This window comes from Proteiniphilum sp., assembly GCF_040307845.1.
Classification (GTDB): domain Bacteria; phylum Bacteroidota; class Bacteroidia; order Bacteroidales; family Dysgonomonadaceae; genus Proteiniphilum.
The window spans coordinates 1-115343 of record NZ_JAWRIS010000058.1 but is presented as its reverse complement, the minus strand read 5'-3'; the positions used below and the strand labels follow the sequence as shown (position 1 = coordinate 115343).

The window sequence follows — 115343 nt, the reverse complement described above, 5'->3', positions numbered from 1 at the left end:
AAATCAAGTATCGGGTCTCCTTTTGAGTCTACCCCTTTAAAGTACCTCCATCCTGCTACATCCATCACACGGGCGATACGTGGTTTCATGTAGTCGAGACGTTTGTATACCATTTCCAGCTTTTCGTCGGTCATAAGATAACCCCATTCGGCATCCGGGGAATCACCGTGTGGATAGGCCGACCACTCAACACCATGACCAATAAAATTCTCTGACACGGGTTGAGTGTCTATTATAATAGTTTCAGAGGGAGTACATCCCACAGTTATTAATACCAGACTGACGGTCAGCATTAAAATATTATTTTTCATATCTTCAGGGACTTATAATTTGTAAAATTTTCTCATTTCATACTTTGATATACCGATATATGAAATGCTTCGTGCATACTGACATTGTCATTGTATGTCTGGTTTATATTGGTATAGAACAACAGTATCATATTGTTTTTTCTGTCAATGATATAGTCTGTGCCAAAGGCTCCTCCCCATTTCAAAGAATTGGGAGGTACCATACATTTGTTATACCTGTACTTGTTGGTTAGTTCAAAAGCCATACTGAAATCATGATAGGTTTCTACTCCTTCCATCTGACTGCTCGTCATCAGTTCGACAGTTTGCCTACCTAAAACTCTTTGGTTATTGAATTCTCCCCCGTTCAGTATCATCTGGCAGAACCTGGCATAGTCTTCTATTGTGCCCGAAAGCCCGGCTCCACCGCAAAGCGCTGTTTTGTAGGTGATTTTCGGGGCATCCTGAGCAAATTGATCATCCGTAAGTTGATAGCTATTGGTTCCGGCGTCTTGTGTATATAATTTCACCAATCTATCATAATTCCTTTGAGGCTGTACAAAGTATGTATCCTTCATACCCAAAGGGTCAAGTATCCGTTCCCTCATCAGTACATCCAATGTTTTTCCACCGATTGCCTCTGCCAGATAACCGGCAATATCGGTGCTGAATCCATACGTAAATTTCTCGCCCGGATCATGTTGTAAAGGTATTTTGGCCATTCTTTCCAAAACTTCCTGTGATGTAATCGGATATCTGTAGAAAAAACCTTCCACTTCCTGGCCATAAGGATTGTAATCATATCCCGCGGTATGGGTAAGTAAATGACGGATCGTGATACTTCTCTTTGCGGGTCTTGTTTTCAGAGTTCCCTCCTTTGCATCTCCCGATTCATAAACCTGCGGATTAGCAAACATAGGAAGGTATTTTTCTATGGGATCATCCAGTTTGAACTTACCTTCTTCGAATAAAGAAAGTAAAACGGCTGAAGTGATTGCTTTGGTCTGTGACGCATTCCTGAAAATATCATCTGACTTTACAATTATCTTATTTTCCACATCTTTGTATCCATAAGCCCCGCTATAAACTATCTGGCCGTCTTTGATCACCAGGGCTATTGCATTAGGTAGTTTTTTATCTTTTACATATTGTGATAGTAGAGAATCAATTCTGTTTATACGATTACCAGCGAATCCAATATTTTCTACATTCTCACAGTGAGTAAAGTTTTGAACCGTTTGCCCAAAGCTATACCCTATGAAAAATAAATAACCTATCAGTGTAATTAATTTTCTCATATGCATATTGGTTTTTCTCTATTCGGTATTATTGTGTCTGAGCATGAAAGAGTTTATTTATTATTATTCTTTATAAAATCTACCAATTCCTGTACGGGGCATGTTGCAAGGCATACATATTTGTCCGCAGCTCCATAATACACATATAGCGTTTCATCTACTATGATATTTCCCGTGGGGAATACACAGCCATTATAATATCCCTTGGTCTCCCAGTCAGTCTCAGGCTCCAGAATAAAATCTCTTGTACGTCCTATAATTTTCAGGGGATCTTCAAGGTCCAGCAGGAGTGCTCCTACACGATAATAGCCGCTTCCACCCTTATCAACCCCATGATACAATGTCAGCCAACCCTCTTTGGTCCTTAGCGGAGGAGTGGCTCCTCCGATTTTCTCTTCCCAGGTTCCGTCGATTCCTGTGATCAGCAGGTGACTCTCTTTGCCTTGCCAATCAAGCAGATCATCCGAAAATTTTAGCCAGATGGAGGGATGTTTCACGCCATAATTTTCACCCACATATTGTTTGGGCCGGTGCATAAGCACATATTTTCCATTTATTTTTTCAGGGAAAAGTATCACATCTCTATCGTCGAGGTACGAATCGGTAATCCGTCCTAAACGCTCAAATGTACGAAAATCTTTTGTACGCATCAACCCCGAATTCCCCATATTTTCTTTCATAAAGATAGGAGCATGTGCTCCCTGAGAGGGTCGGTTCACTACATCATGTGCAAAATTCCAGTATTGTCCCGGAGGAAATGGTCGAAAAGCATACGTGATATAAAAATCATCATCAAATTTTACGATGCGGGGGTCTTCCACGCAACCTCCGTCGGGATATCCCGGCACAGGTGAAAATACGGGTTCGGAGGAGACTCTCTCAAAGTTCACCCCATCGTCACTAATTGCCAGTCCCAATCTGATAACGTGTTCTGTATCTGCTCCGGCAGCTCTGTAAAGCATGTGGAATTTTCCATCTTCGTACCACACTCCCGGGTTGCACGTTACCAGGCTTTCCCATTCGTTTTTCGGGTTAGGGGAGAGTATTGGGTTTGCACTATGTCTTGTAAGCTTCATAATCTGATTTTATTATCTTCTGCTATTTGTCTACCTGATGAACTCCTATGGAAGGGGCTCCATATACAGGAAGTTTGTTACCCCAGAAATCCTTTCCTCCATTATGGTCTATAAGGGTACCTGCTTTACGCGCTGGAGATTTTTTATGAAGTTTGTACCCTTCAAGTGATTCAAGTCCCTTCTTTCCTGTCCCCGGAGCCATCAACATCGGATCTCTTGTTATTTTATTTATCTCATCAGGTTCGGTTGGGTGATGATTCCCCCAATAGAGGTTGTTGAGAAATATACCGCCTGTACCCGGAATAGAATACCCACCTGTACCATGATTTATTATAATGTTATTTTTAAATATCCATGGAGCGTTTACATCACCCCCTTCGTCCCACAAGTGGTCTATTATTTTGGTGTCTAACCCTTCGCCAATATAGAACACATTGTTGTAAATCTGAGTGTGGGGAGTCACTCCTCCTGCAATCATTATTACACGTTCCTTGTCATTTTGCGATATATTATATCTCACGATATTATTGGTGGAGTTTGACGCATCTATGATCAACACAAACCCACCTTCGTTATCGTGACTGTAGTTATATTGAATCACACAATCATAACAGTCCAGATCGTGATCAAATCCCATTCCATCGGCATTTCCTTCAAGCTTATAGGTATGGCATGCCTCATTGTACTGAATAATGCAGTTACGCCCACGGGTAGCCCATATGGCTGCCGCCCCGTTGAAGCCATCATCCTCCCGGTAGGCACCACAACCCTCGGCATAATTGTATTCTATGAGTGCTCCGTCACATCCAAAGGTTAAAATGCCATCCGAATCTATTTCACGCACTGTATTTCCCCGGATTACAACCCCTGTTGTAGATTGATTAGGTTCAGCCCAGGTATAGTCCCAGACAACAATACCTGTACGTCCTGAATATTCAACAGTATTGCCTTCAATCAAAACATCCCGGTATTTGTCCGTCCCTTTTGATGTATGACTCACGCTAACCGAGATACCTCCATATTGATGTGGATCCACACCATTTAAATAACGAAATGAACATGTTACATGATGTACATGATTATCCCGGATAACAATGCCGTACAATTCGCCTGCACCGTCGTTTTCGAAAAGTATGCCATTGCGGTATGTATTGCCCCTCTCGGCGGCTGTGTTAGTGATTTCCAGGCCCTGGACAATCCAGTATGAAGCATTCCGGATATATATTGTGGCATTTACCTGGCCATTACCATTGATTCTTGGACGCCCACCTTCGCCCCAGACTCCTATTGTGATGGGGTTTTCTTTTATTCCGGAGCCTTTGGGTGCTAATGAGCCTTCCCATACCCCATTTTTTCGTAATAATATTTTATCTCCCGGATTAAATAATTTATCATTGACATTGACAAATGTTTTCCATGCTGCACTTTCCGATGTTCCGGCATTGTTATCATTCCCATTTTGGGAGTCGATGTAATAGTCTGTTGCATTTGCGATAATGTAAAAACAAATAAAGAGAGTTGTTAAAAGATGTCGTTTCATTTTTGATTGTTGTTGTGTAAACATTGCCCATACAATACAGATTATCGTACAGGCAATGTCTGATTCACTGAGATTATTATTCAAATTCTATTTTTACGCTTCCAAGTTGTACTAACCAGCCATTTCCTTCGGGAACGTCAAGCTTTTTCAGCCTGATGGCAAAGTACCTATAGCCCGGAGCCAATGGATTTGCTGGAATGTATCTGTAACCCAACCATTCTGTTCCTCCCATATCCTGCCGTGTGAATGGGATTGAGGTCATTTGTGCAGGATCACCGGTTGTTCCGCAGAGAATCTCTACGTACTCGTCTACCGGAGCCCACATGCTTACAAATGAGGTAACTGCAAAGCCGGTAATATCTTCCGGGAGGTTATATACAACATATCCTTCGGCAATATTCGTCCTTGTGGCGCGGGTAGCATCTCCATTGAATGCATCAGCAGGAGATTCATAGATAATTGTCATATTGGAAGAGGCACCTGCAATTTTCGATCCATCTTCAAAATCATCGAACAGGAATTTGTTCACCGGAGCAATTATTGGCTCTTCATTGTCAATTTCTACTGATCCTATCTGAAGTCCCCATATGTCATCTCCTTTTTCCTTTACTTCTATTTTCAGGTATTTAGCTTGGGTAGATACCACTGAATTGATTTTAGCTTCATAGGTTTGCCAGCCATCTACTTCTTTGCCAACTTTCGAATATTGAACCGATATGGGACTCCATGGGCCTTCTGCTGATTCAGCTTCGAATAGTTGCAAATCGCTCACGTCGGTTATACCGAGCGAAGTATATTTACCTATTGAGAATATTACTGTTGCAGACTTAAATCCTTCATATTTATATACTACATTGGCATCATTGTTTGCTGATCTGACTATACGGGAGTCATCGCCATTGAAATATTGAGGGTTGGATGAATCGAATCCGAAATGAGAAGAATGCGAATCTGCAATACTCCAGTCTTCAAGCGGATCAAACAGCACAGTGTCGGGATCGTCATTTCCGTTTGGTTCGTGGGCACCTATGGTTAATGCACCTTTGCTTGATACAGGATTGCCCCAAAAGTCTTTACGCCCGTTTTTACGAACTTCCACGCCATTGTTTATTGCAGGAGAGTCTTCCTGTAGTTTATATCCGTCAAGGCTTGCAATTCCTAATGCCCCGTTGCCGGGAGATACGAATCTGGGATCATATGTCCGTTTGTTTTCTTCTTCGGGTTCGCTTGCCGGATGGTTGCCATAGTAAATGTTGCCGGCAAAACTTCCTCCTGTGCCGGGGATATTGTATCCGCCACTTCCATAATTGACAATTATATTGTTTTGAAAACTCCATTTAGCATTTATGTTTCCACCCGTATCCCAGCTATAGTCAAAAATTTTTGTGCTCAATCCTTCGCTGAGATAGATTGTATTGCCATAGATTTGAGTGGAAGCAGAGACTCCTCCTCCAAACAAAAAAATCCGTTCTTTATCGTTTTGGGAGATATTATAGCGAACGATATTATTTTTCGAACCTTCACCTCCTACGTCTTTATGTCCATCCACAAATAACATAAACCCTCCATCGTTGTCATGGCTGTAATTGTACTGCACTATACAATCGTATGAGTCGATATCTATATCGAAACCTGTGCCATCTGTATTGCCTTCCAGGGCACGGGTGTTGAATGCTTCGTTGTGTTGAATGATACAACCGTACCCGCGGGTACACCATATACCGGCCGACCCATTGAACTGGTTATCTTCCCTGTATGAGCCTGCCGCCTCACAGACATTGTACTCTATCAGTGCTCCATTACAGCCATAGGTAAGGATGCCATCCGAGTCACTCTGTTTTACCGAGTTTTGGCGAATGACGACATTCGTAGACGATTCAGCATTACTACCCCATATGTAATCCCATACAACAATGCCGCTTCGACCCACTTTTTCCACTTCGTTGTTTTCGATCAATACTTTATCGAATTTATCGGTAGCAGCTGTGCTATAAGTTGCTACGGCAATGCCTCCGAATGAATGAGGATGATAAATACCGGCATAACCAAATGAGCCGACAACATCATGAATTTTGTTATTTTTGATTGTAATATTGCTGACCACTCCTCCGTTTTCGTTAAGGACAAGAATTCCACTGCGGTAAGCATCGCGTTGTGCAGCCGTGTTGGTAATTTCCAGTCCATCGACTACCCAATTGGATTGGTTGACGAGTTTTACTCCCGCTTCAGCTCCGTTGGCATTGATGATTGGTTTTGCTCCTTCTCCATATGAAGTGATGATGATAGGCTTTGAAGCCGTTCCCGATCCACCGGGAGTTAACATGCCTTCAAAACTGCTTCCGGCTTTAAGGGCAATTGTATTACCCTCTACAAAAGTCTGTTGATTGATTTTTTCAAGAGTTTTCCAGGGGGCTCCGGGGGAGGTTCCCTTATTTGTGTCGTCCCCCGATTCTGAGTCAATGTAATAGGTGGCATCACTCTCAGCTAAGGTTGGATAATTCTTAAGCAGATCTTGCACATCACTACATGAAAAAATGATACAGCATATGGATGCGATAGTTGCTAAATGTACTATTTTTTTTATCATGATAATATGGTTTTATTGTTTCTTACTGTATTTGATAATCCACTCAAACATGGCGGTATTGAGGCGATGATAAAACTCCTGTGAGGCACCTTCACCCCCATGTCCGCCTCCGGGAATAATAATCAGCGTGTCGGCAATATTCTCTTCTTTGAGTTTTTGTCGCATCACTAATGATTGTTCTAGCGGTACGATGTCATCCGCTTCTCCATGGATCAACATGGTAGGTTTGTAAGTTGGACTATAATACGGACTTGCTTCCTTGTATTCTCTGGCAAGTTTTGTTGAGTCGTAACTCCAGGGCTTACCTGTGATCAAGGGTAATAGTCCTTCTACGTCCTGGGGTTTTGCTCCTTCCATCGAAAAGAATGTATCTAATACGGTAGGTGCGCCAAGGGTAATAACAGATGAAATAATATCTTGCTTGTCATATCTGTAAGCATAGAGCAGCGCTAAATGTGCGCCGGCACTACCTCCCCAAAAGATGAACTGAGAGTCTCTGATATTCCATCTTTTTGCGTTGGCTATCACAAAGCTTAATGCCTCATCAATATCTGCCATCATCTCTTTATAATGAATGCTATTCCCGGGGGAAGCTAACCTATAATTGATATTGATTACGTTAATACCTGCCGCCAGCAAACCGTCACGCATAAAATAGGCGTCTTTTTTATCGCCTGCCATCCATCCTCCTCCATGAATAAGTATCACAACAGGGGTTTCTGGTGTTCTGCTGGCAATAAGATCCACATCCATTTTGTGGAGAGAATCTTTCCCATAGGTAATATCATGCAACTTCAATTCCTTCGTTCTTGAATCTGCAAAACAGCCTGTTGTCCCTGATAACAGGAACAGACCTATGGCTATAAATTCAAATCTTATACGTTTCATCGTTAATAACCTTCATTGTTTGGCCCCAATTTGGGATTCTTTGCCAGTTCGTTAAAATTTATAGGCATCAGATAATGTTTGGGAAGAAATACCTGTACAGGAGAGGTTGTAATCTCAAAAACCTCATAGTTTTTCACATTATCATTCTCTGTAATTTTTATTCCATGAAAACGTTTCCCGTGTAAAAGTTCTTCGGCAATACGCCAACGACGTATATCCCAGAAACGATGTCCTTCAAATGCGAGCTCTACTTTGCGTTCGTGGCGTATTCTTTCACGCATTCCTGCCTGGTCAAGTCCTGCAGGTAATGTGTCCCCCAATCCGGCACGGCGACGAACAACTTCCATAGCGCTGTAAACCGATTGGTCTGCTCCTACTGCTTCATTTTGGGCCTCAGCATAGTTAAGCAACACTTCGGCATAGCGGATTTCCTTCCAGCTTGTGGAGCTTCCTAAATAGTTGATAGCCAGTTTTTCGAAGGGTATTGTCTCATCCAGAAACTTACGCAGGATATAGCCTGTATTTGTTCCTTCATTCATTCCCAATCCATCGGATGTAGTTCTGTATGCAGTGCGGATAACTGTATTTTTAAATACCGAGCCATCCACAATAATACTCCACTGTAATCTCTTATCCCTGTTCTCATACGGGTTGGCTGCATGCTGTGGATTACTCCAGTCGAAAGGAGTGCCGTCCAGCATCTCGTAAGAATCGACCAGTTCCTGTGTCGGGCAGGTTTGGTTTCCCCAACCATTGTCGAGGCTGAAAGGCATAAATAAAAAATCAGCCGAATGTCCCTTATTCACACCATCGTAGAGGACTTCAAACAAAACCTCGCTTGTCTCCCCTCCTTTAGATTGAAATAAGGCATTGTAATTATCGACAAGAGAGAAAATTCCTCTATCAATGACCTGTTTTGAGAACCATGCCGATTTTTCGTAACGTTCTGCATATAACATTGCACGTCCGCCAAGAGCCAATGCTGCTTCCCTTGTAACGCGGCCCAGTTGTGACGGGGGTAGGTTTTCTGCCGAAGGCAAGCCTCCATCCTCTGCACCTATGGCTTCCAATTCCGTTTCAATAAAGTCATATATATCAGATACCGGATCACGGGGAACCTGCATCTCTTCCAGATTGTTGACATCCTGTAATTCCACGATCAGCGGTACGTCTCCATAACGTCGAACCAGGTCTGAATACATATAGGCTCTCAGGAATCGGACTTCAGCCGCAACCCTGTTTTTAAAATCGTCGGTAAAACCGGATGTCGCCAGATTGACCAGCATATGGTTGCATTTGCGAATGGCAGCATAGCGTTGTCCCCATACGTCGTGCGGATTCCACTGGGCAGACATTCCTCCGGGTATTATCACACTGTTGCTCTCATTCCAGCCGGCCCTGGATCGAAGCAGATCGGTACTCCCATCGAGCAGGTCTGTAATACCCATTCCTGTGTTTATTGCACTGAGGGGAGCCGTTCCTACGGCCATGGCCCCATAACCACATGGCATGGAAGAATAGATATGATAAAGATATTGAAGCACTAATTCCTGGTCCTGGAATATGGCTGAACTTACAATTCTGTCCTTCGGTGCCTCATCCAGATCAACGCAACTAAATGTCAGCAGGGCAAGAAATGCTGCATAAATATATATTGTGAATGATTTCATTGTCTTTAAATTTTTAGAATTGAATATTTACCCCAAAATTGTATGTCCTCATTTGAGGATAGAAATAGCTTCTGTGCCCTGGTTCGATCTGTGGTGATTCAGGGTCAAAATCTTTCATCGCAGAGAAGGTCAGGAGGTTGTTCCCCGAAACAAAAAGGCGCAACCCGTTTATATTTGCCCTTTTCAGCCATTCCTGACTGCAATCGAATGAATATGCCAATTCAAGATTACGAAGGCGTACATAGGTTCCATCATATAGCCAGAGTGAAGAATTTACACGATTGTTAGGTCTCATACCGGCATATAGCTTTGGATATTTCGCATCCGGATTGTCTGTGCTCCATGAATCCATGAAGATAGCCAATGCATTTGCATCCAGGTTAAAGGGATCCCAGCGCAACATTTGGTCAAACATGGCTGCACCCTGCCAGTTAGTAGTAAGGCTGAAACGCTTGTAACTAAGGTTTAAATTCAAACCATACACAAGCTCAGGTACCTGGCTTCGTCCAATGGCTGTAATGTCGTTGCCGTCAATTACATTCTTACCATCACGATCATCAATGTTTGCATATTTAATATCACCGACTCCATAAGCTCCGAACCCTGATTGATCGGCCCATGCATCAACCTCTTCCTGAGTTTTAAAGATGCCGACAGCCTTATAACCAAAGAACTGGTCGAATGGACGTCCCGTGCGGCGTTGGAGATCATTTATACCGTCAGCTTCGCCGATATAAACGATTTTGCTGCGCGCAAAAGTGGTATTAGCCTCAACAGTTACTCCAAAGTCTCCCCACTTGTCGGTATAGCGCAGCAGTGCTTCAAAACCATAATTATCTACTTCGCCATGATTTTCCTGTGGCAACAAACCTGAAACTCCGGCCGATTCAGGAACAACAGCATCACGAACCATAAGTATATCCCGTGTATTTTTCCTGAAGTAAGTGAATTCTCCTGATAATTTGCCTTTCAGGATTCCCCAGTCAAGGCCTATATCTGTATTGCGTGCGGTTTCCCAGGTCACATTCGGATTCGGCAGCACGCTCTCCTGGAGTCCTGGTATGTATGAGTCTCCTATAACAGAACTTGGCCCCACGACGAATGCTGATAGATATTGGAATTGACCTATGCGATCGTTCCCAAACTCTCCGTATGAAACACGGAATTTAAGATTGTCGAATATATTGAGGTCTTTGATAAAATTTTCTTCACTGGCTCTCCAACCTGCAGATACGGCAGGAAAGAAGCCCCAGCGATTATCCGGGTGAAAGTTGTATGAGCCATCGACACGGAAATTGGCCTGGAGTAGATATTTACCCATGTAGCCATAGTTTACGCGCCCTGCATAACCTCTGCGGGCATTGTTCCATCTATATCCACCCATTTTCTGATCTTTTTCGGGACCGGCAAATATTTCGGGAATAGAAGAGGAATAGTAGCTATAGCGGCTTGCCGATAGGTTCGTTCCTGTGTATGCCGATTCTTCATAGACAAGTACGGCAGATATGTTGTGTTTTTCTGCTAAGGCAGTCTGGTAATTTAAGGAAGCCTGTAATGTTGTGCGGGTTTCATCCCCGGCTATTTCATATAGATTTTTACCTCCTCCTGATGTTTTTTTGTCATAGGTGTCTGTCAGGCGGTCGTGGATATAATAATCGTACACATCTGTAAATGTCTTGTTCCTGGCATAAGCCCGGTCATAAGAATAGGAAAAATTTGCTTCCAATCCGTCAATCCAGGGAACATCGTACGTTGCCTTAAAATTGCTGTTGAAGGATGAAATTTTACGTTCAGCATATCCGGAGTGGTCGGCAACACCTATGGGTGAAACATTTTGTCCGTTTGCCTGTAAACCTCTCTCGGCAATATGATTCGGAACATAAGGCGCTTCAGTAGGGGCAGAGTTGAGTACAGTACTGAAAACGCCATCACCTGAAGCTGCATCGCTGATATCTTCTAACCGGCCTGACAAATCAAACCCTAAGGTGAAGTAATTGCCAATCTTTGTATCAATATTAGAGCGGACATTATAACGTTGGAATGAGGCTAAATCATATAAACCCTTCTGATCAAGAAATCCTCCGGAAATGAAGTATTTGGTCTTGTCAACACCTCCATCTATCGTGACACTATGTTGATGCATCGGAGCATATTTGTGCAATGAGGCATCCCACCAGTCTGTATCCGGCAATGTGCCATTTTGGTATCCGTCTATTTGATCCTGGGTAAACAATAACTGGCTACCAATATTGTATCTGGCAAGATTCAGATACTTGGCATATTGATAGGAATTCATCATTTTCGGAATGATTGTCGGAGTCTGTACTCCGAACGACCCCGAATAATTTAGGCGGGTTTCTTTTCCCGTCCCCCGTTTTGTTGTAATCAGAATTACGCCATTGGCGGCACGTGCTCCATAAATTGCCGCGGATGCCGCATCTTTCAATATGCTTATACTTTCAATGTCATTCGGGTCGACCTGATTTATAGGTCGTTCAACCCCGTCAACAATGGTTAGTGTAGCATTATCTCCCCAAGTGCTTTTCCCCCGGATATAGAACAGAGGAGCGTCATCTCCCGGCTTTCCCGACTGTTGAGAGGTGATAACTCCGGTCATTTTACCTGTAAGCGTATTCGTGAGATTGGGTGATGGAGCAGTTAGCAAGGCATCCCCACTAAGTGAAGATACCGAACCTGTCATGTCAATTTTACGTTGAGTTCCATAACCAACAACAACTATCTCTTCCGTTAAAACATAATCCTCTTCGAGAACTATCTCCATAAAAGACAAACCCGCCTGGCGTTCAATTGTTTTAAAACCCAGAAATGAGAATAGAATAATGTCGTTTCGGGACGCGTTAAGCGAGAAATTCCCCTCTATATCTGTGACGGTTCCCACGTTTCCACCTTTGATCAAGACGGTTGTACCAGCCAGTGGCATACCATCAGAAGAGGTGACCCGCCCTTTGACTTCTATTTCCTGAGCGACCAGAATCGCAGGAAGGACGAGTAAAATTAGAATTAAAAGTTTTTTTAAATTCATGACATATCAAATAATTCAACTTTCGCAAGCTCCATCAGCCTGCTTGCGATAGGCTTTCAAAATGTAAGTATTGCAGATCAGTGTCGTCAATAATCAAATGTTCAATTTCATTAGGCTATTTGAGTCGCCTGTGCTCCTCGATTTTCAATTCTACGCTTAACAGAGGCAAAATTTGTTTTGCCTCTGTATTCCTTAACGAAATAGTCGGTTTAGATACATTAAATGTCTTATACCAGAAAAACGAAAATACGTTAATAGATTCGTTGTTTTCAGGTTGCAAACTTAAGACAGGATTTATACTAATTGTAATACAATATCACTAATATATGATATTATTTTGAATACTAGGAAGTACAAAACATATATATGTCTTATTATCAGGGTCATGTGTCTATGTATTATTTTCATGGATTATTGTATTTTTTTGAATGTTTTGTGTATGTTTGCGAGACAATTATGCATTTCGGTGAGAGAATCATGAAAATAAATAGATAAAATTTCATCCTCTATCAACAATATTTGTAGAAATCATGGAGTATATACAAAGAGAAATCACCCCGATAAATAATGAAGATCTGTTTATCGTGCTGGATCATCCTCAGGCACGATTCGATTATGCCGCACATTTCCATTCCGATTACGAAATAAACCTCGTTATAAACAGCAAAGGGACGCGCATTGTAGGCGATTGTGTGGATGGATATAATGACCTTGACCTGGTTATGATAGGCCCCAATATAGCCCATCGTTGGATATCCGACAACGATAACGGCGATGCCCATGTCGTGACCATACAATTCCATAAAGAGGCACTTGAATATCCTATTTTCAACAAGAAAATCTTCCATCCCATCCGGGAACTTTTCAAAAATTCGGCCTATGGGATCGATTTCTCAACGGAGACGAAGATGAATATGAAAGATCTGTTGCTCAATCTTTCCCATAAACAGGGCGTGGAATCGGCACTTGAGTTTTTCAGGATACTCTACCTTCTCTCGATTTCACCCGGTCAGAGGTTTCTGCTGGATAGCAATAACAGGCTGGATTCCGCCATCAGAGAGTCAAAAAGCAGAAGGATAAATAAAGTAATAACCTATATACAGGAGCACTTTCAGGAAAATATCACATTATCCTCTGTCTCCGAAAGCGTGGGTATGTCCGAATCGGCATTCAGCCATTTTTTTAAGAAAAGAACCAACAGGAATTTCATAGACTATCTGAATGACATACGCATAGGATATGCAGCCAAACTCCTTTATGAGACGTCGCATACGATTGCCGAAGTCTGCTTCGCCTCGGGTTTCAATAATATTTCCAATTTTAACCGGCTGTTTAAAAAGAAAAAAGGACAAACACCCTCAGAGTATAGAATAAATATTCAAAAAATAATGACAAAATTTTAATCTCTTTTCTATCAGTGGGAGCGGCACTTTCCGTTTCCGGTATCCTATTCCCCCATTACTCGGGGTAGAGGAGATAGGGTTTCCGTTGCCGTTTAAAAGTTTCCACATCACACGCCCATTTTTTCCTGATCTCTTCCGCAGGTTTTCCTGCGGTAATATCTTTGCGGATATACTCCACGCCGACCAGTTTTTCGAAGAAAGAGGTAAAGAATTTCTCTCCCATATTCAGGTTATTATAAGCATCAATCACATAGGAGAGATCGAATTTGTTTTTCCAGATCAATTCATTGGGAACTTCCCGCAAGTCTGTACCATAGCATTTTTTATTGAGCAACGGTGGGTTTTTGGCGCCTGTCACACTTCGTGGGGTGAATGAGAAACCGGAGCCTTTGTATTGGGGATGTCCATATACCTCAAAAGGGAATGAGGTGCCTCGCCCCAGGCTCATCACCGTTCCTTCAAAGAGGCAGGTGGAAGGATAGAGATAGATAGAGTGGATATTGGGTAAATTGGGGGATGGTGCAATGGGTAATTCATAACGGGTTTGGTGAGTGTAATTATCACAGGGAACCACTGTCACGTCACATATCCGGCCGCCCGGGAGCCATTTTTCGCCGTTGATCATTAGCGCCAGTTCCCCCAATGTCATGCCATGTACTACCGGAATAGGCAACCATCCTACGCCCGATTTGTGTTTCATGTCGAGGATCGGGCCGTCCACATAAAAGCCGTTGGGGTTGGGGCGGTCCAGCACGATCATCTTTTTTCCATGTTCCGCACAGGCATCCATCAGACGAGCCATGCTGGCATAGTAGGTATAGAAGCGGAGACCCACATCCTGCAGGTCGAACAGCAGCACATCGAATTGTTTCATCTTTTCCGGAGATGGTTTACCGCTTCCACTTCCGTAAAGCGACCAAATAGGAATACTTGTTTTTTCGTCAGTTGAACTGGCTACATGTTCACCCGCGTCGGCCGTGCCACGAAAGCCATGTTCGGGAGAAAAGATTCCCACGACATTGAACCGGTGTCTTACCAGCATATCCACCAGATGTTCATTTCCGGCTATTCCCGTCTGGTTGGTCATTACTGCAACCCGCTTGTCGGTCAACAGGGGAAAATAAAGATCGGTTCGCTCTGCCCCCACTTTTAGAGGTATTTCATTTTGAGCGAAAGCAGAAGCAGAAAACAGTAAAATCAGTAGGAATGTATATTTTCTCATATTATTGTAAATTAAAATCACCTAATCACTTAACCACTTAGGCACATAAATCATTATTCCGTTTTTGTTTTAGAGTATTTCTGTTGTTCGTGGAGCTGGTCGAATTCCATCTCCAGAGATAGCAGTTCTTTTTTGATTTCTGTAAGCCTGGAAAGAACTTCCACCCGTTTTTCCTCCTCATCTTTTTTAGATTTCAGTGTCTGCCGGGCTCCTTCCAGCGTCAATCCTTTCTCTTTTACCAGGTGATACACAATTTCCACCTGTTGTATATCTTCCCGGGTGTACTGGCGGGTACCTCCGGCCGTTTTTTTTGGATTGATGTTTTCGAATTCTTTTTCCCAGAAACGTAAAAGTGACACGTTGACTGCAAAATGATCAGCCACTTCCTGAATGGAATAGAAGAGACGCTTGTCGGCAAATTGGATTGGTTTCTTTCTTTTTCCCATGATAATCTCTTTGTAAACGGGTTCGGCATAATTGGCCGGATAAATGTTATCCGTTTCAAAAATAATATTTTCCGTCAGTAAGAACAAGTTTTTTCGCTATCATTCGTCTGTTTCCAGCTTATCTTCCGTTTTTTTCGCGATATAAATGATAGAACTCGATTGCTCAATGTTGCTGAGTGAGCGTAAAAAACCTATTGTACCGTTTAGGAACGCCCTGGCGTATCGTGTGAGCAGGTTACTTTTCTTGTACTTTTCACTCAGCAGGGAGATATAAAAAGCATCCAACGGCATTCGTGTTTTCTGTATGACTTTCAGGCCATGCTTGCCGAGCAACTTTTCAAGGGATTCGGGCGAGAAATGCCAGAGATGCCGCGGGATATCATAAGCCGCCCACCATCCTTTGTAAAATCCTGCATCGTAGGAACGGCAGTTAGGGAGTGCGAGGACCACAATTCCTTCCGGAGTGATGATCTCCTTTATCTTGTGGATAGTTTCATTCAGTTTTTCCAGATGTTCCAATACATGCCAAAGTGTTACCACGTCGAATGATGAGTTTTCTGTTTCCCAGAATCCATTTTCATCTTTTACCTCCAGTTCCGAACGGAGGGTTGCGCTCTCCCGGGCTTTATCATCTTTCTCAATACCCGAAACAATCCATCCCTGCTCCTTTGCTGCCTGTAGGAAGTAACCCGTTCCACAGCCGATATCCAGTAACCTCACAGGGCTATCCTTTGCGGGAGTATAATCCGCAACTAATTCGATTTTCTTTCTTAGCATTCGTTTTCGGAAGAGATGGTACAGGCGGTTGACTAATCCTTCGTTGGAATCGGAGTGAGAGATATAGTCGGGTGAGTCGTAATATCTGCCAATGGTGTCTTCCGAGGGAAAATGATTGGTGAATCGGAATCCGCAGTGAGCACAATCATAAACAGGAAAGACCTCCCCGCTTGAAAAATGATCAACGGCATCAAAAACTTTTTTCAGATTGTCGCTGCCGCAAACCGGACAGTTGGTAATGGTGATAATTGGCATATATCGGGATTAAATCACCCCAAAAATACGACTATTCACGGGGAAAGGCAAATTTTTTTATAGTATGGTAAACGAATCGCAGTTATTGTTTCAAACAGTGTGTATAGAAGTAGGAGTGACGCCTTCACCAAATTCTTTGCTGACACATCCCAGAATAAGATGGATTTGGAGGATATTTTTCTTTGGAATTTTTACCGGCTCGTGTACGAGCCGTCCGTCCGGATAGGTTTTCAGATTAGAACTGTAACCGATGATGTAATTTTTTCCTCCGTCCTGCAATCTCTTTGTGACCGCGATCTCTTTTGTTTCCACGTAATAATTCCGTCCCCATATAATAAGTTCAGGGTTAATAATTCGTTTGAGTATCAGTATGGCACCGGAAGGGTATTCCTCCATGCTGTCGCCATAATGGCGGATTGCCGACGTGGCTTTCGGGAATAATTCGCCGGTATCAATCCATTCATTTTCCATGCTACCCGCATTCGGGTTATTATCCTGTAACGGTATTCTTCTTTGAGAAGATATTTTGGTGGATGGTTCGTTTATCTCGGGTATTCCTGTGGTTTGCTTTTCATAGTTACGAATACTTTCCAATAAATCATTATAGTTTATATTGAATGTTTTGCAAAGTTTCATCGTCAGATTTTCCGACGCACCTCTTTCTGTATTTTTTATCAAGTTTAGATATTGAGGTTTAATACCCATAGAGGCAGCAATTTCGGTATAGGGAATACCCTTTCTCTTCAAGATTTCCAACTGTTCTATGAACCACTCCTTTCGTATGTTTGCAATATTTAACATAATAATGAATCAAAAAGATATGTTTTTCTTGTTTAATATATCGAAATGATATATCTTTGTAGCTTTCGATTTAGAAAGCGACCCTAAAGATACGAAAATTCTAAGAAAAACTATATGGGAGAGATACTAATGAAACACGGAGAGCGGAGAGAGATTGCTAAGATGCTAAATGTTAGTGATGTAACTGTTCGTAATGCTTTGAAAGGCCGTACACAAAGTGAATTGTCGGAGCGAATAAGAAGGCTTGCCGTCCAGAGAGGAGGAATTGAGGTGGATGGAATAAAATTTAAATAGAAGTAAAAATAAATACCCATGAATAAAGGGATATCGAAAGAGGTTTATGACCGAGGCTACCTGATTTGAGATGTTACTTGGAAATAATGAGGTTTTTAAATCCGGTATAATTACCGTACCCCAAATAATAACAAAGAAAAGGAGAGTTTTACTGCTTAGAGAAAACAATATGAAAAAGAATAAAATGGGGATATGGGCTACATGTTTTTCCTGTAAAAGAAGACAATGAGTTTCAGTGATCTTGTAATGTACGTCGATAATGCCGGAAAAATAATTAATCAATCTAAAACAAATGCGAGAATGGAAAAGAAACAAAAAAGAATGTTTGTGAAAGGAGTTATGTTCACTCTGATGTGGATATTTTCCCTATGTATGTTTGCACAGACCGTTGCAGTAAGAGGCACGGTTGCCGATGCAAAAGGAGACGCTCTGATCGGTGTATCTGTACGGGTACAGGGTACAGCAATAGGTACAATTACCGACCTGGAGGGTAATTTTGTTTTATCTAATGTTCCTTCAGGTGCCATACTGGAAGTATCATATGTTGGGATGCATACTCAAACGATTGCTCTCGATGGTAGAACAATCGTAGACATAGTGTTGCAAGAGGATGCTGAATTATTGGAGGAGGTCGTGGTAATAGGATATGGTACGCTGAAACGTAGAGAAGTGACCTCTGCTGTAGAAACTATTCGTGCTGACCGGTTTAATCCGGGGGGATCCCGTAATGCTCTTGATCTGATTCAGGGAAAAGTAGCCGGATTGAATATGACCCGTACGCAAGGAAGCAATCCTAATGCCAGTATGGATATACAATTACGGGGAATTACCTCGCTCACGGGAACAAGAACTCCTTTAGTTGTAATTGACGGAATTCCCGGAGGGAATTTAGACTTGCTTCAACAAGATGATATCGAATCTTTCAACGTGCTAAAAGATGGTTCTGCCGCGGCTATTTACGGAACCCGGGGTAATGCCGGGGTAATTTTGATAACGACAAAAAAAGGAAAAGCCGGGGCACCAGAATTTAATTATTCTACTTACTTGCAGCACGAAAGAGTTAGTAATAAACCGGATATTTTAAATGCATCGCAATTCAGACAACTTATTAGCGAGGGTGTTATTAATCAAGATCAGGATTTTGGTGCATCTACCGATTTATTCGATGAATTGATCAATAAGGATAACCTGAGTCATTACCATAATTTTTCGGCGTCGGGCGGTTCTGCTAACGCAAACTACCGGGCTTCTGTATTTTATAGTGACTTGCAGGGAATCGCGAAAGAGAACTCACGGGAACAATTCGGAGGGCGTATAAATATTAACCAAAGAGGTCTACAAGACCGTTTGGCCATGTCGTTAAATCTCGCAACTAATATGAATAAAGCCAATTTATTAGGAGGTGGTACCGGAGACTTCGAGCAAGCAATTCAGCGAAATCCGACGGCGCCTCTATATAATGAAGATGGTACATTTTACGAAACGTTGGCTTATAACAATTATAATCCGCTCTCCCGATTGGCTAATCGTATTTCCAAGAGAAACCAGCAAACAACATCTGCCGATCTCCGCTTGCAATTGCAGATCATTGAAAATTGGTCAGTTTCAGCTTTCGGATCATATCTGCGAAATTCATACAATGACCGTTACTATCGTTCGTCAAAAGATTGGGATAATCGGGTTGGTACAGAATATCAAGGGATGGGATATGCTTCTAAATCCAACCGCTTGGAATGGACAAAAACATTTGAAGCGACGACCGATTACCGTAAAACATTGAATAGTGTACATACTATAACTGCGTTAGCCGGATACAGTTATCAGTATCATACGTTTGAGACTTTCAATGTAAACAACAGTGGTTTTACTACAGATGCTTTTTTGGATTGGAATTTAGGTGCGGGGAGTGCTATTAACAATACCACATTGCCTCGTCCGGGAATGGGAAGTGAAAAACAGGATAATACGCTGGTAGCTTTCTTTGGAAGAGTCAATTATTCTTATGCCGACAAATACCACCTTCAAGGAATCCTGCGCCGCGAGGGTTCTTCCCGTTTCGGAGATAATCATAAATGGGGGAATTTTCCCGCTATATCTGCCGGTTGGAGCATTAGCGAGGAAGAATTCATGAGTCAGGTTTCGGTAGTGAATGATTTAAAAGTACGTGTAGGTTACGGAGTTACCGGTAACCAGGGGATTGATAATTACCAGTCGTTGGTAACACTGGGAACCGGAGGTGTTTATCCGCAAGACGGAGTGTATTATCAAACGTATGGCGCAGCCAGAAATCCGAATCCGAATCTTAAATGGGAACAGAAATCTGAATTGAATTTCGGAGTGGATTTTTCAGTTCTCGGAAGAAGGCTTAGCGGATCAATTGATGTGTATAATAGGAATACCAAAGATCTGTTGTATCGATATAATGCACAACAGCCGCCATATGTACGTGATCAGATTTACACAAATGTAGGAACATTGAAAAATTCCGGGATCGAGTTTCAGATTTCGGCAATCGCTATCCAAAAGCAGGATTTCAAGTGGAATATTGATTTTACAGCGAATACCCAAAGCAATAAATTAAAAAAACTATCCAGTGATGTATTCAAAGCGAACTGGCTGTCATTCTACGGACTTCCTTCCCCTGGAAATCTGGGAAATGCTTTCAGGCTGGAAGAAGGCGGGTCGGTAGGTAATTTCTATGGTAAACGCTTTGCCGGTTTCACCGATGAAGGAAAATGGTTGTTCTATAAAAAAGACGGATCAACAGGTTCGGCCACTGAATTGAGCGACGATGATCTTACTATTATCGGTAATGGTGTGCCTAAATTTCAGGCATCGTTTACGAATAGTTTTGTGTACAAGAATTTCGACTTGACATTTATGTTCCGGGGAAAATTCGGTTTTGATATTCTCAACCTGAAAGAATTATATTTCGGGAATAAGAAATGGTTGCCTAATAATTTGTTTGAAAGTGCTGTTACCAAGCATAACCAATTAAATGATGACCCTCAGTATTCCGACTATTATCTTGAGAAAGGTGATTTTGTAAAACTTGACAACCTGACATTGGGTTATAATTTTAAATTAAATACACCTTATGTTCGTAATTTAAGAATTTATCTTACAGGAAGGAATCTGTTTACAATTACAGGGTATGACGGAACGGATCCGGAAGTACAGGATACCGGATTTGAAGCGGGGGTTGATAAAAGAGATTATTATCCTCGTACACGATCCTGGTCAATTGGTTTGAATGTAGGATTTTAAATAGAAAGAAGATATGAAACAAAGAATATATAAAGCCTTCGCTTTTATCCTTATAATGGCGGTTATCATAGCAGGAAATGGATGTACCGATCTCAGTGAGAGTGTTTACAGCGAATTGAATAAATCGAATTTTTATAACAATAAGACAGAAGTCTTACAGGCAGCTTTGAGACCTTTCACTCACATGCAGGCGTGGATGGCTCCGACAGGACAGAACGGATATTTCTATCATGCAGAATTATCCGCTGATCAGTTGGCATGGCCTCAAAAGGGAAAACATGGTTATGACAGCGGCGACCATTTTCGCCAGCATTATCATACTTGGACCGCTAATGAAGGACGTATGCGTACCGCATGGACGTTGATATGGACAGGATTAGGATATGTAAACGCAGCAATTATGGATTTGCAAGGTGTTAATAATGAGTCGCTCGGTATTTCTGATTCGGAAATGGCTGCTATTTTAGGTGAACTGTATGTATTAAGAGCTTTTCATTATATGAAAATAATGGAATTATGGGGAAATGCTCCGATTATTACAACAGTGGGAGAACCCTTAAATCCTCCCACTCAATCAAAAGCCGAAATTTTTGATTTTGTAAAGACGGAGCTGGAAGCATATGTTCCTAAATTACTATCCTATTCAAGAGAATTGGTAGGACGTGTTTCGCAAACAGCCGGTTATGCGATGCTTTCAGAATTATATCTCAACGCAGAGTATTTTATTGGAGAACCGATGTATGATGAATGTATTGCGGCATGTGATAAAATTATCAGTGGACAAGCGGGAGGTATCGGAGGAAATCCGGAATTAGCTCCGGATTTATTGCAAACATTCTCCAATGCCAATAAAGATGCGAAAGAAGCATTGTTCCAGTTTGCATTTAGTCGCTTGGGCGGATTTACATTTGGCTGGGGTGGTTTCTTTATGGGATATTCTAATGTTAGTAAAGCGCTGGATGTCAGTTATTCCGGTTGGAATGCTTTTGTAGTAATACCAACTGCCTTTGATGCTTATGCTGAAAATGATCTACGTAAGAAGGAATGGTTTTTATTTGGCCCCCAATATGAATACGGTACAACTAACCCGATTTTAGGAACGGAAGAATACAATGGAAAACCTTTAGTCTTTGTGAATTCTATTCGTCGTGAAAGTGAAGGGGACTTCACAAGTGAAGGAGCTATGGATAAAGGAGAGGAAAATAGTGGCGCCCGTTTTCATAAGTATAAGAGTGGTCGGACAAGTGATCCTAATTATCAGGAAAATCACTATATGCTTTATCGACTGACAGAGATTTACTTTAATAAAGCGGAAGCTATTATGCGAAAGAATGGGGGTGTGGCCACCCAGGAAGCCGTTGATTTAATCAATGCTTCCAGAAAACGTGCTTTTACGACCGAAGATTGGGAAGATGCGAAATATACCATTAGTTCTTTAACAATGGATGAATTGTTGGCTGAACGGGGACGGGAATTTATTTTCGAAGGTAAACGACGTGCAGATCTAATTCGTTTCGGTAAATTCACAACAGCCCGGTGGTGGGATCATGAACCAACTAACAATAAGAATCTTGAAATTTACCCGATTCCACATACCCAGTTGGCGGCCAATCCGAACTTGGTTCAAAATCCAGGATATGGCGATGTAGAATAAAAGGATTACTTCTTTTTCTTATTTATGTGGTTAATTAATAAGGACAAATAGGGGTTATATAAAATATTATGTAACCCCTATTTGCCTTGTTCCAAAGAGTTAATAATATTTTGAATTTGTGTTTTAAGAACAGGAATGTCATTTATAACTATATTCCATACAATATCTGCTTCGATTCCAAAATAGTGATGGACTATAATATTTCTAAAGCCTTTCATTTCGTACCAGTCAACATCCCGATAATGGCATCCTGTTCTATCCATTGCTTTTCGAAATTATCACAGTTGTGGAGTATAGCTGCAATATATTCAACTTTGGTGATGCTCTCAAGAATATGTCCCAATCGGAATAAATCTTTATTTTTCATCGCAGTAGATTATTTTTAAGTCCTTCATAATGTATGGCTTTAACTTCGGATGGGCATATTTTTCCGAAACTAGGTCTACTTCTTTGCCCAACTTTTGTTCTAATTCGTCTTTCAACCGTATCAGTTTGAATAATCCGATAGTGTCTTTCAGTTGATATAAAATATCCACGTCGCTGTTTTCCGAATCTTCACCCCGGGCAACAGAACCGAAGATACCTATCCGTACGGGGTTGTACGGTAGCATCGCATTGATGATTATATCTATCTGGCTTTGCGTTAACATTTTGCTTGTTTATGATACAAATATAGCGAAAAGTTTTATAGCCGGAAATTCAAATCCAAACTAAATGATTCGGGTGGTTTTCACTCACCTGCTTGGGGATACGGAGTTTTTCATGTAATTTTGTACCTTGTTCAGGCCAAAGGGAAAGGTGACGGTATAGAAAGTTGACAATGCTGCTTCCTCTTAACGCCGTACAACGAATGCATAACAGAAAATTTATATGATCACTTCCAGAGAGATTAGACAATCGTTTAAAGATTTTTTCCAGTCGAAGGAGCACCGGATCGTACCTTCTGCTCCGATGGTGATAAAGGATGATCCTACGCTGATGTTTACTAATGCGGGTATGAACCAGTTTAAGGATATCATCCTGGGAAATGTGCCGGTGAAATATCCCCGCGTGGCTGATTCTCAGAAATGTCTGCGTGTGAGTGGTAAACATAACGATTTGGAGGAGGTGGGGCATGATACCTACCACCATACCATGTTCGAAATGTTAGGGAACTGGTCGTTTGGTGATTATTTCAAGAAAGAGGCCATAGCATGGGCGTGGGAATATCTGACGGGAGTGCTTCAATTGGATAAAGAACGGTTGTACGTCACCGTATTTGAAGGGGCTGCTGAGGAAAACCTCGAACGGGACCATGAAGCGGCCACTTACTGGGAGGAATACCTGCCCAAGGAACGGATCATCAATGGCAATAAACATGATAATTTCTGGGAGATGGGTGATACGGGACCTTGTGGGCCTTGTTCCGAAATTCATATTGATATACGCCCTGAAGAAGAACGGGAAAAGATAGACGGATTGTCGCTGGTGAACCAGGGTCACCCCCAGGTGATTGAAATATGGAACCTGGTTTTTATGCAGTATAACCGTAAAGCAGACGGCTCGCTGGAGCCACTTCCTGCAAAAGTAATCGATACCGGGATGGGGTTTGAGCGGCTCTGTATGGCCGTACAAGGTAAATTATCGAACTATGATACCGACCTTTTTCAGCCGATAATCCGTAAAATAGGGGAGATCTGTAATGCATTATACGGCGAAGATCCGGCCAAAGATGTGGCGATGCGTGTCGTTGCCGACCATCTGCGCACCATCGCTTTCTCTATTACCGATGGTCAGCTTCCGTCGAATGCCAAAGCGGGTTATGTGATCCGTCGTATTCTGCGTCGTGCAGTACGGTATGGATACACTTTCCTGGGGATGCATGAATCATTTATGTACAGGCTGATCCCTACGCTTATCGAGGTGATGGGTGATGCTTATCCTGAGTTGATCTCACAGCAAGGGCTGATTGAGAAAGTACTGAAGGAAGAAGAGGAGTCATTCCTGCGAACGCTCGAGACCGGTATCCGGCTCCTGGAGAAAAATCTTTCCGAACAGGAGGGTGGGGTGTTGAGTGGTGAAGTAGCTTTCCAGTTGTATGATACTTTCGGTTTTCCGCTGGATTTGACGGAACTGATCCTGCGCGAACATGGCATGACGGTGGATGTGGCCGGTTTTAATACCGAGATGGAGAAGCAGAAACAGCGCGCCCGGAATGCCGCTGCGGTGGAGACTGGCGACTGGACGAAAGTACGTGATGGCGAGCCGGAGTTTACAGGATATGACGAAACGGAAACCGAGACCCGGATTCTCCGTTATCGTGCGGTAAAACAAAAGAACAGGGAATTCTATCAGATTGTGCTTTCTCGTTCTCCTTTTTACGCCGAAATGGGAGGCCAGATAGGGGATACCGGCTGGCTGATTCCCGAAGAAGGGGAGAAGGTCGATATTTTTGATACCAAGCGGGAGAATAATCTTGCAGTCCATTTTACGCACAAACTGCCGGCGGATATGGAAGGTTCCTTTACTGCCCGGATCAATACGGAAAAGAGAACTGCTACGGAGTGTAATCATACCGCCACCCACCTGATGCATGAAGCGCTACGCGAGGTGTTGGGAACACATGTGGAACAAAAGGGATCGTATGTGTCGCCCGAGTTGTTGCGGTTCGACTTCTCCCACTTTGCCAAGATGACACCGGAAGAAATCCGTGAAGTGGAGCAACGGGTAACGGCTAAGATCCGTGGCAATTTTCCTATTGAAGAACATCGTCATGTGCCCATCGAAGAAGCGAAAGCCCAGGGAGCGATGGCGTTGTTTGGTGAGAAGTATGGTGACGATGTGCGTACCGTCCGTTTCGGATCTTCTATCGAACTGTGTGGAGGAACCCATATCTCTTCTACCGGAAGGATCGGCACCTTCCGTATTATCACCGAGAGTGCTATTTCTGCGGGTGTACGCCGTATAGAGGCGGTAACGGCTAAGGTGTGTGAAGAATATCTTTACGCGAAAGAGGATGCGATAGTTGAGATAAAAAATCTGTTGCATAACGTGCCTGATGTGATGCAAGGGGTTCGCCGGTTACTTGCGGAAAATGAGGAGAAGGAAAGAGAGTTAAGGGAATATGTGAAAGAGAAGACAGAACAGTTGAAACAGCGGATTATCGACAAGAAACAGGATATCCATGGTATAACCCTCTTTAAGGTGATTATGCCGATGGGATCGGTGGATGTGGTGAAAGATATCGCTTATCAACTGAAGGGTCAGTTCCCGGAGAAGATGATGTTTGTAGCCGGAATTGCCGCAGAAGGGAAACCCAGCCTGACGGTGATGCTGACTGATGATCTGGTAGCCGGAGGATTACATGCAAGCAATATGATACGTGAAGCTGCCAAACTAATACAAGGCGGGGGGGGCGGACAGCCTCATTTCGCTACCGCGGGAGGTAAGAACCCTGATGGAGTAATTGCGGCGGTAGAACTGATTGTACAAAAGTTGGATGAATATTAGCACTTCAATAGTTATTCGCACTTCGTGCGTTATTCGATAGTTATTCATGCTTCGCATGTTATTTCCCGCTTTACGGGATAACTCAATTGCAATAGAATAACAACTGAATAACAACTGAATAACAACTGAATAACAATCGAATCCCAATCGAGTCACAGCCGAGTGAGTCTCAGTACCCTTTTCCACGTATCAGGGTGTTGTTTTTTAAACCTGCGTACTTTGCTGTCCCTCCGGGCTGTTTTGAGCCATTTGCGCCAGTAGAGGGCAAAATAGAAGGTGAGCGGCATCAGTATAAAGTAGCCGAGCGCCATAAGCCAGTCTTTTGTAACAGCCCCAACGAGAAGTGACTGGATCAGATCGAATATAGGAATAAAAAGGAGTCCCGACGCGTATCTTGCCGATGGGATAAACTGTTTGTCCTTGAAAAGGCCTGTCAGCTTCTTATTGAGCAGGATGGGAAATATGCCGTTCAGGAAACCGAAAAACGCTACGGGGGCGGAAAGGATAAGTGCCCCATAACGGGCAAAAAGGTGGCGTACAGAGGATATTTTTCCTATCCGGTCTTTTGAATTGAGCCCGTTTTCTTTCAGCAGAGCATAGGCCTGGCGGAAACCGGCTGTCTTTTGATCGAATTCGCCCCGGTCATTTTCATACAGCTCATCCAATTTCCTGACGATATAAAGTGCTGCCTGGAGAAAACCGTCTTTTCTCTCAGGGAATTTTTCCCGTGCTATCCGGTCGCCATTCCAGTCAATGGCGTGGCAATACTCGTCATAAAAATCATCATTCCATATATTTACGACCATCGACTTGAGCCGGTTTTCCAGTTCTTGTCTCAATTGGTTGATCGCTAAAACGGGATTCTCATTATAGATATCCTTGTAGTCGGCGACTTCGATAGGAGTACCGAAAGTGACATAAGCATCCGACAAGAAAGCAAACATATCCCTGTAGTAAATGGATACGGGAATGATCTGGCTCCGGAGTTGAAAGTCGGCCGAAGCCTCGGTGGGTAATATAATGCGGGGGACCGCTTTTTGTATAGGAAGCAATGACTGTTTCGGATTATGTCTCGCTTCGGGAAAGAGCGCGATAGGATTATTCTTGCGCAGGATGCGGGCAGCATTGTCGAAGATCTCACTGTTCTTATCGAGGTTATCCTTGCCGTCACGAATCCGGAAGACCGGCATGATGCGCATTCCTTTCAGCAACCATGCCACAAACTTCTTTTTGAAGATATCGGCACGGGCCAGAAAAACGATCTGTTTACGGTAATGGCTGGAGAATACCACCATTAATGCATCTATCAGTGCGTTACGGTGGTTGGGTGCATAGATAATGGGTCTGTCCTTCGATACATTTTCCTTTTTTCCGGTGAACACCATCTTTCTGAAATTCAGTCTCAGGGGGATGCTCACCGTTATCTGGGCCAACGTATATCGAAAATCGTAACGGTAAATCATATATTGGAAGTTTTAAACAATATTCTCAGGAAATGAATTGGTTTAATACACATTTTCGTCGGGCAAATTTATTACATTATTTCAGGGGTGACCGCGCGTCTTCTCCAGTAAAACGCCAGTATGAGACCGGCCACGATATGCCATATACCCCACCAGGCAGCAATAAAAGCCATCCCTCCCAGATTTAGTTCAGGTGGAAATATCCTTGGGTTGAAGATCAGCGCAAGCCCTAATCCGGAGTTCTGGATACCGGTCTCGATGGAAATGGTCCTGCAATTGATCTCGTTTACCCCCAGCGATTTTGGCAAAAAATATCCGCTTAAAAATGCCAGTCCGTTATGAATAAGCACCAGAAAGAATATCAGATGGATATACCGGAGGAACAGGTTGAAATTTCCTGCCAGCGCCGCCACGATGAAACCGGCGAAAAAGATGACAGAAGCGGCTTGGACCGATTTGTCGACCTTTCTGGTAAATTTCGGGAATTTCATCCCTACAAACATGCCCAAGATTACGGGGATACCCAGGATCAGGAAGACGGTGCGGAACATCTCCACAGGATCAATCGAAATAGGGACCAATAAAGGGGAGTGTTTGGCATAGAGCCCGCCCCAGAATGCAAAATTGAATGGAGTCATGAAGAGGCTCATGACGGTGGTGATAGCGGTAAGGCTCACCGACAGGGTGACATTCGATTTCGATATGGAGGAAATCAGATTCGAGACGTTGCCACCGGGACAGGCTGCCACCAGGATCATTCCCATGGCAACGGCCGTACTGGGACGCAGGACGATCACCAACACAAAAGTGAGCGCCGGCAGCAATATATATTGTGTGATAACCCCCAATAATACCGGCTTGGGGTTGAAAAACAATGTCTTAAAGTGTTGAGGCTTGATGTTTAACGCCACACCGAACATAATAAAGGCAATGGCGATATTCATCAGGTTGATACTCTCCTGGTTAAAATGCAACCGGATAGTGTCGAGCTGTTCCAGATTCCCGAAAAGGGAAAGTAACGGAGTGAATTGCATTGGACGACTGAATGATTTTAGCTGCAAAGTTAGCATTTCCTGTAAGAAATACTAACTTTGTAAAACATCTAAACAAAACTCCTATGGGTACACCTCTTGCCGAACGGCTCCGGCCGCAACACCTTGATGAACTGATCGGACAATCGCACCTGATCGGTAAGGGAGCTGTGCTACGCCGGATGATCGACTCGGGAAGGATACCTTCCATCATCCTCTGGGGCCCTCCCGGCGTGGGCAAGACCACGCTTGCCAATATCATTGCCAATACCTTGAATGCCCCTTTTTACAAGCTGAGCGCTATCAATTCGGGGGTAAAGGACGTGCGCGAAGTGATTGACAAAGCAAAGAATAACCGTTTTTTTGAATCTGCCGCTCCTATTCTTTTTATCGATGAAATCCACCGTTTCAGCAAATCCCAGCAAGATTCCCTGTTGAATGCCGTGGAGACCGGTATTGTTACATTAATCGGTGCTACCACCGAAAATCCTTCGTTTGAGGTAATCCGTCCATTGCTATCCCGTTGCCAGGTATATGTGTTGAAACCGTTAGAGAAGAAAGAACTGGAACAGTTATTGAATCGTGCACTTACCGAGGATATTATTCTAAAAGAGAGGAAAATAGAAATTAAAGAAACGGATGCGTTGTTCCGTTTCTCAGGTGGAGATGCCCGGAAACTGCTCAATATCCTGGATCTCACCATCTCTTCCGACAGTGTTGGTGATGAAGCAATCGTGATCACCGATAAGATGGTGACCGAGCGGTTGCAGGAGAATCCGGCGGCTTATGACAAGGGAGGTGAGATGCACTATGACATTATCTCCGCTTTTATCAAGTCGATAAGGGGAAGTGATCCCGACGCGGCGGTTTACTGGTTGGCCCGGATGGTAGCGGGTGGGGAAGACCCCAAATTTATCGCACGCAGACTGGTTATTTCAGCTGCCGAGGATATCGGTCTGGCAAATCCCAATGCGTTGTTGTTGGCCAACGCCTGTTTCGATACATTACAGAAGATCGGTTGGCCGGAAGGGCGTATCGTATTGGCAGAGACCACTATTTACCTGGCCGCATCCCCTAAAAGTAATTCCTCTTATATGGCGATTGAAAACGCTATGGCGAAAGTGGAGCAGACGGGTAACCTGCCCGTACCGTTACATCTGCGCAACGCCCCCACCTCTTTGATGAAAGAACTCAACTACGGCAAGGAATACAAGTATGCACACGATTATGAAAATAATTTCATCAAGCAGGAATATCTTCCCAAAGGATTGAAAAACAGTCGTTTTTGGGAACCTCAGTCCAATCCTGCCGAATCAAAGATGAACGATCTTATGCGAAAACTCTGGGGAAACAAAAAATAATCAACCAACCTTCCCACTTTTCACCTAACCACTCAATCACCTAATCACTTAGGCACTTAACCTAGTACCAAGTTACTCCCCTGTCATACGGAGAACTGCGTTCGTCCCATTTCAAATCCTGCAATAGCGAGGCGTTGGCCCGGATAGTGAAATTATAAGATTTATAAGGCCCTATGGGGATAAAGCTGGCCGACATACTCCAGCAGTGCAGGTTACGGGTGAGTGTACAGTTGATGCTGGTGAATTTTTTCAGTTCGAAATTGTAATCGGTATTGAATGTGAAATTCCAGTTCTTGGTAGGCTGGATGGAGCCACTCAGCCCGAAATTATGGGTGAGTTTCCCGTTATACTCCATACGCTCTTTGTTGAAAGTCCCATATCCATACCGCATACTATAATTAAATGAAAGATTCCAATTCACCGAATTCTTCAGATAACCGTCACTGTCGAATTCCCCCATCGAGTTGTCGGATTGGTCGAAAGCGCTCCTTTGCGGGGCTTCTTCATAAGGGTTTGCCCCCATTGTGCCGTCGTCCGGCAAATTTGGATCCGGCTCATTTTCATCCTTGCCGGCACCTTCATCTCCCCGTCCGAACCATTTTTTAAAAGTATCCTGGTTGAGTGAATAAGAGAAAGAGGTTCCCGTATTCATCAGTTTTCCGAATCCTTTGCCGTTGAGAATCCTTAATTTGTCTACCGCCCGGGGGTTACCGTTTTGATCCAGTTCATAGAGATAGGGATCCCATGTGGCATTAAGGCTGAGGGTGTATGATTTCGATAGTTTCAAACGGAGATTGGAATTGATCATGCTCCATTTCATAGAATCGGCCATCATATTATAGCTGAAATTGATTCCCAGATCATCGATCAGGCTGATCTTTTTTATCCCCGTGGAATCTTTGTCGCTTCGCACTTTCATCTCAAGGTTGTTCTTGAAATCGAAACCGATGCTTCCGCTTTCACCTCGGGGAGCGGTACCGAATATCATGGCGGAGTAAGGCGAATAGGTGTATTCCACATCTTCGCCATACTCGTTCCTGTAGGTATAGGTTTCGTAGAAGTTATATTTCGGGTCACCGAAATCAGGTGTATAACTCACGCTGATGCTGGGCGTGAAGACGTGGCGTATAGCTTGTACTTTATCGCCGAACATTTTCCAGGGGGTATACATACCGTAGAACTTTGTCTGGGCACTGATGGAGGTGCTATAATTATAGACACGCTTAAACCCCTGGATGGTGTCTACGGGGACATGCCTCTTGGCAACGGGGTCCCAGGCTTGCTTTTGTGCGCCGGTGTACCAACGTTCGGTATAATTGAATGAAGGTGATATCTGGATAAAGTCGAAAAGGGTAAAGGTGGCACTTACAGGAATATTATGTTTCATCCCGTTTGTCCAGTCGCGTACCAGACTCGATTTTAAGAACAGGTCTTCCCTGGTGGTAATGGAATTACGGAATTCACCGGAATAACTCATCGATATTTTTTCGTACCATCGTTCATCGCCCACCGCATTCTTTCGCTTAAAGGGGTATATACGGCTCATATTCATGGAGAGGTTGGGTAATGTGGCGGCGATGGTGGAATCACGTGACACCTGGTTGACGCTCATGGTAGCCGAGAGGCTCCAGGGAGAGTCGGGGAAACGCTGGGTGATATTCACACTGGAACTCTTGGTATTGTTGGAGGCTTCCCGTGAATAGAGACGGCTGAGGTCCCTGTGGTTATTCCTGCTGGTGGAAAAGTTTACGCTGGCAGAGAGCGTGCGATACATATTGGCCTTCGGATCCTGCGAATGAGTCCAGTTGATACGGAGGTCTTTTGCTACGGAATAGGCTTCGGGTACTACATCCTTGAGTTCTTTCTCACCGGTGACCGTAGTGAGGGAGTACACATTGAAGTTGCCGGAATATTTATACCGCTTGCGGTAATTGGAACGTGCTCCGATCCCCCATGAACCCTTTGTGTACCACTCTCCCGTCACGGCGAGATCTATATAATCACTTAACGCAAAATAATAACCACCGTTTTGGAGGTAAAAGCCGCGGGTCATCTCATCTCCATAGCTCGGCATGATAATCCCCGACGAATAGGTTTTTGTAAAAGGGAAGAAGGCGAAAGGCAGCACAATGGGAAATAGCGGCACATCGGCAACTACCAGCCATGCGGGGCCGGTAACCACATCCTTATCCGGGCGCACTTTTGCTTTAGAGAGGTTCAGGTAGAAGTGCGGATGGTCATGCTGGTCGCAGGTGGTATATTTCGCATTCCGCATATAGAAAGAGTTGTCGGGATTCATTTTCGCCTCATTGGCTACGATATGCCCTTCTCCCTGCTGGGTAATCACATTGTTGATAAAGGCTTTGCGGGTATCGAAGTTATAGCGAACATTCTTCATTTCATACTCCATTCCTCCTTCTGAGAAGACGGGATATCCGAATTCTTTTCCTGCCGAATCAAGGCCGAAAGTGGACGAAACAATATTGCTGTCCAGGTCCATAGTAATGAATTCTCCTTTAATGGCCAGATCTCCGTATTTCACATCGGATTCCCCGTAAAGATAACCCATGTTATTGCCGGTAAAAACCATAGAATCCTGGGCTGTATAAAATACGGGAGCCTCCAGCACCTCTTTAGTGGATATTGAGTCGGGGCTCGCAGGCACTGAGTCGGGTTTTATCAATATAGAGTCGGGACCCGGAGAGAGGGAGTCAGGGGGAGGGGTGAAAGAGTCTGGGGGTATTGAAAGAGAGTCAGGAGGTCCCGAAAGAGAATCTGGAATTGCGACGATTCGATATGCAGTACCTGTTGCTGCAGCTGTTTTGCGAACAAAGAAGCCTTGCAAAAAGATGACCAGCAAAAAGTATAAAAGTATATATCGTAATAGTTGCCTCATGCGGAATCAGCAGTTAGCGTATGGTTTTGAACGCAAAACTACACATTAATGGATTAATTCGCAGCAAAAATAATAAAAAGAAACTTAAGACTGGCCGATTAGCTTTTTTTTAAGCAAGCCGAAGTCATTGGGTAAAGTGATCGATTGCTTTTTGTGTTGCATAAAAGCAGCCAGGGCACTGGGTATCTGTATCGGAATGCCGGTGCATGCCTCGACCGTTTCTTTGAATTTAGCCGGATGTGCGGTAGCCAGGAAAATACCCGTTTCGTCTGGTTTTTTCCCCTCTTTCAATGCCAGGTAAGCACATGCGCCATGAGGGTCGAGCAGGTAGCCTGATCCCTGATAAACATTCTTGATGGCCTTACTGATCTCCGTATCGTTATATCGGTAGGATGAGATGTCGTTAGTGATTGCTTTGTGCGAATGGCTGTAAAGGTCGAGAATACGGTCGAAATTGCTGGGAGCACCTACATCCATGGCGTTGGCAATGGTCTGTACCGATGCCCTCGGATTATATCGTCCAGTCTGGAGGTATTCCCGGAAAACATCATTTCGATTGTTGGCGGCAATAAACCTATCCACGGGTAGCCCCGTTCGTTTGGCGAAAAGTCCCGCGGTAAGATTCCCCAGGTTCCCGCTTGGCACTGAGAATACCGTCTTTAAGAATTGTGTTTGCTGTATTAATTGGGCATAGGCCCAAAAGTAGTAGAATGATTGGGGAAGGAACCTGGCCACGTTGATTGAATTGGCGGAGGTGAGTTTTAGCCGGGTATTCAGCCCCTCATCCATAAATGCTGATTTCACCAGGGCCTGGCAATCGTCGAACGTGCCGTCTACTTCCAGGGCTGTTATATTTTGCCCCAGGGTGGTGAACTGGGCTTCCTGCATGTCGCTCACCTTTCCGGAAGGATACAGTACGAATACCTTGATCCCTTCCACGCCCAGAAATCCATTGGCTACCGCACTGCCCGTATCGCCCGATGTAGCTACCAGTACATTTATCTCCTGCTGCTCCTCTTTTACAAAGTAGGAGAGCATTCGCGCCATAAAACGGGCACCTACATCTTTAAAGGCGAAAGTAGGGCCATGAAACAATTCCAGCGCATAAATTCCGTCTTCCACATTCTTGAGTGGTATCTCAAAATTCAATGTGTCATCGACAATGGCATCCAGCTCTTCTTTCGGGATATCCTCTCCGAAAAAGGCCTCTGCAATAGTTTTGGAGATATCCTGCAATCCGGAATTCTCTATTTCATCAAAAAAGTTTTTAGGAAGACGCGCAATCCTTTCAGGCATATAAAGTCCTCTGTCCGGAGCCAGCCCTTTTACCACTGCTTCCTGCAGGGAAACGACGAATGCTTCTTTATTTGTACTGTAATATTTCATTGTAATTCAGTTGTTGTTCGATTGTTATTCGGTTGTTATTCAGTTGTTATTCGATTGTAATTCGGTTGTAATTCGGTTGTTATTCAGTTGTAATTCGATTGTAATTTGAAATTACGTGCGAAGCACGAATAACAGCGAAGCGAATAACGGCGAAGCCGAATAACAATAGAATTGAATAACTATCGAATAAACGCCTTCATAAACTGGTCGGCGTAGAGCAACCCGTAACTTCCCTCTTTTGCGGCAAACTCATCATATACCTGCACGCTGTCGGGTTCAATATCCCGGTGATAGATCAGAAACGGAATAGGCTCGCGGGTATGCGTCCGTATGGCGCAGGGAGTAGGATGGTCGGGCAGGATGGCGATAGTAACCGGTTCGTCCCATTGTAAAGTCTCCTCATAGATGGTTTTTACAATACGGGTATCCAAGTATTCAATGGTTTTCATTTTCAACGGTGCATCCCCTTCATGCCCCGCTTCATCACTGGCTTCGATATGGAGATATACGAAATCTTTTTCTTTCAGTGCTTTAAGGGCAGCTTGAGCTTTACCTTCATAATTCGTGTCGTAAAGGCCTGTGGCCCCTTCCACCATAATCACTTCCAATCCTGCATACACACCAATTCCCCTGATCAAATCCACAGCAGAGATCACAGCTCCGCTTCTGATCGGGAACATTTCGCTGAGCGGCCTCATTTTAGGACGGAATCCGGGCGACCAGGGCCAGATGCTGTTGGCCGGAGCTTTTCCTTCTTCTACTCTTTTTTTGTTAATAGGATGATCAGCCAGTATTTCCTGAGAGGCAAAGATCAATTTGTTCAAAGCCTCGGCAGTCGGCCTTGCTTCTTCGTTGTCGGGTTGGATCAGATGCGGTCGGAACGGTTGTTCCGGAATATCGTGAGGAGGGGTGCAGCGGAGTCGTTTGTCACCACCTTTCATTTTCAGCAGGTGACGATAGGAAACCCCGGGGTAGAAACTAAATATGTCGTTCCCCAATTTGCTGTTAAGGAATTGGATCAATTCTGCGGCTTCGGTGGTAGAGATATGTCCCGCCGAATGATTTTTCAACAGTTCGCCGTCGAGACAGACCAGGTTGCAGCGCATTCCCATCTCTCCCGGCAGGATATCTACTCCCATGCTGGCCGCTTCCAACACACCGCGTCCCTCATATACGGTGGGGACATCATATCCCATGACTGAGAGGTTGGCGATTTCACTCCCCGGGGCAAACCCTTCGGGAACAGTATGTAACAATCCGTTCCTGCCTTTTTGTGCCAATAGATCCATATAGGGTGTGGCAGCCGCCTGTATCGTTGTCTTGTTTCCCAATGAGGCAATGGGTTCATCTGCCATCCCGTCGCCAAGGATTATTATATATTTCATAATTGTTCGATTGTTATTCGAATGTAATTCAGTTGTTATTCAATTGTAATTCGGTTGTTATTCGATTGTAATTCGGTAGGTATTCTATTGCACTTGAGTTATCCCGTAAGGCGGGAAATAACAGCAAAGCGAATAACGGCGAAGCCGAATAACAATAGAATTGAATAACTATCGAATATTCGCAATTGAGATGATATCTGAAAATACGCCCGCGGCGGTCACCCCCGCGCCGGCTCCATACCCTTTGATCACCATAGGATATTCGTTATACCGCTCGGTGGTGATCATAATGATGTTATTGCTACCCTCCAGATCGTAGAAAGGGTGTCCCTGTTCCACTTCACGCAGTCCCACTTCACAGTTGCCATCGTTGTACGAAGCCACAAATCTCAATCGTTTTCCCTCTTTCGCCAGCTCTTGTCGTCGGGCCTCGAACAGTGCATCCATCTCAGGGATGGTTTGCCAGAATGCTGAGAGTGAGCCGTCAAAATATTTCTGGGGAATAAAGAGGTTTTTCTTTACGTCCGACTGGTTTACGTGGGCACCTGCTTCGCGGGAGAGTATCACTAGCTTCCGTGTCACATCTAATCCACTCAGGTCAATGCGGGGATCGGGTTCGGCAAACTGTGCGTCGACCGCCATCCGAACGGCCTTGCTGAATGGGATATCTTCACTCAGTGTATTAAAGATGAAGTTTAAGGTGCCCGAGAGTACTGCTTCCAATTTCACTATCTTGTCGCCTGAGTTGGTCAGGGAGTTCATCGTGTTGATAATGGGAAGCCCTGCTCCTACATTGGTCTCGAACAGAAATTTCACGCCTGTCTTGCGGGCTGTTTCTTTCAGGGAGTGGTAGCTCTCATAGTCGGATGAGGCGGCAATCTTGTTGGCGGTGACCACCGAAATATTTTTCGCCATCAGTTCACCGTATAGTTTCGCAATTTCGGGACTTGCCGTACAATCGACAAATACGGAGTTAAAGATATTCATTTTAATGATTTCATCACGGATGCGTCCCGGAGAACTCTGCATACCGTTTGTCATCAGCATGTCGAAGTATCCGTCCAGGGAAATCCCCTCTCGGGTGAATAACGCTTTGCGTCCGTTGGCAATGCCTACTATATTGATTCTTAGTTTATTTTGTTCCTTGAGCGTGTTTTGCTGTTGCTTGATCTGCTCCAACAGGTTGCCACCCACCGTGCCGGTACCGACAACAAAGAGATTCAACTCCTGATAAGGTGAGAGGAAGAAAGAGTCGTGGATCACGTTAAGCGACTTCTTCAGGTCGGATTTGGCGATCACGCAGGAGATGTTGGTTTCCCCTCCCCCTTGCGCCAAAGCCACAATACTGATGCCATTCCGTCCCAAAGCACCGAAAAATTTCCCGGCAATACCGGGTACATGCTTCATATTCTGTCCGACAATAGCAATCGTCGCCAGGTCATATTCCACTATGATATCATTGATACTTCCCATCCCTATTTCATGCGCAAACTCTTTTCTGAGCACTTGTTGTGAAAGGACTGCATCCTGTGATCTCACACCAATGGAGGAACTGTTTTCCGATGATGCCTGTGAAACGATAAATACGCTGATGCCATTGTCTGCCAGCGCAGAGAAGATACGTTTGTTTACACCGATGACACCTACCATCCCTAATCCCTGGATAGTAATCAAGGCAGTATCGTTGATCGATGAGATACCTTTTATGATCTTTCCATTCCGTGTGGGTTGAATATTCCGGATTAACGTACCTTCCGCCTCAGGATGAAACGTGTTTTTGACCCGGATGGGGATATTCTTATGATAAACAGGGAAGATGGTGGGAGGATAGATCACCTTTGCCCCGAAATTGGATAGCTCGATCGCTTCGGTAAACGAAAGCTCGTCGATGACATAGGCTGAGTTGATAATTCTGGGATCGGCTGTCATAAACCCGTCTACATCGGTCCATATTTCCAACACGGAAGCATCCATTGCCGCTGCGATGATGGCGGCCGTATAATCCGACCCTCCCCGTCCCAGGTTGGTGATATCATTATTGTCGTTACTTGATGAGATAAAACCCGGTACCAACGCTACATGAGGAGGGGGCATCTCTGAGAATGTTTTACGGATCAACTCATTTGATCGTGTCAGGTCGGGAATATGGTTGCGGAATTGTTTGTCTGTCTTGATGAACTTCGTGGCATCGTATAGTTGCGCCATATGGATCACTTTGCTGATGATCAGCGAAGACAGGCGTTCACCGTAACTGACGATCTTGTCGGAAGTCTTTTGTGAGAGGTCGCCAATAAGGAATACCCCTTGTAAAATGTTGCGTAACTCTTCGAACAACTGGCCTGTCTTTTTTCTTAATGCTGACTTGTCTTCCGGAGAGGAGATCATCTTTTCGATCAAATCTTCATGACGCAGGATTATTTCGTCGATCAGCGGTTTGTAGCCAGCATTGCCGTTCAATGCAAAATCGGCAGCCAGTAACAGGCGGTCTGTTACACCACCCAGCGCCGAAACTATCACAATGACGGGCTCCCTCTCTCTTTCTATGATTTTCTTGACTCGTTGTAAACTATCGGGATCACCTACGGATGTTCCCCCGAATTTCATCACCTTCATAACGACTATATTTTTTTATCTAACGTGATTGAACCAATTTATGGATTGTATGATTTGACGACCCTCGATTTTCGGGAAATATTGATGATTATTTGACTCCCATTCGGTCAAATAAAATAATTTGACTCCCATTCGATCAAATAAAATAATTTGACTCTCATTCGATCAAATAAAATAATTTGACTCTCATTCGGTCGTCGAACGTTGTTTCTCGTCAATAACAGACGAGTCGGGCTGTGAAAATTTACATAACCCCCTAAGGGGTCATGGTCATAGTAGGGGTAGTATGGAGGTATGTTGAATACAATCTCTGCATTGAGAACATATAAATTTGTTGCAAAGATAGCGGAATAATTGATAAAATGCAATAAAAAGCCAAAAGGGAGATGTTTTTTGTCTTTCATTTTTTACTACAGAAATAATGCTTATTTTTGTCTACTGTAATTTATACCCATCTTGTTCAAGCTACCGGCAAAAAAATCGTCATAATGAAAAAGTATAACATATTTATTATCTATTTCTATGAACATTTTATCAACTATTTTGCGATTAACCGTATGCATGCTGATAGGTTTGCAGGTTTTGACCCTTGTCTCCTGCGAAAGCAAGCGGCCAAAAAAAGAGTGTCCCACTTTTGAAGAGATGCAGGATCCTACAAACGATACGTTATCCGACTGGTCGAATGTACCTGCAGGATTACAGGCCTCGTTTATTTCGATTGACGACAAGTTGCCTAAATCGGTGGCACCGGAGGTATCCATCAATAGGAGTGTATCGGTCTCCGGTTGGAAAGGCGAGAAGGTGTCAGCCCAACTACTGTTATGGTCGGCTGAAGATATCGATCAGGTAGAATTGGAATTTGCCGATTTTGATTCGGAGGGAAGCAAGCTGCCGGCTTCTGTCGCACAGGCAAGGTTTGTCCGTTATGTGATGACCGATGAATTCGGCCCTGGTTGCGGTTACCGTAAACCGGAAGATTTCCCGGCATCGCTGGCTGCCGATATGCTGGATAACCTGGCATGTTTCAATATGGAAGCAAAAAGTGTAAGGCCGGTCTGGCTGACTATCCATATCCCTTCCGATGCTGTTGCGGGAGATTATAAAGGCAAACTGAAGCTGTATGCTGCGGGAAGTGCCGTAGGGGACTTTGAAATAGCACTGAATGTGGTGGACCAGGTACTGCCTGAACCGTCGGAATGGCTCTATCACCTCGATTTGTGGCAACATCCTTCGGCTGTGGCACGGGTACATAATCTGGAGGTGTGGAGTGATGCCCATTTTGAAAAAATGAAACCGTTGATGCAAATGCTGGCTGATGCGGGACAAAAAGTGATTACCACTACCCTGAACAAAGACCCCTGGAATAATCAATGTTACGATGCGTATGCCGATATGATCATATGGACGAAAAACAAAGACCAGAATTGGACTTTCGACTATACCATCTTCGACAAGTGGGTGCAGTTCATGATGGATCTGGGTATCGACAAGATGATCAACTGCTATTCGTTGCTTACCTGGAACAACCAACTACATTATAACGATATGGAGAAAGGTGAACTGGTTACCGTGGAACTGAAAGCCCAATCGAAAGAATATACGGAACTATGGAGTGTATTCCTGAAAGATTTCACGCAACACCTTACAAACAAAGGATGGCTGGAGATTACCAATATCGCCATGGATGAGCGTGCTCCTGCCGATATGCAGGCCGCATTGAAGGTGCTGCAGAGTGCTGCCCCCGAACTGGGTGTCTCCCTGGCGGACAACCATAAAAGCTATCAGGATTATCCATGGATAAAGGATATTTGTGTGGGAGCCGGTAATCCGGTAGCCCGGGAAGATATCGCTGCCCGCAGGGAAAAAGGGCTTACCACTACTTATTACGTCTGCTGTTCCGATAAATTTCCCAATATGTTTACCTTCTCCGCTCCGGCAGAGTCGGTGTATGCGGCATGGTATGCCGTGGCTGCCGACCTCGACGGATTCCTGCGTTGGGCTTACAACTCGTGGGTTGAAAACCCGCTGACCGACTCGCGTTTCAGGACATGGCCCGCCGGGGATACTTACATGGTCTATCCCGACGCCCGCAGTTCCATCCGCTTTGAACGCCTGGTAGAGGGAATCCAGGATGTGGAAAAGATCCGCATGTTACGCAAAAAATACAGCGAAGAGAATACACCGGAGTCGTTGGCAAAACTGAATCAACTGGAAGAAGCAATCGGGTATTTCAATACGCGGGAACCTTCTTCCGACTGGCAGGACAAATTGAATGAGGCCAAGAAATTACTGAACTAAAAACCAGCCATGTAATTATTCCGATTGAGGGATTGGTTCTCACCAAATAATATTCCCCGGAGAATTGCTTATCGTTTTGAGCAAATCCCCGGGGAAATTTCTTTACAAAGGAACAAACCTGATTACTTCAAATCTCCTGCTTCCCAAACTCTGTATTGTACGGAGAAATTGTCTTTTTCAGGAATGAATACTACTACCGGCAGGCGGCTGTTGTAATCCATCAGGTGGGTAGCTCCGGTAACTAATTCGGTACGACGGGTATTATCGGGACAAGCCATCATGGTGGAGCGGACTCCTCCGTCCGATTCGAAGACCAGGTAGCTATATCCCCATCCTTCGATATTTTTTTCAACAAAAGTTCCGAGCAATCCATGTATGTTGCAGTCGACCTCTGTTGTTACGCCGGGAATAATTTCCACTTTGCGCTCTTTCACCGAATTTTTTATTTCGGGCAGGAACAATACATAGCGATCGTATCCTTCCAATGATTCGGGATAAGCTTCCAGCGCTTTGGTGGCTTCCGTTTCGATGGTGTGGTTGACCTCCTTTTCAATTGGATAAGGCTTTGAGGAACTCCAATTCCGTTGTTTTATCTCTATTCCTTCCGACGCAAATACCACAGGTGGAACGGCACTATTGTTGTCAATAAAGATACTCTGTCCACGTACGAATTCCTTGCGTCTGGTATTATCCGGGCAAGCCATCAATGTGGATATTGCCTGTCCGTTTGATTCAAAGACATAATACTGATTGCCATCGCTCAATACTTTTTCTGCGAATTCACCCATCAAAGAGTGATGATTACAATCTACTTCCATGATTTTTCCGGGAACGATCTCGATTTTTACCGGACTGTCGGATCCCTGTTTGAGGGCGGTAACCGACAAAGCGTGGGCTTGATATCCGTCTAATGTCTGTGCCGGTGCTACATTGCTCATAGATCCTGTTTTTTGGCTCCCACATGCCATGGAAAAGAGGATAATGAATAATAAAACAGGTAACTGTTTTGTTACAAAATTAATCTTCATAATTATAATTTGGTTTATCGCTTTTATTTGCCATTAGAACAAACAAAAGCATAAAAGGTTTAAAAGATTTTAAAAAAAATGGGGTGTGAAATTATATTCACACCCCCGGATTATTCAGTGTTTGAATAATATATAAAGATATTATTTAGAGCGGGTTGGCTGCAACTCCTTCGAAGGTCATCTCTATCGGTTTGATATATCCGTTTTCATCAAACTCCATCCGGTCGATGCAGGTCACCCGGTGGTCGCGATGAATATTAGGCTCTGGTCGGCGGTGATACACGATATACCAGTCGTCACTTCTCTGGTTATGGATTATGGAGTGATGCCCTGCACCTGTAGCTATCTCAGGATCCTGCTCCAGGATGGTGCCGATCCGTTCAAAGGGTCCTAACGGATGATCGGCAATGGCATAGGCCACTTTGTAATCGGGACCGCCCCAACCACCTTCGGACCACATGAAGTAATATTTTCCATCTTTCTTGAACATAAAGGGCCCTTCTACATAATCCTCGGGAGTGACCTCTTGGTAAAGCTCCCCGTCAGGGAACGGCCTGATTCCGGTGAAATCGTTGTTCAGCAGGACCACATTGCAATGCCTCCAACCGCCGTAAAACATATAGTAGGTACTGTCGTTCTCTTTAAAAACGAACTGGTCGATCGGTTGCGCACCATGTACGATCTCGTTGATGAGCGGCTTACCAAGCAAGTCCTTATAAGGGCCTTCCGGCCTGTCGCTTACCGCTACGCCAATCCCTCCTATTTCACCTTCATGGACATCATTGGCCGCGAAGAAGAAATAATATTTTCCCTCTTTCTCGATCACTCCCGGTGCCCACATGGCTCTCTTGGCCCATTTTACCTCTGTTGTGTCGAGGATACTCTCATGTTTCGTCCAGTTCACCAGATCGGGTGAGGAGAAGCAATCGAAAAATACCTGATTCTCATACAGGTCGGAATAAGTAGGGAATATCCAGTACTGACCGTCATATATGATTGCTTCCGGATCGGCATACCATCCCTCGAAAATCGGATTTCCGGAATATTGTATCGTGTCATTCTTCTCCTTGTGATTGACACACGCTGATAATAACATGGCTGCCGCCATCATAAAAAAGTATCTCTTCATCTTCATTTTGAATTATTTATAGTGCTCTTTCTAATAACTTATTGCCTGCCGCATTGATCACTTCGAGGGTAAGTTTGTCTCCTTTCTTCTCAAGTACCATCACCGTGCCGTCGGGTTCACTATTCCCTCCACCGATAATGACGGGAAAATTATTTCCTGTTTCACCCTTTTCTATTACCCGGTAACGGTGTGTGTGGCCGTTAAGGGAGATGTCGAAAGGCACATTCTCCAATACCGGTATCCAGAGGTCGGAACAAGGAGAGAAGCTGCCGGGTCTGACTCCAAAAATAGGGATATGGTGGATCAGGATCCGTCTATTCGCCTCCTTAAATGCCGCTGAGTGTACTTCTTCTTTCAGGAATGCAGCCTGGTCGATCCTGTGTTGCGTATAGTCGTTCATGTCATAATAGACCCAGTGGTCGTCCGGCTTGTCTTCCCCGCAGTCGAGCAGTACAAAACGTGTGTCGCCCAATGAAAAGGCGCTGTAGGAGCGTCCGCCCATTCTACCCAGGTAATTCCACAGATGGAGAGAATATTCTCCCCGCGTTTCGTGGTTTCCCCTGATAAAGATAGAGGGTATCTCGTCGCTTTTGATGCGGGGGGTGTAGGTGATCAACCTGTCTACAATATCACTTTCAACCTCCACATCATCAAAACAGTCGCCGTTAAAGATAACCAGGTCATAAGGCTTATCCTCTACCAGAGAATGCAGTTTGTTGAACATCTCCATATTGCTGTGGATATCGTTATACACGATCACACGGAAATCTTTCATGTCATCGCTCCAGGTAGTGAATGACTTGATATCGGACCTGACGGTGTCTCCAAACTCCTTATAATAGCTGGAGTATCGGGTAATCTCCTGTGATACGACCCGGTAATAATATTTTGTGCCCGGCTGTAGGCCGGTAAGACGTACCTGATTGATTTTGTTGTTCGCCACCATCACTCCTTCGAGGAATGTCCGCACCCGTTTCAGGTTGTCGGGGTCGGTGCCGTATTCCACCCAACTGCGTGCCGGCACATTGGTCAGCCACATCACGGTCATCTCATCTGTTCCGGGGCTTTGCAGGTAAGGTATGGTGCGCATCACCTCCGAAGTGGGCGTTTTCAGGCGGATATCCACAAACAGGGGCCTGTGATCTGAAGCCACCTGTTCATCAATTACCTGAGCCCTGTATTTTGCATAGGGTTGCCTTTTGCCCGTGTATCCGAATATATAATCGATTGTTCCTGTCGGTTTTTCTGAGGGAAAAGTGAACTGTTTGGGATTGGAAAGTATATCCCACTTATCCAGCAGGAATGTAATAGGATCGGAATCAGGGGGAGCATTAAGGTCACCCATCAGGAATATCGGTTTGTCATATACCTTTATTGCGTCGGTAATGATTTTGACCGACTCGAGCCGTTCTTCGTTGGTAAGCGACAGGTGTGTATTGACAATTACAAATTTCTCAAATTCTACTATAAGTGCAGTACGTGCTTCCCTGGCTCCGGGGAGGGCGATCTTCCTTACCGCGACTGGCTTTTCCCGTGTCAGGATACCATTACCGTACTTCCCTCCATCGTGCAGGATAGAATAACCGAAGGTCGCGTGCATACCGGTCTGCGCCGAAAGCATTTGCATGATATCGATATTGCCGCTTCTGGCCACTATACTGTCCACCTCCTGTAATCCCACTACTTCGGGATTGATGTCAATAATCAGTTTGCCAATCCTTTCAATATCTATTTTTCCATCCATTCCTTCGCCGTGATGGATATTATAACTCATCAGGCGGTGGGTATTTTCCCGCTGCGGATAAGTTTGTGCCTCGGTGTTGAATAGCGCAAGGCAGAAGATCGTTAATAAGATTGTTTTCTTCATTATATATTATTCAAACTAAAAACTAAAAACTAAAAGTGAAAATTCTTAACTTCAGATTTTTCAGTTCTAAGTTCTCAGTTTCAAATTCTAAATCATCAAATCAATTCTGGCTTTTGAGATATTCCTTCAGGAATTTTTCGTTGAGTTCATCACTATCCCCATAGTACACCCGTAATTCCTCCAATCTCTTATGGAGCATACCACGTACTTCGGCATAATCAGGATCGTCGTAGATATTCCTCATCTCCATGGGGTCTGTTTCCAGGTCATACATTTCCCATTCGTCGATATCATAATAAAAATGCATCAGCTTATAGCGGTCGGTGGCAACACCATAATGCCGTTTTACCATGTGAACTGAAGGGAATTCGTAATAAGTATAATAAACAGCATCTCGCCATTCATCGGTTTTACCGGCTACCAGTTGGCGGAACGATTCACCCTGCATCTCTTTTGGTATTTCAATACCTGCATAATCGAGGAAAGTAGGCGCAAAATCGAGATTCTGCACTAATGCGTCTATAACAGTGCCGGGTTTGATCTCTTTGGGATAACGCATTAACAAGGGAGTTCTGAATGATTCCTCATACATGAACCGCTTGTCGAACCACCCATGTTCACCAAGGTAGAAACCCTGGTCGGAAGTATAAATCACGATGGTATTTTCTGCCAGGCCTGCTTCCTCGAGATAGTCAAGGAGTTCTCCCACGCCATCGTCGACCGACTTGATGGTTCTCAGGTAGTCCTTTATATAGCTATTGTATTTCCATAATGCGATCTCTTTGTCTGTGAGGTCGTTGTATTTGGCTTTGAATTCTTCAATTTTGGGTGTATAGGCGGCCAGCCAATCTTCGCGCTGTTTGTCATTGAAACGTTTGAGTTCATTGTGAAACCCGGTGCTGTCGCCATAAGGGTCTACAATCATTTTAAAATCGTGTCCCCACTGGGCATGACCATGAATTCGCATCTCCTGTTCCTTGGCCGCTCTTCCACGGCCTTCATAATTGTCGAAGTAATTGGCTGGTGGGTCAAAGGTGATGTCGTCATAGAGGGTGAGGTATTTCGGAGCCGGTTGCCAGTTGCGGTGGGGTGCTTTCTGGTGATAGAGCACGCAGAACGGTTTGTCGGGATCGCGTTTGTTCTTCAACCAGTCGAGTGTGGTTTCTGTAATAATCTCAGTGCAATATCCTTCTTTGCGCACTTTCTCTCCATTGATAAGAAAATCGGGGTTGTAGTAATGTCCCTGGTCAGGAAGTACCATCGAAAAATCGAATCCCTGAGGGATGCCGTCAAGGTGTATTTTTCCGATCATGGCGGTCTGGTAGCCATTCGCCTGCATCAGTTTCGGGAAGTTGGGCTGATTCCAGTCGAAAGGATGATAGTTATCCACCTTCCCATTCACGAAACTATGCTTTCCGGTGAGCAGTACTGCGCGGCTGGGGGCACTGATGGAGTTGGTCACTGTCGACCGTGAAAATAGGGCCCCTTCCTCGGCCAGCCTGTCAATATTGAATGTTTCGTTCAGCCCGTGACCATAAGCGCTGATAGCCTGGAAGGCATGGTCGTCACTCATGATGAAAATGATATTCGGTCGCTGAGGCTCTTTTCCCTGGTTCTGGCAAGCGCCCAGTAATGCCAGGGAACTGATACCTGCCCATTTAGCCGGAATAACCAGATTATATCGTTTCATTTCAAAAGATTCTTGAGTAACCAGTTATTTTTAAGCTCTTGCTGTTCGGGGAAAGTCCAGTGCTGGGTTTCCTGGAAAATATGTAATTCTTTAGGTGCAGTAATCACATTATAGGCCGAATACATGGATGTGGGCGGACAAACATTGTCGTTGTACCCCCAACTATACCATCCGGGAACCTTGATAAAACGGGCGAAATTCGCCACGTCGTAATATTTTGAGGTTTCTGTTTTCTCGGGTTTGTTGGTGAAATTGTCTTTGAACATATGGGGCCACCCTCCGGCGCGGTCGTGTAAGTAACCGGTCAAGTCTGAGAGGGCAGGATAGAAGGCCGCCAGGTAATCGATACGGTTGTCCAGTGCAGCCGTGATAATGGAGAGTGCCCCACCCTGGCTTCCGCCTGTGACCGCGATGTCACTGCCGTTAAAACATTCGAGTGACTCGATAAAGTCCACAGCCCTTACGCAACCGAGATAAACACGTTTATAGTAATAATTATCCCTGTCGTCCAGATTGGCAGTTTGATAACCGTTGAGAGCGCCGGCACGCAAATCATCGTATACGCTTTGGTCGAGATTCACCGGAATACCATGAATGCCGATCTGGAAGGTGATGATTCCGTTTTCAGCACTCCATACATCGCCATAATAGGGACGGACCCCTGCTCCGGGAACGTGCAGTATGGCCGGATATTTCCCTTCGGCTTTGGGTTTACATAAGATGCCGTAAATTTTGCCTTTGATGTTGTCGATGCTTACATGATATACATCTACTTTTTCGGTGCATCGTTCAGGTATTAGTGTCAATACAGGCTTCACGGGTATTTTGGCCAATTCTGCTTTAGCTCCGTCCCAGAATTGTTCGAAGTCGGATGGCAATGTAGTGGTCGGCTTAATCTGTTCCGGGGAGAATCCGGCAGTAGCGTAGGAAGAATATGTTTTTCCGTCTACCTCTACTGATGCGTGGCAACGCAAAAAACCGGGTTCATTAAACTTCCTGGCTTTTACAGTGGCTACACCTTTTTTGAGTGTGACGGTTTTTTCTTCCCACGCGTTCATCAATTCGGGACCGATACTGTATTTCACATCAATGCTTTCCAGCGGAACATTGTTTTTCAGCACCATGATCTGAAATTGGGCTTGTTCACCCTTTTCATAGGTCCAATCGGATTTATCGGGTGTCACGACCACCTGCACCAATTGTCTGGCGGGTTGAGAAAATGCCTGTAGACAAGTAGATAAAATAAAGAAACAGAGTAACAACAGACGATTTTTCATTGTAGATAATTGTTTTAATTATTGTTATTTCCCTGCAAGGTAAGCAAAAAAGCTCACTATATCAATATCTGGCGGCAGAATTCTTTACATGTCTTTACTTCTTTTACCGACGTTGACCATTGAGCCACTGGATATTCAAGTTCAATATCACAGTAGATGGGTAGTTTCTGGTCCCTTATAAGGTGAAGGACTTCAGCGATGGGTGTTTCCCCCTGCCCCCATACCTGATTGGTATTCTTTTGTGTGGCGTTGTCAGGCCGGGTTTTGTCTTTGAGATGGATACTCGAAATGCGGTCATGATATTTGCGGATGAAATCAACCGGGTTCAAACCGGTAGAACCGAAATAATGACCCGCATCGAAGTTCAATCTGTTCGCGGAGGAATAGGAGAGCAGTTTGTCCACATCAAACCCCGGTTCTGCATATTGATAATGATTATGAAGTATGGCCACCATCCCGTTATTTTTTGCTGCCGGACCTAATATGCGGGCGTTTTTTTCGTTCAGTTCAGCGGTTATACCAATAGCTCCGAGTGCCTTGGCCACCTTGAATGAATAGTCGAGTTCCTCTTCGGTCTCACCTGCCGTCCATTTATATATGTGGATATTTACACCGGCATCGTTGAATTTTTTTCGAAGCTGGGTATAAGCGCCAATGGTTCCATTTGTTTTTCTCCATTCTTTCAATTCATTGTTGTATTGAGAAATGGCCCGATTTTCTTCATCGGTAAACGGGTTGTCCGGGGTGGGGCGACGTTGTACCGGATTTTTCGGTGCGCCGAGATAATCTTCTACTCCGGTGCCCATTAGTTCTACGGAACTTAATCCGGCTTCGATACATGCATTAAGGGTTGCTTCCAATCCTCCTTTCAGATCCCGGAAGCTATAAGTGATCGCGCCGATCTGTACTCCGGCAAACTTTGAGTTTGGAATTGGGTTTGATAAATTGGTCATTCCATTTAACGATTTGGAGTTACCCCCGTAAGAGAAAACGGAAGGGACCAGTGCTCCCGTGGCAGCTATGGCTGCGGTTCCAAGAAATTTCCTTCTGGATAATTGACTGGATGAGTTTTTTTTGTCTTGCATATTCTTGTAAATTATAAATTTTTGGCCTTTCTCATTTAATTTATTTTGATTTCTTCTGATAGATCAAAAATAGGGTGAGCGTCAGAATAACAAAAAATAATCCTATACCGTAAGAGATGGGCTTGGGTAATGAAAATCCCTCAGGAGCCAGCATGATGTAGGTCGTCACTACCGCCGTCATAAACAGGGCAGGAATCAATGTGATCAGATAATATTTCTTTTTCTTGCTTTGCCACAAATATACGGTGATGGTCCATAAGACTACCGCTGCCAGTGTCTGGTTTGCCCATGCAAAGTAGCGCCATATCACATCGAAATTGATTCTGGTCAACAAGAACCCGATAGCAAAAAGGGGAATAACAATGATCAAACGATTTTTGATAGGCTTTTGGGAGGTTTTAAGGAGGTCGGCGATAGTTAACCGTGCACTTCTAAAAGCTGTATCCCCAGATGTGATCGGTGCGGCCACAACACCTAAGATGGCCAATACCGCGCCAAAAGTTCCCAGTAACGAATAGGAAACTTCATTCACCACCCATGCTGCATTACCGTTTTGTGCTATCATCACATCGTTGAGCCCTTTCAATCCATTGAAAAAACTCATGCTGATGGCAGCCCATACTAATGCGACCACACCTTCGGTTACCATGGCGCCGTAAAAGACCTTCCGCCCCTCTTTCTCATTTTTCAGGCAACGCGCCATCAGGGGAGATTGGGTGGCATGGAAGCCTGATATCGCCCCACAGGCGATGGTGATGAACATCATGGGGAAGATCGGGAGGTTTTCCTTATTGTAATGGAAATTTTTGAAATTGTCCGCGCTCAGCTCAGGGATATGATATCCTTTTACGATTAGCGCGGTGATCAAACTGATCGCCATGAAAAGCAATGCAAAGCCGAAGACGGGATATATTTTCCCGATAATCTTATCAATGGGCAGGAGGGTGGCCAATATATAGTAGATAAATATCACCCACACCCAAAAAGTAAAATCGAGTGATGTCGGGGTGAGCCCGGCCAGCAATCCGGCCGGCCCTGAAATAAAGACAACACCCACCAGTATCAACAGTACAATGGCGAAAACCCGCATGACCTGTTTAGCCTGTTTTCCCAAATAAATCCCTATTATCTCAGTGATGCTCTTGCCATCGTGCCTGACCGAAAGCATCCCGGAGAAATAGTCATGTACTCCTCCGGCAAAAATAGTCCCCAACACAATCCAAAGGAATGCGACCGGTCCCCACATTGCCCCTGCAATGGCGCCAAAAATGGGACCCAGTCCTGCAATATTCAGGAATTGGATCAGGAATACACGCCACCAGGGCATGGGCACGTAATCTATACCATCGTTCATGGTGGTGGCAGGTGTAACCCGCCCGGGATCGGCATTCATTACCCTTTCCAGGTATTTAGAGTAGAAGGCATACCCGGCTACGAGGGCTATTATCGAAATAATAAAGGTGATCATTCAGCGATTAATTATTTAAAATCTGGTTTTTAGAAAGCAATACCTGTTCCAGTTGCCCATAGGGGACATCCTGCACATTGATTTTATTGTCAATAGCTATTACCGCTGCCGCGGCTGCCGATTGTCCAAGGATCATAAAGACCGGTTCCATCCGGATGGAGCCAAAGGCGATATGGCTGGATGAAAGACAAACCGGCACAAGGAGGTTCTCACATTCACCTTTTTGAGGTACGATCGAGCCATAGGCTATTTGATAAGGTTTTTTAGGATGCACTCCCACGTCTCCTTCATTCTGTACGTCTCCTTCTGCGGTCACATAACGCTGTATGTTGTGGGAGTCCATGGTGTAGGATCCCATTCCGATGGGATTGGGCACATCCACCTTGCCGAGTACTTCGTTTTCAGTGGTAACATAGGCCCCGACCATCCTGCGTGCTTCACGGATATAAAGTTGATGCGGCCAGTTGCCATTATCGGTAAACTCATCCTTGGCCAGTCCCCAGTTCTGCATCCTGTCCCTCACCTCCCGGGGTACACGTTCATCGGTCGACACAAAATAGAGAAGCCCCTTTTGATAATTGGTATGGTCTTGAATAATTTCTTTACGACGCTCGTAGGATGCTTCGGGATAATCGTAGTTCATCCCTATATGGTCGGAACTGAAAGGGCCGTGGTTGTTGGTATCGGTCTTCCTGTTGGGGATGATGTCATACTTTGCAAACCATTCGTTCCAGCCCGATTCAAAAATCCTGGCAAGGAGTTCATAATCGGCAGGATCATACCCTTCAGGTTCTTCAAAAGGTACCCTGTTTTCAGGATGGTTGCTCATGCATAACCTGAAACAATAGGCCTGAATTTTATCGTCGCCTGTACAATTGGGTTGTACCGGCCCGTCGGAGATATAGGGTAATAAACCGCTGGAAGGATCCCCGGGGATTACATACGGATCGATAGGGGTCTTGAAATAGTGACCATGATGATATACCCCGGCCTGTACTCCGTTCCACTCCTCATTATATTGAGAGCAGGGCTCCCTTCCCACCGTATAGGACACACCGGCTGCGGCCATCAGGTCTCCCTCGTAGGTCGCGTCGATAAACATTTTACCTTTGAATTTTTTACCTGAGAGCGTGGTCAGGGAGACAATCCGGTTTTTGACGACTTCTACGCCTGTTTCCCTGTCGAGCCACTCATCCCTGTAAACCGGGATATTATTTTCACCGATAAGGTCTTCGAATATTTTTTCGGCCACGTGGGGTTCAAATATCCACATGGTCCTGCTTTCCCCGTCCATTGCCACGGTGCCTTGTCCTTTATTACCGTATTCGGAGTGCTTTTGCCATTTCCACGCTGCCGAATCGTTGTAATGAAGCCACACCCGGTGGTAAAACTCACGGGACAATCCTCCGATGGAGTTGGTGTTACCCGAATCAGTAAATCCCAACCCGCCGGAAGTTAATCCACCCAGATGCTTATCGGGGCAGACAATAATTACGCTTTTCCCTGACTGTATGGTCTCAACCGCTGATATTATGGCAGCTGAAGTGCCACCGTAGATGATCACATCCGCGCTCAATGGATCCTTGTTACAGGACAAAAATGAGAAAGAAACAGCGAATAAGAGTATAAATAATTCAGTTAACCGTTTCATAAGATTTTATTTTTCATTTCGGCATATAGCCTATTTATTGATTTGAATTTCCAGGATTTGTTTGTCTTTTAATAAAGTGTTTTGCAAAGCCGGATAATGGATGTCTTGCACTGCCATGCCCTCCTCAAGAGCCTGACATGCGGCTGTGGCTGCGGATTGTCCTAACACCATAAATACCGGCTCCATACGGATGGACCCGAATGCAATATGGGTGGCACTTACGCACACGGGAACCAGCAGGTTGTTGCATTCTTCTTTTTTAGGAACGATAGCACGGTAGCTAATGGAATAAGGAGAAAAACCGTGTGCTTCCACATTCCCTTCATTCTGCACGAATCCATTCACATCTACATATCTCTGTATATGATGCGAATCCATTCCGTAAGCTCCCATCCCGACCGGGTCTTCTACCCTGTCTATCCCTTCGCAGTTTTTCTGGGTCATCACATAATCGCTCAGCATGCGTCTTGCTTCCCTGATATAAAGCTGTTGTTGCCATCCGTCGCTTCCTTCCTCGTACTCATCCCTGCATGTTCCCCATTTTGATACGGTATTTCTCACTTTTTCAGGAATTCTGGGATGATAGGCCAGCGTCCACATCAACCCCTGTTGGTACTCCCTGTGGGCCTGTACAATCTTTTCACGTTCTTCATAGGATGCTTCCGGATAATCATAATTTTGTCCGATAAAATCGGTGGAGAATCCTCTCCTGTTATTGGTATCAGTTTTCCTGTTTGGCATCGGCGAATTGATCCAGGGCATCCGATCCACCTCCGACCCGTTGTCAGCCTCATAGTTTCTGAAAAGCAGTTCATAATTCAACTCGTCATAGTTTTCAGGTTTTTTGAAAGGAATGCGGTTGTCGGGATGATCGGTCAGTGTCATCCGGAAACAGTAGGCCTGTATTTTATCGTCGCCTTCGCCATCCACCCCCGGAGGGCCTTCGGTAATGTAGGGCAGGAGGCCACTTGTGGGGTCACCTTTGACGATATAGGGATCGACCCTATCGATGAAATTATGGTTATATGCGTTTCGGGAAAGTGTCCACTTCAGGGTTGCGCTGATCTTATTGGCCTGTACCCCGTTCAATGTTTCCCCGTACTCGCGGTTGGACTCCCTCCCTACCCGGTAACTGATTCCCGCTGCGGCCATCAGGTCTCCTTCGTAGGTAGCGTCTATAAACATTTTCCCGGTATATTTTGAGCCGTTTTCCATTTCGATCGATTCAATCCTGTTATCTTTTTTAATAACACCGTTCTCCCTGTTCAATCTTTCGCCATATACTATGTCAATCTTTTCCCCGGAAAGCATCTGATGATATACTTTCAAGGCGGCAGAAGGTTCAAATGTCCACATGGCATCTTCTCCTTTTGCTGTCCTTGTTTGTCCGTCATCCATATAGGTGCTTCTATCCTGCCACTTCCAGTTCTTTGGATCATCGTAATGTTTCCGGATGTTTTGATAGAATTCACGGGATATTCCCCCTATTACGTGTTTATTCCCTATGTCTGTTTGGCCTAATCCACCGGTTGTCAACCCTCCCAGGCGATGGGTCGGCTCGATGATCACGACTGATTTTCCCATTCTCGCTGTCTGGATGGCCGATGCAATTCCGGCAGAGGTGCCGCCGTAAATCACCACATCGTATTTTTTGTTTTGTGCGAATATTCCTGAATGGTTTATCATCAAAAAGATAAGACTCAGACTTAGGATTTGAATAATTTTTTTTGGAACCATAATCTTCTTTCTTTAATGTGGAAAAAGTAATTTCAGAAAGATATCCCTGATCGGTATTAAATGAATTGTTTTCACTGTTGTTATTTTTATTTCATGTTGAACCGTAAAAATAGGAATATCTTTTTAATTAATAGTTGTAAATTTGTTTTTAGTTGCTTTTTTTTAATGTTTCTTTTGCATAACGTGCGTAATGGCCTTGTAACCCCAGTTGTAATCTGAAAATCCTTCGGATAAACAGATTCTACAACTGGGGTAAGTATCAGAAAATATTAATAACCTTCATTCTGCGTTAAATTGCTATTGACCAAAATATCGTTGGCTGGGATGGGCCATAGATAGTTTTTCTTTGCATCGAACGACATTTTATAGAACGTGGTGATATATCCGGCTGTTTCCATCGGGGAAAGGTCAGGCAGGCCGTTTTCGTCGATTGCCGGTACGCCACCGATGGGGTAGTTACCTTCGTCCCAGTTCTTCAGTAAGGCCATGAAATCCTGAGATAGTTCAATGTTTGACTCACTGCCGGTCAAACCATTCCAGTTGGCGGAATTGGACCAGGCACGTGGCAGGTAGTACATTGATTTGTTATGCGATTTTTCAGCGATACGCCAACGCAACAGGTCCCGATAGCGCACCCCTTCGAATGCAAATTCCGAACGGCGGTCCATGCGGATGATCTTGCGTAAAGCAGCCTGCGAAGCTACTTCTACACGTGGGTAAGCGATATCGATCCCCCGGTAAGCACGTTCACGCAGCAGGTTGATGGTTTTGTCCAGATCTTCTTGTGTACATTGTCCCATCTCATTCTTTGCTTCGATATAGGTCATCAGGACTTCAGCATAACGCAAGTAAGGATAGCAGTTGTCTGCCACTAAACCGTGATTATTGAAATCTATCCATTCATCTTTCACGAATTTACGAATGATTAATCCGTTGTACGCCGAGTGTTGGTTCGAAGCTTTTGAATCAGTATTAACCACCATGTTGCCGGTAGCCACTTCATATACTTTATTGGCATAAGGACTGGGGTTGAATTCATAACCCAGCGTGATGTAGTCCGGATATTTTTCAGGGAACGTACCATCTTTTTTAGATGCTTCATACGCTGCGTAATCAGAAGAGTACTTCGTCTTGAACGGCTGGATTGTCATCGCTAAACGCGGGTCGCGGTTGGCAAACGGATCTTTCGGATTGTAGAGTGGTGATTGATCGATAGGCAAACCATCCGTACAGGTGTAAGAGCAAAGCAACTCCAACGACGGACTTTGGTTACAGTGGCCACCTATTTGACGGATGACAAAATCCCGGACATTCGACATGAAACCATATCCTTTCTTTAGCGTCAAATCACCTTTGAAATAGAACATGAATTCGGGAGAACTGTTTGCTTTGAACATTTCGCGATAGTTGTCGTGTAATTTGTAAACATCCAACTTCATACACTTATCCGCGGCATCCGCTGCCGTTTGCCAATCTCCGTGGAAGAGCGCGAAACGGGCTTTAAAACCAAGGGCAGCCCCTTTGGTCGGCCGTTGTTGGGCTTTGTAGGAGTCTGGCAAATATTCGGCTGCCTTATCCAAACACTCATAGGCATAGGCCAACACTTCACTTTTGGGTGAACGGGTTGCCACATAGGCTTCTTCCAGGGTCATACCTTTATTTAATACACAATCTCCATAATAGGCCGTCAACTCGCAATAAGCGAATCCTAACATGAAATAGGCTTCACCCTTGTATTGATTAATTTTACTTTCGCTTATTCCTTCTGCTACCCCATTATCCAACGCATCGATAACTTTTGTTGCACGGGCGATGGATTTATATAATGAGGTCCAATTGGTTGAAGCAGTTCCCCATTGAGAGGTTACCGTTCCTAATGTGATTTCGTTAGAACCATTACGGTTTAATAAATCGTCATCCCAGAAGATTGCATCAATTGGGAAAAAATCCGGTCTCCACAAATCGTTGAGAGACATCTCTATTTCGGTTTCATCATGATACCAATTCTCACTCGATCCTTCCGATAACGGGTTCAGATCAAGGTCGGCACAAGCAGTCATGCCAATTGCCACTATTCCGGAGAGCAAATATTTGCTTATTGTATTCATACGATTATTTTATTTTTTATATTTCGGTGTATGGAACTCGCGATAATCATGAGAACTTGGGTGAAATCATTTTCATGCTCGTTTCATAACTCGATTCTCTAATTAAAATGAAACATTCAGACCAAAAATATAAGAAGACAAGAGGAGGTCGCCGCTACGATTCCATTCCGGATCATATCCTTTGGGATATTTTGAGAAAGCGGGCAGGTCGTTAGCACTGAAATAAACTCTCAACTTGTTGACAGATAATTTCTTTGTGATTTCGGACGGAAGGGTATAGCCCAAAGTGATGTTTTTGATACGCATATAAGCCCCGTTGAAAAGGTAAAAGTCGCTTTTGGCGTAAATATTGGCACTGTTGGTTGTCAGCTTCGGATATTTTACCTTCGCATTTTCCTCATCCGTGGCCGTTGGACTCCAATGGCTTTCGATCAGATTCAACGGGCTGGCATAGGCTTGAAAATTGAATGGTGTGCCTGGCCATGACCAATAAGAAAGTTGGTGTCCGATGCCTTGGAATGATAAGTTGAAATCGAACCCCTTCCATTCAGCCCATAGAGATCCGCCGTATTGCATTTCCGGCAAGGAGTTGCCCAAACGTACACGGTCATTGGAAGCGGTGATTTTACCATCGCCATCAATATCCTGGTAGCGGATATTGCCGGCCTTGTCGTTATTGGTCAGAACGGGAATAGTGTTGCCATTTTCGTCCAGCATGGCCTTTTCGTTTAAGATAATCCCCAAACTCTTGTAGCCATACCATTCATTATAATAAGAACCCTTTTCGGTGATTTTGTTATCATCAATCTTTTGCCTGTCTGCCATATATCCCATTCTCGAACGATAATCAGATAAGTTGAAACTTACGCCGTAGTGGAAGTCTCTGATCTGGTCGTTCCAGGAAAGTTCGAAATCCCAACCTGTCGTGTTCATGTCGGCAGCATTGTTTTGCGGTGCGTTATATCCGAAATAGGAGGGAAATCCTACCTCCATTAACATATCCGTTGTCTTTTTATAATAGTAATCTACCGAAGCGCGTATCCTGTTTTTTAACAAGGAAATGTCTGCGCCAATACCATAAGTCGTTGTTGTTTCCCACGTTAGGTTTTGGAAAGCGTAGTCTGTCTGATAAGCCGTCTGCACAATGTCAGCAACACCGGTAGAAGCATTGGGAATAAAACCTGTACCGAAAGACAACTTGGCCTGGTATGGGAATTCCGAACCGATACGCTCGTTACCTAACTGTCCGATAGAACCACGTAGCTTCAGAAAATCGACAACACTCTTATTGAACCAGGGTTCTTCAGAGATGACCCAACCTGCACTGACTGAAGGAAATGTGCCCCAACGATGGCCACTGGCAAAACGGGAAGAGCCATCAGAACGGATGTTGGCTTGCAACATATAGCGGTCTGCCCAGGAATACATGATACGGCCAAAGATAGAGCGATAAGCATTATGTCCGGCTTTTCCGCTATTGAATTGATAATCTTCAGGACCTAAGTCCAGGTAGGGAAAATTTACCAAACTATAATTGGTACGTGAAGCCCCTTCTTCTTCCCATTTATAAGAATAATCTTCATAACCGGCCATCAATCCGATAGAATGGCGTTTCAATTCCAGTTTATAGTTTGCATAAAACTGCTTCGTCAAACTATGATTGTCGTTGCGGGTTTCGCTGAGGCTGGTTGAGGAATAATTGACTCCAGGGATAGGATCACCAGTGATTCGGTAGACTTCATATCTTTTTTTATGATCTTTCCCCTTATAGAAGGAGTACTGAGGAGCGACGATGGCTGTTAAAGCCAATCCTTTCAGAGGAGTGAGCACTAACTGTAGTTTTCCGCCAACCCGATAGTTTTGCTTTTTCATCGATCCACTCAGTTCACGTTGCGCAATGGGATTGTCACCATCTTTGCCATCTGCAAAACGCCCATCAGACCAATAGGCGTTATAGATTGGCGCGCGTTCCATCAGTTCACCTATGGTGGCATGTGGTTCAGTCGCGTTAGAATACAGCAGGTTCAAGTCTACATTGGCATGGATCCAGTTGTTGATCGTATAGTCATTGTTGGTACGTATGTTAAAACGCTCATAGTTTTTTGTATCTATAAGAGCTTCCGAATCATAGTAGTTAAGACTGAAGTTCGTTTTCAGTTTATCGGTTCCACCGCTGAGTGAGAGGGAATGACGTTGGTGATGTGTACTGCTCTTCAGACCCAGGTCCATGAAGTCGGTGTCTGCATAGCGGTCAGGATCATCCGCTCGTAGTTGTGCATAATTGTTGATTAAATCTTCCGAGTAAAGCGAGTGAGGAGAGGAAGCCCCATCATTGAAAGCCAATTCGTTAAGGCCACTCATCCATTGTACTGCATTGGCGAATTTTGGCTTGGCTGTGGGTGCGTCAATGCCATATTCCCCATTATATGAAAGGTGGAATTCGTTATTCCGGGCACGTTTTGTCGTGATCAGGATGACACCGGCAGCCGCACGAGAACCGTAGATGGCGGCAGATGCCGCGTCCTTCAGTACCTGGATATCTTTCACATCTTCAGGAGCAATATCTGTAAGGGTGCCCGGTATACCATCCACGATTACCAACGGGTCGTTGGTTGACATGGTTGTGACACCGCGCACACGGATGGTTGCTCCGGCTGACGGGTCACCGCTGGAACGTGTGATTTGTACGCCGGCCATTTGCCCTTGCATTTGGCTGGAAAGCTGCGGTGTACTCTTCATTCGAAGTTGGTCGCCTCCCAGGGAAGAGGTGGAGCCGGTCAGGTCGATCTTGCGTGCCGTACCATAGCCGATTACCACCAATTCTTCTAATGCTTTGGTATCTTCTGCCAAAACAATATTAAAAGTAGTTTTGTCTGAAATGTTAATATCCTGTGGTAAATAGCCGATGTAAGAGATATGAAGTACTGCATTCTCTTCTACCCGCAAAGAGAAATTGCCGTCCACATCCGTAATCGTACCGTTTGTCGTTCCTTTTTCAATAATATTCGCTCCGATAGCCGGATCGTCGTTTTCATCCATAACTTTACCTGTTATCGTTCGGACCTGTCGCTGAGCGATGTTTTCAGGTTTTCTATTCTGTGTGCTTTTTTCGGACAATGCTATTTGTTTATTGTTAATTCGATAGCCAATGTTTGTGTTTCGGAACAACTTATTCAATATGTTTTCAATTGTTTCGTCTTTTGCCTGGATGGTTACCTTCTGGTTTAAGTCCAGAAAATTGTCACTATAGAAAAAGGTATAATCACTCTTTTCCTCAATTTGTCGAAGTACGCTATTTATTTCCGTTTCGGTGGCGGAAATAGTCAGTTGGGCTACACTTTGCCCAATATTGAAGAGGAGCAAAAGCAAACAGCTAATGCCAATTCTTTTGATTTGTGCGTTCATTTAGATAATCTTTATAGGTTTAGTTTGTTTTAATAAATAATTGAAGGTAAACAGGCATGGTATTCACTTTAATTGAGTAATTTTGTTTTTATGAATGCGATTTGCAGTTTTTTACCTATTAAAGTGCTACCGTGCTGTTAGCATAATATTGCATTCTGACCGGAGTGATGCCGTTACATCGCTCCGGTTCTTACTATGCATAGGGTTCGTTGTTTATTTTTTATGTCATAGGCGTCAATTTTTGTGGTTTATTATTTTTTTTACTGAATGTGATGTGGGATCCCGTTATCGTGTATTGTAAGGGAGAAACGATAGTGATGAGGTCTAATACGTTCTCCATGCTGTTATTCTTTATTTTTCCACTGTAATGTATTTCTGCTATATCGGGTGATGCAAAAGAAATAGTTACGTTATACATTCTTTCCAGCATCCTGGCGATATCTTCTAATGTTTCCTTGTCGAATGTGAATTGATCTGTCATCCAGAAAATAGCTTCATTCGCATTGTGGATACGAGATTTGCTGAACGTTATCTCTTTAGTGTCGAATGAAATACGCTCATTGGGGCTCAATATTTCGGAAAACTGCGGAGTGCTTACTTCAATACTTCCTTCGATGAGCGTTCCGGTTATTTGTTTGTCGTTAATGTAAGACTTGATATTGAACTTTGTTCCAAGCGCTTTTGCCTGGAAACCGGAGTGTGTCTGCACGATAAATGGGTTGTTCGGATTGCTTTTTACGTCAAAATAAGCTTCTCCTGTCAGTTTTATAGTTCGGTTCTTTTTTCCAAAATCCGGGGAATAGCGCAATTCGCTTGCCGAATTGAGACGCACCTGGGAGCCGTCGGGAAGTTGAACACTTGCCTTTTGCCCGTTTTCAACCATTACTACAAGCTCTTGCTGTACATTTTCACGGATCAGTTGGAGTGATATACCCAGCATAAAAAACACAACAGCAACAGCTGCCACACTTGCAATTGTGGCCCATCTCTTTTTCTGCTTCGGCCACATTTTCGACTTTTGGGGGATATGTTTCCGGAATTGTTTCCATACTTTTTCCTTACTTTCACCGGCAAATGGTGATAAATATTGTTCTGCATCCTTCCATTTGTGGGCATAGTAATCCTCCAATTGCTTTTCACTTATTTGTCTTTCTTGATAAGCTTGTAGCAACCTATACATTTCCTCCTTCGATATAGAATGGGAGAGAAACCTTTCAAGCAGATTTATAATTTCTTCCGGCATATTTATCTTTATATAATAATTATACCCAACAATGCCAAAATCCTTACAGCAATATAGTTTTTAACAAAATATTAATATTAATTAACGGAGGGGCTGGTTGGAAATGGACAGAATTAGGGAATAAATAAATTAAAATAGGATCGCATTGAGATAATATTTCATCTTTTCCCTTAAAAAAGTAAGGGAACGTCTTATTTGTGTTTCGACTGTTTTTTCGGAAATGTCTAAGCGAGAGGCAATTTCTTTATTTGATAGCTGTTCTTCCCGGCTTAATAAAAAGATTCTGCGTCGTTTCGAAGGTAATTTGTCAATAAGCTCCGAAAGAATATTTTCCAGGAAACGATTATTCACATCTTCTTCAATATCGATGTTTTCCTGTACATTTTCTTGTTGGTATTGCTCATATTTGTATTTCAGTAGTAATTGTTCGGTTTGCCTATATACATGGTTGCGGGCTATAATATAGAGAAGAGATGCGATATTGGCCTCCGGATCGATTGTTTTCCTTTTTTCCCAAAGAGAAATAAAAACGGACTGAGTAATATCTTCAGCAAATGTTTTATTGAAAAGGGTGGTCTGGACAAACGTATAAATCTGATTGTAATAATGATGGAAGAGCTGTTCGAAGGCCTTTTCATCTCCTTCACGCAGAAGACGAAGGATATTAGAATTTATATGAATTGTTTTGCTTTTCAATGCTCCCCGACTCTTTTAAGTGAAGGCAAAGATACATAAATTCAGGTAATAAAGTTTTGAGGTGTTGTAATAACTTCCTTCCCCTTATTCTCAGAACCTCTGATCCCCTTCTTGAGGCTCAACAATTTGCAAAGGCGCTATTGAAAACAAAAAAGGCGTAACTTTGAGAAAAAATACGCGTCATGCAGTTCCAATTACCCTTATTCCCGGTTGACATAAAAATGGTCAACGATATTGTCGGCATCCGTGAGCAGGATGGTTTTGTCTATACCTTCACAGTGGGAACCCGATCTATTGCCACAAGAAAGAAGACAAGAACAGTTGCTGGCACACCATGACCAGCCTAGTGGTCAACAACCTTTGCACGGTTGGTGAGTTAAGCCGTGCGTTGGGCGTGAACCGTAAGAATATCGAGCCAGTGACTGCTTGGACGACAGATCATAAAGGTAATCTGGTGACTTTTAAGATCAATCTTCCTAAGAATTAGAACCGAAGAGGTAAATAAAAGTGGCTGTTCGGATCACGTTAATCCACTGCTTAAACGAGTGGCCAATTGGGATCATCGCTCCATATTGTTTTGTTCTTGTTATATTGGTAAAATTACAACAAATAGAGTGATGAAAAATCACTTTTCAAAAGAAATAACTGATAAGGTTGACGATATATTCGGAGATTTATTTTAGGGAAAGTTGAGTAGAGCTCAATTTGGTTATTTTGAAGTTGTAGAGTATAGTGAGCCGGTGGAATATCTACTTCTTTAGCTAGTGATGAAGAAATTAAACCCTTTTTGAATAATAAAGCGATAGATTCTTAAATAAGGTTTTGTTTTTCAATATATATTTCGTAATTTTGTTTTGAATCGTCTCATTAGGAGGGGGTAAACATGATAATTAAATGAAAATGAGATCATCCGAACTTAAAGCGTTTATACATAAACATAGTCCTCTATTTTGGTATATCCCCGAAGATAAGAAGACAGAGGTAAGCGACGAGTTGCTGGTAGAAACCATACTCAATCACGGTACGCTCCAAGATTTCCAACAATTGAAAGACTTAATGGGGGAAGAATACATCTCTTCTATCTTTTTAGGGTTGAAAGGAAGAAAAAAAATGAATTATTATCCCGAAATCTATAATCTGTTTTATCTCTATTTCACTAAAAAACATGCATAAAGAGATACTCAATCACGATCAAACAAACTTATTGTCGCTTCTTAAAGATTTCAAAAGAGAATTTTACTTGGTGGGCGGTACCGCTATCGCGCTGCATATTGGCCATCGGCGTTCTATTGACTTCGATCTGTTTAAAGAAAAACCGTTTATAGCCCTTAAAGTATTGACAAAGATCAAATTGAGGGAATTTGAATATACCATCACCCGAAATGTACCCGGGCAATTGAATATGATAATTCAAGATGTGAAATTTACATTTTTCGAATATCCTTTTCCAATAAAAGCTGAAATAAAATTTGATGATTACATTAGAATACCATCATTACTCGACTTGTCTGCCATGAAGGCTTACGCATTGGGTCGCAGAGCTAAATGGAAAGATTATGTAGATATGTATTTTATCATAAAGGAACATTACTCCATAGAACAAATAAGCGATAAGGCTGGAGAAATCTTCGGAGACTTATTTTCGAGAAAGTTGTTTAGAGCACAGTTAAGTTATTTTGAAGACGTAGATTATAGTGAACCGGTAGAATATCTAGTTCCTACGGTTAGTGATGAAGAAATTAAAACCTTTTTGACCGATAAAGCGATAGATTTTTAAACCCAAATGTAGGATGATGAGGAAAATATCTTTTATGTTGACCATGCTTCTTGTATGTGTCATGATGATTGCACAAAATAAGCCGGTTATTACGGATAGTGAGAAAACATTGAACTCCCAATGGGGTGGAAAGCGTGTGGCTTATCTGGGAGATTCAATGACGGATCCCAATACCAAAGTGACGGATAAGTGGTATTGGCAGTACTTGAAAGAACTGATGAATATAGACTATGTGGTATATGCCAGAAGCGGTTTTCAATGGGATGGGATGTATGAAAAAGCGAAAGAACTCATTGCCGAGAAGAAAGATTCCGTAGATGCTATATTTATCTGGGCAGGCACCAATGATTATAACCATAGCATCATCATCGGGGACTTCTTTGCCGAAACGATCGAAAAGGTGAATTATAACGGGAAAGACACTTTCCGTAAGCATCGTACGCCCATTATGAGCGATGCGACCTTTTGCGGGCGCATCAACAAAACCCTTTCACTGTTGAAAGAAAACTATCCTGACAAGCAAATTATCATATTGACGCCTACACACAGAGGTGACTTTGTGGCAGGCAGTACCAATGTACAACCCAACGAAAATTACGCCAACGGTATCGGCCTTTACCATGAAGCGTATGTCGAAACGCTGAAAAAAGCAGGTATCTATTGGTCTGTGCCGGTGATAGATTTGCATGCGCTGAGTGGAATTTTTCCTGTTTCAGATGCTTTCCTTCCCTATTGCGCGGGCGAAACGGACCGTCTCCATCCCAACGCGAAAGGACATTACAGAATCGCCAAAACAATACAGTATCAACTACTGGCGTTACCGAGTAATTTTCAGTGAACACAATAGTTGCATCGACCTACAAGGCGGCATAATCCGGTTGTTCACTAAACGATTGCGGGTATCCCTTCGTCGTCCCGTCGTACTGAAAAGAGACCATCAATAAAACCAGCGGTAAATAAAATAGCTTTTTCATTACAGTACCAGTTACTGGTATTACCGGGTAATTTCCAATACCACGAATTACTTTTATTGAACGAGAACCCATTGCAAGCCTCCAACGATATGGCTAATGAACAGAGAATCGCTGTAGTCCTCTTTCTTGTGTCCAAGCGTCGTAATCCATTGTCTTCCACCATCAAATTCATTGCACCAGACACTTGGGAACACGGTGCCGAAGGTATTGGGCATCGGGTCTGAATATTGAAAATCAGGCGATGAAAAATCTGAGACCATTAAAACCCTTACGGTCGGATTCATCTCTTTCAAAATATATAATTCCTCTTCCACTTCCCAAACCGGAGGAATATCCCTGGCGGAAGGATGTTTGTCATCCACGATACAGACATTGAATTTTTGAAGACGAGGATGGAAGTCAAATGTACCGCCGATCATTTGTTTAAACCAGTCCCATTCACGTTCAGTTCTGCAGGCAATATGAATTCCTACAATTCCTTTCCCTTGCCGGTTAAATTGTATCAGTCCCTCTTTTTCCTCTTTGTTCTCAAATACCTTGTTGTTCGTGTTCGCAAATACTATTGCATCATATTGGAATAGATCAGAAGTGGAAAAGATGGCAGAATTGGACGTAGAGTCCACTCTGAAGTCATATTGTTCTCCCAGTCTCAGAAACATATCCACATTTGCGTCAATGTTGTCATGGACGAATCCCTCCCCGTTTTTCGTGAATACAAGAATTTTTTTCCCTTTCAGTTCCGCTGCTTTATTATCCCATTTATCCGCAAATAATTGAGTGGTGGAACAAATGAATAAAACAACCAATAGTAAGTTTTTCATATTTATCTTGAATAGTATGAATATTTCTTTGGGACGAAGATAAACAATTTACTGCAAAATATCTATTTAGAATAGGAGAATAAGAGGGAATGTATGCCTCATGGTAAATTATATTTATGGTAAAAATTGCGCATTTTGCGTTGCGCATTTTGCGCAATTGAAATAAATAGCATATATTTGCTTGAAATTTAAACAGGCACGTATATTATGAATCCATTTTTGTTAAATAATTATTTGGGACCCGACTACTTCTGCGATAGACAAGAAGAAACAGAAATTTTATTGAAGAATATACATAATCTCAGTAATACAGCGGTATTTTCGCAGCGAAGAATCGGGAAGACAGCTCTCATGAAGCATGTCTTTTATCTTTTGAAGAAAACGCAGAGTACGATTTATCTGGATATTTTTCCTACTTCTTCCTTAAAAGAATTTACAGATTACTTAGCCACGGCTATTTATAAAGAGTTTCCCATACATAAAAGTATTGGGAGAAAATTCTGGGAACACATTAAATTATTACGCCCGGTACTTAAAATAAATGCATTGAGCGGAGAACCTGAATTAACGCTGGATATTTCTCAGACTGAACAGATAGAAAAAAGCCTTCCCCAACTTTTCTCTTTTCTGGATCAACAGGAAAAAAAGGTAGTAATTGCTATTGATGAGTTTCAACAGATACTTTTATATCCTGAAAAAAATGTGGAGGCTTTACTAAGAACAATTATACAAAATCTACACAATATCTCTTTTATATTCTTAGGAAGTGATAGTCGGTTGATGATCGAAATTTTCAATAGTACCAAAAGACCCTTTTACGGAAGTACTAACTTTATGACGCTGAAAAAAATACCCAAGGGAGAATATGTCTCTTTTATTAAGAATTCATTTCATGCGGTAGGAGTGAAGATGGATGAGAAAATTCCGGAAATGATTTTGAGCCTTACCTGTGGGCATACCTATTATACACAACGTCTATGTCATGAAATTTATGCTGATCAGATAACACTTATAAGAGAAAAAGAGGTAAAGGAAACGCTTTATAAATTGGTGCAACAGAATGAGGCTGTTTATTTTCAATATAGAAACCTATTGACAAAGACACAATGGAAAACTTTGAAAGCAGTTACATCGGAAGAAATGGTTTACAAGCCCTATTCACAGGAGTTCATAAAGAAACATGATTTAGGGTCTACTTCCACATTAAAACGCAATTTGGAAGCACTCGTTGACAAGGCAATTATCTATCATAATTTGTCCGTGGAAGAGCCTTATTATGAGGTAGAAGATAAATTCCTGATGCGCTGGCTACAGAATGAATGACTTTTCTATTCGAGTGCCTGTTTGTCTATAAGAAGATTTTGTTTTTCAGTATATATTTCGTAATTTTGCTTTAAATCATCTCATTAGGAGGGGATAAACAGGATAATTAAAACAGAGTCATCACATGAGATCACCCGAACTTAAAGCATTTATACGTAAACATAGCCCTCTATTTTGGTATATCCCCGAAGATAAGAAAACAGAGGTAAGCGATGAGTTATTGGTGGAGACCATACTTAATCACGGAACCCTCCAAGATTTCCATCAATTGAAAGATTTAATGGGGGAAGAGTACATCTCTTCTATTTTCTTGGGATTGAAAGGGCGAAAAAAAATGAACTATTATCCTGAGATCTACAACCTGTTTTATCTCTATTTCACTAAAAAACATGCATAAAGAAATACTCAATCACAATTAGCCCAGTCCGGTTTGGGGAATGTGCGAATGGGGCTATATCGTAAATAAGTATCGAATATTTCTGCGTCAGGGCCTACGATCCGTGGATCTTTTGATTTTTCCAACTCTTTCATTAACCTGGCTTTCATTCGGGTTTCAATATCGGAATATGCGGAATTTCCAGCTAAATTATGTAGACAAAAAGGGTCATTGATAATATCATACAATTCAAATTCAGGGCGTTTTGCATAAGCCAGCTTAAAGTAGGGATGAATTTCCTGATCCATGTGGTTTTCTATCAGGAATGATTTGGAGAGAGCGGCATCGACATCGGTAAAAGCCCATTCGGAATGATGAATCCCGTTTGTATCAATTCCATACATCGGGAACAGTTCGCCTGTTTTTGCATTTAATGCCTGGGGTGCTCCGGCAGGCCAACGTTCGGGTTTCATGTTCCACACCAGAAAATGCTCCGTGCTGCAGACAGCCCGTTGCGGATATCCCAAGTTGTTCCATCTCGAGGAGGAATGTCTTTCCCTTCCCATGAAAACATATTCTTTTGTCTTATCAACAATACCGGATTTTTTTGATTTGAGGATATTTACAATGCTTCTCCCCGAGACTGGCATCATCTCTTCGGGTCTCAGTCCTGTTATCTCCAAAAGGGTGGGTACAATATCCACAAAATTGACAGGATCGTCGATAATTCTTCCTGCACGGAATCCGTTGGGATAGCTGATCGCAAGGGGAACATGGATGCCGTATTCGTAACAATTGGCTTTGGCTCTGGGGAATGCCATGCCGTTGTCGGCTGTAACAATTACAATCGTATTATCCAGTTCTCCGATAGAATCCAGATAATTCAGCATTTTAACCAGGTGCATGTCCGCCCATTCTATTTCTACGGCGTAGTCCAATATATCGCTTCTGATTTCTTCCCTATCCGGAAAAAATGCGGGAACATCCACGTCGTTTAAATTCTTGCCGTTCCGCTTCCATGAGCCTTCCTCATAACCACGGTGAGGTTCGGTTGATCCATACCAGAAATAAAAGGGCTGGTCGGACTTCTTTTGCTGCATGAAGTCACGGAAGTTCTCATAATAATTTACCGGACCGATTCCCCCGGCTGTTCGTGGATCGGAGTCATCCCCTTTTGTGTATTTGTATTTATTATAGGCTTTCCCGGCTGCATCTACTTTTCTCCATAATGAATCGGATTCATCGCGTGCATATTGGAATGGGCCTACCCCTTTCCCGGTGAAGCCGGTATGATAACCGTTAGCATCGAACACGTCGACAATCGGAATATATTTTTTCAACCATGCAGATGCATGTTGTCCTGACTGTTCGTTTTGCCAGTGATAGCGTCCGGTTACCAATGCACTTCGTGATGGTGCGCTTCCCGGTGAACCTGAGTAGCAGTTGGAGAAATATACTCCGGTACGGGCTACCATGTCGAACCCCGGGGTATTTACAAAACGAGCTCCCGCAAAACTTGTATGCAGATAAGATTGATCATCATTGATGGCAATGAGAATATTGGGTCGTTCTTCTGTTTGCGCATACGAATTTAACTGTAAAGAGCACAACAGGACAGATGAAACAAAACGGATATCCATATAATTAGTTGTTATTATATCGTTTTATAGGCATTTGAGCGCCTGTCTGCTTGCGCCAATGTCTCAATTTTGCAGCCATATCCAGGACAATATCCTGCCGGCTACCTGCAAGGTTGTCCTTTTCCCCCGGATCGTTATCCAGATCATACAATTCAAAGGCGCTGTCCATTTGTCCGGTAAGGCTCTTCTCAAAATATTCTACCAGTTTCCACTTGCCGCTACGGATGGCACCCCCGGGTGTCATGCCGACACTATGGTAATGGGGGTAATGCCAATAAAGATCCCTTTGGAGCAAAGCAGTACCTTCGCTGAGTAGTGAAAGCAATGAGACCCCGTCGATATTCTCGGGCTGAGTTACTTCCACCAGGTCGCAAAAAGTAGGAAGAAAATCATATGATGAAACAGGTTCATTACAAACCGTCCCTCTTCCGGTCACCCCTGGGCAACGGATGACCAGCGGAACCCGTATACCACCTTCGTAAAGCCATCCCTTCCCGTTGCGTAAAGGTGTCTGGAGGGCGTCACCCGCCAATCCGCCATTGTCTGAATAGAAAATAACCAACGTGTTTTTTGCCAAGTCCAGTTCTTCCAGTGTTTCCAGTATCTTGCCGATATTCCTGTCCATACGCGAAAGCATGGCCGCGATGACCGGATTATTTTCCGGTTCACCGCTACCCGGCAAATTTCTCCAGTACGCTATGGAGTCGGCACTGTCCATCAATGGGTTGTGGATAGCGCTGAAACTTGCGAATAGGAAGAAGGGGCATGTTGCATTCTCACGGATAAAACGGACAGAGGCGTTGCCTATGGAGTCCGATTTATGTGGGTCGGATTCTGGGTCGTCATTCTTTCCGGGCTTGTCAATGACAAAATAATCATCGAAGCCTTGTTTGTCGGGATAGTAGGGAAGACTTTCGGGGCCGAATTTCTCACGGCTCAGATGCCATTTGCCGAACAGTGCCGTCCGGTAACCCCTTTCCTTGAAGATTTCTGCCACGGTGGTTTCTTCCAGTGGCAAGAACATCTGCCATTCGGGTTGTTTCAACGGCGTATCCGGCCTATTGGAGCCGGGGATAAAATCGGTAATATGTAAACGGGCGGGGCATTTCCCTGTCATGATAGAGGCGCGGGTTGGTGAGCTGATGGCCGCCGCCGAATAGGCATTGGTGAATCGCACGCCTTCACCGGCAAGCCTGTCTATATTTGGCGTGCTGTAGTAACCGCTCCCGTAGGCCGAAGTCTGTACCAGTCCCAGGTCATCGGCCAGGATAAAGATAACGTTGGGATATTCGGACTTTGGCTGGCAAGAGGCCTGTAAGGAAACCGAAGTGCTCAAAGTGACTAACGGGAGGATATTTCTTATGTTCATATTACTGCCCCTTTAATCTTTTACCAGAAGTTCAAACATGGCTTCAACATTTGAATCGCTTAACAGGATAAAATTACCGGCCACACTGTTTTTCCTGTAAATATCCGATACTTCCGAGTATTCGGCTTTCACTGATGTTATTTCGGCTTTTTCCCCCGCTCCGTCTACCGCATCAAGCATGATTATACGCCGGGGAGAACATGTGGCGGCAAGATATGGAAGGTCGTAGGACTGTAACACGCCTGGGATCAGTATTTCGGTAAAGGAGGGCGAATAGAATTTGGTGGAAACAATCGACCGGTATGACATGGGGGGGTGATGCAATGCGATCCTGTTGATGTTTGTGTTAAATGCAGCGGCATGCAGTAGAATGGGAGCCATGGTGTAGTCAGCTACAGCGTATATCTGCTCCGCTCCCTGTGATTCCAGTACCCCTGCCAGCTTGACGACATCGGCCGCCCTCACTCCTACAATACTTCTGGCGACAAACATCGATGCGTACCAGACCTGGTATTTCAACCCCGTATTTATCTTATGGGAAAAGTCCTTTTCACCCGACCAGTCGCCTGGGCCGGTCTCCCCTGTCCCGATTAAATCCGGTGCTAATACCGTGTATCCTTTTCTCACGAACCATTCTATTTCCCCGTCCTTGCCCGCCTGTGCGGCTTTCCCCGAGGGGTGGATATATAGTACGGCCTTGTTGTTCGGGACTTCGGGTACCACTAGCAAGTACGGTATCGGATAATCCCCTTCCCCTTTGACAAAATATTTCTCGACAGTATAGCCGTCTCCCCTGATAGCGCCCGTCATCACCGGCTTGCCAGCTATGGGCTCCCTGTATCCGGTATATTTTTTTGCCGATGCCACTATATGTGTCGGATTGTATTGCTTCCATAATTCTTTCAGGTTTTTGGCCAGTTTCTCTCCTTCTTCACTGTTGAAATCAAAAACGGTTTTGCTGTCCAGAGATGTGACTCCTTGTCCGGTGGCGGTGACCCTCAGTTCCTCATCGGCGAGCGTACCCAATTCCTCGTGGGAAGGATCACCCGGATTATTCAGATATTTCTGGAAGAATGCGTATATGGCCTCGTTATTGTCCTTTGTGGAGGCATGACCTGCGATATCTTCCACCATCATGAAATCAGCCTCTCTCCCGAAAGATTTGTAGAGGGAGGCTACTTCATTATAGGTTTCACGCGTCCCGTCGATATTGAAGATGTCGTTGGCTGTAGCTATGATCAGTGTCGGTTTTGGGACCCTGGTTGTCAATAAGTCGGGGTGGTCTATCTGGTTGGCGAACATGTGGTACAGGTTCTGCTCCCCATCGCGCGGGCCGATCTTCTCCATGATGCGCGTACAATTGGTGACGTGGTTCTCCGGGGCGGTGGCATAGATGCGGTCATCGAAAGCGGGAATGTACAACGATTGGAAGCCTCCGCCAGAACGGCCTGTGATACCGATACGGTTCGGATCTATTTCTTTGCGGGTCAGCAGATAATCCACTGCCCGTATCCCGTCCCAGATCACATAACGTGCCAGTGAACTGCCGTTGAGGAAAGTTGGCAGGGCTGTATAGAGGTGCTCCGGGGTAGGACCTCCGACAATAGATTTTCCGGTTGAGGGGTCAATGTATTGCTTACGTTCACCCTGTCCTATGGGGTCCCAGGCAAAAACAACAAACCCTTTCTTCACCAGGTTCAGGATAATACGGGTATATCCTCCTCTGTAACCGGCATCGGTATGTCCGCTGGCATACAGTACCACTGGCGCCTTTTCATTCTTCTTCAGGCTTTTGGGGATAAACAATGAGGATGTCACATACAATCCCGGCTGGGATTCAAAGATGATATGCTCCACACGGTACCACTCCTTGTCGATTATTCTGGTGACCTGTGGGTTTAAAGGAGTCTTCTCAGGGAAAGGACCCACTATTTCCATAAGCTTTTCCCGTACCTTCGCCTGCTGTAGCTTCCAGCCTTCCTGCGTATCTATTTTCCTGACATACTCGTTTCGTTGCGACAACAAATCATAAGCTTCCTCTGAAAAATGTCCGTATAAGGCATCGGATGTCGATTTGAAGCTAAGCCACCCGTGAATGGCCCGAAAATCAGTTTGGGCAGTGCCCTTGCTAAAAATAAAGAAACAGATAGTAAAGGCCGGCAAATACAGTCGGATCACACTTCTTAATTGGGTAAAAATAAATGGATTGTTCATTTCTTAATTATTAAATTTTACTATTTTTTGTTGAACCCTTTGAGTAATGAGAGAGGAAATAACTGTGGAGTATACCTTCTTGCCGTTTTTTTATTACTTTTTGAAAGATTATTTCGCATTATTTATAATTTTTGGTTTAGGTCTGACAATTGAAATGATGATTTCATCAAAAATATCTTTCGCTGTGGTAATCCCTTGTACTGGTTGGATCATTTTAACAGGATCCGTTCCGCTCATCCCCACAATTTCCGGGATAAAGACATTCCCTGTTTTCGGATAAATCGTTGCTTTGTAAACTAAAGCCGGTTGTCCGATGGCATACTCATCCGATATTTTAGTCTCTTCATCAAATTCCTTGTAGAACTCATTATAGTCGCCGGCAAGATTCATTTCTATCCAGCAAAACAACTTGATACTATCGGGTTTAACCTTATTCCTGACGGTAAAGTAACCCGGAGTGGGAGTTGCTCCCGATATGGCATCCACATCATGAAAGAAGGTGTTCTTAAATACCTGTTGTTCAGATTCCAAGGTATTGATCTTCGTCCACAAAGGTAAAGCCGGAACACTCACTTTTCCTTCCCAATCGTTTTGTCCTGCTCTGTTTGTCACGAAAACTGTCTTCACTTTACCTGTCGACGGCTCTTCAAGCCAGATGGCAAAAGTGGGAGATTCTCCATACACCGATTCCAGAACCAACTGTTCATTGATATGGATCTTGAATTCGAGTTCGGCCTTACCCCAAACCCGGGAATAGGCTACAAGGAAAAAACCGGCGACAATTATTGCCGCTACAAGGAAAAGAACAAGAATATGCTTTGTTTTCATCTATATCTATTCTATACATTTCGGGGAACCTCGAATCCTTTGCGGTACTCTCTGAAGATAAGCCTGTTTGCTTCCTTGTCATTGAGTATGGTTTCTGTTTCGGGGTCAAACAACAGCTGTTTGCATCCGGCCCGGTAGGACATGTTGGCAAGATGCATTATAACGGCGCTGTGGTGTCCTTCCACGATGTTACCATTGGTCTGCTTCCTTGAACGGACACAATCGATAAAATTTTCCAGGTGTGCCTGTATGGGATAGTATCCCTTCTCCTGTGCCACAATTTCGCCGCCTTTATCGAATACCTGCCAACCGCCGCCCATTCTTCCCACATACATCATCCGTTTTGTACCCTGGATCAATACCCAATCGGAATTAAGTTTCCATTCGGGGAACCCTTCCCCGAAGCGTATTTCATTGCTTGCCTTCGACAAGTAGGGTGTACACTCCCCGGTTTCCAGTGTCAATACAAATTTCCCGTAATCGAACGTGGCCATCTGGTAATCAGGTATATCCCTGGCATCATCAAAAAAATAGCGCCCCCCAGTGCAATAAACCGACTTCGGGAAACCCGGGTCGTTCAATATCAGTCGAGCCATATCCAGCTGGTGGTTGATCCCGTTCGACATGGCCAACCCTCCGGAATAATCCCAGTAATATCCCCACGATTTATTCCTCGAGATACTGTAGGGCACTTCGGGGGCTGGACCCAGCCATAAGTTCCAGTCTATGGTGTCGGGAGCCTTCGATTCGTTTTTTTCCTGAAATGGTAATGGCCCCGGATCAAGCTCGCGGATATGTACCGATACAAGGTCGCCCAGTTCACCGCTGTTGATGTATTCCTGCGCCTTGAGTACATAACCGGCACTCCTGTTCTGTGTGCCGCACTGCACGACCCGTTCGTACTTCATGGCGGCCTCGATCATTTTCTGGCCTTCATATATGTCGTAAGAGATACATTTTTCCACATATACATCTTTTCCTGCCTGACAAGCCCAGATGGTAGCCAGTGCATGCCAGTGTTGGGGTGTAGTGATAAATACAGCATCAACCTCCTTGTCGTCGAAGATCACTCTCATATCCCTTACACGTATGGGATTGTTTCCCTGAACTTTTTTTATTTCTACTATTGCCTTTCCTCCGCGTGTATCATCCACATCGCACACATACTTGATATGGATGTTATTATTCAACTTGAGTATTTCTTGCGTCAGGTAGTTTCCATATCCTCCCATACCAATAACGCCCACAATTAGCTTATCATTGATGCTTTTTCCATTTTCAACCGTAAAAGAAGATTTGATACTGTTTCTATAGGAGGGTGGGGTGTCCGGAGTTTCCATCCTCTTCGATCCAGGTTTGTTTTCCGTTTTCGGTGAGCAACATGAACTCATTAAAAGTCCGGCAGCTCCATATGATGCTGTTTCAAAAAATTTTCTTCGTTTCATACATTTAAGAATTAGACCCCAGAGACAAGAATCAATCAAAGAACCCGCTAGAAGGAAAAAACAAAACATTTAATTATATCTTTGTAGAGATTTGTATCTCATGAGTGTTTTAATGATTTTACTGGAATTCCTCTTTTGGTGTATTTTGCGGTAGTATATTGTTTAATGCGGCAAAAGCGGATACTTTTCCGGCGGCTTCTCCTATCGTCACGGAATTTCCGGTAACACGATAGCTTGAGTGGGCGAGAAAATCGCCACTGATACAACGACCGGCCATCATTAATCCCTGCACATCTTTGGCTATCAGTGCCCTTAGGGGGATATCATAGGGTTTGGATTTATATCCTCTCGAGTAACTTTTTCCTGATTCATGTTCCAATGCCACGGAATGGACATCAATGCCAAACGTTACCTTGCAAACAGCATCATCATGGGTGCGCCCTTCGATCAGATCCTGAAGGGTAACGGTGTAAAGCCCGTGTATCCTTCTGCCTTCCCTTATCCCAATCTGTTCTGCAGTGGCTATTAGCCTGATATCCTTCCATTCGTTGCCATTTGCCTTTATTGCGTTAATGACCAAGTTAATCTCTCTTCTGGCGTTAAGGGTTGACTGTGTCAGTAAATCGGTGTCAGAACTCTTGCATCCATATTCATGGTTGACCATAATCATAAAAAGATCATTCCGTATCGGGAATATAGAAGGTTGCCTGTACGACGGAGAGTGCCCTCCCTTTTCAATGAGCGTGAGGAGTCGTTTTTTTGATGCGGATTGGTAATCCCCTTCCCATCGGACATATTCTTTTATTTCATCAAAGTGTATGCCTCCAATAACTGCCAGCAAGCTACCAGGCTGCGCTGAACCATCTTCCGGGTCGCCGTAATCGAAATTACATCCGGCCAAGGCTGCCAGGTCTCCGTCTCCTGTTGCATCAATAAACATTTTCCCATACCAACCTTCCCGTCCCGAACCCGATTCGGTAATGATATGTGTAAGACGATTTTTTTCTTTGTGGACGGCAACAACCCGGGTATAGAGTCTTACATTTACCCCTGCATCCAGGCAATACTCTTCCAGTAGCAACTTCATCTGTTCAGGATCGAACGGTAAAGAACTACTTGTCGGTATGGAAGAAATCGCACCCCGACCCATCAGATCATCGGCAATTTGTTTTAAAAGGCCTGTCTTGTTTTTATAATCAAGTATCCAGCTAAGCAAACCTGAGGTCCATACTCCACCTAAACATCCGTGTACTTCGACCAACAATACCGAAGCCCCCCTTCTTGCTGCTTCAATAGCAGCGGCAATCCCTGCAGGCCCGGCTCCGCAGACAATCACATCATAATAACCTTTTACCGGCACTTCCCTTCTTTTTTCCATTATAGCGTTTCGGGAAGAGGCATAACCGGGAGTTGATTTTGCTTCAGGTATGACCAATGATGGAGTCAATATACATAATCCGCTCACTTGAATAAATTTTCTACGTTCCATAATTATAGTTACATTGTTGTAAAAATTCGCGAAGAGTTCAAATACTGATTCGCATAGTTACCTAAAGAATATTGCTAATTTCTCGGAAGTAGCCCCATTTAAAATAACAAGGCTATCAACGGCCCCCTTTGCAGTGTATCCGTTTCTTATGATGGAAAGGTCTTCCCTGATGATTGGCGAATCCGATATTTTCCCTGTTCCATCCACTGCATCGGTTATCAGTAGTTTAACAGGAGCGAGGCTCCCTGCCAGATCGGGTAGATCGTAATGACAGAGGACGCCCGGCACTGCATTATGGATATAAGCGGGAGAGTAATATTTTTCCATCACTACGGCACGGTACGAAGATATCGGTTCAATTAAAGCAATACGCTTAAAAACAGGAGAAAAGACCGCACTGTGAAGCAGTACGGGAGACATATTGCCTTTGGCTATAGCATGAACTTCGTGAATCCGTGTATCTTTCTGCATCACCGTCGTCAGCCGTTCTACATCGCCTGCTCTTACACCCAGAATAGTTCTTCCGACCAGGAATGATGCAAACCATAAATTGTAGGATACCTCCCCAAAATGGGCATCACCCTGGAAATTTAATGGAAATGTTTCGCCCGTTCCGGGAAGATCGGGGGTAAGCACAATAAAACCTTCCTTCACTAGTGCATCAATCTGGAGAAGACTTAGCGAATCGGTCTTTTTCCCCTGGGGGTGCAGGTAAAGCACTCCTTTGTTGTTCAATCTTTCAGGAACATACAGCAGATAAGGTAACGGATAGTCACCTTCTCCCATCAGAAAATATTTCTCGATAATAAATTCCTCTTTTTTGACGATCCCTGTCAAAACCGGGTCCGGTAGATTCTCCGGTTTAAGGTATCCCGAAAGAATTTTTGCCTGTGTAACTATTTGTGAATGCCAGTTGGGGACGGGTCTCCTCGCCCTTTGCAGTTTTGTATGATTCTCTTCCGACTGTTTATAGTTAAGGCTGAAGACTGTTTCACTACCCAACGATGTGGAGAGCTGTCCCGTAGGGGTAATCCGGATTTCCTCCCGGCTTAAAGGGGTTATTTCTTCATCCCGGGGATTACCGGGATGCCCCAGATGTTTCTGGAAAAAGGCATAGATTGCTTCCCGGTTCTTCTTGGTGGAGGTATGTCCGCCAAAATCTTCGGTTACTTCCATATTTTGTCTTTTCCCATATGCTTCATAAATTCTTGCAGCTTCCCTGTAAGTGTCTCTGGCTCCCTGAATATTAAACATATCATTGTATGTCAACACCATCAGTGCCGGTTTGGGTGCTCTTACCTCTAACAGGTCAGGATGGTCGATTCCCCTGTAGATGCCGTGGTAAAAATTCTGTTCGGCATCTTGGGGACCCCTCGACTGGAGTAAACGGGTGTAGTTGGTCAGATAATTCTCCGGTGCCGCAGCCAATATACGGTCGTCAAAGGCGGCGATTTGTATCGACTGTGTGCCTCCTCCCGAACGCCCGGTGATACCTATCCGCGACCCGTCCACCTCTTTACGGGTCAACAAATAATCCACCGCACGAATCCCGTCCCAGATCATGTAATTTGCTTGGGAACTTCCTGCTATAAGGGTCTGTGCCCCTGGATAAGAGTGTTCCCTGGTAGGTGACCCCATATCCGATTTGCCTGTTTCGGAATTGTAATATTCCAGACGTTCCCCTTGTCCTACAGGATCAAATGCAAATACAATGAATCCCTTTTTTACCAGATTAAGAATCATATGCTGATATCCTTGTGAACGATACGCTATAGGTCCGTGTCCACTGCAGTAAATAATCGCCGGTCCTTTTTCATTTCGCTTCAGCCCCTCGGGAATAAACAGGGTGGAGGTCACTTTGAATCCCGGACGAGATTCATAGATAATATGCTCGGCCCTGAATCCTTCTTTTTTGACGATTCTTACTACTTGTGCGTTGAGTGGCGTCTTTTCAGGGAAGGGACCGACAATATCTAGGAGTGTTTCACGTACTTCCTGCTGCCTCTGTTTCCAACCTTCCAGGGTGTTGACTTTTTCTATCGTTTCATTTCTTTGGTTCAACTGTGCATATGCCTGCTCCGAAAAATGGTTGTACAAGGTGAAGGAAGGATCTTTAAAATACAGCCATTTGCTTATGACGTTTAATTCATCCTGAGTGTATGCACTCACGGCAAATAGGAGTGTATAGAGTATTCCTATGGAGAATGCCGTCCCAAACTTCTGTTTCATTAATAATGATGCCATTAGCTTTTGGTATTATAGTTGTTTAAAAAATCAATTGTGCTTTTTGACGATGAGTTTTTGATCAATGCTGAATTTTTCCACATTCTCCAACAGCACATCCGTTGCTGACTTGGGTACCGTCATCTCCTTAATTACCAGGTGATCGACATCCACTGCTATGACAGGTATGCGGATTTCATCCGGCGCTTCAAAGCCTACATTGTCGATAACAGCTTCCTTTACATGCCTGATAAATAGACCATAACTTGGTAGGTTCTTCCATACGCCGGGATTGGGGTAACCCTTTTCATCTTCTTTCACCTGTGTGAAATCCGGGATAAATTCCCCTTCTTTCAATCCTCCCCGGCTGTAAGCACGAAAATTATGCAAGGTGATATTTTCTATTTTTCCTCCCGGTACACCCGTGATGGATGAGGAATAATTACCGGCATTATAGGCAATGATATTACTGATCATGATGTTTTTCATCACTCCCATCGGTGGCTCCGGTGCCTCTTCCACATGTTTGCGTGCCCGGTTACCCAATCGCACGAACAACGGGCATTCTGTACCCTCTATGGTGATATTGCTTACCAGTACGCCTTCCATCGTTCCTCCGTCTACTATTTCGAGTGAAATTCCCGAAACTCCTATTTTAGGTGTATTGAATATGCTTTTAGTGGTACTCCTTGAGGGCCTGATCACGCAATTGGTAATGGAGATATTCCTGAATCCGCCGGTAGATTCGGTTCCCAATTTTATAGCATTGGTATGGCTGCTTACGATACAACCCGAAACAATGATCTCTTCACAGGGAGAAATTCCGGTGCTTTTAAGGACAATTCCATCATCATCGGAATCAATAATACTGTTGGTTAAGACCACCCTGCGGCATCCGTCGAAATCGATGCCGTCGTTGTTTCGGTTGCTGTGGTTGAAAACCTTGATTTTATCTACCACCATATCTTCGCAGTTCAAATAATGCTGACACCACATCCCTGAATTCATCAGGGTAATACCGGAGACATGGATATTGTTGCAGGATATGAAAAGGATATTTCTCGGCCGCCCGTCCCTGTCACCGGTCAGGCACTCGGGACGGGATTTCTGTAACGCACCTTGGCCGTTGATAGTGCCGCTGCCGGTAATGCCTGTATTATTCAGTCCTTCGCCATATATCAATGCATACCATCCTCCCGTATCCTTTTGTGACCGGTATGCCGGCAGGGGCTGACGGGGAAAATCCTGTTGCCGGGTACTGGCGTATAGGCATGCTCCATTTTCAAGGAACAGATATACATTACTTTTCATGACAATGGTGCCAGATTTAAAATTTCCCGCCGGAAACACCACTTTTCCTCCGCCTGCCTTGGAACACGCGTCAATAGCTTTGTTGATGGCTTCGGTACTTAATACCGATGTGTCGTTTTTAGCGCCATAGTCCAGGATGTTAAATGTTTGAGCCTTTATGTCAATATGATAAAATAAGGCTATGCATACTGCAAGGAATATCGATCGTTTCATTTGTTATTTTTGTTTTGATTGTATGATACATTCAATATGACCTGCAATATATGCTGCCTGCAAGACTCTTGCCGGTTCCTTAAAATGCACATGGTCGATGAATTGGTTGGCGCCTATTTGCTTGCTGAAATGATACAGATCGATGACAGGAATATCGTTTTTATTACAGATACTGTCGGCAATAGCATTATATCGTCTGACATCCGCATCGAAACGTTGAAAACCTGTTGATTTTGCGTTATGGATACTGTCTACTACCCATGTTGTCCTTATCCATATGGGCTTTACCCCCTTTTTTTTTGAAATATGAAATATCTCGCTTAGGTTTCTCCTGTAGTCGTTCTCTCCTATCTGAATGGTACCGGTTGCCGGATCACGTTTGATATCGTGTAATCCGCAGTTCAGCAACAGATAATCAAGCTTGAAATCCTTATCTTTGAATCTGTCTTGGAGATATTCCAAAACCCGCTGTGAATCCCCTCCGTTAGCTCCCACCGGAATATCCAGGTTTTTTCCAGCCTCGCCGTCATCTCCCTTCCTGTCCAATTGAACTGTTTCCGACAAGTATTGCTTCAAATAGGGTGTATAATGCATCGAAATGCTGTCACCTATCAGAAAAACACGAGGCAACGGTTTTGACCAGAATGAAAAACCCAAAAAAACAGTTGCTATTACCAACAATCTATGTACCATAGCTTCTATAGAATTTTACAATGTCTCATTTTTTATTTATTGGGATTATTTGTACTGAATTATTTATCCAACATGGAGGTAAAATGATATTTTCCTGAACCTACCTCGAAAACAGCATATCCGTTATCCATTTTTTTAAATGTAAGCCCTTCCACGGATGCCACTCTTTTCCCGCTTTCGGAGATATGTTCTTCCGATATAGCCGGGACACAGATTGTGGCAGTAGTATTACAGGGGATGGTAATATCCCATATAAAATAACCGTTTTGCTTTTTCCACGAACTTTTAATCAGGCCATGAACCGAACGGAAATCGGCTTTGACATAATCCAATCCTTCCAGTATAAGGGGTCTCATCATGATTTCCTTGAAAGCGATATTCCCCTTTTTATTCTGGATACCTGCAAGATATTCATGGAACCAGACAATAAGATCGCCGAGTAACATGACATGGTTAGCGGAATTCATCGATGGCATGGCGGTATCTCCATTCCATAACTCCCATATAGTGGTTGCCCCCTGGTCAATCATATATCCCCAGCTTGGGTAGCTGCGGTTTGTCGCTATCTTTAAAGCAATATCCGGTCGGCCGTTGTCGGACAGTCCCCGCATCAGCCATTGAATACCAACCAGTCCTGTACTGACATGCCCCTTGTATTCTCCCATCGTTTTATCAACGACATTCTTAAAAACAGATTCCCTGTACTGTTCGGGGACCATACCGTAACAAAGAGGAAGGAGGTTGGCTGTAACCGTATTGTTACTATATTGCCCCGTTGTTGTATTCAAAAATTTATCGTTAAATGCATCTTTTACCTTTAGGGCCTGATCCGCAAACTCCTCTGCTTCTGATAATTTACCCTGCAATTTGGCAAACCGTTCCAGGAGGGTAAGCATATGGTAGTAGAACGTCGTACCTAAAACAGCACCCTCGGTTTTGCGTGCCGGATCCTGCGAGTGAATTAACTCAGGAGATTCGGGAGGCATGCACCAGTCCCCATAGCGATCCTTCAGCATAATATTATCTTCCATGTAGCTATCACGCATATAATAGAGCCACTTTTTCATTGAATCATAGTGTTTAATGATCGGTTCCATATTCCCGAACTGTTCATACAGCATGTTGGCAATGATCAGGTAGGCTCCCGGCCAGGTCATATTATCGCGGTACATGCTCCAGTAATTTGGGACTACGTCGGGGATACTTCCATTCTTCAGTTGTGCATCTTCAATATCGCCCAGCCATTTGGAATACAAATTATTGTGGTCAAATATAAAACTTTCGCCTAGCGACCCTGTAGCACGGTCGCCTAGCCAGCCCATACGTTCATCCCGTTGAGGACAGTCTGTAGGCATACCCCGATAATTACCCTTGATTCCCCAGCAGGCATTCTTATAAATCCGGTTAATTGTAGAATCGGATGTTTCAAAATGACCGGTGCGATCCATCTCATCGTAAATTACCTGTCCTTCGAAATCATTTATTGACGGGATACCAGGAAATCCTGTTATTTCAACAAAGCGAAACCCGTGGTAAGCAAATACCGGATTCCAAATCTCCTCATCACTCCCTTTCAGGGTATATATATCAGTTACCCGGGCTGTCCTCAGATTATCGGTATAGAGCGTCCCGTCTGCGTTTAACAGTTCGGCAAAACATAACTTAACCCGGTCACCTTTTTTCCCTTTGACTTTCATCCGGAGCCAACCAACCATATTCTGCCCCATATCCATGATATATATACCCCGCTTAATTTCGGTGATACTTAATGGACGGACAATGCTCATCACTTTCATGTTTTTATTCTGTTGTGCCTTCAACCGCCCGCCCGGAGGGTCGACAAGTTCAGCGTTCAACCATAGGCTGTCATCAAAATTTGGCATGTCCCAACCCGGCATCTCTTTCGTTGCATCATATTCTTCGCCATCAAACTCATTATTCGAGCGGATAGCACCATCAGCTGTCACCTTCCATGAATCATCACTTATAATCGTTTGTCCGCTTCCGTCCGAAAACTCAATTTCGAGTTGTACGATCATTTTAGGAAACCCAAAATGACGTACTTCACGACGCTCGTCAACTTTGGGGCGCATGGAAAAATATCGCCCGTTACCCAATATAACGCCTATCGTATTTCTCTCTTTTTTAATATGTTGAGTTACGTCGAATGTGTTGTATGTAACTGTTTTGGTGTAATCTGTCGGAGTAGGTGCCAATTCCTGATCACCCACTATTTCCCCGTTAAGGTGTAATTTATAAAATCCAAGCCCGGAAATATACAGGGTTGCTTTTTGGATATCCTGATCGAGTCTGAATTCTTTCCTGAAATACCTTGCAGATAAACGGCTAATATAGTTATCGGGATTATCCCAAGAAAAACTTTTGTCCAGTCCCGTCCATTTTGCCTGCCAGTCGGACTGATCTGCCAATCCCATGCTCCATGATGCCGGAGAGCTCCATTCCGACATACCCTTATTCGTATAAACCTTTACTTTCCAGAAACATTCGTCCCGGCTTTTCAGCTTTTCTCCTTCATAAGTAACATAGACGGATTGTCCGGATTTAATCTTTCCCGAATCCCATAAATCGCACTCGTTTGAATGTAATTTTTCTTCGGATGAGGCGACCAGTATATGGTAAGCCGTTTGGTAAACATTCCGCACATCAGCAGTTATCTCCCACGTTAGCCGGGGTGTCTGATTGTCAATCCCGACAGGATTGACCAACATCTCACAACGGAGACGCTCCACTTTAACCATTGCAGGGTCTCCGGTGCATGTCATCAAAAAAAGGCATCCGGCTATTAACTGTAACAACAAGAACTTTTTCATGAAAGGTTGATTTAACGGTTTGAATATTTCATAAATGACTTTAAAGTATCCAATTCATTCTTTACAATAGGATACATCTTTCTTATCTTATCGTTTATTGAAAGTGCCCAGTCTGTTTTATCCAATACCGGAAACTCAAAAAAAACAGATAGGGGACATACAATTTTTTCATCGCCGATGATCTTAAAGAAAGCATCGAAATCAACTACACCGGTTCCCATAGGTACTGTCTTAACTACCCATTTGCCATCTTTCTTATCCAGGATAAAATCTTTGACGCTCAATGTTCCGATGTGCGGTTTTATCGCTTTCAGACCTATCTGCCACGATGTAAACCCTTCCGCTACGGCATGGTGTATGTCGTATTGGCAACCCATGTAACGGGGATCCATGTCTTTGATCACCGTCCAAAGATCCCATATGGGGGAACCGAATATTCCTCCCAAGTGGTTATTGAAGACATAATGATTCTGGTAGGTTGCCTTCAAGCCATATTTTGCGTTTAGCTCGCATAAATTCATTAATCTTTTCCTGAAAAAATCCAGGTTTCGGTCGATACCCAGACTGTTATCATACCTGAACCAATTGGGTCTGTAATATTTTACACCACATTCAGCGGCTGTTTTCAATATTTTACGTGTATTTGTTTCGGAAACTTCTTCGATGGCGGTAGAGATCATCGGGACAGACAATCCTTTTTTTATTGCGGTATTTACAACCTTTGGTAGCTCTTTTTCCACATTTTCAGGCAATACATATCCGCCGGGACGAACCGTTAGATCGATACCTTCGAACCCGATTTCCGCGAGAAAAGAAAACATATCCTCTCCCAATTGGTCAAATATCTTCGAAAAGGCGCAAATGGTAAAGTTTTTCTCTGTCACTTGCGGATCAGGTGATCTATTTATATCGGCTGCATTTGCTCTGATTCCCGGCAAGGATGCCATCACTGCAGCCGATGTTATTTTTCCGATAAAAGATCGACGTGTCTGTTTTACATTTTCCATAATCTTCAAAGCTTATTTATCCGGATGAAACTACCGAACTATTTTGATATGTTGTGTAAAGTCTTATATCCGTGAGGATTCGCATACACCGCATCCACTTGCTCCGCTGTTAACGAAGAATGGCATTGAGCGCATGATTCCCGTGTATCATTTGAATGGGGTTTATGACAGGAGGTACAACTTATACCTTCGTGTACGCCAGTCGGAGTACGGTCATCTTCACTGCCTGCATGCCGTTGAAAATTGGGAGAATGACATTGCATGCATAACAGGGTATTGTTATCGGTAGCACTGTTTACTATCAGGCTGTCATCTATTATTTTAACACGAGTCAAATGGTCACTGCGAAGATATTCTTTATCTGCCCGTATATAATGCGCTGTGGACGGGTGACGGATTGTCTTGCCTGTTGTATCACTCATGGAAATATACCGGTCCGATACCGGGTTTTCCGTATGTATCTGATGACAGGCCAGGCATGGCATTGTGGCGCGTGACTTTTGCCTTTCATCCCTGATCGTCCACTCCTGAGGGGACTCTCCACTCAACGACATCAGCGTGTGGATATCTCCATCATAAAACATTCCATGGCAACGGAAGCAATCCCAGTAAGGCTTTTCCATGGTATTATGCAAGCTGTCCATAAATATCTCTTCATAGTTAACCGCATGGCCGCTTGATAGCCAGCCTGCATACTCTGACTGGTGACATTCGATACAGCGTTGTGAAAGTTCCAATACTTGCGTTTCTGTAAGATGTATATCATCATTATATTTATCGCCGAAAACATGTACCCAAACCATCCGCGACTTTTCTTTCAACGAGTGAAACCCATTGGAGAGGGCAGTCCCGTGACACTGAATACACTGTACCCCCGCATGGGCGGAACCCGCCCACAGGGCATGAGATGGGGCTATCTCATGACACTGGGCACAGGTATACTCAGGGTCGAGCCTGTTCCATGTTGTATATGCACTGGCAAGTAAAAATATCAGCAGCACTCCGGCAACTGACAGGGAATATATTTTCTGTCTCTTTCCTTTCATATTGCATGGGGTTTAATGCTTCTGAAATTCTTGGCTATATATTCGCCGGTGCGATATGCGACAGCCATGATAGTAAGCACAGGATTAAACCCGCCATTGGTTACCAGCACGCTTCCGTCTGCAACAAACAGGTTGTCGATTTCATGTACCTGCCCGAAAGAATTGACCACTGATGTCGCTGGATCGTTGCCCATACGGCATGTCCCGGCCTGATGCTGGCCGCCGCTGGGATATTGGGACTTGATACCGGGAATGCCGGTTACCCATGTCCTGTAAGCCCCTGCTTCTTTTAAAATGGCTTCCGCTCTGGATGACAGAAACAGACAATTCTCCCTGTCAACCGGATGACGTCCTCCAGAGAGGGCGACGACCGGTATTCCCCAATGATCTTTCACCTTGGGGTCAATGGTCACACGGGAGTCAAATAGTGGCATTTCCTGAACAGGCCCGTGTAGTCGGAGTGTCCTGAAATAATTCTGTCGCTGGTAATCCTTGTGTTCTTTTCCCCACGTGGCAGCACCAGTAGGCCGATTACGGGAATATGCATAGGGCATTTGGTAAAATTCTGTACAGAGTGCTCCGCCTCCTATCAAACCGGGGTTATGATGGTTATAATCACAAATTGCCATCGTAGCCCCGGGACCTGTCAAATCAAGAACATCAAAATCGAACAATCCTGTCGCTCCTGCATAAGCATGCCCCTGTAAATTGCGACCCACCCAGTCGTTGTTATTTCCCGCACCATTGGGATGCATTTTCGACCGGGAATTGAGCAGCAATCGTGCAGTTTCGGTCGCTGCACCGGAAACGACAACCACATCGGCTGTCTGTTCCCTACCTTTCCCTTTCTCGTCGAAATACCTGACTCCTTTTGTACGGCTTTTGTCGTCTACAATAATCTCGGCAACCATACAACCGGTTTTTACCTGGCAGTTCCCGGTCTGCATGGCTGTAGGAATTACCGTGTTCTGAGTCCCATTCTTTGCATCTACCGGACATGCATATCCCACACAAGTGCGGTTGCGGATACATGCTGCCCTTCCGTTATATGCCACGGAATTACGTAGCATCGGTATCGAAAAAGGGTGTAACCCCATCCGTTTGCAGGTATCAAACAGCAGTTGTCCTTCCTTGTTATGTTCAAATGCGGGCATCGGATAGGATTTACTCCTTTTACCCATAAAAGGATTGGTTTCATCACCGGCTACACCGATTTCCCATTCTGCTTTGGTATAATATGGTTCCAGGTTATCATAGGTTATTGGCCAATCTTCCAATGTGGAGCCTTCCACATGGCCGTAAAGAGTTTTCAGCATAAAGTCTTCGGGCATGAAACGCCAGGCCATTGCTCCGTAGGTTACCGTACCCGAGCCAACACAGGCGGCATTATGACCATATCCTCCCACAGCAGGAGTCACTACCCTTCTTTCGCCGTCGGGATTGACCAAAACCCTCGGGTTCTTCTTCCAGTCGGGACCGTAAGCACTATCCAAAACTTGTGTTCTTTGGGAAATAAGTTCATCATTGATATGCTTGTCGTAATCCGGCCAATATCCCCGTTCAAAAAGAATTACTGAAAGTCCGCTCACCGCCAGTTCTTTGGCTACAATTCCACCACCGGCGCCCGCTCCGACCACCACCACGTTCACATGTCTATTTTTCATTCCTGTATCTGTTCTGTCCTATCAAGAGTGGATAATCAAGCTTCAACATCCGGTAGCTTACGTAATCCTTGTTTCCCCCGTGCCGCGGCGAACCGTAGAAGCCCTGCATCGTGCGGCTGAGGACCAAGTTGAAAAATGTGGACTGGCTACTTCCTTGCCAATATTCCTGCTCTAATCTATCCCGTTCCATTTGCTGCATGATCTCGACCTGTTGCGCAACTGCCAACTGCTGAAACAGCTGTCCGTGTTTCCCCTTGCAATAGGCTTGTAACGAAACGATCCCGTTCCTGTATATAGCCAGATCATTGGGAAAACGCAAATACGTCTGCTTGTCGATGTAATTGATCACACCCGCGTCAGTCGCTCCCGGATCGTGATCGGCAGGAATAATCCGTTCGCTTAAAGCGATCAGGCAGTCGATTTCCGGTTTTGTAAATACCCGATAATAGGGTTCAGGTACGGAAGAACAGGAAGGTGCCAGTAAAATAGTGCCATACACCAGACCCAATGTCTTGATAAAATTTCTTCGGTTTAGCATGATTTGCATCGATTTCACATTTAAAGCAATAAATACCCTTCCGTACCGGTTATGATAAATACTGTCCGCCCAAATTCGTCGACCCAATAGACCGTTGGAATAACTCCCACCCCCGTCACATCATATACGTTGAAATTTATTTTTCTATTTCCACCCTTTCCATCCGACAGCGAAATATTTTTTCTAAACCGGGCTTTTTGCTCCGAATAAATAATATCTGTTTCATCCAAGGTGGCGAAACTGAGCGATTTTATATTGGCCGCTGCCATTATCGGAATAAGGTCAATCATACCCCATTTCCATGTAAGAGGTGTATCGATATTGATCTTTACTCTCTTTTCGTTTCCTTTTTCAAAAATAAGCACTTCTTTTCTTTCTCTCTTCCCTTCGATGAAACGGTTACTTTTCAGCCAAGGGGTTTGTGTCTCTTTGCGGCATACCATCGAACTGCTTTCCCAATCTTGCACCCAGGGTATGTTGCCGTCCACAGGATGTAGTTTCCCTGTTACCGTATAAGTAAATCCATTCGGGATGTATCGCTGCATTTGAAAAAGATACTTTGTCTTTGCTGATTCTCTCCTTTTTTCAAAAACAAGAAGTCCTTGTTCCACTCCCTGAACTAGGCTGATCGCCTTGTAATGAGATTTGTATGATAACGGATTGAAATTGCTGGGAACAGGCCAGTTGTATTCTCCAAGTATGTTGTCCAATTTTCGTATGGAGAACTCATCCGTTTGTTTCCACGGCTCGAAATGTGGGTCGTTCACTGAACTGAACAAGGCCTGCCACGGCAGTGAGAGTGCACATGCCGAAATGGCGCTCTTCTTTAAAAATAATCGTCGTTCCATACTTTTACTATTGTCTTACATAACTGGTACCCGGAATAACAACACTCTCATACTCCCTTTGTAATAATTCTTCCATCCGGTCGATTACTTCACTGTATTGGCTATCTTTCGCCAGGTTTTCATTTTCCCAAGGATCTTTTTTAAGATTGAACAACAGTTTTATTGCTGATTCAACATACTGGTCACGGCTATTGCCCGGCTGAAATTTTTCAAACCCGCCATCATTTTTCCTTACAAAAGGTCTTTCTCTTTCACCGGAATACTGGTAGAATTTTACGTATTTAAAATCGCCTTTTTTGACGATCCGAATAGTTTGTTTTAATTCGCTGATGGTAAAATTCCTTTTTTTTGAATGGGACTTTCCTGTAACAATTGGCCACAGATTTTCCCCACGACAATTGGGTGGAGTAGGGATTCCTGCAAAACCACAAATGGAAGGCATAATATCAAGGCCTGATACCATATTGGAAGTATCGTAGACGTTTTGTCTGACTTTTGATGGTAAGTAGAAAATCAAGGGAACCTGCAGGGATTCCTCATAGGGGGAATTTTTTTCTGTCCGTTTATGCCGGGCCGCACCTTCACCATGATCGCTGGTAACGATTACCAGAGTTTCATCATTACGCGCTTCAACAGCATCCAGTATTCGTCCTACATCGGAATCCACTTTTTCAATCATTCGCTGATAATCGTAAATATAGTTTCTCCATTCATCTTCTGAAAAATGATCATTTCGCTTTTCAAATAATTGACGGTGAATATCCATATCCTTAAATTCCAGTTCAAATTCAGCAACCTGATTCGGAGGGACAGGAGGTCTTTCTTCTCCAAGTCCGAAGCGGTCATCCTCAGGTAAAAACTTGCCTTTCCAGTAACATATATCGTGTGGATTCATCAGCCCCGCTACAGCAAAAAACGGCTTTTCATCCGAATAGTTCCTGATAAAACCGCTTAATGCCCCGCTAACTTGGTAATCGACGTAATCACCAGTCAGGCCCGGCGCAGTCATACCAACAGGAAGGGTCTCGAACCCCGGAACTATACAGTTACCTTCTACCTCTGGATAGGTCCACCTTCCGCCCGCATGCCATTTGCCACAATAAACGTTATAATACCCGTATTTACTTAACCATTCTCCAATATTGGGTACATTCATGTCTATCCCCAACCCATTGTTGGTTACCCCCGTCTCGACGGTGTACCGTCCTGTGAAAAAAGAGGAGCGTGCGGGAGAAGATACTGGGTTTACCGAACGCGATTCGATGAAAGAATAGCCTTTTTTTACAATCCGGTCGAGATTGGGAGTTTTCACCCAATGGCAATGATAGGCTTCATGTTTAAAAATGTGGTTGTACGCGGCTATAGAATCAATGTTCTGCTGGTCAGAGATGATTATTAAAATATTCGGTTTTTTATTCATTCTTTTAATTATTTCTGCAGGAAACCATTATAGATTTGGTTGTATGTTATGCTATTACAAAGTCGGATTGTTGTTCCGACCTTGTAATAGATGATTTGAATTGCTAAAAACCAAAAATACTTACCAATTAGGATTTTGATCCAATAGAGGGTTAATATCAATTTCATTTCCCGGAATAGGCCATAAATAATCTTTATTTTCTACGAATACTTTTTTGAAAAATACTTTTTCCAGTCGAAAATCATAAATATCATTATTAAGCCCAAAAATAGGATCATTGGTATGAGCAACATGCCATCTTTTAACATCGAAGTAGAGATGACCTTCGAACATTAGTTCACGGTAACGCTCCAACCATATATTCCTACGCATGTCATCTTTCGATAAACCGTTGGGCAAATCAACAAGTTGGGCTCTGTTTCTGACCCTGTTCAATGCATTATAGACTTGGGAAACTGCTCCGCTAGCCTCATTTTTGACTTCGGCGTACATTAGAAGAACATCTGCAAACCGGATTAGAGGATAATTCATCTGACTGTCTTCCCGGTATAAAAGATGGACATCTCCTTCAGTTACAAATTTTCGAATAAGTATTTTTGCATCGGCAGAATATGTGGTTGCAATTGCCGGGGGATTTGCAGATATGTAATTTGTTTGGGGCCAGTAAAGCATGCGGGTTATTCCCCCTGCACCTACATAAGTAGAACCGGGTAGAATCGCACTTTTATGCAGCCTGGGATCAGCGTTGGCAAAAGTAGCCTGATACCAGGGTATCAGTGCCTTGCCATGTTCGAGGTCATTCGGATAACTGCTTCGTTTGGGTATGGTTGAAAGGTCGATACTGCTGCCGTCGAGATTCGTAAATACATAAAGCGACTGTGAAGACATGTTGGCACGGTCTCCCCCGGTAGCAGCGGTCGAGCGATTCCCATACCATCGGTCAAACGAGCTTCCAAGGTTTTCAAGATTCACATATTGCAGTTCGAAAACCGATTCTACATTGTTTTTATGGTTTATGCTGAAATTATGCGCATAATCTTGAACAAGGTCGTATGAGAATGGAGAACTGAGTAATTTTTCAAACTGTACAACCGCGTTCTCCCATTGTTTATCGTACATGTACGTTTTACCAAGCATAGCAATTGCTGCACCTTTGGTGATCCTTCCCACATCGGCTGCCGAAGAATAGGATACTGGCAACCGGTTTATAGCATCCTGAAAATCGCTTATAATCAATTGTTTTACCTCTTCTTCGGAGTTCCTGGGCAGATAGGTTTCGCTAACAGGAGTAGGTTTATCCAAAATAACTACTTTCCCGAACAGATTCCATAAATAAAAATAGCAGATCCCTCGCATAAACTTTGCTTCACCAATTAATCTTTCCCTCAATTCTGCGGAAACGTTTTCGTTTCCGTCTAATCCGGCAATAATATCGTTAGCATATACGATCGGACGGTAAAAATTCCTGTAGTTGCTTAATATTTCGGTGTCTCTTGTCGTTGCCAGACCTTTTGCATGACTTAAACCGTAGGCAGCGCGCCCATGTTCATAACTTTCAGGACCCAGATTTGTTACGTAGTTATAAAAACTTACTTCAAAAGATCTGTTTGCCAGTACATTATAAACGCCGTTTATAGCATAAGTGGCATTGGCGTCAGATGAATATATCATTGTGGTAGAAAATCCATCATACGGGGTGGTATCCAGAAATCCGTCATTGCAACCGGAGTTGGACAGGACGAATAATATCAGAATAGCGAAAATATATATTTTCTTTTTCATCTTCTTTTACGTTTTAAAAATTAAAAACTAATATTCAATCCCATTGAAAATGTCTTACTTAATGGATAAGTTTGGTCACCTCCTGCACTCGGCAATTCAACTTCAGGATCATTCGTAGGCCATTTGGTAAATGTGAAATAGTTTTCAAGGTTGATAAAAAACCTTAACTTCTCTATTTTTACCGTCTGGATAAGACTCTTTGGTAGATTATATCCCAATTGTATAGCCCTTATTTTAAGGAAAGCAGCACTTCTGAGATAATAATCTGAAATCTGATCATTTTGGGGATTGGAGAAATAAACCTTGGGAATGGTTGTACTCGGATTTTTCTCAGTCCAGGCGTTTATGTACTCTTTTGGCCATTGGTAACCTTCCTGATGGTTCAAGCTGTACAACGAATTTCTCAGGTACTTATCCCACCCGGCAACGCCGTCAAACTGCATATTAAAATCGAATCCGTTGTAAGTTAAGCCCAAATTACCGCCATAAGTATACAGAGGGATAGGGTTTCCTTTCAATACACGATCTTTATCGTCCCCAATAACTTTGTCATCATTGTTGTTCTTATAGAGCAAATCTCCTTTCCCCGGTGTAGAGGGGTAAAATGTATAACCATTGGCCAAAAGCTGGTTAATCTCAGCATCATCCTGAATGATATGGTCAACCTCTTTTAACCAGTATATGCCAATAGGATGTCCTTCGGTCCAGGCTTGATAATCCCCGCGTGGATCTATAAGGTCCCCTCTGTATTTCAGGATTTTGTTCTTATTATAGCTGAAATTAGCGTTGGCGTTTACTCCCAATTTACCGATATTAAACCGGTAACCAGCTTCTAATTCAATTCCTTGATTCTGAACTTTTGCCGAGTTTACCCTTGGGGCTGTAATACCTCCATTTACGTTGGGTATGGGCAGTTTTGCCAGAATGTTCTTTGTGATTTTGTTATAATAATTTATGGTAAGTGACAATGATTTAAATAACCTCATGTCTGTTCCAAAATTCAAAATATCGGTAGCTTCCCAGGTTATTAATGAATTTCCAAATGAGTTGTAAACCAATCCAGGAACAATAACGTCGTTAAAATTATAATTTGCAGCTTCATAAAATGACTGCCATTCGTAGTTGCCGATGCCATTGTTGCCAAGTTCTCCGTATGAAGCCCGTAACTTTAGGAAGTCGAATACGGGGAGCGCTGATTTCCAGAAATTTTCTTCAGAAATGATCCATCCTGCCGAGAATGAAGGAAATAATCCCCACCGGTTATTTGGTGAAAATCTTGAAGAACCATCATATCTCAGGTTCGATTCGAACAAATACCTATCTTTGAAACTATACGACAGACGTCCGAAAAAAGATTGCATACTGTAATCTGTACCATTTCCGCCTACCTGAGGATCGGTTGAGCCAGCATCCAGTACATTCGTATCGTAAGTTAAAAGGTTACTTATCGCTCCGTTAAAATAATAATTCTCATAATATTCGGAGTTGTATCCTGCCAGTATTTTGAGATTATGATGATTAATAATTGTATTATAGTCTGCGTAAAGATCAAATATATTCCTTTCATTTCGCCTTGATTCATTCGTTAATGTCAGCCGACTCCCTGCAGTATTATTTATACCAACTTTGTCTGTTTGGAAATTCCACTGATCAGAATAAACCCGGCCACTCCATCTTTCCTGTTGGTTATAATCCACAAAATAGCTGGAGGTAATAGACAATCCTCTAAAAGGACTCACAACCGCATAGATTTTAGCCTGTAACTGCGTGTTTTTAGTTTCCCCACGCGCATTTTCAACTGTCATCAGCGGATTGTTGGCCCCTCCTTCACCCGCCAAAAGCTGTCCTGACCCAAATCTTCCATCTGCGTGTTTGGGTACCACAGCCGGAGTGGTGGCTCTCATCCATTGAAAACCATTTGCAACTGTTGCTGGTTCAGCTTTTGTACGGTTTAAAGTTATGTTGTTACCTATTTTCAACCAATTATTTACTTTGTAATCAAGATTATTCTTGAAATTTATTTTCTGAAAACCCGTATTTGGAATTAGTCCGTTATCATCAAAATAACTAACAGAACTGTAAAACCCGATTCTTTCATTGCCTCCCCGTGCTGAAAAATTATGGGTTATTATAAAATTATCTTTGATCAGGGCTTGCATCCAATTTGTATTGGGATACTTAATAGGATCTGTTACTGACCCTTTTCTCCATTCTTCAATATATTCCTTTGGAAATTTTTCAGACATATTTGAATTTACCCTCATCATATTCACCAGAGTCATATAATCCACGGTATTACTCACCAGATTCTCAACTTGAGACGGAGTTTTGAACCCGAGAAGATTGTTATAATTAAATGTTACTTTTCCATTTGAATCTTTTCCTGTTTTGGTAGTAATTAGAATTACCCCATTGGATGCTCTGGACCCATAAATTGCCGATGATGCGGCATCTTTTAATATAGAAACAGAAGCTACATCATTAGGATTGACAGAGTTAATATCTGAAACCTGTCCGTCAATCAGGATTAGAGGGGTTGAACTGGCGTTGAGAGAGCCAACACCTCTGATACTTATTTGCCCTTCGCTGTTATCACTTGGTAAACCATTAATTTGTTGTATACGAACGCCTGATGAAGTTCCGGATAGTAATGTTGATACGTTGGTCAACGATCTGTTTTGAACTGTATTACTCTCAAAGTCAACAGAAGAAACAGCACCAATTAGATTCACTTTCTTTTGGGATCCATATCCAACAGCTACGATTTCTTCCAAACCAATAGCTTCTTCTTCCATCACAATATTCAGAATTGATCTTCTTCCTACTGGTATTTCCTGCGATTTCATCCCTACGTAAGTCAGTTGTAATACCACGTTATCACTCACTCCCGAGAGGGTGAAATTCCCATCGGAATCCGTGATTGTACCATGTGAAGGCATTCCTTTTTCTACCACAGTGGCACCGATAATGGGTTCTTTATTTGTATCGGTTATTTTTCCCGTTATCGTCCGACCTTGTTGTTGTATATTCTGGATTGACTGGGCTACGGCTGTTACATTTTGGTGGACTTTTTTTGAAAGAACGATGTAATCATTCTCAAAATGGTAGCCAATATCTGTATTGGAGAAGGCTGTATTGAGATAAGATGATACCTGATCAGCATTTTGTTTGAGATTTATTATTCGGTTGGTATCTACTTCCCGGTTGCTATAAACGACTAAATAGTCAGTCTGTTTCTCAATCTCATTGATTAACTGCCCAATAGTGACAGAACTTGTCTTTAATTCAATAATTGCATCTTGTGCATTAGAATTGAAAGCCATCATTTGGAAAGTGAAGGCAAATATAAAAAGTAAGCAGATTTTCATGACCTTAAATAAATAATTATGATCGTTTCTTTTTGTTAAAGAAGGATCCGATGAAATGTTTATTTTCATACATTTGTGTCTTTAAAGTGAATACTAAATTGATAGTTGGTTTTTTGCTTTAATCTTAGCGACGAGTGTTGGAGCACTTGTCGCTTTTTATTTTACTTCTTGATTATTTCTCATAGACATTTCTACATTAAATGGTTAGTTGATTAATTTATTTTGTTAAAGTGATTATATTATTTTCTTTATCTCTCTCAATTTTGAATGATTGAATTTTTTGTAAAATACGTAAGATCTCATCAATACCATCTCGTTGACGGAATTTTCCGGTATATTTTACATTGAAGATTTCAGGGTCCTCTACTACAATCTTTACGTCGTAATAAAGTTGCAATTTTTCAATAATGGTAATTAAACGTTCATTGGTAAAAGCGTAGATTCCATTTTTCCAAAGCATATGCTCTGGATTAAGGGTATTAGTAACGGCCATATTATTCCCATAGACGATTACTTGTTCGTTCGGTTTCAAAATGATACTGTTCTTTTTATCCTTATTCTGGGTTACCTTCACAGAACCTTCAATCAGGTCCGTTTGGATATAACCTGCATCGGGATAACTATAGACATTGAATTGTGTTCCCAGTACTTTCATATCGATATGTTGGGTGGATACAATAAAGGGGCGTTTTTTCTCTTGCGCCACATCGAAAAATGCCTCACCTGTAATCTCAACTTCTCGGTTCTTTTTAGAAAAATGAGATGGATATTTTAGTGTAGATTGTGCATTCAGCCAGACTTCCGTTCCGTCTTGTAGCGTTATTTGGGCACGCTGTCCGGCCGGAACATATAATGTATTTATCGCCGTTTCCGTAGCATTCCCCGATAAATATAGTGTAGTCCAGATGGATGAAGCTATGAGAATAAGGGCTATTGCCGCATATTTTGCAATATTCACCAAAAGTTTTCTCTGGGTATTTTGTTTGATGCGGGAATCAAACAGCTTGAAATACTTGAGACCTTCATTCCGGTCGGAAGGATGGATTGAGAGTTGTGAAACCGCACTCAGGTTCTGCAAACGAATAAATTCAGCTTTTAACTGATTGTCGTTTTCAATGCGGTGAATCAATTCCAATCGCTCTTCGACCGGTAATTCGTTTGAAAAATATTGCAAGAGTTGTTCGTCCATTTTAATGCTTGTTATATATAAAACGAATAAAGAATAAAAATCCGCTAAAGGAGGTTGAAATTTATTGAGAAAAATCAAATAAAGAAGAAAAGAAAGAGTAGTGTGCAGTCTTTTAAAGACTCTTTTAGTTTCTTGTAGGCAATGGCCATCTGGCTTTCCACGGTGTTTATGGATATGTTCAATTCCTGGGCGATCAGTTTCTGTTTTTTTCCCTCAATCTTGTTCATTACAAAGATCTCCCTGCATTTTTCCGGCAGATTTTCTATGGCTTTTTGAATAATGGCATCGATATCGGGTTCATTAAGAAACTTATTCTCTAATGCTTCAAGTGATTCGGATTTTAGTTTCAACGTACGGATATATTCGGATTGTATTTCCTCTGCGGCTTGTTGTTCAAGTGTCTTTCTCCGGAGAAAATCGACACACCTGTTTTTTAATATCATAAACAGGAATCCGTTGAGATTGACAAAAGAAGAGAATTCCAACTGTTTCTCCCAAAGTTCGAAAAAAATATCCTGTACAATATTTTCCGCATCCTCCTCGCGGATCACATACTGTTGGGCGAAGCGCTTCATCCTTGCATAAAAGGAAACATACACTTCTTCAAATTGAGCCTTATATGTGGATATGGCACGCATTGAATATTATTTTTGTTTTTTGAGATATGAATGCCAAAAATACAAAAAATATCACAATCGGTGCAAATTGGGCTGAATTTAAGAACAAGCCAACTTTTTAGAATGCAGTAGAGCTATTGTGAAAATGTTATTCCGCCCCACCTCCCAAGGCTCGGTATAAATTAACAGAATACTGCAATTGCTCAAGCTTATCAGTTACCTCACCAAGTTGTGCGGAGAGGAAGTTTTGTTCTGCCGTGAGCACTTCGGTGTAGTTGGCTTCGCCGGCAATGAGCAACTCTTTCGTATACTCCACAGCGTTTTGAGATGAGTTTACTTGTTCCTGACGGATACTGTTTTTTCTGACGGATGATTCATAAGAAAACAAAATATCCGATACTTCTTGTCCTGCCCGCAGGACGGTATTCTCAAAAGTGATCAGGGCTGCTTCCTGTCGCGCTTCCGCTATTTTGAGGTTTCCTTTCAATTGTCCCCTGTTGAAAATGGGTTGGGTTATGCCCCCGATCACATTGGCCAATAGGTTCTCGCTGCTGAAAAAATTGCTGAAGCCCGGTGCCACGAAGCCTATCATCGAACCGGCATTCAGTGTGATGGAGGGATAAAAACTGGCCTGTGCCGCATTCGTCAACTCAAAAGCAGAACGGAAGTCAAGCTCTGCCTGCATTACATCGGGACGTCTTGCCAACAGCTGGGCGGGAACGCCTGTCGACAGTTTTGTTGGGACTGTCTGGGCTTCGAACGAGGAGCGTTCTATTGTTCCGGATTCACGTCCAAGCATCACAGAAATAGCATTTTCCATCTGGTGGATGGCACTCTCCAAATCGTAGATGCTTAATTTTGTCCTCAACATGAGTGCACGGCTCTGTTCCACGGCTGCTTCATTCACATTCTGCATCCCCGCCTCTTTCAGGGCCATCATCGTTTCCACATTTTCTTCCAATAGCCGGACCGTTTCTGTTGTGATGCCCAGTTGCTCGTCGAGCGCCAGCAGCGAGTAGTATGAGGTGGCAATATTGGCGATGAGTGAGCTCTGGATGAGGTTCCTATAAGAATGGCTTTGCAGGAATAAGGCATATTTAGATCTCGACTGTCGATTCAGTTTTCCCCATATATCCAGTTCCCATGAGGCAGCAATCCCCAATGAGACGTTTTGCGAGTTGTAGCCGAGTGTCTTGTCGGCACTGCTCGTTGTAGTGTTGGTAACTTGTCCTGTAAGCGCTACCGTGGGGAAATAGGCGGATCGTGCCATATTCAGATTTGCCTCGGCCTGACGGATGGTGGTCACGGCTACCTGCAGGTCAGCATTGTTATTGAGGGCTTCTTCAATCAATCCAACCAGATAGCTGTCGTTGAAAAATTCTCTCCAGGGGATATCGGCAATGGTCGTTGTGTCGCCGGAAAAACTATTGCTAATATCGTTCCTGTATAGGTTGGATGTCTCTATCTCAGGTGTTTGGTAGCGGTTCATCACCTGACAAGAGGAGAATCCCAGGAGCAGGAAGACGATTCCCGTGAAAATGGCCGGCATGAAAATGGCCTTTTTATCTTTTTTCATCACTTGGTTGGTTTATAGCGTCATCACTTATGTTCACGAGGCCCGATTTTACGAATTTATCATGCATCGTCTGGAAGATGATATACAATGAAGGAATGACCAATACGCCCAGTATGGTTCCGATCAGCATACCGCCAATGGCACTGATACCGATGGAGCGGTTTCCTACCGAGCCTGCACCCGTGGCGAAAAACAGCGGTGTCAACCCGGCGATGAAAGCAAACGACGTCATCAGGATAGGACGCAGACGGGCCACCGCCCCTTTTACGGCTGCCTCCACGATATGCATTCCCTGCCTTCGTCGCTGGATGGCGAATTCCACAATGAGGATGGCATTCTTGGCCAGCAGACCGATGAGCATGATCAGGGAGATCTGCACGTATATGTTATTGGTGATACCTTGGTGTACCCCGAATATTTTTAGAAAGATGAATACCCCTGCCAGACCGACCGGCAGCGAGAGAATTACCGCAAGCGGTATAATATAACTCTCATAAAGGGCACAAAGGAGAAGATATACGAATATCAGGCAGAGCATAAAGATAAGCAATGTTTGATTGCCGCTATGGACTTCCTCTCGCGTCATCCCCGTATATTCGAAGCCGTATCCCACCGGAAGCTCGTCCGCTCCCATCCGGTCGGTCAGCGCTATCACGTCTCCCGTGCTGTATCCCGCACTGGCATTGGGGATAACGGTGACGTCCATCGACGTGTACATATTGTACCGGGTGTAGGATTGCGGTCCTGAAAAGTCGGTGATCGTCAGGTATTCGGTGATGGGTGACATCTCACCCGACGCCGTTTTCACAAAAAGAGCTTCCAAGTCGTCCATATTCTTGCGGAATTCGGGAGAAGCCTGTATGATCACGCGGTAGGGTTTTCCGTACAAGGTGAAGTTGGAAGTGTACATACTCCCGATGTACATTTGCAGGGTAGCCAATATGTTATTGAGTTGCAACCCCGCCTCCTTTACCTTGGCGATATCCACTTCTATCTGTTTTTGGGGAAAGTTGGGATTGAAAGTGGTATAGGCGGTCAGTACCTGGTCCGTGGCCTGCAGCTTGCCCAGGAAATCCTGTGTGACATCGAAGAAATCGTAGATATTTCCCCCTGTCCTGTCCTGCATCTTCAGCTCCACGCCGCTGCTCAACCCAAAACCTCTCAAGGTGGGGGCGCTGAACACCGTAAACGAGGCACCAACGATAGAACTTGTTTTTTCAGTCAGAACGGTCACAATATCGGCTGCGGTTCTCTTGCGTTCTTTCCAGGGTTTCAGTTTGACCATCAATGTGCCATAAGGGCTACCCAGACCACTGATAAAATTGACCCCTGTGATATTGGAGATATGGGCCACCTCCGGTATCTCTTGGGTGATCGCGTATGCTTTCTGCACTATCGAGTCAGTCCTTTCGAGGGATGATCCGGGCGGCAAGGTAATCATACAAAGTACGGAGCCACTATCTTCCTGTGGTACGAATCCGGTAGGCGTGGTTTTCATCAGGAAGAACAATACCAGGGAGAATACCGCGATGATTGTCACAGTGATCCAGCGGTGATTTTTCTTTCCCAGGAAACGTAATGTTTTCTCATATTGATCGGTCAGCTTCTGGAACCATTTGTTGAACCAAGCGGTAAAGCGTTTGAATATGTTCTTCTTTTTCCCGGCTTCCTCCGTATGCGGTGAAGTAAGAAACAAAGCGCTCAACGAAGGACTTAATGTGAGCGCGTTGATGGCCGAAATAAAAATGGCTACTGCCAGCGTCAACCCGAATTGCTTGTAAAAAACACCGCTTGTCCCACCGATAAAACTCACCGGAATAAATACCGATGCCATTACCAGTGTAATGGAGATGATGGCCGGAGCTATTTCCTTTAATGTCAACAGGGTTGCCTCTTTTGCGCTCTTGACACCTTTTTCCAGGTGCGCATGAACCGCTTCCACCACCACGATGGCGTCGTCCACCACAATACCGATGGCAAGGATAAGGGCGAACAGCGTCAGTAGGTTGATGGAAAATCCCATTACCTGCAACACGAAGAAAGTACCTATAATGGCTACCGGCACAGCAATGGCGGGGATCAGGGTAGAGCGGAAACTTTGCAAAAAGATAAAAACTACCAGAAACACCAGTATGAATGCCTCAAAAAGAGTGGAGACCACTTTCTCGATGGAAGCATCCAGAAACTCACTGGCATCCGATACATAGATGTATTGGAAGCCCGGGGGAAACGATGTGGCAGCTTCATCGAGCGTTGATTTAATATTGGCGATCAGCTCGGTAGCGTTGGATCCGGCAATCTGGCTTACCTGCATCACCACCGAAGGGAGGCCGTCGGTAGCGGACTGTACCGCATAGAATAAGGCCCCCAGCTCCACATCCGCCACATCCCCCAACCGGAGTATGTTTCCGTTTTGGGAACGGACAATGATATTTTTGAATTCTTCCACCGATTTCAATCGTCCCGTATATTGGAGGGAATATTCAAAAGTCTGGTCGCTGTTTTGTCCGATGGTGCCCGGGGCTGCTTCCACGTTCTGGTCGTTCAACGCTGCCTGCACTTCTGCCGGAGTCAGGTTATACGATGCCATGAGGTTAGGATTCAGCCATATACGCATGGAGTATGTTTTTGCCCCCATCACACTGGCATCTCCCACGCCCAGTACACGTTTTATCTGGGGAAGCACATTGATGTCGGTATAATTCTGAATAAACGCTTGGTCGTGATCCGGGTTGGTGGACGAAAAAGATATTGTCAGCACGTTGTCACTCTGCTGTTTCACCACATTCACCCCGGACCGGGTAACCTCAGCGGGTAGAAGCGATGTGGCCTGGCTTACCCTGTTTTGCACCATCACGGCCGCGATGTCCTGGTCGACTCCCGGTTCGAAATAGACGGTAATACTTCCCGAGCCGGAGTTGGATGAGGTGGAAGTCATATAAGTCATGCCTTCCACTCCGTTGATCTGTTCTTCCAGGGGGATGATCACGCTGTTCATCACCACTTCCGCGCTCGCTCCGCTATAATTGGTGGATACGCGGATGGTGGGAGGTGAAATGTTGGGATATTGCTCCACGGGGAGGGTGACCAATCCGATGATACCCAGCACTACTATCAGAATGGAAATCACGGTGGCAAGCACCGGCCTTTCTACAAATATCTTCAGCATATTATTGCGTTTTTATTTTTCGTGCATTGCCCAGTGTGGCTATGCCATCCACCACGATCCGCTCCCCTTCGGACAAACCGGAGGTCACGGCATAATGCTTGCCATCGGGCAAAGGAAGTACCGTTATGATTGTTTGCACGGTGGAGTCGTTTTCGTTGGCCGCATCTTTTACAACCTTATACAATACCACTTTGTCCTGTTGGGTGAAAGTGGCTTTTTGCGGTATGACAAAAACATCATTCAACTCCCTGGGGATCGCTATCCTGCCGCTGGCCCCGCTTCTGAGCATGCCACCCTTATTGGGGAAGTTCGCACGAAGGCTTATGGCGCCTGTCTGGGAATTTACAATACCGGAGATGGCGGTTATTTTCCCTTTTTCGGGGTAAGTGGTTCCATTCGCCAAGAGGAGGGAGACCTCGGGAAGATGGTGTATCTTTTCGGCCTGGGTATCTCCTTCGATCGTCTCCAATAAGGATGCCAGCGCCCTTTCGTTCAGCGAAAAATAAGCATAGGTCGTCTGGGTCTTCGAGATGGTGGTCAGGGTGGAGGCGTTGGTCACCATATTTCCACTACGGTAGGGAATGGAACCCACGATACCGTCGATTGGGCTGGTGACGGTGGTCCATCCCGAAGTGGCCTGTGCCGTGCGCAGTGCGATCCGGGCTGCTTCGTGCGCCGCCTGTGCCGCGGTATAAGCGTTCTCATAGGTTTGCAGCTGCACTCCGCTGACAATATTTTTTTCGGCGAGGGGGCGTATGCGTTCCACATTCAGCCGGGCTGTGCCAAGGGCGGCGTTTGCGCTTTCCAATGCTGATTTTGCCGAAGCCAGATCCTGTTCAGAGGTGGGAGAATTGATAGAGAACAGGGGCTGTCCCTTTTTTACCACAGCACCCTCTTCGATATATACCTTGTCGACATATCCGCTTACCCGCGGCTTGATTTCCGCATCCTCTTCTCCTCTCAATATGACGGGAAACACTGATTCCAACACGGCGGTTTGCTTTGTAAGTTCTTGTACAGGATAAACCCGTGCCGATAACGCGTTCGCGTTATTCTTTGACTTATTTCCGCAAGCGGTTGTAAATAGCATTACCAAGAGCGCCGCTGAAAAAAAACAGATGTAATTTTTTATTGTATGATTCATAAATAATTGACGATTTCACATCGTATAAAGTAATGAAATAACCCAACATAAAAGGAATAAATAGATGGATTTAATAACCTACTTCTTTTATCCAATCCATTCTAAGTGCACAAAATTAAACTTAATCTCCCGATTTTCCAAAAAAAATCGACGAACCGCCTATTAGGTTTATTAGACATTTTCTTTTGGGATCATAAGGTTGTCCATGGTAATTATTGGGTAATTTGATTTATTGATTTTCATTTGAACTATTTCATCATGCGCGATAGAACTCTTTCATGCTGAGGTGAGGTGAGCAATGGGGGCTGAAGTGGCTTAAGCTAAAAATTCCGACGCCTGGGAGAAAACGTTGCTGAAGGCATTGTTCAGGGAAGGAATGTCTCTTGTTGTATGCGGAAAAGGATTTTCGTGGGTGTAGGGAAATGGAAAATCGAGCAGTTGAATGGTGGACTCCGCATTTTTTTTGCCCAGTGCCTCCAATACACCGTGATAGGGGATAACATGATCATTGGACAGGGCGATTCCCCTGATCTTTTCTTTGAAACGTGCGAAAAATTTTTCACGCTCTGAACGAAGCCTTTCCGGGGTGATCATTTGTAAAAAAGCGTTGAAAGCTTTGTCTCGTTCCCATAAAGGAGCTTCTTCGTTCCCGAAGCTGTAGATGTAATAATGTTGCAGCTTCTCAAAGGCAGGTTTGTCGAGGATGCTTCTTGATATGCCGAACATGGAGCGAAAAATACTCCCGCCACAGAACATAAAAAGGCGTGAGTCGGAAAAAAGACCTTTTTCATTGGCCATGAGGGCGACCTGTGACAGGAAGGCGCCGATCGAATAGGCGAAGATATCTATCTTTGAATCTTCCTTAAAAAGGGGATGACGTCCGTTTTTTATTTCTTCGAACAATACTGTCAAGTCTGCCCAGGTTTGCCTTCCCGACAGGTAAAATCGCTCCGGACTTTGACTGATGCGCTCACTGAGTGCCACGTTGGCATAGCTGATGGTCCGTTCGTCGGTATATTTCTCTTTCCGGAAATTGAGTAGACTGATCAGGCTGCGTGGATTTGACCATGTGATGGGTGCCCGGTTTATATGGAATGCAATAGGAAACAGTATTATGGGTTTGCCGGTATTGAGGCATAAAAATTCTGCCCAGGGGAGGTATTTATTCCAGTTCCGCTCATTCAATCCATGGAGAAGAAGGATAGCTTCCTCTTGCTTAGGTTTGCCTGAAGGAGTAAATACCGGATATTCAAACGAGAAGTTTTCAACGATATCACTGTCCGTACTTTGCAGCGTGCCGCCTGTTTCATCGGTTGAATGGCTGTTGAAACGAAAAAAACGTATATCGATATTCGTTTCTTCTACATGAGAGTCGACCCCCTGCCTGAAACAGGTGTTTAATGCGACATATCGTTCATTGTAATTCATCATAATCCTTCAATTAATTAGCGGTTGTCCGCCTGTTTACTGCGCTATAGCGCTATTTTTCAACAAATAAACAGGCTTTTCCCATGGTGTGCAAATCAAAGGGAAAATTGCAATGAAAATGGGACAAAATCTCATATATGGGGTGAAATCGATTATTTAGGGGTGAAAAAAATCGTAGGAAGATCTGATTATTTTGGTAAGTCGCCAATAAAAATTTACATTTGTGAGCAGATAATTCATTTTTATGATGGACGAGATTCCCGCATATTTATATGAAAAGAAAAACAGTATAAGAACAATCCTTTTTACGGCGCTGTTTGCTTTGCTGTTTATCAATCTCTTTCAGCCCTTCGGTTCCCGTGACTGGTATCCCGGTGTATCCGATATTAAATATTTTGCCTTTTCGAGCCTTATCATCCTTACCGGTATGTTGGTAGTCGTAATCAGCCGGATAATTCTTACAGCCTACTCTAAAAAACGGGATATACTCTATTGGCATTATGCCTTGTGGATATTGTGCGAGATAGTGGCGATGGCTATCTTCTATACGCTTTTTTCCAAGTTTTTTCCCAAAGACGGTATTGAGAGGGATATCTCCGAGATTTTCCGGCAGAGCCTCTTCAATACGGCATTGGTGCTATTATTACCCTATGCCATTACCTGGTTATATTTTTCATGGAAAGAGAAAACTACCCTCCTGGAACGTATTGAAGAAGAGAGATTGACCGATACCCGTCCCAAAACATTGATCGCATTCCACGATGAGAAAGGTGACCTGAAAATATCGGTGATGCTGGAAAATCTGCTCTATATTGAGTCCGCAGATAACTATGCGACCATCTATTACCTGAATAAATCGGGCGTGTCGCAATTCCTATTGCGTAACTCACTGAAATGGATGGACGAACATCTCACTCAGGAAACCCCTTTAGTCCGTTGCCATCGCTCTTATATCGTGAATATGGACAAGGTGAAGATACTGAAAAAGATAAAAGGTGGAATCGTATTGGAGCTTGATGAGGGCCACACGCCCGATATTCCTGTCTCAAAGACTTATTATGAGTCGTTTATGCATAAATTTTCACATTATTCGGTTTAGATAGAGTAAAGAATAAAGAGTAAAGAGTAAAGACTTTTAGAACCTATCCACCTATCCACTTAGGCACTCAGGCACCTAATCACTTAGACACTCAGGCACCTAACCACCTAATCACTCAGCCACTCAGGCACTCAGGCACCTTATAATAAAAAAACTGCAGGAAATAAGGGCTAAATCGCTAAATTCGTATTACTTTTGTAATTGCAGCAGGTCGGTTTGTCGCTTCCCGCCAGGCGGGAGGAGGAAAGTCCGGGCAACACAGAGCGCCATACTTCCTAACGGGAAGCTGTCCGTGAGGGCAGATAAGCGTAACAGAAAACAACCGCCCCGGCCTTGTGTCGGGGTAAGGGTGAAAAGGTGAGGTAAGAGCTCACCGGGCGTTGCAGTAATGCAGTGCGCCGTACGCATTATGGGTTGCAAGGCCATGTATATCGGATTTTTAGGGTTGCTCGCCCGATGCCGAGGGGTAGGCCGCTAAAGGAGGGTGGCGACATTTCTCCGTAGATAAATGACAAACGTCCGATTCGTCGGTTACAGAACCCGGCTTACAGACCAGCTGCTTTTTTTAAAATTCAATTTCATTAGGCGTTTTCTGCGCTCGGCAAAACAAATAAATTTGTTCTGCTCTTGCTTAACGAAAACGTTCAATTTCATTAGGCGTTTTCTCGCCATGACATAGCTCAAGCAAGCTTGGCTCTGTTCATTTGGCTTAACGAAAACGTTCTTTTTAGAACAGTTGCGCTTTCGCGTCTCTCTATCCGGAGACGGGCAATGGTGCTCCTGCAAGAGTTGAGCTATTAAAATCATGGCGAGAAAAAAAAAGAGATACGAACCGGAAGATGAAAAGCCTGGCAGGCTTGAACTGTTGAGGATCAAGATAAAACAATTGATCCACTTCCTCACTTACGGTATCTGGCGCCAGAATCCTGAAACGCTCTCGGGCAAGAAGAATATCCTGTATGATGCCATAAAAACGGTCATGCTCACCGTGCGGAATGTGCAGGAACTGGATATCGCAGCCAGCGCCCGTTCACTTACCTATAGGACACTCCTCTCTATTGTGCCGCTTTTAGCCATCATCTTCGCGATTGCCCGTGGATTTGGAATTGAGAATATTATGGAGAGTAGTATCTTCAATTTTATGTTGGGAAACAGGCCCTCGGAGGAGATGGTCGTTGCGGCACCCGGGTCAGGTGCTGATAGTACGATCGCTGTGGTTCCCGGAGCCGGTGTCATGGATACGATCTATAAGGCAAATGAGACGGTACCCGCGGGGCCTGCTTTTTCGACAGGTATAAGTGACGAAGAAGAAGCCTCTGCTGAAGGAAGGACACGCGAGATCTTGGATCTCCTCTTCCAGATTATTGAGAATTCGCTCGAAGAGGCGAAAGGGGGCGGTGTATTTGCCGGGATAGGTATCTTACTGTTCCTCTATACCATTCTCATACTTTTTAATGATATAGAGAGGAACCTGAATAAAATATGGCAAGTGGGTAAAGGCAGGGGTATCGGACGTAAGGTGACCGATTATACTGCCATGGTGCTCTTCATGCCCATCTTCTTTATTCTGGTCAACGCGCTCAACATTCTCAGCTATCCGCAAAACGATACACTCAAGATCATCTATATCCTTTATCCTTTTATTCCCCGCTTACTGGATATTGTGCCTTTTGTAGTCATAATTCTGTTATTCACGTCATTATACAAGTTTCTGCCGTATACAAAGGTGAAATTCATGAATGCGTTGATCGCGGGGATCGTTGCCGGAACGGCATTCCAGTTTTTCCAGATGCTTTATCTGGGCGGTCAGATGTGGATCACTCGTTATAACGCTATTTACGGTACATTTGCCGCCATCCCCCTCATGTTACTGTGGATACAGATGTCGTGGTTCATCGTGTTGATTGGCGCGGAGGTCTCCTATGCGGCGCAGAATGTGCGCAAGTTCTCGTTTGAAAAGGAAACACGCAATATTAGCCGGCGGTACAGGGATTTTTTCACATTGATGATCGCCTCGGAGATTGTGCAACGTTTTGCAGACGAAAAGCCGCCCCTCACCGCTGATCAGATATCGGTCAGATGTAAGGTGCCGGGACGGCTTACCAATGATATCCTGGACCAATTGGTTGAACTGAATATTATTTCGGTGACGCCTTCCGCGGGTGATGAGCGTGTGCCTGCCTTCCAGCCCGCCATGGATATCAGTTTGATTACGGTGGGCCGGTTAGTTTCCGAATTGGATGTGCAGGGATCGGAAGATTTCCTGATTGATATCGACGATGATTATCAGGAGCACTGGAAAGCGTTGATGGACACGCGTATGGGTCTCCATGGGGGAAACAGCGATCTCCTGCTGAAAGATCTTTGAGCCACTGCAGGCATAAAAATAAAAATGATTATCTTTGCAAGTCATAGCAATATAGTACTTTTCTATTAAACCACATGAGTTTTATCAGTTCCATAGAAAGTGTAGGAGAATATGCCCTGTTGATGAAAAGGGTGCTTACTATTCCGGATAGGATGAGTGAATTCCTGAAGGAGTTCGTGAAAGGAGTCTATTTTTTAGGGGTTAACTCTATCTGGATTGTGGTGATCATTTCCTTCTTCATCGGTGCCGTTATTGTGATGCAGATCGGGTTGAACATCGATTCACCGATGCTGCCCCGCTTTACGGTCGGTGCGGTGTCGCGGGAGATCATCCTGTTGGAGTTCTCGTCCACCATCATGTGCCTTATCCTGGCCGGCAAGGTGGGGTCGAATGTGGCTTCGGAAATAGGAACTATGCGCATCACCGAGCAAATAGACGCGTTAGACATCATGGGCGTGAATTCTGCCAATTATCTGATATTGCCTAAGATAGCTTCATTCGTCGCTTTTATGCCGGTATTGGTGGTTTTCAGTATGTTTACAGGGCTTATCGGCGGCTATGTCATCTGTCACACGTTGGGAGTTCCTTCGGTGGATACCTATGTGTATGGCATCCAGGCATTCTTCAGGGAGTCGCTGGTATGGTATTCTATTGTGAAATCGATGATGTTTGGTTTTATTATTGCCTCGGTAGCCGCCTATTTTGGGTATAATGCCAAGGGAGGCGCTTTGGAAGTGGGACAGGCCAGCACCAATTCCGTGGTGATCAACAGCGTGTTGATACTGGTATGGGATTTAGTGTACACACAGTTGGCGCTGGGATAAAGGAATGCCGTTATGATAGAGGTGAAAAATTTGAGTAAGGAATTTGACGGTGAAGTTGTCCTTGACAATATCAATGCTTCCTTCGACAATGGGATGGTGAATATGATCATTGGCAAGAGCGGTTCGGGAAAGACGGTCTTGCTGAAATGCCTTGTCGGATTGATTGTCCCTACTTCAGGTGAGATACGCTACGACGGAAAAAATTTTATAGGGATTAAATCAAGGGAGTTGAGCCGTATCCGGCGCGATTTAGGAATGCTCTTTCAGGGTGCCGCGCTCTTTGACTCGAGGACTGTCCTCGAAAATGTGATGTTCCCGCTCGACATGTTTTCAAGGAAGAATAAACGGGAGCGTAAAAAACGGGCTGAATTCTGTCTGGAAAGGGTGGAATTGCTCGATGCGGCCAATCTATATCCTTCTGAAATCAGTGGTGGCATGAAGAAAAGGGCGGCCATCGCGAGGGCCATCGCGTTGAATCCGAAATATCTTTTTTGCGATGAACCCAATTCGGGTCTCGATCCAAAGACATCCCAGCTCATCGACGAGTTGATCTATAATCTGACAAAAGATTTCTCGATGACTACCATCGTGGTCTCGCACGATATGAATTCGGTAATCAATATCGGTGACAAAGTGATCTTTATCAATGAAGGTGTTAAGGAGTGGGAAGGGAACAAGTCGGAAGTAATGGGTACAGACAACGAAAAGCTGAATGATTTCGTGTTTGCGTCGGACCTTTTCAAAAAGATCAAGGAAGCGGAAGAGGAAAAGTGAAGAAGTGGGAAGGTGCTTAGGTGGTTAAGAGAACAATTTCACGGTCAACGTTGTTTGTTCGGTAGTTATTCGGTAGTTATTCAATTGTAATTCGGTGGTATTTGAGCTATCCCGCACGGCGGGAAATAACAGCGAAGCGAATAACTCCCGCAAAGCGGAAATAACTATCGAATAACGCGAAGCAAAGCAAATAACGATTGAATAACTGTACAACCAAATTATTTATACAATAAAAAGTAATATAATATAGTATGTTAAAGATAAAGAACCTGCATGCAGTTGTAGAAGAGCAGGAGATATTGAAAGGGATCGATCTGGAAGTGAAAGCCGGAGAAGTACATGCGGTGATGGGACCGAACGGATCCGGAAAAAGTACCCTGGCTTCTGTATTGGCAGGTAATCCGAAATTCGAAGTTACGCGCGGCAGTATTCTTTTTAAAGGAAAGGAATTGCTGGAGATGGAGCCCGAAGACCGGGCTCGTGAGGGATTATTCCTTAGTTTTCAGTATCCGGTAGAGATCCCCGGGGTGAGTATGGTTAATTTTATGCGCGCCGCGGTCAATGAGCAACGAAAATACAGGAATGAAGAGCCGATTTCGGCTACCGATTTCCTGAAATTAATGCGTGATAAACGGGAACTGTTGGGTATGGACAGCCAGTTGGTAAGCCGGTCGGTAAACGAAGGTTTCTCGGGAGGCGAAAAGAAGAAAAACGAGATCTTCCAGATGGCGATGATCAATCCGCTGTTGTCCATCCTCGATGAGACCGATTCCGGGCTCGATATCGATGCCCTCAGGGTCGTCGCTGCCGGTGTGAACAAGTTACAGACCAAAGAGAACGCCACTATTCTCATCACGCACTATCAGCGTCTGCTGGAATATATCAAACCCGATTTCGTGCATGTGTTATATGCCGGTAAAATTATCAAATCAGGAGGACCGGAACTCGCGTTGGAACTTGAAAAGAAAGGATACGATTGGCTCATAAGGCCGTAACCCCGCAACCCCCAGATAAAAATGATTGAACAACAATATATAGACCTGTTTAAGCAGTATCGCGGTGAGTTGGACGCCAATTCGGTAGAAGGAATGAACAGGCATCGGGATGCAGCTTTTGAAATATTTGCAGAGATAGGATTTCCGTCTCTAAAGCAGGAAGAGTATAAACACTCGAATATCAAACGCTGTTTTGATGCGGATCTGGGATTGAACCTCCGGAATATTCCTGTTGCGGTGAACCCCTATGATGCATTCAAATGTGATGTGCCCAATCTCTCTACATATACCTATTTCCTTATCAACGACAGGTATTACGATAAAGCAGAGCAAACAGAAAATTTGCCAAGTGGCGTTTTTGTAGGCAGTTTACAACAGTTTGCAAAAGAATACCCTATCCAGTTTGATGCGCATTACGCACAGATTGCCAATATGTCTGATAACGGCATAGTGGCTTATAACACCCTGTTTGCACAGGATGGTTTTGTAGTGTATGTGCCCAAAAACGTAGAAGTTGAGAAACCGTTGCAGTTGATCAATATCCTGCGTGGAGGGGTAGATCTTAACGTGAACCGGAGAATTCTGATCATCGCGGAAGAGAATGCTCATGTGAAGCTGCTTGTCTGTGACCATGCCGTGGACGATGTCCACTTCGTGGTGACCCAGGTAGTCGAGATCTCTGCCGGTGCTTCGGCTCAGGTCGATTTTTATGAGTTGGAGGAGAACTCTGAAAAGGTGACACGCCTGAATAATGTCTTCAGTGAGCAAAAAGAGAACTCCAATGTGGTTACGAGCGGTATTACTCTTCACAACGGATATACGCGTAATAATTACCGTTTTCGTTTGTTAGGTGAGCATGCCGAGGCGCACGCGGGAGGATTGGCTATTTGCGATAAAACACAACATATCGATAACTTTGCCTTTCTTGATCATGCGGTACCCAACTGTACCAGCAATGAACTCTTTAAGAATGTGTTGAAGGATAAGGCGACCGGTGTTTTCTGCGGAAAGATATTGGTGGAGAAAGATGCACAGAAAACACAGGCGTACCAGACAAACCGTAACCTGGTTTCGTCCGATACAGCACAAATGTTTTCCAAGCCCCAACTGGAGATATATGCCGATGATGTAAAATGTTCCCATGGTCTTACTACCGGCCAACTCGATGAAGATGCCCTGTTCTACATGCGTGCGCGGGGGATCGACAAGGAAGAGGCCCGCTTGTTGCTTATGGTAGCATTTACGCGTGACGTGGTGGATATGGTTCGTATTCCTGTGCTGCAGGAACGTCTGATCACCCTTATCGACAAACGGTTTCGCGGTGAACTGATGCGTTGTGGAAATTGTGCCGTTTGTAAGTAATTCAATTCAATAGTTATTCGCACTTCGTGCGTTATTCGCTTCGCGTTATTCAGCTTCGCTGTTATTTCCCGCTTTGCGGGATAGTACAACCGAACAGCAACTGAATAACAACCGAATAACAACTGAATAACAACCGAATAACAACTGAACAACAACCGAATAACAACCGAATAACAACCGAATAACAACCGAATAACAACCGAATAACAACCGAATAACAATTGAACAACAACCGAATAACAATTGAAAAATATAGATAAAATACGTACCGATTTCCCGATACTTTCACGGGAAGTATATGGTAAGCCGTTGGTCTATTTTGATAATGCTGCGACGACCCAAAAACCGCGGTGTGTCATGGATAAGATCAACGAGATGTACACTACTGTGAATGCCAATGTGCACAGGGGGGTACATTTTCTTAGCCAGGCCGCGACGGATGAGCATGAAGCTTCACGTAGGATGGTGCAGAAGTTTCTCAATGCAACTTCTTCCAATGAGATCGTCTTCACCCGTGGCGCTACGGAATCGATTAATTTGGTTGCATCGTCCTTTTGCAGGAATTTCTGCAATGAGGGTGATGAGTTGTTAATCACAGCCATGGAGCATCATTCCAATATTGTTCCCTGGCAGTTGCAATGTGGGTATTATGGACTGAAACTAAAAGTAGTCCCTATCAATTCCGAGGGTGAGTTGATACTGGAAGAGTTGGAGAAAAAAATCACTTCCCGTACCAAGTTGGTTGCTGTCACCCATATTTCTAATGTATTGGGAACAGTCAACCCGGTTAACCAGATCGTGGAAATAGCCCACAAGCATGACATCCCTGTGCTTATAGATGCAGCACAGAGCGTGCAGCACCGAAAAGTGGACGTGCAGGAAATCGATTGCGATTTTCTGGTCTTCTCTTCGCATAAAGTGTATGGACCGACCGGCGTTGGTGTATTATATGGGAAAGAGAAGTGGCTCGATGCATTACCCCCATACCAGGGCGGGGGAGAGATGATCTCCAGTGTTTCGTTTCAGAAAACCACTTTTAATGTGCTCCCGTTTAAATTCGAAGCGGGAACCCCTGATTTTGTGGGTACGGCAGCACTGGCTTCGGCACTTCAATATATCTCTTCCATAGGGATAGAGAATATTGATCGCTATGAGCATGAATTGCTCCGGTATGCTACTGAAAAATTACTCGCCATATCAGGACTACGTATTCTGGGAAATGCTTTTGATAAGAGTAGTGTGATTTCTTTTCTGGTGGATGGAATCCATCCCTACGATATGGGGACGCTGCTCGACAAAATGGGGATTGCCGTCCGTACCGGACACCATTGTGCCGAACCGTTGATGAGGGAGTTGGGAGTGGAAGGCACCGTTCGTGCTTCTTTTGCTTTCTATAATATCAAAGAGGAGATTGATATACTTGTAAAAGGTATTCAAAGGATCGTTGAGATGTTTGGATAGAATAAAGACTTGGGCACTTTTATTCAATAATTCAACGTTCTAATATTGGTCATTTAATAATTGGTCATTTGCAGTTCTGAGATGCAAAAACAGTTCCAAGGGCAGGATAGAAATGAAGATCACGCTTTATTCATCTTGTTGAAAAAGAGGGATAAAGATGCCTTTGCGGTGATATACCAAAAATATCACCGGTATCTCTATTCATTGGCGCTGAAATATTTAAAAAGCACACAAATGGCAGAAGATGCCGTACAACATGTGTTCGTGAAATTGTGGGAGTCCACCTCCGATATCCAGATAGAAATCAATTTAAAGAACTATCTTTACACGATGACAAAGAATTATATCCTGAATATGATTCGTGATCACAAGGAGGCCGTTTCGCTGAATTATGTCAATGCGCAGATCGATATACCTGTATCTGAGGATATATTGAGGGAAATGGAAGAAAAGCAGATGCATGAAATACTTTACAAATGTATCGAGCAGCTTCCGCCTCAAAAAAAGGAAATTTGTATGCGAAAGTTGAAAACATCTGACAGTAACCAGGAGATTGCTGATAAGATGGGAATATCGGTCCATACCGTGAAGTCCCATTATCAGGAATCTTTGAAAATATTGCGGTCTTACTTTCAACAGATTAAGATGTTATTATTATAAAATATACGTCCGGACTCATTTCTTTTGGTAGGATATGTGTCTATATAATAAGAAGTGGAAAGGTGGATCAAAAGTCTTGAATCTTGGTTCTTGACTCTAAAAGTCTTTATTGAATGCAATTATCGGACAGAAATATTATTAACCGTGTGATAGCCGAATCGGCTTCGAAGGAAGAAGCTGTAGAGCTAATCGATTGGTTCTCTTCTACGGTAGAGGGGCAACAATGTCTGTCGGATATGCTCGACAGGGATGCTTATCTCATGGAGAGTGAGCCTGATCCCGGTAAATCATTTACTTCCATACAGTCCGACCTTCTCTACAAAAAGATAGACAGGAGTATCTACCAAAACCGTTTCAGGAAAAGTTGGCTTAGGGTAGCTGTCATTCTCTTGCCGATAGTGGTTGTTTCCGGGTTGGGGTTTTACCTGAGCAGGCAAACCGAGCTTTTCTCAGAAACAACCTATTCTGAAGTATATGTTCCTAAAGGGGAGGATGCGCGTATCTTTTTTCAGGATGGTACTGAGGTATTCCTGAATGCAGATACCCGGATCCGTTATCCTAATAAATTCGGGGTACGGAAAAGAGAGGTCTATCTCGATGGAGAGGCTTATTTTAATGTGGCTTCTAACCGTAAACGACCTTTTGTTGTAAAAGCACAACATACAGAGACTGAGGTATTGGGTACCTCCTTTAATGTAAGGGCCTACGGCAACAGCAATACTATTGAGGTGGTATTGGATGAAGGGAGAACCTCTTTTCACGTCTATGAAAACAACTATCCGATGTTACCCGGTCAGAAAATAGAGTATGATAAGTCCACCGGAAGGACGACTTTACGAAATCTGATCAACCCTTCCAATGCCTCCTTGTGGAAGAAAAACATACTTCACTTCTATGATACCCCCCTTGCCGATGTGATAAAAGAATTGGAAAGAAGATTCGACGTGCAATTCCAGGTGCAAAATGCGGAGGCATTGGATTACAGTTATACCCTTACAACCAAACAACCCGGTATTGAAAATGTACTGAAAGAACTTCAAAAAATATCTCCTGTAAAATTTAAAATTGAAGGCGATATGATTTCTGTTTCTATCTGATTCCATGATAAATTTCATAAGGGGGAGGTCTTTCTATTTGTTATTCTATCAGTTCTAAATGTGTAAATGTGCAACTTGTTTATTATTAGATGGAATATTATGTAAAAAAAAGGACACCATGTGTGTTGATTTATTATATTAATCGTTAAAAAAATATCCGGATCCGTTTTTAAGTAATACTTATAAATAGTTCATATGTAGACTGCTTCAGTATTTAACCTTAGTTAAAATCAAAAAATAAATGTCGTCTATGTTAAATAGATAAAAAATAATGTCCTTTTTTTGATATTTAGAAAAGTCGACGTACCTTTGACACGGTTTTTTAAAGAACATATGTGTATTTCGCTGTAAAATAAATATTTAGTTCGTGATTTAAATTATAGTGACGTTTTGCTAAAATTCTATTTCACAGGTTAGTTAAAAAATAGCGGATTATACATGAAGCCTAGAATGAGGCAGATAGCCCGGTTAAAAAATCATCTTCATGAACTCGTATCATACGATCTGCAATTTCAACCTGCAGACCTCAATGCCCGACTCAAAAAAGATTTTTATAGGTAGTTTCAGAGAATAAATCCTGAATAAATTGTGTAACAATATATGCAAGGATATTTTCTCCTGATATAATTCAGGCAGAAGTGTCCATAAAGTGAAATGAAATGTCTTTTATATGTAAATTTGGAAGAGTCGGCCGTTAAATAGACTACATAAAGAAATAAACACTTTAATAATTAATTCAAAATGAAAACAAAAAACTTTCTTTCAATTGCCGCTTTAGTGATTTGCGGCTTAGTGTGTGTGAACAGTGTGAAAGGTTCGACTCCTCCGACACAAACAGCGGATGAGGTAACCGTAAATATCAGGTTTAAACAAATCCAGTCAATTGTAGTCAATCCGGCTGAGGATCATCAGACGGTTAATCTTGACTATTTTACGTTACAAAATTATCAGGATGGGGTTTCTGTAACGAAGAATGATCATTTAACTGTGTTCAGTTCGGGTGGTTTTCAGGTTAAAGTTAAAGCAGAAAGTCCCGCTTTTACCAGAGTGGGAGGTAGTGAAACAATACAATTAAGTGATATGGTAATACAAGCCTCTAATGGTAGTGGTAATGACAAGACTTATGGAGATGGAGGATTACCTTTGGTTAATTTGTCTACAGGAGAACAAGCCCTTATTGGTTCCTCAACCGGAGGAGGTAATCTTAACTTCAATGTCACTTACGACAATTCAGCTGCCGGAGATGGATTTAAATATATAAATAATCATGTCCGTCCAGAAGAAACATCGGTATATACCGCAACGGTTACTTACTCAATTGTAGCCATCTGAAATACCTGCACTGAATATATGTGAGGAGGAGAGAGGTGATCTCTGTTGATTTGCTTCTCTCCAATTCCTGTTATAATATTCAATGAAGATATTATATGATTATCCGCAATATGACCTATTGTAAATTTTCGATTTGAAATCGGGGCTGTACGAGACAGCGGCAATGACCAGCCTGTCGAAAAGTTTGTCCGGGAAGAATCTCCGGTTAAACTTATAACAGAATTCATTGAG

Annotated in this window: 80 protein-coding genes, 1 other RNA gene and 2 pseudogenes (1 of these 83 running past the window's edge); 23 read left to right on the top strand and 60 right to left on the bottom strand. The window is 43.8% G+C overall.

From position 1 onward, the window contains the following. From ABV001_RS13580 to ABV001_RS13545, 8 genes are all read right to left on the bottom strand, one after another. On the bottom strand, positions 1–311 hold the beginning of the coding sequence (locus ABV001_RS13580) for a hypothetical protein (protein ID WP_352423307.1). It extends 1213 nt beyond the left edge of the window; the window shows 311 of its 1524 coding nt (coding positions 1–311); it begins with the start codon at positions 309–311; its stop codon lies beyond the left edge, outside the window. Between the two features lie 32 nt (positions 312–343). Further along, entirely contained in the window at positions 344–1588 is a 1245-nt protein-coding gene (locus ABV001_RS13575) for a serine hydrolase domain-containing protein (RefSeq protein WP_352423306.1), read from the bottom strand. A 53-nt stretch (positions 1589–1641) separates the two neighbouring features. Further along, positions 1642–2664 (bottom strand): glycoside hydrolase family 130 protein, encoded by a 1023-nt coding sequence (locus ABV001_RS13570; protein WP_352423305.1) that lies wholly within the window; start codon positions 2662–2664, stop codon positions 1642–1644. A 22-nt stretch (positions 2665–2686) separates the two neighbouring features. Then, complete coding sequence (locus ABV001_RS13565) at positions 2687–4204, bottom strand: right-handed parallel beta-helix repeat-containing protein (RefSeq protein ID WP_352423304.1); 1518 nt, start codon at positions 4202–4204, stop codon at positions 2687–2689. Between the two features lie 76 nt (positions 4205–4280). Then, on the bottom strand, positions 4281–6791 hold the full coding sequence (locus tag ABV001_RS13560) for a right-handed parallel beta-helix repeat-containing protein (RefSeq protein WP_352423303.1): 2511 nt from the start codon (positions 6789–6791) through the stop codon (positions 4281–4283). A gap of 12 nt (positions 6792–6803) precedes the next feature. After that, a complete protein-coding gene (locus ABV001_RS13555) occupies positions 6804–7679 on the bottom strand; it encodes an alpha/beta fold hydrolase (protein WP_352423302.1) in 876 nt (291 codons plus the stop codon). 2 nt (positions 7680–7681) lie between these two features. Beyond that, complete coding sequence (locus tag ABV001_RS13550) at positions 7682–9349, bottom strand: RagB/SusD family nutrient uptake outer membrane protein (RefSeq protein ID WP_352423301.1); 1668 nt, start codon at positions 9347–9349, stop codon at positions 7682–7684. Between the two features lie 13 nt (positions 9350–9362). After that, the gene (locus ABV001_RS13545; RefSeq protein ID WP_352423300.1) at positions 9363–12392 is read right to left on the bottom strand and encodes a SusC/RagA family TonB-linked outer membrane protein; all 3030 of its coding nucleotides are present in this window, start codon (positions 12390–12392) and stop codon (positions 9363–9365) included. A 530-nt stretch (positions 12393–12922) separates the two neighbouring features. Here ABV001_RS13545 and ABV001_RS13540 point away from each other — a divergent pair. Then, entirely contained in the window at positions 12923–13795 is an 873-nt protein-coding gene (locus ABV001_RS13540) for an AraC family transcriptional regulator (RefSeq protein WP_352423299.1), read from the top strand. 55 nt (positions 13796–13850) lie between these two features. Here ABV001_RS13540 and ABV001_RS13535 read toward each other — a convergent pair whose 3' ends face one another. The 4 genes from ABV001_RS13535 to ABV001_RS13520 all read right to left on the bottom strand — a co-directional run bounded on the left by ABV001_RS13535 (position 13851) and on the right by ABV001_RS13520 (position 17296). After that, positions 13851–15017: an exo-beta-N-acetylmuramidase NamZ family protein gene (locus ABV001_RS13535; protein ID WP_352423298.1), complete on the bottom strand. Its 1167-nt coding sequence runs from the start codon at positions 15015–15017 to the stop codon at positions 13851–13853. A gap of 53 nt (positions 15018–15070) precedes the next feature. Next, on the bottom strand, positions 15071–15463 hold the full coding sequence (locus ABV001_RS13530; RefSeq protein ID WP_323425538.1) for a MerR family transcriptional regulator: 393 nt from the start codon (positions 15461–15463) through the stop codon (positions 15071–15073). A gap of 99 nt (positions 15464–15562) precedes the next feature. Further along, on the bottom strand, positions 15563–16495 hold the full coding sequence (locus ABV001_RS13525) for a class I SAM-dependent methyltransferase (RefSeq protein WP_352423297.1): 933 nt from the start codon (positions 16493–16495) through the stop codon (positions 15563–15565). Positions 16496–16585: 90 nt separating this feature from the next. Then, positions 16586–17296, bottom strand: coding sequence for a helix-turn-helix transcriptional regulator (locus ABV001_RS13520; protein WP_352423296.1), 711 nt, complete (start codon positions 17294–17296; stop codon positions 16586–16588). Positions 17297–17890: 594 nt separating this feature from the next. On the opposite strand from ABV001_RS13520, the gene ABV001_RS13515 reads away from it, so the two are divergent. Both ABV001_RS13515 and ABV001_RS13510 read left to right on the top strand, forming a co-directional pair. After that, positions 17891–20857, top strand: coding sequence for a SusC/RagA family TonB-linked outer membrane protein (locus tag ABV001_RS13515; protein WP_352423295.1), 2967 nt, complete (start codon positions 17891–17893; stop codon positions 20855–20857). 13 nt (positions 20858–20870) lie between these two features. Further along, positions 20871–22511 (top strand): RagB/SusD family nutrient uptake outer membrane protein, encoded by a 1641-nt coding sequence (locus tag ABV001_RS13510; protein ID WP_352423294.1) that lies wholly within the window; start codon positions 20871–20873, stop codon positions 22509–22511. 77 nt (positions 22512–22588) lie between these two features. On the opposite strand, the gene ABV001_RS13505 is transcribed toward ABV001_RS13510, so the two are convergent. The 3 genes from ABV001_RS13505 to ABV001_RS13495 are packed head-to-tail and all read right to left on the bottom strand — an operon-like array spanning position 22589 to position 23161. After that, positions 22589–22729, bottom strand: coding sequence for a HepT-like ribonuclease domain-containing protein (locus ABV001_RS13505; protein ID WP_352423418.1), 141 nt, complete (start codon positions 22727–22729; stop codon positions 22589–22591). Continuing rightward, positions 22726–22878 (bottom strand): hypothetical protein, encoded by a 153-nt coding sequence (locus ABV001_RS13500; RefSeq protein ID WP_352423293.1) that lies wholly within the window; start codon positions 22876–22878, stop codon positions 22726–22728. Before ABV001_RS13500 ends, ABV001_RS13505 begins: the two co-directional genes overlap by 4 nt. Beyond that, a complete protein-coding gene (locus ABV001_RS13495; protein ID WP_352423292.1) occupies positions 22868–23161 on the bottom strand; it encodes a nucleotidyltransferase family protein in 294 nt (97 codons plus the stop codon). Before ABV001_RS13495 ends, ABV001_RS13500 begins: the two co-directional genes overlap by 11 nt. Positions 23162–23381: 220 nt before the next feature. Between ABV001_RS13495 and alaS the strand changes: the two genes are divergently transcribed. After that, positions 23382–26000, top strand: a complete 2619-nt coding sequence (alaS, locus tag ABV001_RS13490) for an alanine--tRNA ligase (RefSeq protein WP_352423291.1) — start codon at positions 23382–23384, stop codon at positions 25998–26000. A gap of 152 nt (positions 26001–26152) precedes the next feature. Here alaS and ABV001_RS13485 read toward each other — a convergent pair whose 3' ends face one another. Both ABV001_RS13485 and ABV001_RS13480 read right to left on the bottom strand, forming a co-directional pair. Continuing rightward, the gene (locus tag ABV001_RS13485) at positions 26153–27463 is read right to left on the bottom strand and encodes a 1-acyl-sn-glycerol-3-phosphate acyltransferase (RefSeq protein ID WP_352423290.1); all 1311 of its coding nucleotides are present in this window, start codon (positions 27461–27463) and stop codon (positions 26153–26155) included. Between the two features lie 71 nt (positions 27464–27534). Beyond that, positions 27535–28497 (bottom strand): bile acid:sodium symporter family protein, encoded by a 963-nt coding sequence (locus tag ABV001_RS13480; RefSeq protein WP_352423289.1) that lies wholly within the window; start codon positions 28495–28497, stop codon positions 27535–27537. 83 nt (positions 28498–28580) lie between these two features. Between ABV001_RS13480 and ABV001_RS13475 the strand changes: the two genes are divergently transcribed. Further along, on the top strand, positions 28581–29855 hold the full coding sequence (locus ABV001_RS13475) for a replication-associated recombination protein A (protein ID WP_352423288.1): 1275 nt from the start codon (positions 28581–28583) through the stop codon (positions 29853–29855). Positions 29856–29916: 61 nt separating this feature from the next. On the opposite strand, the gene ABV001_RS13470 is transcribed toward ABV001_RS13475, so the two are convergent. The 4 genes from ABV001_RS13470 to thrA all read right to left on the bottom strand — a co-directional run bounded on the left by ABV001_RS13470 (position 29917) and on the right by thrA (position 38135). Then, positions 29917–32751 carry a putative LPS assembly protein LptD gene (locus ABV001_RS13470; protein ID WP_502929892.1) on the bottom strand — a complete coding sequence of 945 codons (2835 nt, stop codon included), beginning with the start codon at positions 32749–32751 and terminating at the stop codon, positions 29917–29919. A gap of 84 nt (positions 32752–32835) precedes the next feature. Continuing rightward, entirely contained in the window at positions 32836–34137 is a 1302-nt protein-coding gene (gene thrC / locus ABV001_RS13465) for a threonine synthase (RefSeq protein WP_352423286.1), read from the bottom strand. 179 nt (positions 34138–34316) lie between these two features. Further along, positions 34317–35522: a cofactor-independent phosphoglycerate mutase gene (locus tag ABV001_RS13460; protein ID WP_352423285.1), complete on the bottom strand. Its 1206-nt coding sequence runs from the start codon at positions 35520–35522 to the stop codon at positions 34317–34319. Between the two features lie 168 nt (positions 35523–35690). After that, positions 35691–38135 (bottom strand): bifunctional aspartate kinase/homoserine dehydrogenase I, encoded by a 2445-nt coding sequence (gene thrA, locus ABV001_RS13455; protein WP_352423284.1) that lies wholly within the window; start codon positions 38133–38135, stop codon positions 35691–35693. A 522-nt stretch (positions 38136–38657) separates the two neighbouring features. Here thrA and ABV001_RS13450 point away from each other — a divergent pair. After that, complete coding sequence (locus tag ABV001_RS13450; RefSeq protein WP_352423283.1) at positions 38658–40433, top strand: DUF4091 domain-containing protein; 1776 nt, start codon at positions 38658–38660, stop codon at positions 40431–40433. 122 nt (positions 40434–40555) lie between these two features. Here the strand turns inward: ABV001_RS13450 and ABV001_RS13445 are convergent, their stop codons facing one another. The 13 genes from ABV001_RS13445 to ABV001_RS13385 form a co-directional block, all read right to left on the bottom strand. Further along, positions 40556–41371, bottom strand: a complete 816-nt coding sequence (locus tag ABV001_RS13445; protein ID WP_352423282.1) for an ecotin family protein — start codon at positions 41369–41371, stop codon at positions 40556–40558. Positions 41372–41606: 235 nt separating this feature from the next. After that, entirely contained in the window at positions 41607–42557 is a 951-nt protein-coding gene (locus tag ABV001_RS13440; protein ID WP_352423417.1) for a glycoside hydrolase family 43 protein, read from the bottom strand. Between the two features lie 49 nt (positions 42558–42606). Next, complete coding sequence (locus ABV001_RS13435) at positions 42607–44457, bottom strand: endonuclease/exonuclease/phosphatase family protein (RefSeq protein WP_352423281.1); 1851 nt, start codon at positions 44455–44457, stop codon at positions 42607–42609. A 100-nt stretch (positions 44458–44557) separates the two neighbouring features. Beyond that, positions 44558–46147, bottom strand: a complete 1590-nt coding sequence (locus ABV001_RS13430; protein WP_352423280.1) for a sulfatase family protein — start codon at positions 46145–46147, stop codon at positions 44558–44560. Next, entirely contained in the window at positions 46144–47424 is a 1281-nt protein-coding gene (locus ABV001_RS13425; RefSeq protein WP_352423279.1) for an acetylxylan esterase, read from the bottom strand. Before ABV001_RS13425 ends, ABV001_RS13430 begins: the two co-directional genes overlap by 4 nt. A gap of 56 nt (positions 47425–47480) precedes the next feature. Beyond that, positions 47481–48509 carry a sugar phosphate isomerase/epimerase family protein gene (locus tag ABV001_RS13420; protein WP_352423278.1) on the bottom strand — a complete coding sequence of 343 codons (1029 nt, stop codon included), beginning with the start codon at positions 48507–48509 and terminating at the stop codon, positions 47481–47483. A gap of 40 nt (positions 48510–48549) precedes the next feature. Further along, a complete protein-coding gene (locus tag ABV001_RS13415; RefSeq protein WP_352423277.1) occupies positions 48550–49977 on the bottom strand; it encodes a carbon starvation CstA family protein in 1428 nt (475 codons plus the stop codon). A 7-nt stretch (positions 49978–49984) separates the two neighbouring features. Beyond that, entirely contained in the window at positions 49985–51628 is a 1644-nt protein-coding gene (locus tag ABV001_RS13410) for an FAD-dependent oxidoreductase (protein WP_352423276.1), read from the bottom strand. Positions 51629–51658: 30 nt separating this feature from the next. Continuing rightward, positions 51659–53314 carry an FAD-dependent oxidoreductase gene (locus ABV001_RS13405; protein WP_352423275.1) on the bottom strand — a complete coding sequence of 552 codons (1656 nt, stop codon included), beginning with the start codon at positions 53312–53314 and terminating at the stop codon, positions 51659–51661. 320 nt (positions 53315–53634) lie between these two features. Beyond that, the gene (locus ABV001_RS13400; RefSeq protein ID WP_352423274.1) at positions 53635–55473 is read right to left on the bottom strand and encodes a RagB/SusD family nutrient uptake outer membrane protein; all 1839 of its coding nucleotides are present in this window, start codon (positions 55471–55473) and stop codon (positions 53635–53637) included. A 102-nt stretch (positions 55474–55575) separates the two neighbouring features. Next, the gene (locus ABV001_RS13395) at positions 55576–58878 is read right to left on the bottom strand and encodes a TonB-dependent receptor (RefSeq protein ID WP_352423273.1); all 3303 of its coding nucleotides are present in this window, start codon (positions 58876–58878) and stop codon (positions 55576–55578) included. Positions 58879–59098: 220 nt separating this feature from the next. Next, on the bottom strand, positions 59099–60121 hold the full coding sequence (locus tag ABV001_RS13390) for a FecR family protein (RefSeq protein ID WP_352423272.1): 1023 nt from the start codon (positions 60119–60121) through the stop codon (positions 59099–59101). Between the two features lie 129 nt (positions 60122–60250). Then, complete coding sequence (locus ABV001_RS13385; protein WP_352423271.1) at positions 60251–60817, bottom strand: RNA polymerase sigma-70 factor; 567 nt, start codon at positions 60815–60817, stop codon at positions 60251–60253. A gap of 182 nt (positions 60818–60999) precedes the next feature. Between ABV001_RS13385 and ABV001_RS13380 the strand changes: the two genes are divergently transcribed. From ABV001_RS13380 to ABV001_RS13365, 4 genes are all read left to right on the top strand, one after another. Then, positions 61000–61155, top strand: a complete 156-nt coding sequence (locus ABV001_RS13380; protein WP_352423270.1) for a hypothetical protein — start codon at positions 61000–61002, stop codon at positions 61153–61155. 556 nt (positions 61156–61711) lie between these two features. Further along, positions 61712–61990, top strand: a complete 279-nt coding sequence (locus ABV001_RS13375) for a hypothetical protein (protein ID WP_352423269.1) — start codon at positions 61712–61714, stop codon at positions 61988–61990. Further along, positions 61983–62594, top strand: coding sequence for a nucleotidyl transferase AbiEii/AbiGii toxin family protein (locus tag ABV001_RS13370; RefSeq protein WP_352423268.1), 612 nt, complete (start codon positions 61983–61985; stop codon positions 62592–62594). Before ABV001_RS13375 ends, ABV001_RS13370 begins: the two co-directional genes overlap by 8 nt. Positions 62595–62607: 13 nt before the next feature. After that, positions 62608–63432, top strand: a complete 825-nt coding sequence (locus tag ABV001_RS13365; RefSeq protein WP_352423267.1) for an SGNH/GDSL hydrolase family protein — start codon at positions 62608–62610, stop codon at positions 63430–63432. A 189-nt stretch (positions 63433–63621) separates the two neighbouring features. Here ABV001_RS13365 and ABV001_RS13360 read toward each other — a convergent pair whose 3' ends face one another. After that, positions 63622–64389, bottom strand: a complete 768-nt coding sequence (locus ABV001_RS13360; protein WP_352423266.1) for a ThuA domain-containing protein — start codon at positions 64387–64389, stop codon at positions 63622–63624. Between the two features lie 207 nt (positions 64390–64596). Between ABV001_RS13360 and ABV001_RS13355 the strand changes: the two genes are divergently transcribed. Together ABV001_RS13355 and ABV001_RS13350 are read left to right on the top strand one after the other, a co-directional pair. After that, positions 64597–65712, top strand: coding sequence for an AAA family ATPase (locus ABV001_RS13355; protein ID WP_352423265.1), 1116 nt, complete (start codon positions 64597–64599; stop codon positions 65710–65712). Between the two features lie 124 nt (positions 65713–65836). Further along, positions 65837–66109, top strand: coding sequence for a hypothetical protein (locus ABV001_RS13350; RefSeq protein WP_352423264.1), 273 nt, complete (start codon positions 65837–65839; stop codon positions 66107–66109). An 8-nt stretch (positions 66110–66117) separates the two neighbouring features. Here the strand turns inward: ABV001_RS13350 and ABV001_RS13345 are convergent, their stop codons facing one another. The 24 genes from ABV001_RS13345 to ABV001_RS13230 form a co-directional block, all read right to left on the bottom strand. Next, positions 66118–67728, bottom strand: coding sequence for a sulfatase family protein (locus ABV001_RS13345; protein ID WP_352423263.1), 1611 nt, complete (start codon positions 67726–67728; stop codon positions 66118–66120). A 4-nt stretch (positions 67729–67732) separates the two neighbouring features. Further along, positions 67733–69097: a sulfatase gene (locus tag ABV001_RS13340; protein ID WP_352423262.1), complete on the bottom strand. Its 1365-nt coding sequence runs from the start codon at positions 69095–69097 to the stop codon at positions 67733–67735. 12 nt (positions 69098–69109) lie between these two features. Continuing rightward, positions 69110–71311 (bottom strand): alpha/beta hydrolase family protein, encoded by a 2202-nt coding sequence (locus ABV001_RS13335; RefSeq protein WP_352423261.1) that lies wholly within the window; start codon positions 71309–71311, stop codon positions 69110–69112. Between the two features lie 108 nt (positions 71312–71419). Continuing rightward, positions 71420–72139, bottom strand: a complete 720-nt coding sequence (locus ABV001_RS13330) for a T9SS type B sorting domain-containing protein (RefSeq protein WP_352423260.1) — start codon at positions 72137–72139, stop codon at positions 71420–71422. An 11-nt stretch (positions 72140–72150) separates the two neighbouring features. Next, positions 72151–73584 (bottom strand): Gfo/Idh/MocA family protein, encoded by a 1434-nt coding sequence (locus tag ABV001_RS13325; RefSeq protein ID WP_352423259.1) that lies wholly within the window; start codon positions 73582–73584, stop codon positions 72151–72153. Positions 73585–73702: 118 nt separating this feature from the next. Then, positions 73703–75073, bottom strand: coding sequence for an FAD-dependent oxidoreductase (locus ABV001_RS13320; RefSeq protein ID WP_352423258.1), 1371 nt, complete (start codon positions 75071–75073; stop codon positions 73703–73705). A gap of 57 nt (positions 75074–75130) precedes the next feature. Beyond that, the gene (locus tag ABV001_RS13315; RefSeq protein WP_352423257.1) at positions 75131–77317 is read right to left on the bottom strand and encodes an alpha/beta hydrolase; all 2187 of its coding nucleotides are present in this window, start codon (positions 77315–77317) and stop codon (positions 75131–75133) included. A gap of 30 nt (positions 77318–77347) precedes the next feature. Further along, positions 77348–78820 carry a glycoside hydrolase family 28 protein gene (locus ABV001_RS13310; protein ID WP_352423256.1) on the bottom strand — a complete coding sequence of 491 codons (1473 nt, stop codon included), beginning with the start codon at positions 78818–78820 and terminating at the stop codon, positions 77348–77350. Positions 78821–78823: 3 nt separating this feature from the next. Continuing rightward, positions 78824–79513, bottom strand: a complete 690-nt coding sequence (locus tag ABV001_RS13305; RefSeq protein WP_352423255.1) for an SGNH/GDSL hydrolase family protein — start codon at positions 79511–79513, stop codon at positions 78824–78826. Positions 79514–79572: 59 nt separating this feature from the next. Continuing rightward, positions 79573–82344: an alpha-L-rhamnosidase gene (locus ABV001_RS13300; protein WP_352423254.1), complete on the bottom strand. Its 2772-nt coding sequence runs from the start codon at positions 82342–82344 to the stop codon at positions 79573–79575. An 11-nt stretch (positions 82345–82355) separates the two neighbouring features. Next, positions 82356–83351 carry a sugar phosphate isomerase/epimerase family protein gene (locus tag ABV001_RS13295; protein ID WP_352423253.1) on the bottom strand — a complete coding sequence of 332 codons (996 nt, stop codon included), beginning with the start codon at positions 83349–83351 and terminating at the stop codon, positions 82356–82358. A 38-nt stretch (positions 83352–83389) separates the two neighbouring features. Then, positions 83390–84397, bottom strand: coding sequence for a multiheme c-type cytochrome (locus ABV001_RS13290; RefSeq protein WP_352423252.1), 1008 nt, complete (start codon positions 84395–84397; stop codon positions 83390–83392). Continuing rightward, positions 84394–86061 (bottom strand): GMC family oxidoreductase, encoded by a 1668-nt coding sequence (locus ABV001_RS13285; protein ID WP_352423251.1) that lies wholly within the window; start codon positions 86059–86061, stop codon positions 84394–84396. Before ABV001_RS13285 ends, ABV001_RS13290 begins: the two co-directional genes overlap by 4 nt. Continuing rightward, the gene (locus tag ABV001_RS13280) at positions 86051–86608 is read right to left on the bottom strand and encodes a gluconate 2-dehydrogenase subunit 3 family protein (protein ID WP_352423250.1); all 558 of its coding nucleotides are present in this window, start codon (positions 86606–86608) and stop codon (positions 86051–86053) included. Before ABV001_RS13280 ends, ABV001_RS13285 begins: the two co-directional genes overlap by 11 nt. Before the next feature lie 11 nt (positions 86609–86619). Then, entirely contained in the window at positions 86620–87447 is an 828-nt protein-coding gene (locus tag ABV001_RS13275) for a hypothetical protein (protein WP_352423249.1), read from the bottom strand. 7 nt (positions 87448–87454) lie between these two features. After that, a complete protein-coding gene (locus ABV001_RS13270) occupies positions 87455–88867 on the bottom strand; it encodes a sulfatase family protein (RefSeq protein ID WP_352423248.1) in 1413 nt (470 codons plus the stop codon). A gap of 120 nt (positions 88868–88987) precedes the next feature. Then, positions 88988–90649, bottom strand: coding sequence for a RagB/SusD family nutrient uptake outer membrane protein (locus ABV001_RS13265; RefSeq protein WP_352423247.1), 1662 nt, complete (start codon positions 90647–90649; stop codon positions 88988–88990). 20 nt (positions 90650–90669) lie between these two features. Beyond that, on the bottom strand, positions 90670–94086 hold the full coding sequence (locus tag ABV001_RS13260; protein ID WP_352423246.1) for a SusC/RagA family TonB-linked outer membrane protein: 3417 nt from the start codon (positions 94084–94086) through the stop codon (positions 90670–90672). A 148-nt stretch (positions 94087–94234) separates the two neighbouring features. Beyond that, a complete protein-coding gene (locus tag ABV001_RS13255; RefSeq protein WP_352423245.1) occupies positions 94235–95206 on the bottom strand; it encodes a FecR family protein in 972 nt (323 codons plus the stop codon). Between the two features lie 74 nt (positions 95207–95280). Then, complete coding sequence (locus ABV001_RS13250; protein WP_352423244.1) at positions 95281–95844, bottom strand: RNA polymerase sigma-70 factor; 564 nt, start codon at positions 95842–95844, stop codon at positions 95281–95283. A gap of 127 nt (positions 95845–95971) precedes the next feature. Further along, entirely contained in the window at positions 95972–97399 is a 1428-nt protein-coding gene (locus ABV001_RS13245) for an efflux transporter outer membrane subunit (protein ID WP_352423243.1), read from the bottom strand. Then, positions 97386–100568 carry an efflux RND transporter permease subunit gene (locus tag ABV001_RS13240; RefSeq protein ID WP_352423242.1) on the bottom strand — a complete coding sequence of 1061 codons (3183 nt, stop codon included), beginning with the start codon at positions 100566–100568 and terminating at the stop codon, positions 97386–97388. Before ABV001_RS13240 ends, ABV001_RS13245 begins: the two co-directional genes overlap by 14 nt. A 1-nt stretch (position 100569) precedes the next feature. Continuing rightward, positions 100570–101712 carry an efflux RND transporter periplasmic adaptor subunit gene (locus ABV001_RS13235; protein ID WP_352423241.1) on the bottom strand — a complete coding sequence of 381 codons (1143 nt, stop codon included), beginning with the start codon at positions 101710–101712 and terminating at the stop codon, positions 100570–100572. A 315-nt stretch (positions 101713–102027) separates the two neighbouring features. Then, on the bottom strand, positions 102028–103143 hold the full coding sequence (locus tag ABV001_RS13230) for a DUF6051 family protein (protein WP_352423240.1): 1116 nt from the start codon (positions 103141–103143) through the stop codon (positions 102028–102030). Between the two features lie 241 nt (positions 103144–103384). Between ABV001_RS13230 and ABV001_RS13225 the strand changes: the two genes are divergently transcribed. From ABV001_RS13225 to ABV001_RS13175, 11 genes and pseudogenes are all read left to right on the top strand, one after another. After that, entirely contained in the window at positions 103385–104239 is an 855-nt protein-coding gene (locus ABV001_RS13225; RefSeq protein WP_352423239.1) for a LytR/AlgR family response regulator transcription factor, read from the top strand. 203 nt (positions 104240–104442) lie between these two features. Then, positions 104443–104803, top strand: an RNA gene (gene rnpB / locus ABV001_RS13220) — RNase P RNA component class A. Positions 104804–105044: 241 nt separating this feature from the next. Continuing rightward, positions 105045–106178: pseudogene (locus tag ABV001_RS13215) on the top strand (YihY/virulence factor BrkB family protein); the annotation flags it as partial. Positions 106179–106681: 503 nt separating this feature from the next. Next, the gene (locus ABV001_RS13210; protein ID WP_352423237.1) at positions 106682–107431 is read left to right on the top strand and encodes an MlaE family ABC transporter permease; all 750 of its coding nucleotides are present in this window, start codon (positions 106682–106684) and stop codon (positions 107429–107431) included. Between the two features lie 12 nt (positions 107432–107443). Beyond that, positions 107444–108205: an ABC transporter ATP-binding protein gene (locus ABV001_RS13205; protein WP_352423236.1), complete on the top strand. Its 762-nt coding sequence runs from the start codon at positions 107444–107446 to the stop codon at positions 108203–108205. 251 nt (positions 108206–108456) lie between these two features. Next, positions 108457–109200, top strand: a complete 744-nt coding sequence (gene sufC / locus ABV001_RS13200; RefSeq protein ID WP_323425491.1) for a Fe-S cluster assembly ATPase SufC — start codon at positions 108457–108459, stop codon at positions 109198–109200. 21 nt (positions 109201–109221) lie between these two features. Then, positions 109222–110562 carry a Fe-S cluster assembly protein SufD gene (sufD, locus tag ABV001_RS13195; protein WP_352423235.1) on the top strand — a complete coding sequence of 447 codons (1341 nt, stop codon included), beginning with the start codon at positions 109222–109224 and terminating at the stop codon, positions 110560–110562. Between the two features lie 243 nt (positions 110563–110805). Next, positions 110806–112023 (top strand): aminotransferase class V-fold PLP-dependent enzyme, encoded by a 1218-nt coding sequence (locus ABV001_RS13190; protein ID WP_352423234.1) that lies wholly within the window; start codon positions 110806–110808, stop codon positions 112021–112023. A gap of 81 nt (positions 112024–112104) precedes the next feature. Further along, positions 112105–112683 carry an RNA polymerase sigma-70 factor gene (locus tag ABV001_RS13185; protein ID WP_323425488.1) on the top strand — a complete coding sequence of 193 codons (579 nt, stop codon included), beginning with the start codon at positions 112105–112107 and terminating at the stop codon, positions 112681–112683. A 113-nt stretch (positions 112684–112796) separates the two neighbouring features. Beyond that, complete coding sequence (locus ABV001_RS13180) at positions 112797–113780, top strand: FecR family protein (protein ID WP_352423233.1); 984 nt, start codon at positions 112797–112799, stop codon at positions 113778–113780. Positions 113781–114521: 741 nt separating this feature from the next. After that, positions 114522–115112, top strand: a complete 591-nt coding sequence (locus ABV001_RS13175; RefSeq protein ID WP_352423232.1) for a hypothetical protein — start codon at positions 114522–114524, stop codon at positions 115110–115112. A gap of 99 nt (positions 115113–115211) precedes the next feature. On the opposite strand, the pseudogene ABV001_RS13170 reads toward ABV001_RS13175, so the two are convergent. Further along, positions 115212–115343 (bottom strand): annotated as a pseudogene (locus ABV001_RS13170) (IS1595 family transposase); the annotation flags it as partial.

Excerpts from the sequence above, each read along its gene's own strand:
- ABV001_RS13575 (WP_352423306.1), bottom strand. The coding sequence starts at position 1,588 with ATGAGAAAATTAATTACACTGATAGGTTATTTATTTTTCATAGGGTAT.
- ABV001_RS13570 (WP_352423305.1), bottom strand. The coding sequence starts at position 2,664 with ATGAAGCTTACAAGACATAGTGCAAACCCAATACTCTCCCCTAACCCG.
- ABV001_RS13565 (WP_352423304.1), bottom strand. The coding sequence starts at position 4,204 with ATGAAACGACATCTTTTAACAACTCTCTTTATTTGTTTTTACATTATC.
- ABV001_RS13560 (WP_352423303.1), bottom strand. The coding sequence starts at position 6,791 with ATGATAAAAAAAATAGTACATTTAGCAACTATCGCATCCATATGCTGT.
- ABV001_RS13555 (WP_352423302.1), bottom strand. The coding sequence starts at position 7,679 with ATGAAACGTATAAGATTTGAATTTATAGCCATAGGTCTGTTCCTGTTA.
- ABV001_RS13550 (WP_352423301.1), bottom strand. The coding sequence starts at position 9,349 with ATGAAATCATTCACAATATATATTTATGCAGCATTTCTTGCCCTGCTG.
- ABV001_RS13545 (WP_352423300.1), bottom strand. The coding sequence starts at position 12,392 with ATGAATTTAAAAAAACTTTTAATTCTAATTTTACTCGTCCTTCCTGCG.
- ABV001_RS13540 (WP_352423299.1), top strand. The coding sequence starts at position 12,923 with ATGGAGTATATACAAAGAGAAATCACCCCGATAAATAATGAAGATCTG.
- ABV001_RS13535 (WP_352423298.1), bottom strand. The coding sequence starts at position 15,017 with ATGAGAAAATATACATTCCTACTGATTTTACTGTTTTCTGCTTCTGCT.
- ABV001_RS13530 (WP_323425538.1), bottom strand. The coding sequence starts at position 15,463 with ATGGGAAAAAGAAAGAAACCAATCCAATTTGCCGACAAGCGTCTCTTC.
- ABV001_RS13525 (WP_352423297.1), bottom strand. The coding sequence starts at position 16,495 with ATGCCAATTATCACCATTACCAACTGTCCGGTTTGCGGCAGCGACAAT.
- ABV001_RS13520 (WP_352423296.1), bottom strand. The coding sequence starts at position 17,296 with ATGTTAAATATTGCAAACATACGAAAGGAGTGGTTCATAGAACAGTTG.
- ABV001_RS13515 (WP_352423295.1), top strand. The coding sequence starts at position 17,891 with ATGGAAAAGAAACAAAAAAGAATGTTTGTGAAAGGAGTTATGTTCACT.
- ABV001_RS13510 (WP_352423294.1), top strand. The coding sequence starts at position 20,871 with ATGAAACAAAGAATATATAAAGCCTTCGCTTTTATCCTTATAATGGCG.
- ABV001_RS13505 (WP_352423418.1), bottom strand. The coding sequence starts at position 22,729 with ATGAAAGGCTTTAGAAATATTATAGTCCATCACTATTTTGGAATCGAA.
- ABV001_RS13500 (WP_352423293.1), bottom strand. The coding sequence starts at position 22,878 with ATGAAAAATAAAGATTTATTCCGATTGGGACATATTCTTGAGAGCATC.
- ABV001_RS13495 (WP_352423292.1), bottom strand. The coding sequence starts at position 23,161 with ATGTTAACGCAAAGCCAGATAGATATAATCATCAATGCGATGCTACCG.
- alaS (WP_352423291.1), top strand. The coding sequence starts at position 23,382 with ATGATCACTTCCAGAGAGATTAGACAATCGTTTAAAGATTTTTTCCAG.
- ABV001_RS13485 (WP_352423290.1), bottom strand. The coding sequence starts at position 27,463 with ATGATTTACCGTTACGATTTTCGATATACGTTGGCCCAGATAACGGTG.
- ABV001_RS13480 (WP_352423289.1), bottom strand. The coding sequence starts at position 28,497 with ATGCAATTCACTCCGTTACTTTCCCTTTTCGGGAATCTGGAACAGCTC.
- ABV001_RS13475 (WP_352423288.1), top strand. The coding sequence starts at position 28,581 with ATGGGTACACCTCTTGCCGAACGGCTCCGGCCGCAACACCTTGATGAA.
- ABV001_RS13470 (WP_502929892.1), bottom strand. The coding sequence starts at position 32,751 with ATGAGGCAACTATTACGATATATACTTTTATACTTTTTGCTGGTCATC.
- thrC (WP_352423286.1), bottom strand. The coding sequence starts at position 34,137 with ATGAAATATTACAGTACAAATAAAGAAGCATTCGTCGTTTCCCTGCAG.
- ABV001_RS13460 (WP_352423285.1), bottom strand. The coding sequence starts at position 35,522 with ATGAAATATATAATAATCCTTGGCGACGGGATGGCAGATGAACCCATT.
- thrA (WP_352423284.1), bottom strand. The coding sequence starts at position 38,135 with ATGAAGGTGATGAAATTCGGGGGAACATCCGTAGGTGATCCCGATAGT.
- ABV001_RS13450 (WP_352423283.1), top strand. The coding sequence starts at position 38,658 with ATGAACATTTTATCAACTATTTTGCGATTAACCGTATGCATGCTGATA.
- ABV001_RS13445 (WP_352423282.1), bottom strand. The coding sequence starts at position 41,371 with ATGAGCAATGTAGCACCGGCACAGACATTAGACGGATATCAAGCCCAC.
- ABV001_RS13440 (WP_352423417.1), bottom strand. The coding sequence starts at position 42,557 with ATGTTATTATCAGCGTGTGTCAATCACAAGGAGAAGAATGACACGATA.
- ABV001_RS13435 (WP_352423281.1), bottom strand. The coding sequence starts at position 44,457 with ATGAAGAAAACAATCTTATTAACGATCTTCTGCCTTGCGCTATTCAAC.
- ABV001_RS13430 (WP_352423280.1), bottom strand. The coding sequence starts at position 46,147 with ATGAAACGATATAATCTGGTTATTCCGGCTAAATGGGCAGGTATCAGT.
- ABV001_RS13425 (WP_352423279.1), bottom strand. The coding sequence starts at position 47,424 with ATGAAAAATCGTCTGTTGTTACTCTGTTTCTTTATTTTATCTACTTGT.
- ABV001_RS13420 (WP_352423278.1), bottom strand. The coding sequence starts at position 48,509 with ATGCAAGACAAAAAAAACTCATCCAGTCAATTATCCAGAAGGAAATTT.
- ABV001_RS13415 (WP_352423277.1), bottom strand. The coding sequence starts at position 49,977 with ATGATCACCTTTATTATTTCGATAATAGCCCTCGTAGCCGGGTATGCC.
- ABV001_RS13410 (WP_352423276.1), bottom strand. The coding sequence starts at position 51,628 with ATGAAACGGTTAACTGAATTATTTATACTCTTATTCGCTGTTTCTTTC.
- ABV001_RS13405 (WP_352423275.1), bottom strand. The coding sequence starts at position 53,314 with ATGATAAACCATTCAGGAATATTCGCACAAAACAAAAAATACGATGTG.
- ABV001_RS13400 (WP_352423274.1), bottom strand. The coding sequence starts at position 55,473 with ATGAATACAATAAGCAAATATTTGCTCTCCGGAATAGTGGCAATTGGC.
- ABV001_RS13395 (WP_352423273.1), bottom strand. The coding sequence starts at position 58,878 with ATGAACGCACAAATCAAAAGAATTGGCATTAGCTGTTTGCTTTTGCTC.
- ABV001_RS13390 (WP_352423272.1), bottom strand. The coding sequence starts at position 60,121 with ATGCCGGAAGAAATTATAAATCTGCTTGAAAGGTTTCTCTCCCATTCT.
- ABV001_RS13380 (WP_352423270.1), top strand. The coding sequence starts at position 61,000 with ATGCAGTTCCAATTACCCTTATTCCCGGTTGACATAAAAATGGTCAAC.
- ABV001_RS13375 (WP_352423269.1), top strand. The coding sequence starts at position 61,712 with ATGAAAATGAGATCATCCGAACTTAAAGCGTTTATACATAAACATAGT.
- ABV001_RS13370 (WP_352423268.1), top strand. The coding sequence starts at position 61,983 with ATGCATAAAGAGATACTCAATCACGATCAAACAAACTTATTGTCGCTT.
- ABV001_RS13365 (WP_352423267.1), top strand. The coding sequence starts at position 62,608 with ATGATGAGGAAAATATCTTTTATGTTGACCATGCTTCTTGTATGTGTC.
- ABV001_RS13360 (WP_352423266.1), bottom strand. The coding sequence starts at position 64,389 with ATGAAAAACTTACTATTGGTTGTTTTATTCATTTGTTCCACCACTCAA.
- ABV001_RS13355 (WP_352423265.1), top strand. The coding sequence starts at position 64,597 with ATGAATCCATTTTTGTTAAATAATTATTTGGGACCCGACTACTTCTGC.
- ABV001_RS13350 (WP_352423264.1), top strand. The coding sequence starts at position 65,837 with ATGAGATCACCCGAACTTAAAGCATTTATACGTAAACATAGCCCTCTA.
- ABV001_RS13345 (WP_352423263.1), bottom strand. The coding sequence starts at position 67,728 with ATGGATATCCGTTTTGTTTCATCTGTCCTGTTGTGCTCTTTACAGTTA.
- ABV001_RS13340 (WP_352423262.1), bottom strand. The coding sequence starts at position 69,097 with ATGAACATAAGAAATATCCTCCCGTTAGTCACTTTGAGCACTTCGGTT.
- ABV001_RS13335 (WP_352423261.1), bottom strand. The coding sequence starts at position 71,311 with ATGAACAATCCATTTATTTTTACCCAATTAAGAAGTGTGATCCGACTG.
- ABV001_RS13330 (WP_352423260.1), bottom strand. The coding sequence starts at position 72,139 with ATGAAAACAAAGCATATTCTTGTTCTTTTCCTTGTAGCGGCAATAATT.
- ABV001_RS13325 (WP_352423259.1), bottom strand. The coding sequence starts at position 73,584 with ATGAAACGAAGAAAATTTTTTGAAACAGCATCATATGGAGCTGCCGGA.
- ABV001_RS13320 (WP_352423258.1), bottom strand. The coding sequence starts at position 75,073 with ATGGAACGTAGAAAATTTATTCAAGTGAGCGGATTATGTATATTGACT.
- ABV001_RS13315 (WP_352423257.1), bottom strand. The coding sequence starts at position 77,317 with ATGGCATCATTATTAATGAAACAGAAGTTTGGGACGGCATTCTCCATA.
- ABV001_RS13310 (WP_352423256.1), bottom strand. The coding sequence starts at position 78,820 with ATGAAACGATCGATATTCCTTGCAGTATGCATAGCCTTATTTTATCAT.
- ABV001_RS13305 (WP_352423255.1), bottom strand. The coding sequence starts at position 79,513 with ATGGTACATAGATTGTTGGTAATAGCAACTGTTTTTTTGGGTTTTTCA.
- ABV001_RS13300 (WP_352423254.1), bottom strand. The coding sequence starts at position 82,344 with ATGAAAAAGTTCTTGTTGTTACAGTTAATAGCCGGATGCCTTTTTTTG.
- ABV001_RS13295 (WP_352423253.1), bottom strand. The coding sequence starts at position 83,351 with ATGGAAAATGTAAAACAGACACGTCGATCTTTTATCGGAAAAATAACA.
- ABV001_RS13290 (WP_352423252.1), bottom strand. The coding sequence starts at position 84,397 with ATGAAAGGAAAGAGACAGAAAATATATTCCCTGTCAGTTGCCGGAGTG.
- ABV001_RS13285 (WP_352423251.1), bottom strand. The coding sequence starts at position 86,061 with ATGAAAAATAGACATGTGAACGTGGTGGTGGTCGGAGCGGGCGCCGGT.
- ABV001_RS13280 (WP_352423250.1), bottom strand. The coding sequence starts at position 86,608 with ATGCAAATCATGCTAAACCGAAGAAATTTTATCAAGACATTGGGTCTG.
- ABV001_RS13275 (WP_352423249.1), bottom strand. The coding sequence starts at position 87,447 with ATGGAACGACGATTATTTTTAAAGAAGAGCGCCATTTCGGCATGTGCA.
- ABV001_RS13270 (WP_352423248.1), bottom strand. The coding sequence starts at position 88,867 with ATGAATAAAAAACCGAATATTTTAATAATCATCTCTGACCAGCAGAAC.
- ABV001_RS13265 (WP_352423247.1), bottom strand. The coding sequence starts at position 90,649 with ATGAAAAAGAAAATATATATTTTCGCTATTCTGATATTATTCGTCCTG.
- ABV001_RS13260 (WP_352423246.1), bottom strand. The coding sequence starts at position 94,086 with ATGAAAATAAACATTTCATCGGATCCTTCTTTAACAAAAAGAAACGAT.
- ABV001_RS13255 (WP_352423245.1), bottom strand. The coding sequence starts at position 95,206 with ATGGACGAACAACTCTTGCAATATTTTTCAAACGAATTACCGGTCGAA.
- ABV001_RS13250 (WP_352423244.1), bottom strand. The coding sequence starts at position 95,844 with ATGCGTGCCATATCCACATATAAGGCTCAATTTGAAGAAGTGTATGTT.
- ABV001_RS13245 (WP_352423243.1), bottom strand. The coding sequence starts at position 97,399 with ATGAAAAAAGATAAAAAGGCCATTTTCATGCCGGCCATTTTCACGGGA.
- ABV001_RS13240 (WP_352423242.1), bottom strand. The coding sequence starts at position 100,568 with ATGCTGAAGATATTTGTAGAAAGGCCGGTGCTTGCCACCGTGATTTCC.
- ABV001_RS13235 (WP_352423241.1), bottom strand. The coding sequence starts at position 101,712 with ATGAATCATACAATAAAAAATTACATCTGTTTTTTTTCAGCGGCGCTC.
- ABV001_RS13230 (WP_352423240.1), bottom strand. The coding sequence starts at position 103,143 with ATGATGAATTACAATGAACGATATGTCGCATTAAACACCTGTTTCAGG.
- ABV001_RS13225 (WP_352423239.1), top strand. The coding sequence starts at position 103,385 with ATGATGGACGAGATTCCCGCATATTTATATGAAAAGAAAAACAGTATA.
- ABV001_RS13210 (WP_352423237.1), top strand. The coding sequence starts at position 106,682 with ATGAGTTTTATCAGTTCCATAGAAAGTGTAGGAGAATATGCCCTGTTG.
- ABV001_RS13205 (WP_352423236.1), top strand. The coding sequence starts at position 107,444 with ATGATAGAGGTGAAAAATTTGAGTAAGGAATTTGACGGTGAAGTTGTC.
- sufC (WP_323425491.1), top strand. The coding sequence starts at position 108,457 with ATGTTAAAGATAAAGAACCTGCATGCAGTTGTAGAAGAGCAGGAGATA.
- sufD (WP_352423235.1), top strand. The coding sequence starts at position 109,222 with ATGATTGAACAACAATATATAGACCTGTTTAAGCAGTATCGCGGTGAG.
- ABV001_RS13185 (WP_323425488.1), top strand. The coding sequence starts at position 112,105 with ATGCAAAAACAGTTCCAAGGGCAGGATAGAAATGAAGATCACGCTTTA.
- ABV001_RS13180 (WP_352423233.1), top strand. The coding sequence starts at position 112,797 with ATGCAATTATCGGACAGAAATATTATTAACCGTGTGATAGCCGAATCG.
- ABV001_RS13175 (WP_352423232.1), top strand. The coding sequence starts at position 114,522 with ATGAAAACAAAAAACTTTCTTTCAATTGCCGCTTTAGTGATTTGCGGC.